The organism is Blastocatellia bacterium, from assembly GCA_035275065.1.
Lineage (GTDB): Bacteria > Acidobacteriota > Blastocatellia > UBA7656 > UBA7656 > DATENM01.
Genome location: DATENM010000136.1, coordinates 1 through 115,343 on the forward strand (window position 1 = coordinate 1; position 115,343 = coordinate 115,343).

Below are 115,343 nucleotides of genomic sequence, written 5' to 3' on the forward strand. Positions count from 1 at the left end.
GATCGACACGTCGGCCGTCATGAAATTCTTCGCTTCGGTCGTGAAGACGTCGCGGGCGCTCTGGATGACGGAACGGAGCGCGACAATCGCGGCGACGCCGACGGCGATGCAGACGAAGAAGAACAACAGGCGCTGCCACGACGAGCGGATCTCGCGCAGCGCCATGCGCAGGATGAAGCCGCGGCCCGCGGAGCCGTAGGGCGGCGCCGGCGCGTTCATCGCGTCGGCTCCAGGCGCGGCGGGACCGCAGCGGAGCGCGGGTCGTGCTCGGGCCGGGATGCGGCATCCGCGACACGCGTGCCGTCCTCCACCGGCCGTCCGTCGCGCAGCACCAGCCGCGAATCGGCGAGCGCGGCGAGGTCGGCATCGTGGGTGACCAGCATCATCGTCGTCTGCCGGGTGCGGCGCACGTCGAGCAGCAGCTGCATGATCAGCTTCCCTGTCGTCGAATCGAGGTTGCCGGTCGGCTCGTCGGCCAGGATGATCGCCGGATGATTGACCAGCGAGCGGGCGATGGCGACGCGCTGCTGCTGGCCGCCCGACAGTTGATTCGGCATGTTGTGTATGCGATTGCTGAGGCCGACGATCTCTAACGCTTCGGTGGCGCGCTTCAAACGCTCCGCGGTTTTCAGGCCGAGGTAGAGCATCGGCAGCTCGACGTTTTCGAGCGCCGAGGTGCGCGACAGCAGGTTGAAGCCTTGAAAGACGAAGCCGATTTTGCGATTGCGAATGTCGGCCAGCTCGTCTTTCGAGAGCGTTGAAACGTCCTGCCCGTCGAGGAAGTAATGGCCGCGTGACGGCTTGTCGAGACAGCCGAGGATGTTCATGGTGGTTGATTTGCCCGAGCCCGACGCCCCCATGATGGCGACGAAATCGCCGCGCTCGATCCTCAAGTTGATACCGCGCAGCGCGTGAATCTCGACATCGCCCATGCGATAAATCTTGTGGATGTGATCGAGCTGGATCAGCGAGCTAGCCGTCGAATCAAGCTCGCGCTCGCTCTCTAAAATCACTTGCGTGTCCAATAGAATCTCCCAAATCTTCAGGAGGCAGGAAGCAGGAGCCAGGAGGCAGGAGGCAGTTCGCGTACGCCGGAGCGTGAAGATTGCGCGGCGTTATCGTCAATCGCTTTTCTTACTGCCTACTGCTTCCTGCCTCCTGCCTCCTATCCCGCTATCTTCCGCGACCACCGCCGCCGCCCGGACGCTGCTGGAAGGGCGAGCCGCCTTGCTGTGGGCGGTTGCCGCTGGCATCGTTCTGGCCGATGACGATGGTTTCGCCTTCTTTCAAATCGCCGGCAATGATTTCGGTGATGCGGCCATTGGTCAAGCCTGTGCGCACAAAGCGCGGCTCGATCTGCTTGTCGCCGACCATCACCCAGACCATCTGGCCGCCGCGCCGCTGGCCGTCGCTGCCAGCGCCCGCCGCCGGCTGATTGCCTTCGCCTTGCGCCGGCTGGCTCTGACCGTCACCTGGCCTACCGCGCCGCTGGCCCTGCGCGCCACCGGCCTGGTCTTGCGCCGCCGGCTGTTGCCCCTGTGCCGCGGGCTGTTGACCTTGCGCGTTCGGTTGCTGGCCTTGCGACTCTGCGCCCTGACGTTCGGCCTGGCGCTGATTGCGGCGCTCTTCCATCTTCTGCCGCAACGCCTCCTGCTCTTTCTCCGAGAGCGTCGGCTTGAAACGCAGCGCCGCGTTCGGCACCGTCAAGACGTTATCGCGCCGCGCCACAGGGATCGTGATGTTGGCCGTCATGCCGGGCCGCAGCTTCAATTCAGGATTCGCCACTTCGATGACCGCCGAGTAAGTGACGACGTTTTGTGTCGTCTGCGCGTTCAGCCGCAGTTGCGTGATTTCGCCGGTGAAGGTCTCGCCGGGAAAGGCATCCACAGCGAAGTTCGCCTTGATGCCCTGCTTGATCTGGCCGACATCGGCTTCGTCAATCGAAGCCAGCACCTGCATCTTCGTCAGGTCGTTGGCGATGGTAAAAAGCGTCGGCGCTTGCAAACTGGCAGCGACCGTCTGGCCGATGTCAACCGCGCGCGATACGACAACGCCGTCAATCGGCGAAGCGATGATCGAGTGGTCGAGGTTCGCCTGCTGTTGCGACAGTTGCGCCTGCGCCTGCGCGAGCCCCGCTTTGGCCTGGTCGAGCTTAGCTTTCGATTGCGCCAGCCCCGCCTGCACCTGTCCGAGCTGCGCTACCGCCTGCTCGTAGCGCGCCGCGGCGGCGTTGGCGGTGGCCTGCGCGGCTTCGATGTCGCGGCTGGGAATCACCGTCTTGAGCTCTTGATAGCGTCTGACCACGGCCAGCGCGTCGTCGCGCTGCACGCGGTTGACTTCGACATTCGCCTGCGAGGCTTTGATGTTGGCCTGCTGGTTGACGATCTCAGTCTGCGCCCCAATGATGGCCGCCTGCTGGTTCTGCACGTTGGCCCGCGCATTGTCTACCTGCGCCTGAAAGATGGCCGGGTCGAGGCGGGCGATCACCTGGCCGCGCTTGACCTGCGAGTTGAAATCGGCGCCGAGCCATTGCACCGTGCCCGACACTTGCGAGCCGACCTGCACGGTCGTTACGGCCTGCACCGTGCCGGTCGCAGACACCGAGACTTCGACGTTGCCGCGATCAACCTTCGCCGTGATGTAATCGTTTGCGGCGGCCTTGTTGCCCCACAACAGGAAGCCGGCGACGCCGGCAGCAGCCAGCAGGGCGACGCTGGCGAGCAGCACTCTGCGGCGCTTGATGGTTGCGCTGATCTTGCTGATAATCTCTGGCATACCGTAATCCTTTACCTTCGGGAGCCTTCCTCTAATCCTTTATGATGAAGTTCCGCTGCATAGTTTTGCCACAGTCCTTAAGACGAAGCGCAAAGTAACGCGGTTACAGGAAAGCCCTGGCTCGCTCAAGCGTCCGAAGCCAAACGAAGATGAAGAGTCGGGTAGCCGTTGACTACTGGCTGACCCGTTGACGAAGGCGCACGAGCGCAGCGTCGCGCGCTTCCGCGGTTGCCGTGCGCAGGGTGATGTGTCCGAGCTTGCGATACGGGCGCGGCGCTTTACCGTAGAGATGCAGATGCAGGTTGTCCATGACTAGCAGGCTGCGCAGGTCGGGAAGCGTGCCGATTAAATTGACCATCGCCGCATAGCCGACCGTCGCGGTTGACCCGAGCGGCCATCCGAGGATGGCGCGCAGGTGATTTTCAAACTGGCTCGTCTCCGCGCCTTCAATCGTCCAGTGGCCGGAGTTGTGAACGCGCGGCGCCATCTCGTTCGCCAGCAGATGGCCGTCGCGCTCAAAGAATTCAATCGCCAGTACGCCTACATAGTTTAACGCTTCGAGTGCGCGGCGGGCAAACGCCTCGGCTTCGCCCTGAAGCGCGGAACTGGCTCCGGGAGCCGGGCAGAGCGACAGGCGCAGGATGCCTTCGTGGTGGTGATTCTCGACGAGAGGATAGAACGTCGTCTCGCCGCCGCGGCTGCGCACGGCCAGAATAGACACCTCGCGCTCGAAGGCGACGAAGCCTTCAAGGATCAACGGCACGCCGCCCAGCGATTGCCATGCCTGCGTCACGTCTTCGGTCTTGCGAATCACCACCTGGCCTTTGCCGTCATAGCCGAAGCGCCGCGTCTTCAGCACCGCCGGCAATCCCATGTCGCCGAGCGCGCTCTTTAAATCGTCCCAGGTGTCTACGGCGACAAACGGCGGCGTCGGGATGCCGAGGCCCTCGAAGAAACGTTTCTCGGTCAGCCGATCCTGCGCCGCTTCCAGAGCTTCGGGCGGCGGGAAGACCGAAACGCGGCGGCTCAAGTAGCGTGCAGTGTCTACGGGCACATTCTCGAATTCATAGGTCACGACGTCGAGGCCGCGGGCGAAACGCTTGAGCGCGTCGGTGTCGTTGAAGTCTGCGGCCATTAGCTCCGAGACGTGACCGGCGGGCGCTTCCGGGGACAGGTCGAGGGTGCGAAAGCGCAATCCGAGCGGATAGCCGGCGAGCGCCAGCATGCGTCCCAGTTGTCCGCCGCCGAGGATGCCGACCTGCATCACGCCTCCCTCGGATCAGGCCGACCCAGAACCGTCTCCGTCTGCCGCTCGCGGTAAGCTTTCAGGGCCTGACGGAATTGCGGGTGTTTGTTGCCGAGCATCGCCGTCGCCAGCAGCGCCGCATTGACCGCGCCGGCGCGACCGATGGCCAGCGTGCCGACAGGGATGCCCGCGGGCATTTGTACGATGGATAACAGAGAGTCCATTCCCTTGAGTGCTTTCGATTCGACGGGCACGCCGAGCACCGGCAGCGCCGTTTTGGCGGCGGCCATGCCGGGCAGGTGAGCCGCGCCGCCGGCTCCCGCGATGATGACTTCGAGGCCGCGCCCTTCAGCGGTCGAGGCGTACTCGAAAAGCAGATCGGGGGTGCGGTGCGCGCTGACGACGCGGACTTCAAACGGCACACCGAGTGATTCGAGCGTTTCGGCGGCGTGCGTCATGGTCTCCCAGTCGGATGTCGAGCCCATGATGATGCCAACCAGCGGCTGTGTCATTGCTTTCCTCCGGCTTGCTTGAAAAGAGGATTATAACGGTTGCGTTGAAGGCTAGGAAATAGAACACAAGGTCATTCAATTCGGGATGGGGAATTTAAACACAGAGACACAGAGACACAGAGAAGACACAGAGGACACACTGAGTCTTCTCTGTGCCTCCGTGTCTCTGTGCCTCTGTGTTTAATTCTCATTCTTGACTTGCAGGACTGAATAGCCCTGACTTGATATTCAAGAAACCGCAGCGCGCGGAATGGCTTTGCGCAGCGTGAAGCATGTGCCGCCTTCGGCGCGCGGCGTCCAGCTGACCTCGGCATCGATCAAGCTGGCGCGCGAGCCGATGTTCGCCAGCCCGCGCCCGCGCCTGCCATTCGTCTGACTCGCATCAAAGCCGTGGCCATCGTCGGCAAGCTCGATCAACAGCGCGCCGCCCGCATCAATGCTCGCGCGCAAGCTGACGCGGGTGGCGGCGGCGTGGCGGCAGACGTTGTTGACGGCTTCCTGAACGATGCGAAAGATTTGAATCTGCACAGCGCTCTTCAGGTGGTGCTTGTCATCAAGCCCGTCTTCGCACTGAAACTCGTAGGCGAACTTCTGCTCGTCGGGCAACTGCGCGACGCCGTTGGTTAAGGCCCACTCCAGCGCCGCCGCCAGTCCGACGTTGGCGAGCGCCGAAGGGCTCAGGTCTTCGCAGATGCGACGGATCTCGCCCGAAAGGTTTTCGATCTCTTGCCGGAAGCGCAAAGGCTCGGCCGTCGCGTGGCCGTTTGCAGGCAACTGATCGCTCATCATCAGCAGCCGCCGCAAGTCCGCAAGCGTCTGATCGTGCAGGTCGCGGGCGATGCGGCGGCGCTCGGCTTCAGTTTCGTTGGCAATCTGCAAGCGGGTTTCAGCCAGTTGCAGGTTGGTAGATTCGAGCGCCGTGTTGGTGCGCCGCATACGGCGATTCTGACGATAACCCCAGCCCACGGCGACCAGCGCCAGCAACAGCAAAAACGCCAGCGCCGCCGATGCCCACGGGAACGGCGCGCGGGTCACGGTGAATTCGATTACGAACGGCTCCGAGGCCATCAAGTCGTTGGTGAAGGCGCGCGCCTCAACGCGATAGCGCCCGGCCCGCAAGCCTTCGAGCAGTAGTTGCGAATCACGCGACAGCTTCTGGCGAAGCGCGCGGCCCGCGTCATCCACGACCGCGAAGGCATACTGAAACTGTTCAGGGAAACTGCGACTGCTTGAGGCCGCCATATCAATCGCCAGGCTGTTCTGCGGGTATTCGAGGCTGAGCCCTGCGCGCACTTCTTCATTGCTAAACAGCCGCTTGCCGAGCACGCGGGCCGGGAAGACGAGCGGCGCTACGGTGTTCGGCTCGAAGCGCGCCAGTCCGCGATTCGTGCCTACCCAGACGGTCGGTTGATCGCGCGGCGCGAGGATGGCAAAGACCTGCTCGGACGGCAAACCCTGCTCGACATCGCGCCGGCCGGTGATGACGCCCGCCGCATCATCGAGCAAGACGCGATAGAGACCTTTATCCGCGGTCGCGCACCACGCGAGGTTCGGCGCTGTGGCAACGACGCCGCGCGCATCCGTGTCGTTGATGAGCGCCGTTAGCTTGCCATCACGCAAAGCGAAGAGGCCGCGAGCCGTCGCCACCCACAGCACCCTATCCGGCGCGCCGTCTATTGCCCACACCGCCGCGCCGCGCAACCCGTCGAGCCCATCGGCGGCTCTGGTGCTTGCGCCGTCGAAGACGAAGACGCCCGCCGTCGCCGTGCCGATCCACAAGCGCCGGTCGCCTTCGGCATAGAGGCTGACGACTTGACGCAGGCTGGCGTCGCCCGTATCCGCGGGCCATACTCGGGCGCGGCTGTTGGCTTCCAGCCGCTCAAGGCCGCGCCCGAAACTGGCGACGTAGAGCGCGCCGCGAAAACGCTGGATCGCCCGCACGCTGTCGCTGCTCTCGTCAAAGCGCGCAAAGGCGGTTGTGAGAGGTGAACGGCTCGGCGGCGAATGGTCTTGTGACGAGGATTCGATGAACAGCCCCGCCGCCGTGCCGACCAGCAAGCGCCCGCCGGCGTCTTCGTTGATCGCGTGAATCGCAGTACCCGCGAGCGACGGGTTGGCTTCCCAGCCTTCCGCCGTGTGCGCGAACAGGCCGCGATTCGTGCCGCACCACATCTCGCCGCTGCTGGCGCGAAACAAGGTGCGCGCAAAGTTGCTCTCGCGGTCTTCGGAAATCTGTTCGACGCGCGGGCCGTGCGGGTCATAGCGGCAGATGCCACGGTCTGTGCCGAACCAGACAACGCTTTCGCGGTCAACGAAGACCGCATAGACATGATCCGAGCGCAGGCCGCCCGCCGTGCTGGCAAAGGTGAAGCGTTCGAGCCGCCGGCCATCGTGAAAGCGCGCCGCGCCCTGCCCATCGGTCCCTGCCCACAGGTCGCCGCGCCGGTCAAAGCATAGCGCCGTCACCGTGCCCAACCCGGCGCTGACTTTTTCTGGATGGCGCAAGTCGCCGCTCGCATAGAGGCCGCTGTCGGCGGCAGTCGTTTGTGAGCCGAACCACAATTGATGGCTCGCGTCGAAGGCGACCGCTTCGACATAGAAAGCGCGCGGGCGGCTGAGAATCTCCTGGACAATCGGCGCGTCATTGCGGTCGGTTTGAACCCTGAGCAGGCCGCGACCGCGCGTGCCGACGACTAGCGCATTGTCGAAAGCCGCCATGCTGGTGATCGGCAGCGGCGCGTGGCCGTTCGCATCTGTCGAGAGCAATGGCGTGTCCGCCGGCGTGATGGCGCTAACGGCAAAGCTGCCGTTGCCGAGTAGCCGGCAATCAAATATCTCGCCTCGCTCGCCGGTCATAAATGCGCGCCCGCCGCCGGGAGCAGCGATGGCCGTGATCGCTTGCGATTCGGTCTGCGGAACGCGCTTGAACTGGTTATCGGCAAGAACCGCCGCGCCCGCGTCCGTGCCGATCCACAGGCGGCCATCGAAGTCGAAGCTTAAGGCACGGATGCGCTCCGACGGCAGTGCGTCGTCGCTGACTTTCTGCACGCGACGACCGTCATACCTGGCCAGCCCGCCATCGGTAGCGAACCACATCACGCCTTCGCTGTCCTGCGCGATGGCGCGCACGTGATCGGAAGGCAAGCCATGAAACAACGTCACCGCGCCCCACTGGTGCAGGCTGGCCGGCGAGCCGTTCGCCGCGCGGATCATCAGCGGATCGGCAGCAAGCAAGGCGAGCACGATCAAAAGACAAAACACAGAGGCACGGAGGCACGGAGACACCGAGAACGCTCCGTGCCTCCGTGCCTCCGTGCCTCTGTGTTTAACCTGCTTCACTGTTGTGGAGGATGAAAGGCTTTGACGTTAACGCCCGCGCCCCTTCTGCTCATCAATGAAGTGCTTGCGGTCGCGGTTGATCCACCTGTCCAGCTCGTCGGCGGCCTTTTGCAACTCGTCGCTGTTGAGCAGGCCGCGCCGCAACGCTTCAAAGAAAGCCCGCGTCCGCACGTTGTAAGCGAGCCGGTCATAGGTCTCGTTCATCGTGCCTTCGGGCGAGGCGGCGAAGAGCTTTTCATAAAGCGTCGCCAGCCGGCTCTCGACGCCGCGCAGGCTCAAGCTGCACTTGCGGGCGATGGCCCAATTCGACAGCCCGAGCGCCAGGTAATAGAGCGCCTCGGCTTCGAACTCCGTAAGCAGCGGGCGCTTGAACGAATCCTTGAACGCCGGGTCGATCATGTCCGCGCCGTCTTCGAGCACGGCGGCGACGAAGCGCAGAAAGCGCGACTCGGGGTTGTTCTTATCGATGAAGCCGTAGGCCGGCGGCGGCTCGACCGTCTTGATGATGCGGCGAATCTCGTTGATGTAAATCTCGTGCGGGAACTGTGTCCAGAAGATGATGCGCGCTTGCGGGAAGCCGCGCCAGATGGCGCGCGCCGCTTTGACGCCCGACAGCTTGGGCATCTGGATGTCCATCACGCAGAGATGCGGGCGGTGCGCGAGCGCCATCTCGATGGTCTGCTCGCCGTCGCCGGCTTCGATAACCGGGGCGTGGGTGGTGAATTCGCGCTCCAGCAGCTCGCGCAGGTAACGCCGTTGCGCCAGGTTGTCTTCGGCGATCAGGATTGCCATTGCGTCGCTCGCTTTACGGTTTCGCCGGCGGCGCGAAGGAGCCGTAAAAAGTATAATCGGCCTTCGCCCCGCTGACGCGCAGGTTCCAGCCTTTGAAGTCTTCAGCCGCCGGGCAATGGTTGCCCCGGCCTTGCAGCACCAGCCGGAATTTCGTATCGGCAGTGATGCCTTTGGCGAAGATGCCATTGCCCCAGGCTTTGCCTTCCAGTCGCAGCTCTTTGTAGAGCAGCGGGCCGCCGCCGCCGCCTTTCAGGCCATCGTGAATGTCTGCGTTCAAGAAGGTCGCGGCCGGCGGCACTGAGAAGACCAGCGCGCCGCGCCCGCCTTTCGCGTCGGTCAGCGCCAGCGTCCATTGCCGTCCGCTGCGCGACAGCGCCACATTAAAGCTCGTATCCGTGGCTTCGTTGATGCCGGCGATGCCATTGACGCCTTCGGGGAAGGCGGCGGTCGTGACGAGCGACGCTTTTGCCGAGGGCTTCAGACGATTGATCTCCGTCAGCAAGGATTCTTCAATCTTCATCTTGCCCTCGTCCCACTCGCCCTCTTCGGCGCAGCACGCGCAGGCATGGACGCTCATCGGCAAGCGAAAGAGCAAAGCGACGGCCACCAGCAACAGCGCGGCGCGCGGCAGGCCGGGTGTCAAGCGCATGGGTTTCGCCTTCATCAAGGGTCTCGCTTTCGATGGATGATATGTAATGTCCGCGACTTCGATGCTAGTCGGGTGCGCGCCGTTGGTCAATGTGGTTAGCCACAGTCGCGCGCGGCGGGCCAGCCCTGCCCGTGACTAAGGCGGTCACCTTGCGCCCGCTGTTGCGGCGCGCGGTTCCGTGTGATGCGAGCGGCGCGATAATCGCCTCTATGAAGATCGGCGATTTCATCCAGCAGCAAGTTGTTCGGGCGCGCGACAGACGCTGGCGCGGCATGCCGGCTCTGGTGATGCTGGCGGCTGCGGCAGCGGTCGGCGTCGTGCGCTTCAACGCGGCGTCGCCGCGCGCCTGGCCGGTGGGCGAAGTCCCTGTCGCCTTCTGGGCCTGGCGGTCGCGGTTGCCGAATCAAGCTGACATTGAGCGGGCCGTCGCGCAGACCGGCGCGCGAACCCTCTTCCTGCGCGCAGGGCAGATCGATTACGGCGACGGCCATCTGCGCTGCATCCACACGACGGCGGGCCGCTATCCCGCTGCGGTCGAAATCCATCTGGTCTACAACGCGACACCGGCGTTGCTGGCGTCGTTCGAGAAGCTCGACACGGCGGCGCTTGCCAATCAAGTGGCCGCCTCTTACAAAGACGACACGCAAAGGGCCACGGCTGATGCGGCAGACATCGCCGGCGTGCAGTTAGATTTCGACGTGCCGACGCGACTGCTTGCTCGGTATGCTGCATTGCTCAACGCGCTGCGTCAGCGATTGCCCGAAGGCACGCGGCTATCGATCACCGGCCTGCCGACCTGGATGGCGTCGGCTGACCTGGGCAGCGCGCTTGCGGCAGTGGACTTCTGGATTCCTCAACTCTACGGCGCGCGGATTCCCTCACGCCTTGACGAGCCAATCGCCATCGCTTCGCCGCAAGCAGTGGCCCGCGAGGTCAGCCGCGCGGCCAGCTTCAACCGCCCGTTTTACGCGGGGCTTGCCGCTTACGGGTATGCGATTCACTGCGCCGCGGGCGGCGAGCGGCGGGCGGTCGTTGGCGATCTCGACCCGGCGCTGGTCGCCGCCTGCCGCGAGTTGCAACTGATCGAGCGTTGCCCGTTCGAGCCCGCCCGCACAGGCGAAGCGCCGGCCAGCGAGTGGCGCTACGTCTATCGCGCCACCGCAGACGCGCAGCTTGACCACCTGCTGATCCGCGCCGGCGAATGGCTGATGCTCGACGTGCCGAGCGCCGCGGCGCTGGCTGCCTGCGGGCGGGCGGTGCGCGAGCGGGCGGGCGAGCAGTTGCTAGGCATCTGCGTCTTTCGCTTGCCTGAGAGCGGCGACCCGACCGCCCTGTCCGTGGCCGAAATCGCCGGCGCGCTCAACGGCCCGCATGCGGCCAGCTCGTTTGTGATCGAGGCTACAAGTACGGACAAGGCGGGCGCAGCAACCGTCACGCTCAGTCTGGTCAACGACGGCGCGACGCGAGCGCGGCTCGGCGCAGGCGCGGCCAGCTTGATGGTGCAACTGCCGGCGGGCAGCCTGCGGCAACTCAGTCTGCGCGGCTTTAATTCGACATCGCTGCTCTGCGGCGCGGGCGATGGCGCGGATATAGGGGTGAGGAATTGCAGCCTGCGCCGCGCCAATGCGGTGAAGCTGGAATTGACTTCATGGTCGCCGGGTGATCGCGTCGGCGCCGTGCTACAGCTAGCTTCATTGCCGCCCGCCATCGAAGTCCGCTTCACCGTTTCTATGGACGACGGGCGCGAAGTCTCTGAGCGCCGAACCCTTCTCATCAAACGAGGGCGCACATCATGAATCGAGCGCAGCGCATCGGGCAAAACAAAAAGAGGCTCGGCAAACGATTCAGCCGCGGCGGGCGGGCGTGGTTCCTGGCGGCGCTGATTGTGTGTGCCATCGCGGCGGCAGCGCTCGGCTGTAGCTGGCCGGGCACGGATCATTCGGTGCGGTTCAATGCCTTCCGCTCGGCCAAAGAGTTCGGGCGCTTGCCGCGCTTGAGCCATAGCGGTGACGCCGACAACAAGCTGTTTTCGTGGAGCGCCGAATACGACAAGGGCGAGAATTACGAAGAGGGCGAGCGTGAAACGAAGGGGATCGATGTTCTCTGGGACGAATCGCTTAGAGCCGAACAAAGCGAGGATCTCGCCACCGTGCGCCGGAAGCTACAGGAATACTTGCAACGCACCGCCCGTTTGCGCGAGACCGGTTATAGCGAGCCGAAAGATTTTCGCCATCGGCGCAACGCGGCGTTCGATAAGCTCGACGCGCTGGCGGCGCTCGACCAGGGCGCAAGCGAAGATAGCGTTCGCTGTTATCTGCGAGCCCGCACATTAGTCGATGATGGTCAACCCGTCGTTAAGCTGCATGCAGAAGCAGCAGAAGATGTTCACCTGGCGGACAATGTTGCTTACTTATGGGCGGTGATTGATTATTCAGCAGACGCAGAAGCGGGCATTGCGAAATTCAAGGCATTTGCCGCACGCTATCCACATAGCGAAAAGCGCGAGGCAGCACTTTACATGGCGGCACTGGCGACGCTCAAGATTGCCCCGCGCGCCAAAGTTATGGATTCATTTGCCCCTTGTGATGGCGATTGTCCAAAGCTGATGCGTGATGCGCAGGCTGGGTTTCGCCGCGTCATTCACGATTATCCGCATGGCCGCCTGACTGCCGACGCGCAGGGGTGGATCGCTTACATCTATCGCCAGCTCGGCGACCGCGCCGCGGCGTTGGCTGAATACTATCGAATGCTCGCCGCGCGCGACGAAGCCAGCCGCATCGAAGCCGTCTTTTCGCTCGGCATCGCTCGCTATCAAGCCAGCGAGACCGACATGGCGCGCGTCGAAAAGCTCATCGAAGGCGAGCCCGCCGCGGCGCTCGCCTACGCCTATCACAACGTCTATAACATCGCGCTCGAACCACTCTCAGGGTACGGCATCGGCGCAGGCAGTAGCGCCGGGGAACAAGAGCAGCGGTATAAGAATAATGCCGACGAGCTGAAGCGCATCGTCGCCTTCGCCTCGCGGATGATGAAGCGTTATGGCAGCGGCGCGGTCGGCAGCGGCTTTGTCTTGCGTCTCGCTCAAGCCAGCCTTGAGCTGGATGATGATGCCGAAGCGGCGCGGCTGGCGCATCAGGCTTTGAGCGGCGGCGCGCAGGCGAACATTCGCGCAGAGGCGTTGTGGGTCGAAGCCGTCGCGCTCTATCACCTGAAGCGGCTGAAAGAAGCGCGCAGCGCGCTCACGCAACTGGTCGCCGAAAATCCGAACAACCGCTACACCGAAGGAGCGCGGCGCAACCTGGCGATGGTCGCCGAAGATATGAATGATCTCGACGGCGCGCTCGAACAATACCTGGCGCTCGATTACCGGCTCGACGTGGCTTACTTCGTTGACGTGCTGATGCCGACCGATCAGCTCGCGGCGTTCATCAAGAATCACCCGACGCAACCGCACAGTGACGAATTGCAATACGCGCTCGGCGTCCGCTACCTGCGCGACCGCCGCTGGAACGACGCGCGCCAGACGCTGATGGTGATTCACTCAATCGGTCGCGGCGCTGATAATGGCTATAGCCACTACTACCCCGGCTCTTATTCCGAGCCATCGTCAGACCCCGTAAAGAGCCTGAACTGGGATGAGCGTATCCGCGGCGTTCGCCCCGAATGGATCGAGCAAGACCTGCACACGGCTAATGATCTTGAACGGCTCGAACAGCAGGTGAATCTGGCGCAGGGCGACGAAGCAAAGGCCGAGGCGCTCTATCAGCTTGCCAGCTATCAGTATCAGGGTGATTTGCTGTTCTACAACCCGGCGTGGAATGGCATGCGCCAGTATCATCTCTACGATCTCGACAGCGGCGGCGGCTTCCGTCGCGCTGACGAATCGCGGCTGCTATTTGATTACATGCAGAAGCATGATGCGGCGTCGAGCGCCCTGCCGATCTATCTCGACGTGGTCAACCGCTACCCGAACACGCGGGCGGCGCGCGATGCGCTCTACACCGCCGCCGTCTGTCACGACCGGCTGGCGTCTTACAACAACTACTGGCGGTCGATTTACGACCGTGGCGGCTTTGCCGGCAGCCGGATGGTGAATTACCAGGACGTCAAGCGGGCGTATCCCGGCTATCGCTATCCGCTCGGCACCCGTGGCTGGGAGCCGGCGACGCGCACCGTCAACGGCGGGCCGGGCTGGGCGCTGCCGCCGAAGCCGAAGCCGCGCCCGTCACGCGCTCGCCGTGCGCTTCTGCTGTTTAACAAAGTCATGCAGGTCGCCTTCAAGCCGCTCGGCGATGCCGTCAGCGCCATCGTGAAAACAATCACGGCGATTTTTCAAGCCATCTGGAAAGCCGTGCTGTGGGTCTGTCACTGGCTGTGGCTCGGCTACCTGTGCTTCTGGCTGCGCTTCATGTGGCGGCGCAGCCGCGAAGCCCGCCGCCTGATGCGCGAAGGGCTGGGGCGCTGCCGCGAGCGGCCCGCCGTCGAAAAAGGCGACACGTCGCTGGTGGATTCGATCACGCCGCAGGCGGCGGCGTTCAATCAGTACCTCGGCCATGACTGGCGCGATCACTTTCTCAAGCTCACCTATGACCTGCTCTACAAGCTGCGACAGATGGCGATGGAGAAGAACGCGCGCCACGTGCTGCTGCTCTACGCGGCGACACATTGGATGCTGGCGGTCATCGCCATCAAGCTGCTCGCTGATTGGTAGACGGGTAACGAGGGCCGCGTCGGCAGTGGGGGCGCGCAGGGCGGGGCATTAAGGCGTGCCCGGCATGGGAAAAGCTGGACGAAGCGCCTGCGCGCCTCTGCTCCCGCCGCGGTTTATTTCTTCACCAGATTGTCGGGGTCTTGCGGCACGGCGATGAAAGGCAGGTTGCGATAAAGCTCGCCGACGTCCAGGCCATAACCGACGACGAACTCATTGGGAATCGTGAAGCCGATGTAACGCGCGTCAATGCTGATCTGGTGGCGCTCGGGCTTGTCGAGCAGCGCGGCGATGGCCAGGCTGTTGACTTCGCGCGACTTGAAGATGTTGACCATGTAGTTGAGCGTCAAACCGGTATCGATGATGTCTTCGACGACCAGCACGTCTTTGCCCGCCAAACTGACGTCGAGGTCTTTGGTAATGCGCACCTCGCCCGACGATTTGGTCGCCGCGCCGTAGCTCGATATGCCGATGAAGTCGAGCGAAACCGGCAGATCAATGGCTCGCATCAGGTCGGAGAGAAACACGCACGCGCCTTTGAGCACGCCCAGCAGGTGCAGGTTCTTGCCCGTATAATCGCGCGTGATCTGCTCGCCCATCGCGCGCACGCGCGCCCGCAACTCGTCTTCGCTGATCAAGATTTTGAGGTTGGGATCGTTGATGAAAGAGAGCTTTTCCTGCGCGCTCATTGGCATCTCCTGATGGTGGATTGATCGGCTGAGCCTGCACTATATGCAATGCCCGCGGGGGCTGTCAACCGCGGCGACTGAATGGTTCCGGCGTCGGCCTGTGAGGTGTATAATCGGGCCGCAACTTGGCGGCGAAGCTCGCGGGAGGCAAGATGTTCGGCGCATTAAAAAATCTATGGCCCGATGACCGGCACGCGCCGCGCGCCGCACATCTTGAGCTGGGCGAGCGCGGCGAAGCGGCGGCGCTCGATTACCTGAAACGTAATCAGGGCTACGAAATCGTCGCGACCAATTTCCGCGTGCCGCTGGGGCGGGCGCTCTCCGGGCAGAAGCTCACCGCCGAGATTGACCTTATCGCTTACGACCGAGAAACGCTCTGCTTCATCGAAGTCAAGACGCGCAGCTCGGGCGAGTTCGCCGCGCCTGAGCGGGCCGTTGACCTGCGCAAGCAGCGGCAGATTGCCCGCGCCGCCCGCCGTTATCGCCAACTGATGAATGTCGCGATGGAAGCCTATCGCTACGACGTGGTCACGGTGATTGTCGGCGATAATGGCGACCGCATCGAGCTGCTGCGCGGCTACTTCGATGACCGCGTCTTCCGGCGCAGCCGCTTCTTTCAGCAGTAACGGCCATCCGTCACTCCTTCCCACCGTCCGAGGCTCTCTGCTAAGATAGAAGTAGGCATTCGCTTCACAGGTTCCAGCCCAATCTCTCTTTGAGGCGTGCCACTCACTACAGATACGGAGGATGTATGAAGTCATTTGCATTCTTGCGACCGCCGGCGATTGCCGTGTTGCTCGCCGGGTTGGTCGCCGTTTCTGCCTGGCCCGGCCACGGCGTCGAGGCGCAGAGCGGACGCCAGCCGGAGAAGAAGAAGGTCGAAAAAAAAGTTGACGAGCAAAAAGGCAAACCGTCGGAGCCGCAAGAGCCGGCGCCGCCCATGCCCAACAAGATCGGCAAGGACGAGCAGGTGATCAAGATCGGCACCCAGGTCGTCAACGTTGACGTCACCGTCATCGATAAGAAATCGGGCCGCATCTATAGCAATCTCACGCAGAAGAATTTCACCATCTATGAAGACGGCGTTAAGCAGGAGATCACCAACTTTCGCAACGGCGAAGGGCCGATGACCGCCGTGCTGTTGCTCGAAAATAATCGCGGCAATCACTTTATCAGTAACTATTTTGATCCCACCTTTGCGCAGGAGATTTTTCAGGCGGCGGCCATCTTTGTTGACGGCTTCGTCAAAAAAGAGGATCAGATCGCGCTCGTCACTTTTGCCATGAAGCCGAAAGTCGTCACCGACTTCACCGACGACCGCAACCGGCTGCGCCAGGCGGTGGTGTCCGGCTATCGCGACATGCTGAACTTCCGCGAGACCAACCTCTGGGACGCGCTGTCGTTCGCGCTCCTAGGCGGCAAGGCGATCCAGCTTTATGACGAAGAGAACGGCCCGTCAGAGTATAACGGCTTGTCGGAGGTCGAAGGCCACACGGCGGTGATTTTAATCACGCTCGGCATGGACACTTTCAGCCGGATCACTTATGACAAGGCGCTAAAGATCGTCGCCCGCGCCGGCGTGCCCGTATTCAGCGTCCACACCGGCCACCTCTTCGATAAGAAGTATGGCGACCGCCTGGGACCGGACTGGCGGCTGAGCTTCTTGCAGGCGCAGAACGCTTTGAAGACGTTTGCCACGATGTCGGGCGGCGCTTACTTCCCGATGACCTTCGAGAGCGAATTGCCGGCCATTATGCAGAGCATTTCGGCGATGCTGCGGACGCAGTATAACGTCGGCTATGCGCCGACCAATACGCGGCGCGAAGGCAAAGAGCGCAAGATCAAAGTCGAGGTGGACCTTGATGGCGACGGCACGCCGGATAACAAACAGCTCGACCTGAAATTCCGCGAACGCTATCTCGAACCGGACGACCGCCCGGCGAAGAAGTAGCCAGTAGTCAGTTGCCAGCAGTCGTCCCAAACATCTCCTAACTGGCAACTGGCAACTGACTGCTGACGACGGCTCATGCAAGATCGCGAACAATTGTATTTCGATTTCGACGCCGTTGAGGCGACAGGGGCGGACCTCGACGCCATCTTTGACGAAGCCTTGCGCGAGCTGGTCGGGGACAAAGCGCGCCCGGCGGTCGAAGCGAGCTTCTATCCCTACGCCGGCCTCTCTTCAACCATACGCCTGCGCCAGGGGCGGGTTTACGCGCGCATCTCGGACATCCTCAAGCATTCGCCGCGCGAAGTGCTGTACGCGCTGGCCAGCATTCTTGTAGCCAAACTCTATCGCCGCAAGGCCGCCGCCGAGCATGAGCGCACCTATCGCGAGTACGCGCGCCAGCCGGCGATCCTCAACGCCACGGACGCGACGCGGCGCACACGCGGATACAAGCTGACGACCTCGCCGCTCGGCCAGACGTATGACCTCGACGAGTTATTCGACAGCCTGAATGCGCGCTACTTCGGCGGCCAGCTCGCAAAGCCGCGGCTCTCGTGGAGCCAGCAGAAAACCCATCGCGTGCTCGGCCATCACGATCACCTGCATGGCGCCATCATCATCAGCCGAACGCTCGACGAAGCCCGCATCCCGCGCTTTGTCGTCGAATATGTCCTCTACCACGAGATGCTGCACGCCAAGCACCCGCCGCGTCGTCTCGCCGACCGCACCGTGTATCATTCGCGCCAGTTCCGCGCCGACGAGCTGAAGTTCGAGCGCTATCAAGAGGCGATCAAGTGGCTGGATAAGCTCGCCGCGCCCGCCCGCCGCCGACCCCGTCGCCGCCGCGCCTGATTCGCCGGGTTGTAAAAAGTTGTCTCGATTTAGAGAAGCCGGCCCGCCGCGACAACCGGTGCAGCCGTGCGCCGGCAGGTGGGAACAAATTCCGCGCACGGACGTTTAAGCAACTGAGCAGTGATCCTGAAGCAGGCCGGGCGGGATGTTACAAGCATTTCTTCGACCGAGATAAGGAACCAGGCTCAGAACAGAATATCCTTCTCCTTGGGAAAATGGGGCGCTCACGCGGGCGCCCCATTAATTTTTTTGGCGCCGCCCGCCGCGAATTTGCTCTGATGTTTTTTTGAAACCAACCCGCCGGTGTCGCGTTATAAGGAGTGTGAGTGAACCAAGCAACCGCAGCGCGGTGAACTTAAATGCGCCTGATCATCGCGCTTGCGGGTTGCCCTACTAAGCGTTGTCGCTTGGGGTGAATCCTCCTCCATTACTCACTGGGCGTTGTGACGGCAAGGGCCGCCGCAGCGCCCACACTTTTTTATCCCTGCTTCATGCAAGCTTCTTGTGGAACTGCACGGCGCTCAAGATCAGCAGCACCACCCCCATCGCCGCGAGCGTGATGACCTCTGGCAGTAAATCCATAAACGTCGCGCCACGCAGCACGATGCCGCGGATGATCTCCATGAAGTGCGTCGCCGGCACGACAAAACCGACCGCCTGCATGGCGACCGGCATCGAATCGCGCGGAAACATGAAACCCGACAGCAATACCGATGGCAGCATAATCAACCACGCCAGTTGTAGCGCCTGCATCTGATTCTGCGCCCTCGTCGAAATCAGCAGGCCGATGGCCAGCGCCGTAAACAAGAAGATCACCGACAGCCCGATAAGCAACAGCAGCGAGCCATTGATCGGCACGTCGAAGATGATGCGCATCACCGCCAGCACCGTCAGCGTTTCAAAGATACCGATCAGCCCGTAAGGCACCAGCTTGCCCAGCATTAGGCCGAACGGGCGGACGGGCGTCACCAGCAGTTGTTCGAGCGTGCCGCGCTCGCGCTCGCGGACGATTGAGAAGGCGGTCAGCATCGTCGTAATGATTTGCAGAATCACCGCCACCAGGCCCGGCACCATGAAATTGGCCGAGCGCATATCGGGGTTGAACAGCATCTTCGGGCGCACGTCAACCGGCAGCCCCGCGGGGCTGAGCGTGCTGCTCAGCCTGAGGATCGATTGTGACATCCCGACCGAAGTCGAAACCTGAAGACTCTGCGAGGCGATGCTCGAATCCGACCCGTCAATCAAGACCAGCACGGTCGCCTGTTGGTCGTTCAGCAAGCGGTCGGAGTAATCGGGCGGAATCTTGATGCCGACCTTGGCGCGCCCGGTGACGATGGCGTGGTTCAAGGCGTCGTCAGAGCTGACGTGCTCGGTAATCATGAAGTAGTCGGTGTTTTCAAACGCGGCGATCAGGTCGCGCGACGGCTGGCCGACGTCGAGGTTGTAAACCACCGTCTTGATATTGCGGACGTCGGTGTTGATGGCATACCCGAAGACCGTCAACTGGAACATCGGGACGATCAGCATCAGCACCAGCGTCACCGGGTCGCGGCTGATCTGAATGATCTCTTTGTAGAAGATCGAGCTGAATCCTTTGAACATCGCTCGCCTCTCAGCTCCCGTTGCCCGCGTGGCGACGGGTCAGGGTCACGAAAACGTCTTCGAGCGAAGGCCGCGCCGGTGTCGCTTCGACATCGGTGATGCCGATGCCTGCCAGCGTTGCTTTCAATCGCTCAATCGGCACATCGTTATTCATCAACAGGTGAATCGATTGCCCGAAGATCGTCGCGCTGTGGACGTAATCGACGCGCTTCAGCTCGGCCAGCGCCACCGTAGTGTTCGGGCAACTGACTTCGGCCCACTTCAGGTCGGGCGGCGTCACTTCGGCCATCTGCTTGAGCGTGTCAGGCGCGCCATAGGTAATCAGTCGCGAGTTGTAGATATAACCGACGCGGGCGCAGCGCTCGGCTTCGTCCATGTAGTGCGTCGTCACAAACAGCGTGATGCCCTGGCCCGAAAGCTGAAAGAACAGATCCCACAGCTCGCGCCGCGCCACCGGGTCAATGCCGGCGGTCGGCTCGTCCAGAAAGATGATCTGCGGTTCGTGAACCAGCGCACAGGCGAGCGCCAACCGCTGCTTCCAGCCGCCTGAGAGCATCCCGGCGCGACGCTCTGTGAAGCGGCTGATGTGCGTCAGCTCGATGACCGCGTCGCGGCGCGCCTTCAATCGCTCGCCTTTCAGGCCATAGACGTGCGCGTAAAAATTGATGTTCTCCCACACCGTCAGGTCGGTGTAGAGGCTGAACTGCTGCGACATATAACCGATGCTCTGGCGAACCTGATCGATCTGTTTGAGGATGTTGAAGCCGGCAACGGTCGCTGTCCCGGCAGTCGGCGTAATCAGCCCGCAGAGCATGCGGATGATCGTTGACTTGCCCGACCCATTGGGGCCGAGGAAGCCGAATATCTCGCCGCCGGCGACGGCAAAGCTCACCCCGTTGACGGCGGTGAAGTTGCCGAAGCGTTTCGTCAGCCCGTGAATTTCGATTGCTGTATCCATAAACATCAGGAGTCAGGAGTCAGGAGTCAGAAGTCAGAATGAAAAAGGAAGTCGGCGGCCGTGAGTACACTTGCTGCACCTTCTAAATTCATTCTGACTCCTGACTTCTGACTCCTGACTTCTCATTTCATTATGCTCACGTCGGCGGCCATGCCGGCGCGCAGCAGGTGCGAGCTGTTATCAACGCGGACGCGCAGGGCAAAGACCTGATGCTCGCGCTCGCTGCGTGTCTGCACGTTGCGCGGCGTGAACTCGCCGCGGCTGGCGATGTGCTCAATCGTCCCTTTGAAGGCTTCGTTCTTGTAGGTGTCAACTTTAACCGTCACCTCTTTGCCGAGCTGCGCATAGCCCAGCTCCGGCTCAGGCATGTAGACACGCACCCACAGGCGGTTCAGCTCGACGAGCGTGGCGACCGGCGCGTTCGGGTTGATCAAATCGCCGGGCCGCACGCGCAGCACTTCGACGAAGGCGTCGGCAGGCGCGCGGACTTCAAGCTCGCCGAGCTGCGTGTTGATCTGTTCGAGCGCGGCGCGGGCGCGTTCCAGTTGCGCGTGGGCGGCGGCGACGTCTTCTTTGCGCGAGCCGCGCCGGGTCATTTGATACTGAGCAGCAGCTTCGTTGTATTGGCGCTCGGCGCGCTTGACCTCTTCGCTGCGCGTCCCGGCGAGCAGCATATCGAGTCTTTGTCTGGCGGCTTCGCGCTGGCCGCTGGCGCGGTCAAACGCCGCACGGGCGTTATCGTAATCCTGCTTGGATTGAATGCCGTCGCGCACCAGTTTTTCGACGCGCGCCAGCGTCGCGCGGGCGACGTCGTAATCGGCGTTGGCCGATTCCAGTTGAGCGCGCGCCGCGCCAATCTCCTGGCGGCGCGGGCCGTTGCGCGCTTCTTCGAGCGTCATCCATGCGGCCTCGGCCTGCGCCTTGGCCTGCGCGACTTCTTCGGGGCGAAAGCCGTTCTGCAACTTTTGATAATTGGCGTCGGCTTGAGCGACGGCGGCCTCGGCGTCGGCGCGCCGGGCGCTCAGGTCATAAGCCTCGAAGCGGATCAGCGGCTCACCCTGCTTGACCTCTTGACCTTCGCGCACCAGCACTTCACGGATGCGCCCGCCGATCTTCGAGCCAATGTGAATCTCGTCGGCCTCGATGTTTCCGGAAAGCACCAGGCGGTCGGTAGCGGCGCGGCTGGTGAAATACTTCACGGTTGCCGCCGCGCCAACGGCCACGAACGCCAGCAGGCCAACCAACAATGTTTTGCGGAATCTGCTTGTCATCATCGTTGCCCCTTTCGGCGGCGCGTCGCCGTCGCTTGACGGGCGCGCTGGCCGGCGGACGGTTGATCCGTGCCGGCCGCGCCGTTTAAGAAAAGATCGATGGTGTGCGCCGCCAGCCGCTCGATGAAGCGCTCGTCGTATTGCAGCTTGCCAAGCCCGAGCGCGACAATCGGGCGGAGCAACTGAAACACCACGATCATGCCGATCAGGCTGACGGGCGCAAGATCAACATCAATCGCCCGCAACTCGCCGCGGCGCACGCCTTCGGCCATCGCTTCGCGCAGCATGCCGTAATTGGTCGGGGCGTACTTCGGGAATATCTGCATAAAGTATTTGCCGCCTGATAGCATCTCGCGCGACAGGATGCGCGCCAGGTGCGGGTGGTCGAAGAGGTAGCCGGCATAGGCTTTCACGAAGCGCGTCAGCCGTTCTTCGAGCGACGTCGCGCTCTCGATGGCTCCGGCGATCAGGCTGCGCACAGTCGCGGCAGCATTCTCGATGACCGCGACATAGAGGTTTTCTTTGTTGCCGAAATAGTAATGAATCATCGCGCCATTGACGCCCGCCGCCGCGGCGATCTGGCGGACGCCGACGCCGGCGAAGCCGTGTTCGGCAAACAGTGTCTCTGCCGCCGCCAGTATCTTCGCTCGCGCCTCCGGGTCGTCGGTCTTCAGTCTTGCCATGCTTACCTCGAATTAATCAAACGTTTGATTAAAGAATAAGGTTCAAGCAAAAATTAGTCAAGCGGCGTTCCCATCGCGGGCCTTTCATGCGGCGTCAGGGGCGGGCTTGTGGTTTTAACTGCGGCGACCTAAAATCTTCTGTTAGACGCTTGCCGGCGATCAACCCACCTTTTACACGCCCTCCCCAGAGATCGAAGACGTTCATTATGTCGAGCCGAGTTTTGCTTGCCATTGCCGATCCGCAGCTTCGGCGCGCGGCCACCGAGGCGCTGAATGCCGCGCGGATTCAAAACATGAGCGCCGACGACGGCACGACCGCCTTCAATCTGCTGAAGACGCTGCCGCCCGACGTGCTGGTCGCCGAGATTGCGCTGCCCGGCAAGGATGGCTATGCGCTTTGCCAGTATGTCAGGCAGGAGCCGCCGCTCCAGTCCGTGCCGGTGGTGCTTCTCGATAACCATTTCGACGCCATCAATCGCAAGATCGCTTCAAGAGCCGGAGCGACCGTCTACCTGAGCCAACCCTTTACTTCAAGCGAGCTGGTCGAGGTGGTCCAGAGGCTTCTTGAGAGCAAAGCCGCAGTCAGCGATGTCGCGCCGGTGCCCGTTGAAATTGCAACGCCTGAAGCAGAGCCGCTTGAAATTGCAGCCCCCGAAGCAGCGCCCGAGGCCGAGCCGCCGCCGGTCACTCTTGACCGAGGCCGCGGCGAAGAAGCGACGCCATCGCCGGTCGTTACTCAAGCGCGCTCTGCCGAGCTTGCCCTTGAGCCTTACACACAGAGCGCCGCGCTGGCACGGCGCGACACGCCAGCGCCGCCACAGCCGCGCAGCAATTTTAAGTATTATGTGGCGGCGCTGCTTATCGTGCTTGCCGGCATTGCCGTCGCAATCTGGCTGCGTATGCGGCCCGCAGAGACGTTGCAGGCGCCGCCGCCGATTGCCGCGACTGAGCCGTCACCTGACGATTCCCGCGCCGCGGCGGATCAGCCCGATAGCTCCCCGGCTGCGGAACCGGCCATCGGTGCCGAGCCTGGCCCCGAAGCAACGCCATCCGTGCCAGGCCCTGAGCCTTCTCGGCCCGCTCCACCTGCCTCGACCTCCAGCGCGCAAGCCGTCCGAGGCGAGCCGCCAGCGATTCATCGTCCGCCCGGCTCGCGGCCAAATGTTGATGCGCGCCGGCAGGAGCCGCGGCCTGTGGGAACCGCTGCGCCACTGCGCCAGGGCTCGCTGGCTACGCCTCTGCGCCGCCCGCCCGATACACCGACGGCTCGCCCGCCGACTGTAAGCTCGAATACAATTGGCGATCAATGGCGCAAAGGCGGCCACGAGATGGCGCTGGTCGGCGAGCACTTCACCAGCGGCGTTAAACATTTCGGCAAAGGCGGCGGGAAAGCGTTTCTCTGGCTCGGAAGGAAGATCGGCAGCGGGCTCAAGCGCGTCGGCAGCGCGGTCAGGCGCGCGTTTTAGAGGGGATTGCAATCGGGTGTAGCGCAATCTGTCAGATTGCGCATTGGCTCGCGCAATCTGACAGATTGCGCCACACGTCAGAAGGTCTGCCCGAAGCGGATGTGGATGACGCCTTGCGGCTGTCGCAGGATGACGCCGGTGGCGCTCATAAACGATGGCGGGTTGAGCAGGTATCCGTAATCTATGCCGACCGGGCCGATGGGCGTGTCGAGCCGCAATCCCAGCCCGATGGTATGCGTCATCCCGCCGAAGCTCATATCGCTCACCCGGCGAAAGACGTTACCAAAGTCGTAGAACGGCACCAGCCGCAATTGTTTGGTCAGCGGGTAGCGCAGCTCGAAATTCATCACCAGCATCGCATCGCCGCCCAGCGGCACCAGCGTCGGCAGCTCCATCGCATTGCGCGGTTCGAGGATGGCTTGCGGCCCGGCCTGCTCGAACTTAAAGCCGCGCAGCGTCGTCGCGCCGCCGGCAAAGAAGCGCTCGCTGATCGGCAGTACCTCGTCGGCTTCAGTGATCGCGCCGTTCGGGCCGGTGCCACGGACGGCGTATGGCTTGGCCAGTCCGAGGCGCGCCGCGAACGCCAGCACCGTGTCACGGAGCCCCGGCGTCATCTTGTCGAATTGATAATAGCGCTGGTAATTGGCAAAGAATTTATTGAAAGCTTCGTTGCCGCCGAAAGGCCGCGCCGCAATCGAATGCTCGACGCTAATGAGCTCGCCCTTCGTCGGATTGAGCGCCGAGTTGCGCGTGTCGCGCGTCAGCCCGGCTGAAAACAAGCCGAGCCGTATCGCCTGCTCGTTGCGGACGATCTCTTCGAGCGGGATGTCCTGCGGGTTGCTCAGCTTGCTGTTTTCGAAGCTGTAACGGAAACGCAGCGCGGTGATGTCCGAGAACTTGCGCTCGGCTTGCAGGAAGACGACGAAGCGCTGGATGCCAAAGCTCGGCCCATTGTTCGACGCGGTGCCGCCGCCGACCAGCCGCCGCTGCACCAGTGTGTGCAGGTTGGTATTACTGTCATAAAATCCCGACAGCGTCGCTGCCCAGTTGCTGCTCCAGATGCGCAGGTCTGTGTACTGCAACTGTAAGAGCTGCTCGCGGAAGCTGGCGCGCGTCCGCATCGAGATTGAATTCGCCCGCCCGAACAGGTTGGTGTCGGTCAGTTGCAGCGAGCCGCGCGGCCCTTCGTCGGTTGAAAAGCCGAGACCATAAACCACGAGCAGAGGCTTCGCTTCGGTCACTCGCACGGTGACGCGGCGGGCGTCCGGGTTGCCGCCCGGCATCGGCTCGTGGCGGATGGCGATTTCGCTGAAGGCGCCGGTCGCGTAGAGGTCGCGCTGCGTGTGGCGAATCAACTCGGGCGTCAGCACGTCGCCTTCTTTGAAAGCGAAGAAACGGCGGATCGAGGCTTCGCGGGTCTTGGTCTGACCGGTCACCTCAATCGCGGCGACGATAGCGCGCGGGCCTTCGCTGATGTTGTATTGCAGCGCGACGCGATCCGCCGACAGATCAACAATCGTGTACGGCGCGGTCGCGTCCAGGAAGCCGTGATCGCCATAAAACACCTTGACGTTCTTGGTCGTCTCGCGGGCCTTGCTCGGCGAGAAGGCTTCGCCTTCCTTGAGCGCCACGCGGTCACGCAGCTCGTTTGCGGCAAAGACGGTGTTGCCGTTGAAGGCGACGTCGGCGACGGTCGCGCGCGTGCCTTCGTCAACGTGGAAGATCAGCACCAGGTCTTCGCTCTGCGGCTTGGTATCAATGCGCGACGTGACGCGCGCCGAGCGGAAGCCGAGGTCGGCCATGCGATTGCGAATGGTTTCGCGGTCGCGGCGAATGCGGTCGTTGCTGGTGATGCCGCGCGCCAGCCCGCCAATCAGCGGCAGCGATTTGAGTATTGGCACAGCCCCGACGAAGCTCGCTTTCTTTGATTGCAGGTCGCTGCCGACATCGCCCATGCCGATCTCGTTCGTGCCTTCGAGACGAATCTCGTCCAGGTCGTAACGCTGCCCCGGCTGCACGTCGTAAAACAGGCGGACGGGCGCGCCGCTGCACTCCACAGGCTCGCAGCGCGAATGCACGGTCGCAAAGAAGTAGCCCTGCTCTTGCAGGTAATTTTCCAGGTTGCGCTCGCCTAACCGTGCCAGCGCGCGGCTGAAGCCCTGAGTTTCGACCGGCACCAGATCGCGCAGCTTGCGGTTGCTCAGCTTCACCCCGGCGGGGTTGACCAGCATGACTTCGGCGGGCGGCAGCGGGGCGCGCGGCGGCGCGGTGTTGCGGCCCGGCGCGCTGCTCACAGGTTGTTCAAAGCCGAGCGCAAAGCGCGTGCGCCCGCGCATCTCGATGGTGAAGTTGCTGTCGGTCGTCGTGCCGCTGTTGAACGTGCCGCCTTGCGTGTACGAGGCAAGGCCGGAAAAGCGGTTCGACAAAATGTACTCGACGATGACGCTCTGATCTTGCTCGCTGCCGACGTTGGTCGAGTAGGTGAACGACAGATCGCGTGTCAGCTGTTTGCCAATCGTCAGCCGCGCCGCCGGGTTCGAGTTAGGCTCAAGCACCGGATCGATCTGGAAGCGATTCAGTCCGAGCAGCGATTCGGTCGGCTGCGAGATGAACTGCTCGGAGAGCAGCGAGGCCGCCGCGCCCAGCCCCGACGAAACCAGGTCCTGGCTGGCGAGCGTGCTCGAATTGATGTGGCCGGTCGCCACCAGCGATAGCACGTCCGAGCGCGGCAGGTCGGGGTCGGAGCGCAGCGTCACTTCCATCTGATCGAGCGGCCCTTGCAGTCCGACATAAACGTGATAGTTGCTGATGTCGGCTTCGGTCTGGAGATTGACCACAGGGGTCGAGCCGCCGCCCGGAAAGTCGAGCGTGCCGGTGGTGATGTCGTAACGCTGTGCGCGCAGCTTGATCGTGCCGCCTTCGACCGCCACGCGCCCGGTGATATTCGGGTCGGTCGCCGTGCCGCCAATCGACAGCGCCGCCGTGCCGACGGTGTTGACTTGCTGATTGCGGATCAACAACGTGCCCGGCGCGTTGATGCGCAGGTCGAGGCCGAGAGGCGGCAAGCCGAGCGGCCCTCGGCCTGTGGTCGAACCGCCGCTGCCGCTGCCAAAGCTCAAGCCATCGGCGCCGCCGCTGCCGTTGGCCATGCTGGCAAAGTCGAGATTCGTGGTGTAGTCGCCTTCGGGAATGTTGATCGTGCCGCTCAACACCTGGCGGTCTGTGTTGCCCGTCAGGTCAAGGTTGGCGTTGGCGATGATCGACGCGCCTTCGTAAATCACGTTGACGTTGTTGCCGACGGCGGTGAAGTGCCAGTCTTGCGGGCGCAGCCCGGCGAGGCGCACCTCGCCGCTGGCATTCAGGTTGCCGTCGTTGGCCTGCGCCGTGAAGCTTTCGAGCGTGATGCGGTCGGCGCCGAGCGTGATGCGGCCATTGCCGTTGAAGATGCCGAGCGGCAGAGCGTCGCCGGATGCCGAAATCTGCTCAAGGCGAATCTCGCCCGCCAGGCGCGGGTCGCTGATCTTGCCGGTCAGCCGCGCGTCAACCGCGATGGTGCCGCCGAGCAAGAGGTCCGGGCTCACCTGGCCAAGCTCTGCGAGGTGGGCCGCGCCGGTGAGCGCGAAATTCACGGGCGCGTCGCCGTTCAGTGCGAGCGTGCCGCCTAATCTAAAATCGAATCCCTGGCCGGAGATGCGCGTCTGGCTGAGATTGACTTCAGGGCCGTTGACGATCACCGAGACCGGCGTCTGAATGTTGACGGCGCGGCCTTCGACGTTGAGCGCGATGGTATTGAGCGTAAGGTCGCCGCGCAGGTGATCGAGCGTCATCTCGCCATCGGCGTTTTCAATCGGGCCGATGACGTAGAGCCGGCCATTCACTGTGCCTGTGACTGCCGCGTCGGGCGCGAAGGCGGCGACCAGCGGCGCGAGATCGAGATTATCGAAAGTGGATTCGACGGTGATCGGGCGGCCCGGTCGGCGCAGCTCGATGCTGGCGTGAACGGCTTGAGGCTTGCCAACGATGCCGGTTACGAAATCAACGTCAACGCGGCCGCCGGGGTTGGTGCGCGCCGTCAAGCTCAGCTCGCCGGCGCTGCGCCCGTTGATCGTCACGTCCTTGCCCTGAGCCGTCGCTTCGACCTTTAGCTCGCCGAGGTCTTTGGTGTTGCCAGTCGCCTGCACGGTCGCGCCCGCCGTGCCAGTGACGCTGGCCGAGAGGTTGAGCGAAGTCGCCAGTTGATTCAGGTCAACGTTGTCGGCGCGGGCTTGCAGTTGGAAATCATTCGTCTTCAGATCGTACTGGCCGCTGGCGGTCAACTGGCCCTGCGCGAATCGCAGGTCGGCGCGGTCAAGCCTTGCCGTGCGCCCATCAAAGACCAGACTGGCGTTGGCGTTCTCTGCCGCCTGGCCTTCAATCGTGCCGTTGTTCAGCGTCAGGGTCGCGGTCCCGGTCGGCGAGCCGGGCAAGCCTGTCAGGTGGGCTTCGCCATTCAAGCTGCCCGTGATCAATTTCTGCTGGCTCGACAGGCCGGCGGCTGAGGTGATCGTTTCAATGTTGATGTGATCGATGGTGGCGTCCAAGCGGCCAGAGGTCGCGACTTCGGCGCGCGGCGCTGAGTAAGTGAAGCGCGCCGAGCCGCCGTCGACCGTCGCCAGCACGCCATTTTCAAAAGCCACCTCTTGCGGCGTCAGCCGGACGTGACCCGTCAGGCTGCCGACCGGCTGATCGTGCGCGCCGATGTTGGCGGCGTTCAGGTCGCCTTCGATTGCCGGGTCGCTCAACGAGCCGCTGACGCGCCCGTCGAAGCGGAAGTCGCCGGCCAGTCGCGGCTCGTACGACGCCACCGCATCTTTGACGCTGTTGATCGAGTAAGCGATGGTCTGTAGCTCTTCGGCATGGGTCGAAGTGAGCGAGAAATTCAGATCAGACGAGTCGCCTTTTGCGGCGACGCGCCCGCTGGCGGTCAACTGCGAGGCGTTGGTCGCCAGCGTCAACTGCTCGACGTTGAAGTTGCCGCTCTGGGCGCGGACGGCGACATCGCCGGTCACAGGGATGGCGCTGTCGGTCTGCGTCGTCTCCGCCGTCAGGTGCGCCGACAGGTTGCCGCTCAGCGATTCAAAGTTGGTGCCGGGCCAGCTGACGCGCACCTGGCTATTGATGCTGCCGGTGAGCGGCTGGTTGTTGACTTCGAGGAGCTTGAAGACTTCGCCGGTCTTCAGGTTGTTGAGACTGGCGGTCAAACGTGACGCGCCGCGCCGGCCTGTGGCGATGACGGCGTCGCCGGTGGCGGTGCCGCCCATCAACGACGCGTTGAAGCGGTTGAGCGCCACGGCGTTGTTATCGGCGACCAGTTGGCCGCGCACGGGGCCGATCTGTGTGCCGCGTACCTGGCCACCGCGCACGTCGAGACTGCCTTTGACTTGATAGACGCTGCCGTTGATGTTGGCCGCCGTGTCGCGCAGCGTGATGCCGTTGATCTGCCCGGCCTTGAGCGCCACCCGCGCGACGGTCACCTGTCGCACCGTCGCCAGCGTTCGCCCGTCGCGGATTTCGGCGCGGATGTCGCCGGCGCGAATGTCCTGCACCTGACCTTGAGCTAAGCCGACGCGCCCGACCGCCAGGTGTTGCACGTTGGCCAGCGTCACGCCGTCTTTGATCTCGCCGTTGATGCCGCTGATCTGGACGCCGGCCAGTTGATTGCCGGCGACGGCGGCCGCCGTGGCGTGAGCGCGGCTGCTCGTGAAAGTGATGCGCTCACCGTCGGATTCGACGTTGATGTCTTCGACGCTTGCGGCGCGCACGCGGTCGCCCGCTGCGGTCAGGTCTTCGCCGGTCAGCGCGCCGGTGATCTTGTACTTCGCGCCGTCGCCGCTGAGGTTGCCGTTAAAGGCGGCCGCGCCTTGCAAGCGCAGGTCGGGAGCCAGAACCCGCGAGACTTCGGCGAGCGCGACACGCGTCTGGAGGTTGGCGTTGTAACTCAAGCCGGCCAGCGTGTCGAGCTTGCCGCTGGTGTTGACTTCGCCCAGAGGCGAGCGCAGGTTGAAGTGATCGAGCGTTACCCCGGTCAGTCCAACGTCGGCGGCCATGTCCAGGCTATCGATGCTGGTGTCGCGCCCCTGGTAACGCAAGTGGCTGGTGCCGGCGGTGAATTGCAGGTTGGTCCCTAAGCCCGTGGCCACCGGGCTCGCGACCGCATGGAGATTTTCCAGGTCGCCGGTGATCTGGTGCGCTTGATCGTTGACGTGCAGCGTGCCGGTGGTGAGCGTGCCGACGAGTCCCGAAAAATCGAAGCTGATGCGGCTCGGCGCGCTCGGCGGCGGGTTGTGCAGTCCGGCGAAGTTCGTCTTTCCCTGCGCGTCTATCTCGACATAGGCTTGCAGGTTGTTGAGCTCGACGCGCTTGAAGATGATCTCGCGTCGCAGGCGCAGGGCGAAGGGGTTAGGAATCTCGACGACAATTTCAACGTTATCAATCGTGCCGATCAGTTGATCGGTCTGCTGATTGTAGAGCTTGATGTCGTGCGCCTTGGCGGTGCGTATGCCCCACGACAGGTCGAGGCCGCCGACCTCCGCGCGCACGCCGTAATCGGCAAGCGCCCGTTGCACCTGGACGATGATGAAGTGGTTGAGTCGCCCGGAACGGATGTAGTAAACGCCAAACAGGGCAAGCGCAATGATGATCAGGAGAAAACTGCCCCCGGCAATCATCAGTTGGCGTTTGTGGCGTCTGGCCCAGCCTGGAGTAGCCACAGGCGGTTCCGGTGTTTGGCTCATCAGCAGAGTTTAGAAAATGAGATTAAATGAGATCAGAGGCGCGTCCACCGATGATACTAGCACAGAAAATTTCAGGGCGTAAATACGATTGTCACGTCCGGGCAAGCTGTGTAAACTGGTTTCAGCCTCCAGTTGGAGCCTCCAGTCGAACATTGGGGATTTTGCCAGCAGAGCCTGATAATCATTTCTTAAGGCCGGAGCGCCACCGTAATGAAAGATGTTGCCGCCTATTCGAATTCGCCGTCTAACCCTCTCGAAACCATTTACCAGTTGATCGCGGCGATTGGCCGCGCCAAGCAGATCGAAGAAATTTACGAAGAAGCCTTGAACGGCTTGCAAGACACGGCGGCGGCGGATCGCGCCGCCATCCTGCTGCTGGAGGGCGACGGCGTGATGCGCTTCAAGGCATGGCGCGGGCTCTCCGAGCAATATCGCGGCGCCGTCGAAGGCCACACGCCCTGGACGCTGGAAGACACAGACCCGCAGCCTGTACTGATCGCCAACGTCGAGCATGCGCCGATGGCCGATGGCTTGCGCGGGGCGCTGAAGCGCGAAGGCATTCGCGCCGTCGCCTTCATCCCGCTGGTCAGCCGCGGGCGGCTGCTCGGCAAATTCATGGTCTACTACAATGCGCCGCACTCGTACGCCGCCAGTGAAGTGCAGCTCGCGCAGATCATCGCCGGCCACGTCGCCTTTGCCATCGAGCAGCGGCGCGCCACACAGGTTTTGAAGGCTTCCGAAGAGTGCTTCTCGACAGCCTTCAAAGCCAACCCCGACCCGATGGCGATCCACGCCATCCGCGATGGCCGCTTCGTCGAAGTCAACGACAGCTTCCTGCGCATCAGCGGCTACGCGCGCGACGAAGTCGTCGGCCACACGATTGCCGACCTTGGCTTTCTCGCCGACCCGAGCTATTTCGACCGTGCGGCGCGCCTGCTCGCGGAGCAGGGCCGGCTGAAAGAGTTCGAGTTTGAATATTGCACGCGCGCCGGCGAGCGGCGCTGGGGACTGATGTCTGCCGAGATCATTCAGATCGGCGGCGAGCCCTACATTCTCAGCACGACCAGCGACATCAGCGCGCGCAAGCAGATCGAAGAGACGACGCGCCTGCACCGCAGCGTCGAAGAGCAGCTTTCGCTGTTGATCGATGCGTCGGGCGTCTTGCTGACTTCGCTCGACCCGGAGGCGGTTCTCAAAGCCGTCCTCGACCTGTCGCGCCGGCTGGTGCCTGCCGATGCCTATGCCGTCTGGCGCTACAGAGAGAGCGCGGGCCGCTGGGAGATCGGCTGCGCCGAGGGCCTGTCGGAAACTTACCGGCAGGTGACGATAGATACGCTCGGGGCAATCCCGCCATCGCTGGTTCCAACCATTACGAGCCAGGACGTCGAGCAAGACCCGCTGCTCGCCGGTCGCACGGACCTGTACAGGGCCGAGGGCATTCGCTCGCTGTTCGCCGTGCCGCTGCACCTGTACGGCGAGAACTCTGGCACCATCGCCTTCTACTTCAAAGACCCGCATCGGTTCACCCAGGCAGAGATGCGCATCGCCACGGCGCTGGCGAATCTGGCGTCGGCGGCGATGACCACCGCCGAGTCGTTTCAAGAGCAGCGCCGCTTGCGCGTCCAGGCCGAAGAGTCGAACCGCTTGAAAGACGAATTCCTCGCCACCGTGTCACACGAGCTGCGCACGCCGCTGACGCCGCTGCTCGGCTGGACACACATGCTGCGCAGTCAGCGAGTGGACGCCGCGATGCTTGCCAGCGGGCTCGAAGTCATCGAGCGCAATGTGCATGCGCAGACTCAGATCATCAACGACATTCTTGACGTGTCGCGCATCATGACCGGCAAGCTGCGCCTGGATGTGCGGGCCGTGCGGCTGGCGCCGATCATCGAAGCCGCCATCGAAACCGTCCGCCATGCCGCCACCGCTAAAAAGATTCGCCTGCGCACACAGCTTGCGCAACCGGACGACGATGTTCACTGCGACCCCGACCGCTTGCAGCAGATTGTCTGGAACCTGTTGTCGAATGCCATCAAGTTCACCCCGGATGGCGGCGAGGTGAGCGTCGCGTTGTCCAGGCAAACAGGCGGCGCCGAGATCACCGTGAGCGACACGGGGCAGGGAATCAGCGCAGACTTTCTGCCGCATGTCTTCGACCGCTTCCGTCAGGCCGACAGCTCTTACACGCGCAAACATGGCGGCCTCGGCTTAGGGCTGGCGATTGTGCGCCATCTGGTCGAATTGCATGGCGGCACGGTCGAAGCTCGCAGCGCGGGCCAGAACCAGGGCGCGACCTTTACAGTTCGCTTGCCGCTCGCCGATCCGGCCGGTCTGCTTGCGCCGCCGGTTGCGGCTACCGCGGAGCCTGAGCCGCGCCTGTCGCTTGCCGGCGCGCGGCTGTTGCTTGTAGATGATGACGAAGATACGCTCGCCGTGTTGAGCCTGGCTTTGCGCCAGAGCGGCGCAGAGGTGGAGAGCGCCGGTTCGGCGGCGCTGGCGTTTGCGGCGATACGGCAATCGCCACCCGACGTGCTGATCTGTGACATCGGCATGCCCGAAGAGGATGGCTATGCCTTCATCGAGCGCGTGCGCCGCCTCGGGGGTGATCAGGGCGGCGATGTTAAGGCCATTGCTTTAACGGCCTACGCTCGCGAAGAAGATCGCCGCCGCGCATTGGCCAGCGGCTTTCAACACCACCTGCCGAAGCCCATCGATCCGGATGAGCTGACCGCCTTGCTCGCCAGTGTCATTGCTGAATAGATGGCCTGGAGCGCCGATCATTTGGGCAGTTGGGTCATGCGCTCGGCGGCCTCGCCTGATTTGATGACCGGCAGGATTTCAAAATCAACCAGGTCTTGCCAGTGGGCGATCCACTGGTCAAAGAGCCCGGCGTCATCCGCTTCCATGAGCTGAAAGCAGCGGCTCAAATTCGTCTCGATCCAGCTATCCACATAACGCAAGCCCGCGGGCAGCATGCGCCCTTGCTCGCGGTAGCGGCGGTAGACCTCCTCGGCTTTGCCCGGCTTGAAACGCTCGATCACCATGAATAACATCGCGTCCTCTCCATCCTGTCATTGGGCTATCGCAAGCCGGCGCTTAGACGAGCGGGCCGATCAGCGGAAACCGTTGGCCGTCGGATGGCTGCTGGCTTGAAAGCGATTCGCGGCTATCGCTAGCCGAAGCCGCGGCTGGATAGCTCGTCGGCATAGCCTCGGCGTCGTGCCAGGCAATCGTCACCTGACCGCCGGGGTAATCAAAGCTCGCCGGGCGCGACTGCTCATCCACGTCGAGCGACGACAGAATGCGCCCGAGCCAGTGATCGCCCTTGGCGTTACCCGCGCCCGGCGCTCCCGAAATCATCAAATGGTCGCGGGCTCGCGTCGCCGCGACGTAGAGCAAGCGCTTCTTTTCGGCGCGATCCATCTGCTGCTCGATCTGCTGCAACATGACATACGAAGCGGCCTTCAAATTATCGTCATCGGTCTCCAGATGATCGGCGTTGATGCGCGCGGCGATGCCATAATCAACATGGGTTGCGATCAGCTCGCGCGACGTGTGACCTTTGTAAGTCGTATCCACCAGCCAGACGATGGGGAATTCCAGGCCCTTTGATTTGTGAACCGTCATCAAGCGCACCGCGCCGGCCTCTTCAACGGTCGCTTCGCCTTCGCGGGCTTCGCGGAACTGCATCTGGCCGATGCGCTCGACCAGTTCCGCAAGCGTCATCGAAGCCAGGCCGCGCGCCTGCTCGATGAACTTCTCGACATTTGCAACGCGCCGCTCGCCGTGCGGCAGTCGCATCAGCGTCGCCAGATAGCCGGTCTCTCTGAGCACGGCGACGATGAGATCGGCGGCGCTCAGCCGACCCGCCCGGGCGCTCAGCCGCGCCAGCCTTTCACGCGCCGCCCGCACCGCTTCGCGCTCGGCTTCGGCGTGCGCCACCGTTTCATCGCCGAGCGCACGCCAGAGCGTGCGCCGCGGCGGCTCCGCGCGGAGCCGCATCAGCGTTTCATCCGACAGGGCGAATATCGGCGAGCGCAGCACGGCGGCCAGCCTCAGGTTATCGTTCGGGCTGACGAGAAAGGCGAGCAGGTTCGTCAGGTCGGTAATCTCTTGCCGGTCGTAAAAGCCGCGCCCGGCAATCGTCACATAAGGCACGCCGGCATCGGCCATCGCCTGCTCGAAAATGTCGAAGCTGGTCGAGGCTTGAAACAGCAGCGCGAAGTCGCCGTACTGCGCCGCTCGCGCGCTCTCGTCTTTGCCGCAGACCGCGACCTGCTCTTGCTCGACGACCTCGCGGATGCGGCGTGCGACCAGCGCCGCTTCGCGCTCGCGCAGCTCGGCGACTTTCAGCCTGGCGCTCGTCTCTTTGCTCTGCGTGATGATGTGCAGTTCGACCGCCGCCGCAGCGGTCGCGGGCCGCCGGTGCGCCGTCATCGCCTCGTAGCCGGTGTCATAGCGATTCTCGCGCTTGAAGATCATGTCGAAGAGGTGATTCACGAAAGCGATCAGCCGCTCGTGTGTGCGAAAGCAAGCGTTCATAGCGATGTCGCGCCCGCCGCTGCGCGACCAGTCGTCACGCAGCGCATGAAAGACCGTCAGGTCGGCGCCGCGAAAGCGGTAGATCGATTGCTTGGCGTCGCCGATGATAAAGAACTCGCCCGATTGCGGCGCAAGCTGTTTGAGGATGCGCGTCTGGATCGGCGCGGTGTCCTGAAACTCGTCCACCATCAGTGCGCGAATCAAACCGCGCTCGCCGTCGTGGTAGCGCTTACAAACTTCCGGGTGCGTCGCTAGCAATCGCTCGGTCAGCTCTTCCAGGTCGTTGAAGTCGAGCGCCGAGCGATGGCGCTTGAGCGCGGCGAAATGCTGCCGCGTGCGCCGATATAACTCGACGAGCCGCGCCACGACTTCCGCCGCGACGCGGTCGGCTTCGTTCAGCTCAAGCGCCAGTAGCGCTTCGCCTTTGATTAAGTCCCGCATCGCGGTGAGCGCGGCTTTCACATCGCGCAATGCCGCTTCCGAAGGCCACTTCTTTGCCGCGCCGCCGCGCAGAACAATCGCCGCTTTGATGTCGAGTAAACACCGCGACAGCGCCGCGCCATTCAGTGAGTCATTGATCTCAGAAAGCCGTGTGGCGACCTCGGCGCGAACCTGCTCGATCTTGTCGGCGGAATCCTGTGCGGCCAGCCGCGCAACAGTGCGCGCCGCCTCGCGCCACCGATCACTTTCGACGATGGCGCGGGCCGCCGCTTCACGTGCTTGACGGAGCGATTGTTGCCAGTGCGCGAAAAGCGCCGCCGGCGTCTTGCCTTCGAGATGGGCGATGGCCGCCGCGGCGCTCGCGCCTTGTCTGACCAGCGACGCGAGCGCGGCTTTGACTTCGTGCGCCGAGAGGGTGGCGAAGACTTCGACGAGCGACAGGCAGAGGTCAGGAGATGACAGCGCCAGTCGGCTGCTTTCGCGGGCGGCGGCGGCAAGGGTTTCTTCAATCGCCTCTTCAAGCCGCATATCGGCTTCGATCTCTTCCAGCACGGTGAACGCCGGATCGATGCCGGCCTCTGCCGGGTGAGCCCGCAGCAGGGCGGCGCACAGCGAATGAATCGTGCCGATGCGCGATGAATCGAGCGCGTTGCGGTGCGCCCGCCAGCGCTCGCGCGCTTCAAAGGATTCCGCCTGCTCGATACGTTGGCGAATCTCGCGGCGGATGCGCGACACCATCTCGCGCGCCGCCTTTTCGGTGAAAGTCACGGCGACGATGTCCGGCACGTTCCACGAGGGATTCTCTTCGAGCAGTCGCAGAAAGCGTTCGACCAGCACGCGCGTCTTACCCGACCCGGCGCCCGCCGACACCAGCACGCGCTGCCGGCGTGTTTCAATCGCTTCGCGTTGTGCTTCAGTCCACGGCATAGGGGCAAGGGGCTGGGGGCTGGGGATTAGGGAGAAGAGAATTGCGAGGGCTGTATCCTACCCTCTCTTCTCTAGCCCCCAGCCCCTTGCCCCTTGCCCCTCCAGAATTCGGTAGAGCGGCCCGGCGATCAAGATAACCAGGGCGGCGGCGGCGCCGCCGGCCAGCACGTCAACGACATAGTGATAACGCAAATAGACGGTCGCCATGATCAAAGCGCTGCCCACTGGCAACATCAGCCAGAAGGTGCGGCGATGAAAGCGGCGCGCGTAATACAGAACCAGCAGGGTCAATTCGGTATGGCCGCTCGGAAAGCAGTCGCGGGTGATGCCTTCGGCGCGGTCGAGCGTATCGCGCAGGCTGTGAAACAACCAGACGCCGCTGAGTGGAAAGCTCTGCGCCGCTTTGATCGCCGGCAGAAAGCGCGGCCCGGTCGCCGGCACGGCAATGTAGCCCAGATAACTAACATAAAAACCGAGAGCGACGATGAAGACCCAGAAACGAAACGGCTCGAACCACTGCTTGCGCCACAGCACCACGCCGAGGATGAGCGGCAGAAAATAGTAAGTCGCATAGGCGAGTTGCAGGATTTCGGTTAGCGCCGGCCAGGTGAAGCGTTCGAGCCAGACGGTCGGGTGCGCGCCGAAGAGCCGATGATCGATTGCCGCCAGCTCCGCGTCGAAGTCGCGCGGATGGATGAGCGGGATCAGGTAAGAGAGCTCTTTGTAGGTCGCAGGAATCAGCGCCACCGGATACCAGCCGTGAATGAAAGACGACGCGGCGACGCGGCGACGCGGCGACGCGGCGACGCGGCGAGAAAGAGACTGATCCCCTTTGGCCAGCAGCAAGACGAGGCCGATGGCCAGCGCGTGCAAGGCGATGAACAGGGGCCAGAGGGGGATGCGAAAGCTGAACCCGACGACTAGCACGGTAATGATCGTGATGTAAGCGATGACGACTTGATCCGCCGGATAGAGCAACGGCTGAGCGGGCGCGGCTGGTGTCTCGCCACCAACCTCCAGATGGTCACTCGCTTTCTTCGTCGCCGCGTCGCCGCGTCGCCGCGTCGCCGCGTCACGCTTCCCCGCGTCGCCGCCTTGCTCAATCACAGCCAGCCCTCGCGCTTGTACCAGTCAATCGTTTCCCGCAAGCCTTCGTTGATGGGCACCTGCGGATTGTAGCCCAGCTCACGTTTCGCCCGCTCAATCGAACAGCCCCAGCAGCGTTCCGACAGGTCGCGCACTTTGTCGCGGTTGATGACCGGCGGCTTGCGCGTGAGCGCCGACAGGCCCTCGGCGGCCAGCGCGACGCCGAAAGCCAGCGGGCGCGGAATGGCGAGCTGACGAGCGCGACGGCCCATCATCTCGGCGATGCTTGCGGCCAGCTCGCGCATCGAATAGACCTTGTCGCTTGAGATGAAGTAAGCGCGCCCGACCGCTTGCTCGCTTTCACCCGCAAGGATGATGCCCGCCGCCAGATCGCGGGCGTGGACGAGGCTCACGCGCTTGTCATAGCGCCCGATCATCGGCATCATGCCGCGCTCGATGGCTTTGAACAATTCGAGCAACGCGTAATCGCGCGGGCCGTAGACCGCAGGCGGCCTGACAATGGCGTAGGGCAGCAGGTCGCCGACGGCGCGCAATGCTTCTTCGCCCATCAGCTTGCTCTGCCCGTAAGGCGTGATGGGCGTCGGCGGCGCGTCTTCGTCAACCGGCGTGCCGTCGCGCGATGGGCCGATGGCCGCGAGCGAGCTGACCAGCACAAATCGCTTGATTTGGTCGCGGTGCTTGAGCGCGGCGGCTAGCAATCGCTCGGTGCCGCGCTGATTCACCTCGAAGTAATCCTTCGCCCGCCGCGCAAAAGTCAGGCCGGCGACGTGATAGATGGCGTCTACGCCACGGAGCGCCGCCTGCCAATCGGTGGCGTCATCGAGGCCGCCTTCGGCGAATTCGAGACGCGGGTCTTTCAGGTAGCGAAGATTACTTGAGCGGCGCACCAGACAGCGCACCGCGCGCCCGCCTTCAAGCAGGCGGTCGACGACGTGACTGCCGACAAAACCGGTCGCGCCGGTGACCAGGACGACTCCTTGCTTGCTTGTCATTCGATAGCGCCTTTACTTGGTCGCGTGGCGGTCGAGGTAATCGAGCAGCACGTTGGCCATCACCTTGACGCCGACGACCAGCGATTCTTCGTCGACGTCGAACTCGGCGGTGTGCCACGCGGCGGTGATGCCGCGGGCGCGATTGCCGACGCCGAGGAAATAAAAGAAGCCGGGGACGATCTTTTGATACTCCGAGAAATCTTCAGCCGGCATAAACGGTTTCGGCGCGATCAGGTTCTTGTCGCCGACGACGCGCCTGAGGGTCGGCAAGGTCTCTTCGACGAGGCGCGGGTCGTTATAGGTGACCGGGTTCGAGCCGTCGAATTTCAGATCGAAGGTCGCGCCGTAGGCCGCCGTGACGTTCTGCAACGTGTCGCGCATCAACTGCTGAGCGCGCTTGCGCACCTCCTCGTTGAAGGCGCGCATGGTGCCGGTCATCTGCACTTCGTCGGCGATGATGTTGTTGCGGTCGCCGCCCTTGATGGTGCCGATGGTGATGACTAATGGTTCCAGCGGATCGATGCGCCGGCTGTGAATGGTTTGCAATGCGGTGATGCACTCGGCGGCGACGACGATGGCGTCAACGCCCATCTGCGGCTGCGCGCCGTGCGATTTCTTGCCGCGCACGGTGATCGAGATGCGATCCGACGACGCCATCGCCGGGCCGCTGTGGTAAGCGATCTGCCCGGCTTCGATGAGCGGGTTGGTGTGCAGGCCAAAGATGACCGCCGGGCGCGGATTTTCTAAAGCGCCTTCTTTAATCATCAACGCCGCGCCGCCTTCTTCGCCCGCCGGCGCGCCTTCTTCGGCGGGCTGAAAGATGAACTTGATCGTGCCGCTGATCTGGTCGCGCATCTTGGATAAAACTTCGGCGACGCCAAGCTCGACCGTCATGTGAACGTCATGGCCGCAGGCATGTTTGACGCCGGGGTTCAGCGATTTGTAAGGCACATCCATCGTCTCTAGAACCGGCAGCGCGTCCATGTCTGTGCGCACGGCGACGACCGGGCCAGGCTTCGCGCCTTTGAGCAAAGCCACAACGCCGTGACGCCCGACGCCGGTTTTCACTTCGTCGAGCCCGAGGGCGCGCAAGCGTTCAGCGACGACGCGCGCCGTGCGCTCTTCGCGATTCGATAGCTCGGGATGCATATGAAAATCGCGGCGGCATTCGACCAGACGGGCGCGCAAGCCTTCGGCGGCCTGGGCAATCTGCTGATCGCGCGTCGCCGTCGGCGCGATGGCTTTCGGTCGCTGTGCCGCCGGCACGACCAGTGCGGCGACAAGCAACAGGATGATGGCAGTAATCAATTTTGGCTTCATGGTTTTCTCCGATGAATTGCAAGCGAGCGATTGACGAGCAAAGGCAGGATAGGAGTTGCGTTGTGACTTGGTCAAGCCACGGAGCGACGCGGCGCCTCTCCTTACCAGCCAAAGCGCGCGAAGTAGAAAGTATAAAAAATAATCCAGATCACCGCGAGAATCAGGAATTCGATGCCGGTGCGGTGGCCGGTCAGCGGCTCGATGAGGCGGGCGATGGCGCTAGACAGCAGGGCGCTGAGGGCGAAACGGAACCAGCGCGCCGGCATCGAAATCAATAAGAAGGTGAACAGGTCGCCGCCGCGCCGGCCCCATTCGACGGCATAGATTTTATAGGGGATGCCTTTGAGCGGGCCGAATAGCACAGCCAGCAGTCCGCGCTCGTCCACTTGCCCGGCGACGCGTTCGAGCAGGTGCGCGTTGATTCCCGGTATGTGCTGAAGAAAAGCGCGCGCCGTTTCCGGCGCGGCGTCAGCGAGCATGGCCATCAGCGCGCCGCCGACGAGCGCCCCGGCGAGCGCCGCAATCGTCGCCTTCATCGCCGCGCGCAGCGAGCGCGTGGCCACCCAGCTCAACAGCACGTCCGGCACGATGAAGAAGGCGGTCGCTTCGCCAAGCCCCCAGAGGCAGGCAATCATGAGCAGTAAATGGCCTGTGGCGAAGCGGTCGAAGCGCCCGCCGCGCCCGTTGTCGTCGTTTGCCGCTGAGGTTCGTTCGAATGAGCGGTGATTGGCGGTGGAAGTCGGCCCCGTCATGCGAGGATGACTTTAGCAGATTTTCTGGCGGAGGAATATCGTCTCGAAAATGCCGGCGGGCTTGAACCCGGCGCGGCAGTAAAAGTCATGCACGGCGGATTTGTTTTCGTTGACCAGCACGCAGACCGCGCGGCTGCGAATTAAAAAAGCCTGCGTCAGTTGCGACAGGCAACGTTTGCCATAACCTTTGCCGCGCTCTTCGGTGGCTACCCACATGCCTTCAAGATAAGTGACCTCCGGCGCATCGCTGACAATATCGATCTTGAAGATCAGGCGGCCGGCTTCGATCCATACCCATGTCATCTGGCGGTCGATGCGGCGCAGGCAGCGCTGACGAAAGGCTTCGGGGTCTTGCTGCAAAGGGTCTTCGCCGCTCTCTTCCAAAACCATCTGCGCGTGCACCGGAATGATGAGATCGAGGTCGACAGGCGTCGCCAGTCGCAGCCCGGCGATGGGCTCGCGCACGGCGACCGGCCAGCGCTGCTCGAACAAGCGCTCGCGGGCGACCTGTCGCGCCGCCGCGCCGCCCGCCGCGTAGAAGTACCAGAAGGACTGCACATCTTCATGATGGCCGAGCAGCATATAGGCTCCCGGGCACTGCTGCGCCAGCCGCGCGAAGGCTGCGGTGGCGGCTTCGCTGCGCGCTTCAAACAGCAAGTGATGGCCGATCAGCGCCACGCCTTGCAGCGCGCCCTGCTCGTCGCGGCAGGCGTAAAATGTGCCGCGATTGTGCGAGCTGACCAGGCCGTTGCTGCGGATGAAGCCGAGCAGCCCGAAGGTGCGGTCGGGTCGCTGGCTGAGAAAGCCGAGGACTTCGGCTTCTTCTTCGGCGGTCAGCTTGCTGGTGCGCAAGGTTGCAGCGTTGGGCGCCGCGGCGAGCGCGCTGATCGCTTTAAACTGGAACTGTGAACGCATAATGGACGCTTCCCTTTGTCCGATCAAACCGAGTACTGCTCTTGCGTTCGTCCGTGGTCGCGGCCTGCGCCACGGCTGCACACGGTAACCCAGCGACGCGTAGGACAACAATCGCTGTGCCAGGGGATGACCCATGATGTTCAGCGCGCCAAAGGCGCGGCGGGGGCTTTATCGGTGGTAGTTTAGCCAGCCACCGCGGCTCATCAAAGCTATCGCTCCAGTCCGTCAAAATGAATGAAGCGGGCGGGCATTCTGACCGTCGCGCGGCGCGGGCGTCGGCAGGCGATAGGCGGCGGAGCTACAGTTCTCTCAAAGCGCGCACGGCGTCTTCGAGCGTGTGGATAATCTGCTGGCGGTTGCCGCTCAGGCGCAGCGGCTCGCCCAGGCGAATCTCGCAGAAGAAGGGCACAGGGATAATCTCGCCTTTCGGCAAGCTGCGGCCCATGTTGGCCAGATAAGCCGGCACCACCGGAACCTCTGGCAGCTTCGCCACCAGGTGGGCAATGCCTGAGCGGAAAGGGCCGATCTCCTGGCCGCTGCCGCGTGTTCCTTCGGGAAAGATGAGCAGCGAGTCGCCTGCGGCGAGCGCTTGCTGCATGCGCTCCAGCGGATTGTTCTCGGCGGTGATGCCGCGGCGGGCGATGGGCAGAATGTTGAAGAAGGTTTTGGTAAGCAGCGACACCAGCCGGTTACGCTCGAAGTAGTCAGCGGCGGCGACCGGTCGGATGCGGCGCAACCGCGTCAGGCTGAACAGCGACAGCAGCGAGATGGTGTCGAGGTGGCTCGAATGATTGGCGACGAGAATGAACTGGCCGTCGCGCGGCAGATGCTCGCGCCCGCGCACCCGCAGGCCGATGAACAAGGTCATAAACGGCTTGACCAGCAGGGCGAAGAGGATGATCTGCGTCAGGTCGCGCGCGCTCCATCGCCGTGACGCCGTCAGTTTGTTGTCGGTTGAATCCTTCACCGTCTTGCTTGCGGTCCCGCTCGCCATAGGCTTCTGGTCCCTTAACCCCAGTAGTGAAAATAGCGCACGTAGTGAAAGAAGAACGGCGCGGCATAACAGAGCGAATCAACGCGGTCGAGCATGCCGCCGTGGCCGGGAATGGCGGCGCCGAAATCTTTGACGCCAAAGTCGCGCTTGACGGCGCTCATCACCGCGCCGCCGCAAAAGCCCGCGACCGTGATAATCAGCGATACCAGCAGCGTCTCGATCACGGTGAAGGGCGTCAGGAAGCGGATCAGCAGGCTCAACCCCATCACTGAAAAGACGCCGCCCAGGAAGCCTTCCCATGTCTTGTTCGGGCTGACCGCCGGGATGATCTTATGGCGGCCGATGGTCTTGCCCCAGACGTATTGCAGCACATCGCTCATCTCGACGACGAAGACCAGAAATAGCACCAGCATGCGCCCGTTGACCAGGGTGTCGTCAATCTGCGGCACCGTCAGCAGGAACGCCATGTGGCTGAGGCCGAAGACAAAGATCATCAGCCCCCATTGAATCTGCGACGCCGAGGCGACAAAGCCCGTCGTCTCTTTTGCCAGCACCATGCGGACGGGCAGCGCCAGCATCATGTAGACCGGGATGAAGACGATGAACATGCCGTACCAGCCCACGCCGATCCAGAGGTATTGCACAGGAATGGCCAGGAAGGTGAAGACTAGCGCGTGATGATCTGCCGGGCGAGTCTTGAGCAGCGTGACGTATTCTTTCATCGCCCAGAAGCTCATGAAGGCGAAGAAGACCAGCGACAGCCGGTTGCTGACGACGATGGCGGCAAAGAAGACCGCCGCCATCACCCACCAGGCTTTGACGCGCGCCGCAAGCTCCGTGAAGTCGGCTTGCGGGCGGGCGCGCTTGAGCGCCGCAACGGCGACCGAAGCGACGACCAGCACGCCTAAAACCAGCAGGCCCATCTGCGTGACCGGCGAGAGGCCCTTGATCGTCGCCGCAAGATTCATTCGCTCAACCTCCGCTCGCTTTCGCTTTCGCCAGTTCCGCAAGCGCCCGTCGAAGCCGGTTCCAGCAGGTGACGAGCGTAAGCAGCGCCGCCACCGCGAACACCCACGGCCACGCCGAGAGTGCCGCCGGCGCGATAAAAGTGATTAAGCCGAGCGCGCCGACGACGAAGGCGCGGTCGCTTTTGCCCATCGGCCCATCGTAGCGCCGCGACGCGCCGAGCGCGCGACTCGTAACGCCGCAGAATTCTGTCAGCACCGCGCCGATGGCGAAAGCAATCACCGGCCAGCGCCCCGGTTCAAAGACGAACGCCAGCGGCAGATACAATCCGAGGTCAGAGAGCGCGTCGCCCAGCTCATTCAAAACGGCGCCGAGGTTCGAAGCCATCCCTAGCTCGCGCGCCATCATGCCGTCAATGGCGTTCAGCGCCATGCGCGCAAAGAGCCACGCCGGCAGCAGCAACAGCAGCCAGGGGTGTTTGCCCGCCTGCGACACCGCCGCGCCGACCGCAATCGAGCCGACGAGCGCCGCGAGCGTCACGGCATTCGGCGTCAGACCGATGGCCGCAAGTCCGCGCATCAACGGGCGCAGCAGGTTTTGAAATCGCGGTTTGAAATCGTAGACCGAAGGCATAGTTGATTAGTGACAAGTGACAAGTGACGAGTGACAAGAGAAACTGCATAGGCTAAAGATTGCCAGAGTGACGCAGTAACAACGTCTTGTCACTCGTCACTTGTCACTTGTCACTTTCCCTGGGGCTATGCGCGGGGGCGATTATAACACGCGCCACGGCGATTGCCATACGAATGAAAAATGCAAAACGGGCGCGAGGGGGACTTCCCTCGCGCCCGCATCTACCCGGCACTGCCCTGGCGTAGGCCGCCTATTGCAGTGACTTCAGGTAGAGGATCAACGCATCGATATCGCCTGCCGACAGGTGCGATGTTTTGCCGTGCGTATCCTTAATCACCCGCACGCCGCTGGCGGCAAGCGCCGGGTTGATCTGGTTACCGGTCATCAGCGGCGCCAGGTTGTTGGTGCCGAGCTGATCGATCAACGCGCTGCCGCCTGGCCCGCTTGCCGTCGGGCTGTCGAGGCTGACGAAGATCGGCCCTTTGCCATCGCCTGCCAACTGGCCGCTGCGGTCGGCCACCGTGATCGGCACCTGCGTCGGCAGAACCGGAGCCGGCACACCGTTCAGACCTTTGCCCGTGGCTCGATCATGATCGGCGCGCACGGTGCGGAAGTTAAAGCCGCGCTCGTTCGCCTGCAACAGCGGCGAATCGGGCGCCAGCAAGATTTCGCGCACCGTGTGGGCAAAGCCATAGTGCAGCCAGCGCGGCACGCTATCCCAGAAGGCGCGCAGGTGCTTGGTATTTCGACTGCTCAGGTTCTGCGGCGTGCCGACATCCTGCGGCGGCGCAAAGCGCGTGAAGAAGTAATCGTTCTGCGGGCGGTAGAATGGCCCGGTGCCGTCAACCGTCGATTCGCTGATGACCCCCGGCTCGTGGATGTTGTAGTCCTGGAAGGTGTCGTCAAGGACGCCGTTCGTCATGCGGTTGCCATTGTGATGGCAATCGGCGCAACCGGCGCCGCCGCCGGCGACTTTGTCTGTGAAGATCTGTTTGCCGCGCGCGATCATCGTCGCTTCGGTCGAATCGGGGAATTGCGTCAGCGGATTCGGCAACCGCCGCACTTCGTTCTGCGACCAGAGGATTTGCAGATAGGCCATGTCATAGTAGCCGACCTTGAAAGCTTTGCCCGATAGTTCGGGCCGCCCGATGGCGCGCGAATCCTCCTCGGTCTTTTGCAGCACGTAGGTCTCGCGCGCTTTGAAGCGGGCCACCGGATCGGCCTGCGGGAAGAGCGGCGTCGGCGCGCGCTCGCCGAGTAAGACTTCGCCGTTGCAGGCCGAGGCGTAGGCCATGAAGTCGTTGTTCAAGCCTTCGTACCATTCGGGCCAGTTGTCGGAGATGTCTTTGTTCTGCGGGCAGACTTTGACGCCGCCGACCGCATTGGCGGCGACGTTCCACTGGCAGCCGTCCTGCCGGCCATCCCAGTGACAGAAGCCGCATGATTTCTGCCCGTCGTCGGAATAGGCAGACGAGAAGAACCAGCGCAGCCCGACCTCTTCGTCGGTCGCAAACAATCCCTGGCCGTTGCTGCCGGTCGTCGGATCAGGCGTCTGATTGGTGACGCCGACCGTGACAAAGCCGGCGCGCGACAGGAACCCTTGCGGGCTGACGCTCAGCGCCGACACGTCTTCGGTCTGAAAGTTGGCGACATAGATCATGCTGCCGTCGGGCGCGACTTCAATGCCCTGCGGCGTGATGCCGCCGGTCAGCTCGACGCCGAGCGGCGTGAGAATCTGCGACACGTCCGCGGGGTTCTGGTTGATGCGAAACGCCTGGACGCGCTCGTTGTGCGCGAAGCTGACGAACAGCAGGTCGCCTTTAACAACCATCTGCTCGGGGCCGCTGCCCTTGATGATCTTCTGCGCGTCCGCATGATCGTGCAGGTCAACGTACTGGCCGGGGGTGACCAGTTGTGACAGGTCGCGGCCTTCGTCAACGTAGCGGTAGACGAACTGGTTGGTCGCCGTGTCAAAGATGTTCAGCTCAGAGCCGATGTCGTCAAAGGTCGTCGCCTTGGTCGCGTCGCTCATCACCGGCGTATAGCCGAGCGGCTGGCCGTTGTTCTTGATGGCGACGCCGTTGGCATCCTTGGTCGGCAAGCCGTGGCCGCTTTCCGGTTCATTGAGCCGCGTGTTGGTCTCCTGGCCAGAGGTGATGCCCCAGCGACCGGCGACCTTGACATCGGTGGCGAGGCCGCCGAGCGGCATCACTTTGATTAACGTGTTCGCGTCGTTCGCGACATTGATCGCGGCAACGGTGTGGCCGATAGTGTTGGCGACATAAAGCGTCTGGCCATCGGCGCTCAGGTCGAGGTCACGCGGGTTGGCGCGCTCAAGGTCCGTGGTGCCTGTCGGAATCTCGGCAATCTCTGTGAAGAACGGGCCGGGGTCAACACGGAAAGCGCGCACCTGATCTTTGAAGCGGTCGGTGATGTAGAGGCGCGTGCCGTCTTGATTGAAGGTGACTTTCTCGCCATAGAAGCCGGTCTCGAATTCACCGATGACCGTGTCCGTGGCGGTATCAATGACGCTCGCGAAGTTGCCGAACATATTCAGCACGACGACGTAAGGCCGCGCATAGATCGCGGTGTTGAGCGGCGAGACTTTGACGCCAATAGGCCGCGTGCCGCGCCGCTGGCCGGCGGGGCGCAGGTCAATCCACTTCATCACGCGCTGGTTGCGCGCCTCGACGACCGCGACGCGCCAGTCGGGATAGCCTTCGCGGCCCGGCAGCGTGACATAGAGTTTGCTGCCGTCAGCGGTGAGCGCCAGGGCGCGCGGCTCGCTGCGAAACGGCTGCTTGCGGTTGGGCCAGAACTGGTTGCCGCTTTTGACCACAGGGTTGTTCGGGTCAATGCGCGTGCCGGGGTCCGGCCGCCCATCAATGTAACCGGCGCCGAACATGATCTTCGTAAAGCGCGTTTGCCCGCCGCGCTCGCCCGCCGCCTCCGGGCCGACGATATCTTTTACCGGATCGCTGGTGGGGCCGGTGATGATGCGGCCCCGCGAGTCTGTCTTGACCGCGGTGGTGAAGAAGCGCAGGTTGAACGGCGCTTCCGGCGGCGGCTGTAGGATTTTGCGCTCGAACGGCGCGGATAACGTCGCGCCAAGCGGTGCGGCGCTGGTGCGGAATAGGTAAGAGGCCAGCCCCGCCGCAACCGTTACGGCGATGACGAGCCATTGGAGTCGTCGCTTCATGTCTACCTCCGAGGAAGAGTTTCAACGTTCGATAAGGAACGCGGACAAAGATCAAACGGGCAGAGCAAAGCCCGCCCGCCCGCCACGCGGGCCGGCAGCCTTCAAGGTCGGCGAATCAGAGATGTTCAGGTTGATGTGGAACGGCGCGAAGACCGTTTGTCTGAATACCCCTTGCCCGTTGACCCTCACCGTCCGTACTTGTTCTGCGAACAGGCAGGGAGACCCTGCCACCTCTGTAGAGCAGCGACGGCGGCGAAAGATACATGGAATTACGGCGGCGCGCGTTTTTTTCGGCGTGTTGCGCCGCCTTGGGCCGAGCGATATACTGACCCGCTCAATAAGGAGGTTGATCGTTATGGAGACTCTGCCGGATGATTTTCCAGACTACCTCAGGCACTCCGACCAGGACACGCCGTCGCCAACCTGGGAACAGGCGACGCTCAGCACCGGCGCGCCGAACCGTGAAATGATTCAGCACCTCGCCCGCATTGTCGCCCATACCGCAAGCGAAGCGGAGGCGCGGGAGGTCTGGAACTCCTGGGGGCCGGACGACCGGCGCTCGGTGGCGCTGATCGTTGACAAGATTTACTCGCAGGGCTGGCTTGACGCCATCGGCCCCATCCACAACATATGGCCCGGCGCTTTCAACTGCTACCCCCGCGAGAGCGCCGGTGGCAACTTCGCCGACGTGCTTGACGCCATGTCGGGTAATGACGGCCTCTTCATCGAATGCACCATCCGCAATGGCCTGTTTGCTTTCTTGAACGCTTACAATCACAAAGATTGGGAACAGGGTTGGATGGAGATGGGCGTCGCCAACGCCGCACTGCACATCGGCCTGAAGCGTGATGGCCTGGTCGAGATTCACCTGGAAGTCTTCAACCCGCTCTTCCTCAAAGGCGCGCCCAAAAAAGAGGTCATCCGCATTCCGCTTGTGGGCGCCTTCAACTACAAGCAGTTCATGTTGCATCGGCGCTGGGAGCAGACAGAGTTCGCCGGCCAGTCGCGCACCTCTGCGAATTTCTACCACCTGATGCGCCAGAGCGTGGCGTTGTCGTTTTAGCCGGCGAGTTGAAAGAAGACGTCTTCAAAAGGCGCGTCGGGCATGGCGGTCAATTCGCGCAAGCGTGCCGGCGCGTCTTCGGCGACAAGCTGTCCGGCGCGCATCACACCGACGCGGTCGCTGATGCGCTCGACGAAACTCATGACGTGCGATGAAAGCAGGATGGCTCGCCCGCTGCGGCGCTCATCTTCCATGCGCAACCGCAGCTTGCGCATCATCTCGACATCCAGCCCATTCAGTGGCTCGTCCAGCACATAGATGTCCGGCTCGCCGAGCATCGCCGCCGCCAGTCCCAGCTTCTTACGCATGCCTAACGAATAGCCGCCGGCGAGTTTGTCCGCCGCATGCTCCAGCTCGAAGAAGCGCAGCGCGTCGGGAACCTGCGCGGCGTCAGCGCCTTTCAAGCCGGCCACCAGCTCAAGGTACTCGCGCCCGGTCAGCCGGTTGTAAAGCGTCAGCTCTTCCGGCAGGTAGCCGAGGTGCCGCTTCGTCGCCGCATGCTGCGCGTGGTCTTCGTTACAAACCAGGATGCGCCCCGCGTCGGGCGTCGTCAGCCCCATGATCATGCGGATCAGCGTAGACTTGCCCGCGCCGTTCGCCCCGACTAGCGCGTAGACTTCGCCGGCGCGCACGCTCAGGCTGACGCCGGCGACGGCGACGACCGCGCCATAGCGTTTGACTACCGATTCGACTTCGATCAGCGTGTTGCTCAATCGCCCTCCGTCAACAGGTAGAGTCGCGCCATGTGGCGGCCCCGCTCTCTGAGCGAGTGCGTCGCCTGCACATGAATCACCAAGCCGGCGGGCCAGAAGATGACCGCCAGCGCGGCGGCGGCCAACTGCGCCGTCGTCAGAACAATGATGGCGAGGCCGGGCCGGGCCGGCATCTCGAAGGCCATCCAGCCGGTAAGCGAGCTCATCATCCACCACAGCCACAGACATTCAGCGAGCAGCGGCAGCAGGTAAATCACCGGCACCTGCCGGGTCAGCACGGCGACCAGCCATGCCGCCAGCGGTGCCGCCAGGCTCACGGCGCGCGCATACCAGAGCTTGGCGGCGCAGAGGTCGAGCCCTGTGATAGCCGAGGCGCGCTCCTGCCACATCATCGGCAGCTCGTAAGCGACCAGCAGCGGCGCGAGCGCCGTAAACATCGCCACCATCACCGCACAGCCGCTCTTAATGGCCAGCGCTTGCGGCGTCCACGTCAGGTCGAGCCAGCCGCCCGCCGCGCCCTGTGGCAGCGACCCGGTCAGTAGCGCCGCGATCAAGCCCGCAAGCAGCAACGCCGCCAGGCCGCCGACGACATAGACCGCCGACGAAAACGCTCGCAAGGTGAGTTGCAGGTCGCGCGCCAGTTGCGCCGCCACCGTATAGCCAAGGCGACGGCGCAGGCGTTCGGCGCTGAACAGACGCAAACGGCTCGTCGATTGCAGCCGCCGCGCGTATTCCATGTCGGCGGCGCGCCACCCGGCATGCTGAAACCGGGTGACGGCGTAGAGCGCTGCCGCAATCATCGCCGCCGCAATCATCAGCCATTGTGCCCCGCTCGCCGTGAACATATCGCTTCTGACGGCAAGCGCCAGCAGCAGGCCGCCGCCAAGCGCCGCGGGCAAGAGCAGCAGCAGGGCCGCCGCCGCCACCGGCTTGCGGCGCGTGTGGCCCCAGTGAATCCAGTTGAGCGCCGCCAGGATTTCTGTGAGCGAGGTTACAAAGACAAAGAGCGCCAGCGGCAGCCCGCTCGCCGCTTCAATCCATGAGGTGCCGGCCATGCGGCGGGCGACAATGGCGGCGGCCGCGACCACCAGCGTGCGACCGACGCGCGCCGTGACCGCCGCGTGCAGGTGCGTGTTTGATTCGAGCGGCAGCGCATCGAAGTAAGATTCCGGGCGGCGCAGGTGATAGATTTCTGCGGTGGCGCGCGACAGGCTCAAAGCGATGAGCGCGACTTCAAAGGCGATGGCCGCGGCGATCAACGTCGCCGGCGCGGGCTGCCAGTCGGAGAGGTTGTCAACGACGCGGGCGATGGTGAAGGTGGTAAAGCCGACGACCATCGGCCCCAGCACCAGCCAGTAATAGAGGTGCTCGCCCGCCCAGCGAAGTTGTGAGCGCAGCGCCGCGCCGATGAGCAGTCGTAGTTGGTTCACGGGTGCAATGGAGTTGTCGCGCCACCGAGCCGCCCGCGTCATTTGACGCCGAGCAGCTCGATTTCGAAGATGAGCGTCGCGTTCGGCGGAATCTTGCCCTTCCCCTGCGCGCCGTAGCCGAGCTCCGGAGGGACGATGAGCTTGCGCTTGCCGCCGACATGCATGCTCAGAATGCCTTCTTCCCAGCCGCGGATGACCGTGCCTGTGCCGATGCGAAACTCGTACGGCTGGCCGCTGTCGAGGGAGCTGTCGAATTTGGTGCCGTCGGTCAACGTGCCGGTGTAATTGACGACGACCATTTTGCCGAGCCTCGGCTTTTCGCCGGTGCCGACGACTTCGTCAACATACTTGAGGCCGGAAGCCGTGGTAACTTCGCTGCCGGTCTTCTGACCGCAGCCGGCAAACCCCAGGGCGCAAGCGGTAACCAGTATGACGACGAGCAGGCCGCGCCATCGGTGATGAATCAGGCGACTGAGCGACAAGCGGAACCCTCCTTATACATAGGGTCTGCGGCAGCGCGCGCTGTCGAGCGTGGCCGCCGAGTCAAGCGAAATATGAAATCACCCGCCGGCCTTGTCAAGCAGCGGCGCGGCCTGTGGTTGCTTTCGCCATGCCGCCTGTGTTCCATCAGCCGCGCTGTGCACGACTTCTTTTTGTTCCAGGCGGGCCGGCATTCGAATTGATTTGCGCCGGCCTTTGCTTTATCATCGCCGGGAATCCGATATACGACGCCCGGCGTAAAAGCTGGTGTGCAATCGGAGCGTTGGGTCTCAAGGCAAATCAGGCAGCGGTTACGGCCTTATCCTTTGGCATTATCTCGCGTACGGATAGTGTCCGGCTCGGTTCCGGCAATCGAGTCGGGATCAAACCATCTGGCAAATTGCATGGCGGCAGCAGCCGCATACATTTTACGACCCGCTAAAAACAAGAGAAGGAGTGTACACTCGCATGCGTAAAACTTTGGTAGCAGTCGCAATCGCGCTCGTCTTCGCCCTCGGATCGCTCGGCCCGGCGGTCGCCGCGAAAGATAAGAAGATGAAAACGCCGTCGCTTTACCACCAGCTCGGCGGCAAGACGGGCATCAAGAAGGTCGTCAATGACTTCGTCGGCAATGTCGCCGCCGACAACCGCATCAACAAGTTCTTCGCCGACGCGGCCAAGGACAAGCACCGCCTGTCCCACTTCAAAGGCAATCTGGTTGACCAGATTTGTCAGGCTTCAGGCGGCCCGTGCAAGTACAAGGGCAAAGACATGCGGACGGCGCACAAAGGCATGGGAATCACCGACGCCGATTTCAATGCGCTGGTCGAGGACCTCGTGAAAGCCCTCGACGACAACCATGTCTCTGCCGAAGCCAAGAACACCTTGCTCGGCGCGCTCGGCCCGATGAAGGGCGACATCGTCGGTCAGTAAGCCAACCTTCATCATCTATGTCAAATCGGGGCGAGTTGCCGCTGCGGCGCTCGCCCCGCTCTGTTGCGCGCGATACCCGCAAGGCCCGCCCCGCATCGGGTAAGGCGGAAACCGCGCTTACGGCATGCGACACTTGTTGCTGTCGCGCGTTTTTCAACTTTTTGCATCTCGTCACACCCTTTCACAATCCCGCCCGCAAAAATGAACCGGCACAGAAGTTCCTTCGTTAGAGTGCCTAGAGGAGCAAGGGTATGTCAGGGGAGTCGTCCGTCCGCGTATTGATCGTAGATGATGAACCGCTGGCGCGCGAGCGCCTTCGCGATATGCTCAAGGCCGACAGCCGCGTCGAGATCATCGGCGAGTGTGTCGGCGGCGAGCAAGCCATCGAAGCGATTCAAGAGCTCGCGCCCGATCTGGTCTTTCTCGATGTCGAGATGCCCGGCAAGGATGGCTTCAGTGTGCTTGAGGCGCTCGACGCAGACCGCTTGCCGGTGGTGATCTTTGTCACGGCCTATGACCAGTACGCGGTGCGCGCCTTCGAGGTTCACGCGCTGGATTACCTGCTCAAGCCGTTCGACCAGGAGCGCTTTGACAAGGCGCTGACGCGCGCCGTTGCCAACATCCGCAACGAAAAAAGCGAGAACCTGACGGCGCGCATCCTGAAAACCCTCGAAGAGATGAAAGCCCGCCCGGTGCATCTGGAGCGCCTGGTTATCAAGATGAATGGTCACGTCTACTTCGTGAAGACCGAAGAGATTGACTGGCTCGAAGCCGAAGGCAATTACGTGCGCCTGCACGCCGGCCGCGAGTCTTACCTGCTGCGCGATACGATCTCGGCGCTCGAATCCCAGCTCGATCCGCGCAAGTTCGTGCGCGTCCACCGCTCGGCCATCGTCAACATTGACCGCATACAGGAATTGCAGCCCTGGTTCCACGGCGAATACCGCATCCTGCTCGGGGAGGGCGTGCAGTTGACCCTGTCGCGCAGCTACCGCGAGCGATTGCACGAAGTCCTCGGACGCCCCCTCTAGAGCGGATTTCAATCGGGTGTGGCGCAAGCGGTTAGCTTGCGCGAGCCACAGCGCAAGCTAACCGCCTTGCGCTACTTGTCACTCATCACTCGTCACTCATCACTCATTCGTTCCGTGTCATCCCAAAGTTGTTACGGCGATCCGCGTGTGACTCTTAAACTGCGAACGTATCGGACGGCGCTTGTGAGGCGGCAGGCGTCGACCGCCAGCTTCTCCGGTTGGAGTCGTTATGAAACGAGTCACGCGCCTCGCCTGGTTCGCCCTGTGCTTTGCTCCGGCACTGGCCCACGCCTTCCCCCTCTTCGCCCTGCCGCCCATCTGGATGCGCCTGCCTGCGGCTCATACGGATGCCGAGCGCGTCAATCGCCCGGCCCCTCATCTGTCCGGCGTCGATTTCATTCTCTCGACCTTTGACCGGCCGATCATCGGCAAATTCCGCGAAGCATGGCAGCGCGTCGCCAGCGGCACGCTGCCATGCGAAAGCGTCGTCGTCATCGTCCGCTCAGACGATGGCAGCTATAGCGCCTACATGCCGAATCCGACGAACGAGTTCAAGAGTTTCACCTTCACCTGGCGGCCGGGAACCATCGCCATCGTCCACACCCATCCCAATGGCAGCTCGGCGCAACCCGAAGACGGCGACCTTATGACCGCCGATAAGTTCAAGGTGCCGATCTTCACCATCACCTCGCGCGGCATGTTTGTTTATGACCCGGCGACGCGCAAGACGACGCGGGTGCTGGATGGCGTACTGTGGCGCGATGACGCCGCATGGGAACAGATTCACGCGCGGCTGGCCGCCCGCTTGAGCGTGGGGAAGTGATGAAACTCGTCATCCGTTCAGGCCATCTGATCACACGAATCGCGGCGCTCGTCCCAAACTTGTTCACCGCTGGCGCGCTTGCCCATAGACTCGATGGTGCTTCAGCCGAACGTGTTGCTCAAAAACCAGCCCGTCGCTCGCGGCCCGTTGCCGCCAGACGATGGCGAGAGCCGTTTGAACCGCTCAATTCAGGAGGCACAATGAGTAGTAGCCAACAATACAGGAAGCAGAATCGCCGGACGTGGCGCGGACTTGTCGTCTTCGCCATGACGCTGGCGCTCTTTGCGCAAAGCGCCCTGGTGGGGCTTGCGCAGACTGAGACCGGGCAGGTCACCGTCAAAGTCACTGACCCGCAGGGGGCCTCTGTCTCCGGCGCTAGCGTCACGGTCCGCTCAGTCGAAAAAGGCACCGCGGTTCCCGCCGTCACCACCGGCGACGAAGGCACCGCAACCATCACCAATCTGCAATCCGGTCTTTACGAGATTGTCGTCACCTCGCAGGGGTTCGCCAACTTCACGCAGCGCGCCCAGGTGACCGTCGGCGCCAAACTCTCGATTGAAGTTCATATGACGGTCGCCGGCAGCGGCGAAGTCGTCAACGTCATCGCCGGCGAAGGCGGCGTCGAAGTCAACACTCAGACGCAAGAGCTGTCGACCGTCGTTTCGACGGCGCAGGTGCGCGAGCTGCCGACGATCACGCGCAACCCCTATGACCTGGTGAACCTTTCCGGCAATGTCTCGGACGGCGACCAGGCCAACCTGACCAACCTGCGCGGCACCGGCTTCAACATCAATGGCCAGCGCTCGTCGAGCACCAGCATCCTGCTCGACGGCGGCGAGAACGTGAACAGCTTTGACACGCTTGTCGGCCAGAGCGTGCCGCTCGACGCGGTGCAGGAGTTTCGCATCATTACGAGCAACTTCTCTGCCGAATACGGGCGCGCCGCGGGCGGCATCGTCAACGTCACGACCAAGGCCGGCACCAACGATTTTCACGGCACGATCTTCGAGTTCAACCGCGTCTCGGCGCTGGCCTCGAACAGCTTCGACAACAACGCCCGCGGTCTGGATAAGGATGTCTTCACGCGCAACCAGTTCGGCTATTCGGTCGGCGGGCGCGTCATCAAAGACAAACTCTTCTTCTTCAACAGCACGGAATGGAGCCGCGTCCGCAGCGGCGCGACGCAGACGATCTTCGTGCCGACGCCGGAATTGATCGCCGCATCGAACGGGCGCACGCAGGCCGTCTTCGCGGCCAACCCGCTGCGCCCCGACCTGTCGCTGGGCCGTACGGTGACGGTCGGCCAAGCCATCAGCGACCTGAACATCGGCGCGGGGGCGTTCTCGAACCTGCCGAGCAACCTGCCGGCTTTCCGCGAAGCGCGCTTCGTGGTGCCGGGCGATGTCGGCGGCGGCTTGCCACAGAATTCTTACGAGACGGTGGCGCGCATAGACTATACCCACAGCCAGAACACGCAGCTTTATGGCCGTTATGCGCTGCAAAGCCAGGACTTCTTTACCGGCACCAACGGCTTCAGCCCGTACGCCGGTTTCGACACGCCGATCACCAACTTCAATAACAACTTCCTGCTCAACCTGACGCACCTCTTCTCGCCGAAGCTGGTGTCGCAGAGCAAGCTGGTCTTCAACCGCTTGAACCAGCAGCAACCGCTCAATCCCAACCAGCCGCCGGTGCCGACCTACTTCTTCCGCACCAACGTGGTGCTGACGCTGCAAGGCTCGGCGGTGGCGCTGCCGGGATACCTGCCGTTCACGCCGGGCAACGCCATCCCTTCGGGCGGCCCGCAGAACTTTTTGCAGACGTATGAAGACTTGAACTGGACGCGCGGCAATCACCAGTTGCGCTTCGGCGGCGTCTACATACACATTCGCGACAACCGCACCTTCGGCGCGTTCCAGAATGCCGTCGCCGGCTTCGGGACGACGAACACGACGACCGGCTTCAACAACTTCATCAACGGCAACCTCGCCCGCCTGCAAGTCGCCATCGATCCGCAAGGACAGACGAAGCCGGGCGCGCCGGTCACCCTGCCGCTCTCTGCCCCCAGCTTCAGCCGCAGCAATCGCTATCACGAGTGGGCGGCCTATGGCAACGACTCCTGGCGCTTGCGCCAGAACCTGACGGTCAACCTCGGGATGCGCTACGAATACTACGGCGTGCAGCACAACGCGCGGCGCGAGCTCGACTCGAACTTCTACCTCGGATCGGGCAGCACGCCGCAAGAGCAGATCATCAATGGCACGGTGCAGCGCGCCATTGACTCACCGGTCGGCGCGCTGTGGCGTCCGGATAAGAATAACTTTGCGCCGCGCCTCGGCTTTGCGTGGGACATCTTTGGCGACGGCAAGACCAGCCTGCGCGGCGGCTACGGCATGTCGTACGAGCGTAATTTCGGTAACGTCACGTTCAACGTCATCCAGAACCCGCCAGCTTACGCGGTGCTGACGATCAGCCCCGGCACGCCCGGCTTCCCGACGATCCCCGTGCCGGCGACGAACTTTGGCCTGCTCGGCGGCGGCGGCACCGTCCCGCTGCCCGGTCAGATCAACGTCCGCCACGTTGACGAGAACATCGTGAACGCCTACGCGCACTTCTGGAGCCTGGCCTTCGAGCGCGAAGTCATGCCGCAACTGGTCGCCTCGGTCGAGTATTCCGGCTCGGCGGGCCGCCACCTCTATGACCTGTCGAATGACAACCGCATCGGCTACGGCTTCCGCTTCCTCGGCGATGCGGCGCTGACGGCGGACAACCCGCTGGTGCTGCTCAACAAGAACTACTATCCGCTGAACACGCGCAGCAACCGCGGCCGCTCGAACTACAATGCGCTGATTCTGGAACTCAACAGCAGCAACCTGCACAACTACGGCTTGCAGTTCACGGCGCGTTACACCTACTCGAAGGCGCTCGACAACCTGAGCTCGACCTTCTCGGAATCGATCAACGACTTCAACCTCGGGCTGCTCGACCCGTACAACCCGAACCTCGATTATGGCCTGGCCAGCTTCGACGTGCGCCACCGCTTTGTGGCGAGCGCCAACTGGTCAATCGGCGGCAACCGGCCCTTCGGCTCGGGCCTGATGAATCAGGCGTTCGGCGGCTGGACGCTCACGGGGATCTTTACAGCGCGCACCGGCACGCCATTCACGATCTTCGATTGCCTGAACGCCGCCGAAGTCTGCCCGCGCCTGTCGCCGACAACGGCGCTGCCGAGGAGTGTGCCGGGCAACCCTGCGCAGAACCCGTCGGGGGCACCCAACAGCTTCGTGCTGATCGATCTGAGCCAGCAGGTGCCGATTGACCCGACGGTGCCGGAGCTTGGGATTACCGACTGGAACTTCCTGCCGAGCATGCTCGGTCGCAACACCTTCCAGGGGCCGGGGATTTGGAATCTCGACGCCGGGCTGTACAAGAACTTCCGCATCACGGAAGGCAAGACGCTACAGTTCCGCAGCGAGTTCTACAACCTCTTCAACCACCCGAACATGTTCTTGAATGGCGCGTCAACGGAAATCTCGTCGAGCACGCTGGTCGAAGGCTTCCGCAATGGACGACGCAATGTGCAGTTGGCGCTCAAATTTATTTTCTGAGGCCAATGACTTTTCTCCTAAGTAACTCTGGGGGCCGCTCGGCCCCCTTTTTTTTTAAGGCAAAAGGCAAAAGGCAAAAGGTCGGCAGGGGATTAAATAAATAGCCTCAGGCTATCTATTATTCCGGCTCCGCCACTTTTGCCTTTTGCCTTTTGCCTTTTGCCTTGCGGCGCAGCCGCTTGATTCCTTCAACAAGGAACCCCTGATGGATTCGCACTATTAATTTTGGTAAGTAAAATGAGCAGAAGCAGGCGAGCCGGCCCGCTGTGTGCCCCGCAGCGTAAACGCCCGGCAGATTCAGACTGGAGGACGGCCATTGACTGAACGAAGAACAGGAAAGCGATTCGCTGTGGACTGGCCGATCAAGATCGAAGGCGGAGACGGCAGACGCGCAATCAGCGGCGAGGGACGCGTACTCAACATCAGCTCCGGCGGCGCACTAGTTGACCTCGCCGAGCCGGTCCGCAAAGGCATGCGGCTCGATGTCTACATCAAGCTGCCATTCAAGAAAGACAACTGGATGAAGTATGTGGCAGAAGTCTTGCGGGTCGAGGACGGCCCTTCCTACCGCGCCGCCGTGAAGTTTGAAGGCCCCCGGCCAGGCTTCACTTGAAGTAAAAAGTAAAAAGTAAAAAGGTAAAAGGTAAAAGTTGGGCAGGGGAGTGAATAGGTAGACAATCCTATCTTTTAATCCGGCTCCGCACTACTTTTGCCTTTTTACTTTTTACTTTTGCCTTCCGCTAGGGGGAAAGCCGCTCGATGAGCCAGCCGCCGCCCGCCTGCCGGGTGTAGCGCAAGCGGTCGTGCAATCGGCTCAGGCGATTCTGCCAGAATTCGATCACCCGGGGTGCCAGCCGGTAGCCGCCCCAGTAGGGCGGCAACGGCACCTCGCCGCCTTCGTATTCCCGCACCAGCTGGCGCATCCTTTCTTCCAGCACCTCGCGGCTGGCAATCACCGCGCTTTGTTTTGAAGCCCACGCGCCGAGCTGGCTGTCTACGGGCCGCGTGTGGAAGTACGCTTCGGACTCTTCGCGTGTGGTCTTGGTCACACTCCCTGAAATGCGCACCTGCCGGTCAAGCTCCGGCCAGTAGAAGCAGAGCGCGGCGCGCGGGTTGGCCTCAAGCTCACGGCCCTTCTGGCTTTCGTAGTTCGTGTAAAAGACGAAGCCGTCGGCGTCAAACTCTTTCAACAAGACGACGCGCGCCGAGGGGCTGCCGTCGGCGGTCGCCGTCGCCAGGGTCATAGCATTTGGCAGCTTGATGCCCGTGAGGCTGGCGTCAGTGAACCAGAGGGCGAATTGCCGGATCGGGTCGGGGTCAACCAGGGCTTCATTCAGCTCGGGCGGTCCGTCTCTGTCTGCGTATTCATTCATTGCTTGTTGCTATTCCTTTGCTCAGTTGGCCTGTCATTTCAGCGTGAGGGAATGGCGACGGCGACTTCGTGAACCGGCAGCAGCGATTTGAGCGCCTGCGGGTCGAGCGATACCAGAAAGCCGCGCTTGCCGCCATTGATGTAGATCTTCGGCAGATCAAAGATCGTGCGCTCGACATAGACCGGCATACTTTTGCGCGTGCCGAAGGGGCTGGTGCCGCCGACCAGATAGCCTGTGTGTTTCTGCGCCGCGTCGGGCTTGCACGGCGCCACAGACCTCGCGCCGATGGCGCGCGCCAGCTCTTTCGTCGAGACTTCGCGGTCGCCGTGCATCAAGATGATCAGCGGCTCGCGCCGGTCGTTTTCCATCACCAGGGTTTTGACGACGGCGTGCTCGTCAACGCCAAGCTCTGCGGCAGAGCGCGCCGTGCCGCCGTGCTCTTGATATTCGTAGAGGTGCGGCTCGAAGCTCGCCTGGCGGTCGCGCAACATGCGCACGGCCGGCGTCACCGGGTAATCGGCCTTGCTCATAACAGGATTAATCGTAAACCGAAAGATGAGAGATTGAAAATCGCCCGCAAGGATTTACCGCAGAGGACGCAAAGGGGCGCAGAGGTTTGATCCGACCTCTGCGCCCCTTTGCGTCCTCTGCGGTTTATTCGGGTCTAATTGCGCGTCAGGCTGACGCTGCCCGAAGATGAGCGAATCTTTAAGTAGCGCGCGCCGCTGCCCAGGCGGCCATGCGCCGAACGCCGCGAGCCATGCTCGGGCTCGTTGACGGATAAGGCAAAGTCGGTCTTCAGGTCGCCGCTCGTGCAAGACATTTCAACCTCGGCGTCCAGATCGGCGGGCGCTTTGACGCGCACATTGCCGCTCGCCGAAGTGAATTCCATGCTGCCCGCACCATTGATGCCGGCCAGATCGACTTCGACGTCGCCGCTGGCGCTGCGGGCATTGACCGTGCCGACGGCCCGGTTAACGCGCACGTCGCCGCTGGCGGATGACGCGCTGATGCTGCCTTCGACCTCTTCAATGGTTACGTCGCCGCTCGCCGAATGCCCATTGATGTCACCGGTGACACCGCTAATCTTAATGTCGCCGCTCGCCGAGCTAATCTTGTCGAAGCTGTATTTCACGCCGCGCGGCACCTGCACGGTGAAGTTGATGCTGGCGTCGCAGTTGCAACGCTCAGGATAGCGCGAGCGCAGATCGATGCGGTCGCCGCCGCTCATGTCTTCGACTTCGACGCGGTCGCGGTCGCGGCCCTTTTTGACCGCCGTGACCACGACCGTGCTGCCGTTGTAGCCGGTGATCGTCACGTCGCCGGAAACGCTGTGGATGTTAATGTGGCCGCCGGCCCCAAGCTCGTATTTCTTGCTGAAATCCTGTGCTGCGCCCGCCATTGCCGTCATTAACAGAACCGCGCAAACGGCGATCAGGCGTGAATATGCTCGCTTCATGATTTGCCTTCTCCTTCTCAAGAATTATTTTCTGCGTAACGCTCAGTTAGTGGGCGGGAGGGCGAAAAGGTTTCAGCGGCCAGGAAAAAAATCTGCTGATGCGGAAAGGCGAATCGGAGGCGGCGGCGCGCGCCGGGCGCTCAACGACCGGAGCTGAATTCGTTGCCGAAGTCCACAACGTTATTCTCGCTGGCACCGTGCGGCATCAGGTCGAGGGCGCGGACGACTTCTTCGACGATCTCGCGCGTGATCACTTCGCTGGTTGCGGCGTAGCCATAAAGCAGCGCGTTGTCGCAAATATTATTAATGATGCGCGGGATGCCCTGCGAGACCTGGCCGATCAGCTTGACGGCGGCGTTGTCGAACAAGCCGACGTTGGTCGCGCCCGCCTGTTTCAAGCGAAAGCGGATGTACTTGCTGATCTCGAAAATGCTCAACGGCTTGATCCCGCAGCGCAGCGAGACGCGCTGCTTGAGCTGGCGCAGTTGCGGGCGGTTCAAGGTCTCGGCCAGTTCCGGCTGCCCGCACAAGACCACCTGCAAGAGCTTTTCGCTGTTGGTCTCGAAGTTCATCAACAGGCGAATCTCTTCGAGCAGCGCCGTCGGCAGTCCGTGCGCCTCGTCAACGATCAGCACCGTGCGCAGGCCGGCGGCATGGCGCTCGGCAAGCATGCGCCCCATCGCTGAGAGCATCTCCGGCTTGGTCACTGTGCGCGGCAAGCGCAAGTCCATCTCGCCGGTCAGTTGCTCGAAGAACTCGGCGGCGGTTAGAAACGGGTTGAAGATGTAGATAGCCAGCACCTCGTCGCCAAAGGTCGAGAGCGCGGCGCGCAGAATGGTCGTCTTGCCGCAGCCGACTTCGCCGCTGACGACGATCAAGCCTTTGTTCTGATCAACGCCGTACTTGACGGTCGCCAGCACCTCAAGGTGGCTCTCCGTCTTGAAGATATATCGCGGGTCCGGCGTCAGGCTGAAGGGACATTCTTTCAGCCCATAATACTCAAGATACATCGCTCATCCTTTCATCGCTTGCCGCGCCTCGTCGAGCGCCACCTGGAATTCGGCGGCGCTCGCGAAACGATTCTCTTTTTCTTTTTCGAGCAACTTCATAATGACGACTGAAATGGCTTCTGGCAATTCCGGCGAGATCAGGTGCGGCGGCGCCGGTGTAAACTGCAACTGCCGCTCGCGCACATACTCGGCGTCGTCGGAATCGAATGGCACGCGGTCGGTCAGCATCTCGTAAAGAATCGCGCCGAGCGAATAGAGGTCGCTGCGCTCGTCGCACGCCGCGCTGCTCGCCTGCTCAACGCTGGTATAGGACGCGGCGAGGCGGCGCGCCCGCTCGCGGTGCGCCCACGCCAGTTGCGGCGCGCGCTCGATACCGAAGCCGGCGACGGTCGTCCAGCCGTTCGGCTCGACCCAGATGCAGTCGGGCGAGAGTTGCAGATGCAGCACGCCTGAAGAGTGCGCGCAATCGAGCGCGCTCGCAACCTGGTCGGCAATGTCGCAGGCGGCCTCGACTTCCAGCCAGCCGTTGCGGCTGAGCCGGTCGCGCAAGCGGCACATTTCGGGCTTATATTCGATCACGCAAAAGTGCAGGCCCTCGGTCTCCTGCGGCTTGCTGGTGCGCGCGATGTTGAAGTGCGTCAGTTTTGCCGCCGCGAAGGCTTCAAGATAAAACAGCTCGCGCTGCCGCGCATCAGCGGCAAGCGATGGCTGCAAGACTTCGAGCTGGACGCACACATCGGCGCTGCGCCCCTGCGCCGTAAAGCGCAAGGTGCGCGCATCCATCTGCGTCAGTTGCAGCGCCTTGAACCGCTTCGACAACACGGCCTGCGCTTGCTCGGCAGCCGTGGGCACTACGGCGTGTCCAGTCGTCGTCCCGCGCTTCTTAAATTGACTCGTCAAGTTGCTCATCGCTTATCGCTTCACCAGCAGATGCCCTGATATTGCCGGCGGTTGTCTTGCGCGTCGAACAGCCGCACCAGATCGATGACGATGCGCCCGTCATTCATGCGCTCGGCCAGGGCGCGAAACTCTTCTTCTTTTTTGCCGACGATGACGACTTCGGCCTGCTCGATCACTTGATTCAGGTCGGCGCACATCAGCGACGAGATATGCGGAATCTCGCGCTCGATATATTCCTTGTTGGCGCCGAACAGCCGCGCCAGCTCAACGTCGCGGTCATAGATCGCCAGCTTCATGCCCTTGCCGATCAGGGTTTCGATCAACGCCACCATCGGGCTTTCGCGCAGGTCGTCGGTGCCCGACTTGAAGCTCAAGCCAAGCACGGCGACGCGCTTGCGCCCGGTTTCAAGCACCGCTTCGACAACGCGCTCGACCTGGCGGCGATTGCTTGCGAGGATGGCGCTCAACACCGGCACGTCAACGTCCAGCTCTTTGGCTTTGTAAGTAATCGCCCGCAAATCTTTCGGCAGGCACGAGCCGCCGAAGGCAAAGCCGGGCTTCAGATAATAAGGCGAGAGGTTGAGCTTGGTGTCTTTGCAAAAGACTTCCATCACCTTGTGGCTGTCAACGTTCATCGCCTTGCAGACGTTGCCGATCTCGTTGGCAAAGGTCACCTTCAGCGCGTGAAAGGTGTTGCAGGCGTACTTCACCATCTCGGCCTCTTTGACGCGCACCGTCAGCAGCGGCGCATCGATGCCGGCGTAGAGGCGCGAGAGCAAGCCGGCGGTGTCTTCGTCGTCAGCGCCGATCAGCGTGAAAGGCGGGTTGTTGAAGTCGGCAAGCGAGGTGCCTTCGCGCAAAAACTCGGGGTTGATGGCGACGCCGAAGTCACGGCCCGCGCGCTTGCCGGAATAGACTTCGAGCGTCGGGATGACCGTCTGCTCAATCGTCCCCGGCAGCATCGTGCTGCGCATCACGACGATGTGAAAGCGCGTCCGCGCGGCAATTGCTTCGCCGATCTGCTGGCAGGCGCGCTTGATGTAAGCCAGGTTCAAGCTGCCGTTCGGGTTGCTCGGCGTGCCGATGCAGACGAGCGAAACGTCAGCGCCGGCCACCGCTTCGGCGGCGTCGGTGGTGGCGCGCAAGCGGCCCGCGCCGACCGCTTCGCGGATCAGCTCTTCAATGCCCGGCTCGACAATCGGGCTGCGCCCGCCGTTGATGATGTCCACCTTGACCTGGTTGACATCAACGCCGACGACTTCGTGGCCGGCCTTCGCAAAGCAGGCCGCCGAAACGCAGCCGACGTAACCCAATCCAAAAACGCTCAACTTCATTTCATGCCCCCGACTAATCAATGATGACTTTACGTATCAAATCGCCGCCGCCGAGGTGCGCGCCGCCGGCTCGACCGCTTCGCTCTTTGTAGCCCTTGCCACACGCGCCAGAATCTCGGCAAAGCGCCCGGCGATGACCGACCAGTCGTACTGCGCCGCTTTGCGCGCCGCTGCCGCTTCAATGCGCTGCCGCAGCGCGTCATCGCGGACCAGCTCGATGATCGCCCCGGCAAAGCTCGCGGCGTCGTCGGCCAGCCGAATGTCGCGCCCGTCTTCAACGTCCAGCCCTTCAGCGCCTATCGTTGTCGAAACCGTCGCTTTGCCCATGGCCATCGCTTCGTAAATTTTCAAGCGGGTGCCGCCGCCGATGCGTAGCGGCACGATGTTGATCATCGCCTCTTTGTAATGCTCGACGACAGACGGCACGGTGCCTGTGACCTCAATCGAGTCGTCGGCCCAGCGCGCCACTCGCGCGTGTGGGTTGCGACCGACCAGACGCAATGTCGCGTCGGGCACGGCTCGCTTGACCTGCGGCCAGACATCGCGGCAGAAGAAATCAACGCCATCAATGTTCGCCTCCCAGTCCATCGAGCCGACGAAGACGATGACCGGGCGGGTCGCGCGATGGCCGGGCGGCGCGGCGAACTGCTTGAGATCAACGCCGGTCGGCACGACGCTGATACGCTCGGCGGCGGTCATCCCGGCCATCTGCTCGCGGTCTTGATCGGATACGGCGATGACGTGATGAAAGCGGTTGACCGCGCCCCGCTCGTAGCGCGCCATCTTCGCCGCTTCGACCTTGAAGGCCAGCCGCTGAATCCAATTCGGCTCGTGTGCCGCCTGCCGCCGCCACAGCAACGATTCGACGTTGTGCTGAAAGAGCAGCGTCGGCGTGTCGAGGCGCTCAGGAAAATTCAGGGTCGCCGACAGGAAATCGCAGACCGCGACATCAAAGCGCCGCTCGCCGAGGCGCTGGCTTAACCACTGCTCGACGGCGGGCGCATGAAACTTCGTCACCGCGTAGGGCGCGCTGCGGGGCAGGCGGCGCAGGTAATCCACCGCGCGCTCGAAGGCCGTGGCGTCGGGCGCGGCGGTGTGAATCGTCACGGCGCCGGGGAAGCGGACTTGAAGGTTCTGCTCGTAATCTTCATCACGCGCACCGCCGTAGTAAGTCAGCAGCGTCACCGCATGGTTTGCCGCCAGCTCGCGCAGGATGTTGAACGAGCGAATCTTGCCGCCCGTGTCTACGGGCAGCAGCTTGCCGGCTTTGACCCAGAGAATTCTCATCGTCTGATTACACCAGCCGACGACGGTTGACCGCCGACCGCTGCCAGACACGTAGGCCTAGGTTGGTGGTTGTCTGTCGTCGCTTCGCCATCGAAGAAACGGCGCTGCCAGATTTCAAAATTCACCAGCGCCCATAATCTTTCCGCATGGTTTTCGCCCGCCTGATGACGAGCGGCCAGCTCGCGCGCGTACTGCGGGTCGAAGACGCCGCGCGCCGTCGCCCGCTCGCTCAAGACATACTCATCGATGATGTGGCGATACGGGCCGCGCAGCCACGCGCCCAACGGCACCGGAAAGCCCATCTTGCGGCGCGTCAAAATCTCGCGCGGCAAAACATTCTTCATCGCCTGCCGCAGGATGTGCTTGGTTTCGATGCCGCGCAGCTTCATGCGTTCGGGCAGCCGGCAGGCGAACTCGACCAGCTTGTGATCGAGGAACGGCACACGGCTCTCAATCGAAGCCGCCATGCTCATCTGATCCTGCTTCATCAACAGCTCGTGCAGGTAAGTCTTCAGGTCGGCGGCCAGCAACTGGTCGAGCAGCGTCGCAGCGTCCGACGTGCCGATGTGCGCAAGCGACGCGTCGTACGGGCCGCCTTCGCGCATCTGCTCGCGGGCCTGAGGCGTAAATAGCGGTTGCTGCATGGCGCGCGTAAAGACCGCGAAGTTGTCGAAGTAGATGTGCTGTAGCTCAGGCTCTAGACAGAAAAACGTGCGCGTCAGCTTCTGCCGCAAGCGCGAGCTGCCCGGCCAGCCTTGAATCGTTTGCGCGACGGCGCTCTTCACCCATGCCGGGGCGAATTGATGATAGCGGCGTCCGAGCGCCAGGTTATAAACCGTCTTGCGATACTTGTCATAACCGGCCAGCAATTCGTCCGAGCCTTCGCCGGTCAGCACGACTTTCACATGCCGGCTCGCCAGCTCCGAGACGAAGTAAAGCGGCACGCTCGACGGGTGGGCAATCGGCTCGTCTTCCTGATAGACCATCCGCGGCAGCGCCGCGAAGAATTCCTCCGGGCTGACGATGATCTCGTGATGATCGGTCTTGTAAGCACGCGCCACGATGCGGGCATATTCCAGCTCGTTGGCTTCGCGCTCGGCAAAGGCGACCGAGAAGGTCTTGATCGGCTCACTGACCATCTGGCTCATCACCGCCGCGATGGCCGACGAATCGATGCCGCCCGACAGGAACATCCCCAGCGGCACATCGCTCATCAGCCGCAGTTTGACCGCTTCGCGGAATAGCTCGTCGAAGCGCGCGACGTAATCGGCGTCGCTCAGTTGGTCGTCCGCCTTGCTGAAGCTGACATCCCAATAGCGATTGATCTCGACGCTGCCGTTTTGCCACTCAAGAGTGTGGCCGGGCAGCAAGCGCTTGACGCCGCGAAACAGCGTCGCTTCGCCGGTGGTGGCGCGGTTGGCGGCATAATCCGCAAGCGCCGCGTAATTCAATTCGGGCTTGATCGCGCCGGCCTCAAGCAGCGCCTTGATCTCAGAGGCGAAGTGCAATGTGCCGTCCGCGTCGAGCGTGTAATAAAGCGGTTTGATGCCGAGGCGGTCACGGGCCAGCAGTAAGCGGCGGGCGGAGCGGTCCCAGATGGCGAAGGCGAACATGCCGCGCAGGTATTCAACCGCGCGGCGTCCGTGCTCTTCGTAGAGGTGAAGGATCGTTTCCGTGTCGCAGTGCGAGCGGTAGCGGTGGCCGCGCGCTTCGAGATCGGCGCGATAGTCGCCGTGGTTGTAGACTTCGCCGTTGTAGACGATGGCGATTGTGTCGTCTTCGTTGAACATCGGCTGGTGGCCGCCCGCGAGGTCAACGATGGATAGCCGGCGATGGCCGAGCGCGACTTGCGAATCAACCAGCAGCCCGGCATCGTCGGGACCGCGATGCACGAGGGTGTCGCGCATGCGTGCGACCGCCGCGCCGTCAACGCGACGCCGCGAGTGGTCGGGGATGGCTATGCCGCAGATTCCGCACATAGATGCTCAAGCCCTGTCGGTCAACACCCAGCCTGATTCTTCGAGAGCAAAAGCGACGTTTGCGCATTCAGATGAAACGATGAAGCGCGCGCCGTTAATCACGACGCTTGGAGGAGGCTGGCTAAATGATAATTCAAAACCGCTTGCGTCGTGAATAGTAATTTCAAGCGCGCCATCTGTTTGGTTAATTTCCGCGAAGCCAATCAGTGAGGCTGAATGCAGCGCCAGGCGGTTGGCGATCTCGATTCGCCTGCCCCGCGCGAGGCAGGCGCGAATGAATCGCTGATTGACGAATCGCGCCACGGCTATCTCGGCTTGCGCCGTGAGCGGTTCGCTTGCGCCATCGCCGGTGATGACGACATCGAGCGTGTCGCTATCAGTGAGCCGATAAGCCTGGCCTGGGAGCGCGGGCGGCTCGCCCGCCTGAATGGATGCGGTTTGAGAGACGGCGGGCCGCCCGCCCGCGCTCCCAGGAATAATGAAGGTAAGTAGCTCTTGCCGGCCCGCGCCTTCGGTTTCGATCACGGCAACCGGAGCCGCCTGGCGCTCGGCGTAAGTGCGCGACACCCAGCCGCTTTCAATGCGCGAGGCGAGCGGCGACGTGCTGAAAGCTTTTATCAAGAGCCGGCCTTGAGGTGACGTTGCGTTGATGAGACTGGCTTGCGCGGCGGCTTCGCAGCCGGCGGCGAAGTGATAGCGCGCCGCGTAACGGTGCGCCGCCCGCGCCGTAAAGCGGTCGCGCACGATCAAGTATGAAGGCCATTCGGCATCGCTCGCTTTGACCAGCAGCACAGCGCGACGATGTGTGACCGGGTCGGGCAAACGCTCGTAGCCGTTGTGCGCGCCATCAAAATAAACGAAGCCACGACCATCGAAGAACTCACGCGCCAGAGGCTCGGCGACCTGCGCCCATGCGAACGGCCCCGCGGAAACAGATTGCTGCTCGCCGTCAACCGTGACCGTATTGTGCGCCTCGGTCGAGCGGAACCAATCGCGCATTCCCGCATCGCCCGTGTAAGTGAACGTGCCGGAGTCAACCAGCCACGACGTGCCGCAGGCAGCAAACTCGAGCGCCAGTTGATCGGCGTGCGCGTGGCCGCACGACTGTACGCCGTGCGGGCCGCAATCGATCACCGCGTAGGCCGCCGCTTCCGTCCAGCCATCACGCATCACGAAGTAGCCGCTCTCTGAAAAGGCTTGCGCGTCGCAGGCGGGCGGCTGCGCCGGTATCGCGTCGAATCGCGCCAGGGCTTCGGGGCCGAGCAGCCAGAGCGTTTCCGCCGCCGACTTTCCGGCAACCTGTTTCCAGTCGCCGCGATTCATCAACACCGCGCCGGTCGCCAGCGTGTCGCGGAAATCGTCCGCCGGTCGCGCGCCCAGTTGCATCAGCCTGCCGCCATCGTCATCACCCATCAACGACGCGCGGCCATCGGGGCGCGTCGTCCACATCAGAACATCTAGCGCCTTCGTCAGCCGCGCTTCGACTTCAACCGGCAGTGTCAGATTCATCGCGCCGGCCAGCACCATCAGGTGCAGGTAAAAGTCTACGGTGTAGCGGTGATAATAAGTCGTCTGCTCGAAATAGACGCCATCCTGGCGAATGTGGATCGGCAGTTGTTCGACGAGAATCCGCAGGCCGGCGGCGCGCCAGCCGGCGGCACGGCGCAATTCCGGCAAGGCTGAGCCGAGGTAGAACAAGCCGAGCGCTTCGCCGGTCAGGTGCGTGTTTGGGCTGAAATAGGTCGAGAGATATTTTTCGATGTGCCGCCCGTGGGCGATCAGGCATTTCAGCAAGCGCGCCACGAATGCCGCGTCGAGCGCCGGCGAATCAATCAGCAGATGTAGCGCCCATAGCCAGGCAATCGCGCGAAAGCTCAATTCCAGACTGCTCGCCCAGTTGATGCCGCGCCCCGTGGGGTTCGCGTCCATCCATGCAGCCGCCTGCTCGACGAAAGCCTGGGCAAAGCGCTCGTCGCCGGTCATCCAGTACGCCTGCCCGAAGGCGACGAAGTGGGCGCAGCGATTCAGCTCCCAGGTGATCTTCTTGTCGCCAGCAAGCTCAGGGTCTAAATAAGCGATGCGGCTCCAGTGGTCGAGCGGCGCGCGTTTGCCCGCACGCGGTTCGAGGTGCCAGTCAATCGGCGAGCCGAAGCTCAGGTCTTTGAGGCCGAGCAGGTCGAAGCGCCCGCGCCGCGCCCGTTCGGCGCGTTCAATGATGGCGGCGCGTTCAGCCGCGAAGCATTCGGCCATCAACTCGGTAATTGCGGCGCGGTGCTGAAGCGCCGGCAAAAATGCGGCGGTATGCGCGCCTCTGCGCCGGCCTTCAAGCAAGCGCGCGGCGCTGCCGGTGGCAGTGCCATTGCGCGAGGCGGCAGTGATTTCGCGGCGCAATGCGGATTCGCTCAACTCGCGCGTGCCGAGCAATCGCTCGCTCGCCTTGGCCAGCTCTTGCCGGCCACGCACGCCAAACTCGCGCAGGCTCCTGCCGCGCAGCTTTTTCAGTTGTGCAATACCGATCTGCATCCCTCTGCCTTCATCACCCGCGCCGACACCGCTGCCCTAAAATGCTTGATGCATTCAACGAAGAGAAATGACAATTGGCGGCAGGTTTCCAAAATCCTCGGAGGGCAGGCGCGAGAAGGGCGTCGCCATCATCACCAGGCCGGGCTATTACGCGCACCGCGGCGACGGCGCAGGCAAGGAAGAAAGAAACCACCCATGAACAGACGGCGGCGGCGCCGAGCGACGCGGCGAGGGAAAGACGGAAACGAACCGCTCATCTTTACCCGTGTCGCCGCGTCGCCTTCCGACCATCGGTCGGCGGCTCATCTGTGGTTGCTTTTCTATTGGGTCTTTTCAAACACGAATTCGTTGCAGCCCAGGCCGACGCCGCCGCATTTCAACTTCGTTAGTCGAAAGCCGCGCGCTTTGTAAAACTCGAAAATTTCTTCGGGCGCGGCGGCCTCGTATGGGTAGCCGCCGACCCAATCAACGATGTCGCGCCAGCGGCTCATGCCGCGCGCGATGCCTCTGCCGCGCCACGTCCTGAGCCATTCAAACAGCCGCCCGCCGACGAGCGCCGAGAGCGCCGCCTTGGCTTCGAGCGGTGCCATGACGATCATCGTAAAGGGCACGCGCAACCAGCGCGGCAGGGTGTTGTACGTCTTCTTGATCCTTTTCCAGCGCGCCGTCTGGCTGCCGGTGTCGTTATAGATCGCGACCCAGAGCTTGCCGCCCACGGCGACCGGCAACCGCGCATGGTCGAGCGCCTGCCACATCGCGCCGGTGTGATGTAGCACGCCCCACGAATAGACCACGTCGAATTCCCCCAGCGAGCCGACGTAATCGGCGTCGAGCGCCGAGGCTTCGGCAATCGCCCATTGCGGGTCGCCGGGGAAGTAGCGCCGGCGCAACTCGGTCGTGCAGGCGACCGATTGCGGGTCGTAGTCGAATGAGTGAACCCGTGCGCCCAATCGTCGCGCCGCCAGCGAGAACAAGCCGCTGCCCGAGCCGATGTCGAGGAAGCGTTTGCCGCTCAAGGTTTCGACTTCGAGCATCTTCTTCAGCGAGGCTTCGGCGTCGGCAATGCGCTTGTCGTCCAGGAGATCGAGAAAGCGGCTCCAGTTCTTGCCGAACTCGAAACGCTCGCCTTTGCGCACTTCTTCGGTGTGCGCGTGGGTTGCCCGCGCCATTTGCGTGATCGTGTGTGGTTCTGCGCTCATCTGTTCCTTCTCTATCTGCCGGTTGAATGACTGGCGCGCGCTGCCGGCGGGGCATCGGCAAGCGCGTAGATGCGATAAAACGATTGGTCGTAGACCAGCTTGTACTGCGTCGTCAGCAGCCGGTCAATGTGTGCGTAGATGGCGGGCCGTTCGACCTGCGAGCCTTGAAACGACTCTGCGTAGATTTCATCAACGACGACGAAGTCGGGGCGCTTGCCGCTGTAGTAGCCGAGAAACGAATCGTCAATCAGGTGCTCGTTGAAGCCGAGCGCAAAGCCCAGCTCGGCGCTTCCCATAATCAAGGTCGAAGGCTGCATGTGGCTCTTCAAATAATCGGTGGCCGGCTCGTAGCTGGCGCGGTATTCGTTCGCCCGCATGCGCTGGACGACGCCACCGACTTGCAGCAGCAGCAACGCCGCGACTGCTGCGGCGATGGCTAGGCGCGGCACACGCGCCGCCTCCCAGGTGTGCACGAGCCAGGTCGCCAGCAACGCCGTGTAGAGCGGCACGATGTGAACCAGGTACCAGGCGAGCTTCTGCCCATCAAGCACCGCCATGATGACGAAGTAGATCGTCGTCAGCAGCAGTAGCGCCCGCAAGCCGCGCGACTGGCGAATCCGCCGCGTCGCAAACGCGCCGACGATGCCGGCGAGGTAGGCGACCAGAATGAGCGCTTTCACACGGGCGATGGCTGAATGGCCCGGCGATTGATCGCCGAGTCCGAAAGCGGCGCGATAACGCTCGGTGAATTCATGCAGGAAGCCCAGCCACGGCGCGCGCAAGCCTTGCAGCCTGCCGGCGGTCGTCGCGTTGGCTTTGAACTGTGCGGCGAATACGGTCGGGTCTTGCAGAATGTAGAGGCCCCAGCCCATCGCGCCGATCACGTAAGGCACGGCGGCCAGCGCCACATAACGCCACTTGATTCGCCGGCGATCAAAGTAGAGCGTCAGGAAGATGAGGCCGGCGAAATGCAGGATGCCCATGAAGTGCGTCAGGCCGCTGGCGGCGACCAGCGTGTGGCCGGCCAGCACCGCCCATGCGAAATGGTTTTCGCGCAGCGACAGGTAAGCCGCCAATCCGGCGAATCCGAGCGCCGCGCACATCAAGTCCATGCGCCCGAATGACGCGCCCATCACGAAGCTGTAATCCACGGCCAGCAGCGCCGCGGTCAGTAAAGCGACGCGGTAATCCGTCGCCAGCCGCTTCATGATGACGAACCACGCGACGAGCGCCACCAGTCCGAAGAATGCCGACAGCAACCGCAGCGACAGCAGGCTGAAGCCGAACAGCTTGTACCAGCCGGCCTGCGTCACCAGGTGCAGCGGCAGCACCCAGTAAGTGTGTTGATTGATGCCCGGCAGCCAACTCGTCCCATCGAGCACGGGCGAGCCCATCGAGCCCGTGGTCGCCAGGTTATAACCTGGCGACGCGAACCAGCCTTCATCGCTCCACGGTCGCCGGCTGATCGAGGTGCCGAAGGTCAATGCGACATAGATTACAACAACGCCTGCCGCGATACTGATGGCGAGACGGCGGGAATTGAGCGCCGCGAGCAGCGGGCGGCGGGAAGTTGTCGGTTGGGTGAGTGCTTGCGCCGTTGCCATGTCAGTTGCCTGTTGCCCTCAGAGTGATTGCGCGGCGTCGGCGCGGCGGCTGAGCGTCGCGGTGTCTACGCCGGCGAGTTGCTGATAGAGATTCAGCCAATCGCACCTGACCGCCGACCATTGATACTTCTCGCACTCGCGGCGGGCGCGGTGAGCGAGGGCGGCGGCGAGCGAATGATCTTCGAGCAGGCGAATCGCCTGGCGCGCCATGGCTTCGTGATCGTTGCAGGCGACCAGCAGGCCGGTCTCTTCGTGGGTGATGATGTAGGGGATGCCGCCGGCGTTGGTGCTGACGACGCACAGGCCCGCCGCCATGCATTCGATGAGCGAGCTGGGCATGTTGTCGAGGTCGTTGGCGTTCAGGTAGATGTCCGCGGTGTCGAGCACGTCAGGCATCTGCTGATAATCAACCTTGCCGATGAATCGCGTGTGGCGCAGATTAAGCTCGCGGGCCAGTTGTTCGAGCTTGTTGCGCTCGCTGCCGTCGGCGGCGATGGTCAACTGCGCTTCGGGGTAACGCTGCTGAACGAGCGCGAAGGCGCGCAGCGTACAACTGACGTTGTAGAGCGGCTCAAGCAGCCGCGCGCTGACAAACAGCGGGCGCAAGGGCCGGCGCTCGCGGAAGCCGAAGCGTTCAAGCTCAATCGTATTAAAGACCACCGTGGCCGGCAGTCCGAAGCGCGCCAAGACATCAACCAGATAAGCTGACGGCACGACGATGCGGTCGGCCCATCGCATGGTGATTGCGGCGCTGCGCCAATGGGTCAGATGGTCCGCGGCTTCGCCGCTGCGATAGTTGAGAACGGTCTTCTTGCCGTAGAGCTTGCCGACCAGCAGCACAGGCACCGCCGACAGCAGGTACGAATAGTATGACGCCGTGAAGACGTGAATGATGTCATAACGCCAGCCGCGCGCCATCAGCATCAACAGATAAGCCAGCGTCGTCACCACCGTGCGAACGTACTTGAGGCGTTGCAGCCAGGCGAGGCCGCGCGGCAGGCGCGGGTTGTGCGGCTGAAAGGCGACATCAAGTGCAGGCTCCTGGCGAAGTTGCTCGATGAGCCGTGCCGCCATCAACGCCTGCCCGCCATAAATGTCGAGCGACGGCGCGGCGATGAGCACGCGGATGCGCCGCCCGGCGTTGCTTGCTTTGTTGTTCGCGTCAGAGGTCATTCGGTTATGTAGCGCAAGGCGGTTAGCTTGCGCGAGGCGCTGCGCAAGCTAACCGCCTTGCGCTACACCTGATTGCAAATCGCTCTAAGCGATCTCGCGCTGAACGCGATCAGCCGGACGCGCAACCCGCCGCGCGTTGGCCGCCAGCAGCCGGTCGTAGAGCGCTTCGGTTGCCGAAAGCTGCGCGGCGCACGAGAATTTTTGCTCAACCATCCGGCGGCCACGCTCGCCCATGGCTCGCGCCTGCTCATCATCACTGAGCAGCGCGATGATGCGCGCCGCCATCGCTTCATCGGCCCCGGCGGGCACGATGTAGCCTGACTCGCCATCCCTCACGGCTTCGCGCGCGCCGCCGACATCGGTGACGACGACAGGCCGCGCGGCGGCCATGTATTCGAGTATCGAATTCGAGAAGCCTTCGGCCTGCGAGCTAAGCACGCAAACATCGGAAGCGGCCAGCAACTCGGCGATGTGCCCGGCGCGGCCAATGAAAAAGGTTTCGTCGGCAATCCCGAGTTGCGCGGCCATCGCTTGCATGGCAGTGGTCAATTCGCCTTCGCCGGCAATCACGAAGCGCGCCGAAGGCCACGCCTCACGCACGCGACGGGCGGCGCGCAGGAACGTCGGATGATCTTTGACGGCGTGGTGGAGATTGGCGACCACCGTGACAAAGCGCAATTCCGGCGCGGTCGGCAGCCCGAATGACGCCAGCGCCGCGGCGCGATTGAAATCTTCGGGGACGCGCAGGCGGTCGAGATCGATGCCGTTATGCAGGGTGACGACACGGCGGCCGGCGACGCCTTCGCTGATGAGCTGGCGGCGCACGGCTTCAGAGTTAGCGACGATGGCGTGCGCGAAGCGATACGCCTGGCGCTCAACGATCTTCTGCGCAGGCGTGCGCCACCCGGTCGTTTCGCGCCGCGCCGCGATGCGCACGCGGACGCCGGCCAGGCGGGCGGCGGCCATGCCGAAGATGTTAGTGTAAAAATCGTGTGTTTGAACGATGTCAATGCCGCGCTTCTGCAAGTAGAGGGCGAATCGCCGCACCTGCACCAGCGCGTTACGATCATAAAAGCTGTTGAGGCGATATTCGGGAATGTCGCGGAGTCCCATCTGTCGGACTTCGTCAAGCAGCGCGCCTGATTGATCCATGCAGGCAAGATGGACGTCGTAGCGGTTGGCGGTCTTGAGCAGGCGCGTCAATTGCACAGCCTGGCGCTCGGAGCCGCCCTGGTGAAAGCTGCCAATCAGTTGTAGGACGTTAGGACGCAATACCGCACCTCGCAATTGAGCGAAATGCCCAACGGCGGCAGAAATTCAGACGCCGTAACGATGTAGCGCAATCTAACAGATTGCGCCAGGACTCGCGCAATCTAACAGATTGCGCCACATCAGCCATTCTAGGTGAGCAGCCATGCGGTGGGGGCAGATTGAGTCGCCGCGAGCGATGCGCTTGCGGCGCTGCGTTCATGTCTGAGCCACGATTCCAGAACGTAGCCGTACCACAACTGATTCGGCGCGAAACCTGCGCGCGCCGCTTTGTCTAACTCGGCGAGCAAGCCGTCCGAGCGCAGCCAGCCTTCGCTTGCCAGCAGGCTATCGGTGAAGCTCGCGGCGACGCGTTCGCGCCAGCGGCCGGCGAGCCAGCGTTGCACAGGGATGCCAAAGCCGCGCTTGCGCCCGCCGGCGACGCGCTCGCCGAGATGCCGCCGGGCAATCTCGCGCAGGATGGCTTTCAGTTGGCCGCCGTGCAGCCGAACGGCGAAGGGCAGGCGGGCGGCAAACTCCCAGAGGTGTGCGTCGAGGAATGGCGAGCGCGCTTCGACTGAATGATGCATGGTCGCGCCGTCTACTTTGGTCAGATATTCGCCGGTAAAGCGCGTGTCGCGGTCGTAGAGCAAGAACTCTGCGAGCAGGCTGCGCGCCGATTCAATTGACCGAGGGATGGCAAGCTGGTCTATGGTGGCATCCTGCAATCGCGCGCCGAGCAAGCCGGCGCGCTGATATAACTGCAAGCCGTCGCGCGCCTGCGCCACACCGCCGAGCCCGCCGGTCGCGTAATCAATGAATGAGGCGGCGCGGCCCATCGGCCCGATACGCGGCATGCGGTCGCGCAACGCCAGCCACCACTTGTTGCTCTGATCCGGCAGGCGCGCGGCCAGCCGCTCGGCCATCCAGAAATGTTTGTGGCCTTCGTATCCGAGAAAGACATCATCGCCGCCGTCGCCCGTCAGCAGCACTTTCGCCGCCGGCGCGACCGCTTCGGAAACGCGCAGCATGCCGAGCGCCGAGGCGCAGGCGAACGGCTCGCCGTAGGCGTTGACCAGCTCGGTCACGTCGGGCGCTTGCGCGGCTGATACTTCGACGACGCGGTGATTCAGCTTGAGCAAACGGGCCGTCGCCACCGCGTCAGCCGCTTCATCCCACACGTCGCCCGGCGTGCTGACGGTGTAAGCCGTGACCTGCGCGCCGAGCTTCGCGGTCGCCCAGCAGACGAGACTCGAATCGACGCCGCCGCTGAGCAGCGAGCCGACCGGCACATCGGCATAGAGACGCGCCGCGACCGCGTCGAGCAACAACCGCTCAGTCTCTTCGACCGCATCACGGAACGAGATGGACGAGTCGGCGTCTACGGCGGGCAGTTGCCAGTAAGCGCGTGTTTGAAGATGACCGTTGGCAAACTCGACAATCGCGCCGGCGGGCACTTTGATGACGTTTTTATAGATCGAGCGCGCGTCGGTGACGAAACCGAAGTGGAGGAACTCGGCAACGGCGCGCTCGTCAATCTCGCCGGCAAGCCCTGCGTCGCGCAAGGCGCGCGCCGTCGAGGCAAAAGCCAGTTGGCCGTCGCGCAGAAGGTAAAGCAACGGCTTGACGCCGAGGCGGTCGCGCACCAGATAGAACTTGCGGGTTGGGTTGTCCCATAAGCCGAAGGCAAACATACCGCGAAGTCGGGTCACAAGATTTTCAAGGCCCCACTCGCGATAGCCATGCAGCAGGACTTCGGAATCGGTGTGGCTGCGGAAGTGATAGCCGCGCGCGATGAGATCATCGCGCAGCTCGCGGAAGTTATAAATCTCGCCGTTGAAGACGACGCCGATCTCACCGTCATGGGTGAGCATCGGCTGACGGCCCGCGTCGCTCAGATCGATGATCGCCAGCCGGCGATGCCCAAGCGTCGCATCAGGCCAGCTTTCTAATCCTTCGCCGTCCGGCCCGCGCCGCGCTAAGGCCGCGAGCATGCGCCGCGCCGATGCTTCGCGCGTGGATGGGTCGCCGCCGATGATGCCCGCAATGCCGCACATATTCTTTGAGTGACAAGTGACAAGTGACAAGTGACAAGACGTTGTCACTTAGAGCGTGGCAAGCCTAGGCTTCCGCAATTCTTCTTGTCACTTGTCACTTGTCACTTGTCACCTTCCTCAAACGCCGACGCTGAGGCCGTCGAGCGTCAGCTTCTTGGCGCCGGCGAAGGCCGGTTCCGGTTGATGATCGATAAACGAGCGATGCCATAGCTCGAGCATCAGCAGGCTCCAGAGGTGGCGCGAGTTGTCGCGCCGCCCGCTCAGATGCTCGCGCAGGATCGCGTTGACCGCCTGCTGGTCAAAGTAGCCGCGCTGCTGCGTGCGGCTCTCGGTCAGCGTGTCGATGACCATCTCGCGCAGGTCTTCCCTGAACCACTTTTGCATCGGCACGCCGAAGCCTTGCTTCGGGCGATGGATGATCTGGTCGGGGATCATGCCGCGCATGGCGCGCTTCAAGATGCTCTTGGTTTCTGCGCCGCGCAGCTTGAAGCGCGCCGGAATCTGCTGGGCGAACTCGATCAGCTTATAATCGAGCAGCGGCTCGCGCGCCTCGATTGAATGCGCCATGCTCATGCGATCCACCTTCGTCAGGATGTCGCCCGGCAGGTAGGTCTTGCTGTCGAGGTAGAGCAGGTGGTCGAGGCGCTCGCTTGAGCCGGGCGCGGCAAAGAACTTGTTGAACTTGTCCGTCGCGTTGTAACGCGACAAAGCGCGGCGGAATTCATTCGACAGCAGTTGCTGTTTCTTCTCTTCGTCAAAACACGAGATGCTATCGATGTAGCGGGCGCTTGGGTCGAGCGCGACGTTGCGCAGGTAGTTCTTGCCGTAGGCATGACGCGGCAGCAAGCGCGCCGTCGGCAGCATCAATCGGCGGCGGAAGAAGCCGGGCAGGCGCTCGAAGCGCTCGCGCTGGCGATCAATCAAGTAGCGCTCGTAACCGGCGAACAGCTCGTCGCCGCCGTCGCCCGACAGCACCACCGTGACATGCTCGCGCGCCATCTTCGAGACAATGTAAGTCGGCACGCTCGACATGTCGGCGAACGGCTCGTCGTGGTGCCAGACGATCTCTTCGACGATGCGACAGACGTCCGGGGTGACGATGAATTCGTGATGGTCTGTGTTGAAGTGACGCGCCGCGATGCGCGCATAGTGCAGCTCGTCGTGCGAAGATTCCGTAAAGCCGATGGAAAAGGTCTTCACCGGGCGGTCCATCGCCCGCGCCATCATCGCCACGACCGTCGAAGAATCGATGCCGCCGGAAAGGAAAGCCCCCAGCGGCACGTCGCTCATCAAGCGAATGCGGACGCTTTCGGCGAGCGTCTCGCGCAGCCGCTCAATGTAATAGTCTTCGCTTTCGACCTCGGCGTCAGGCTCGGGATAATCGAAGTCCCAATAGCGGCGGGTCACCAGGAAGCCGTCTTTGAAAGTCAGCGTGTGGCCGGGCGGCAGCTTGCGGATGCCGCGAAACGCCGTCTGCGGGTCGGGCACATAGCTGAACGAGAGGAAGTCGGAGATGGCTTCAAGGTTGACGGCGCGCGGCACCTCCGGGTGTTGCAGCAGTGATTTGATCTCGGAGCCGAAGACCAGGCGGTCGCCGACGAGCGCGTAATGCAGCGGCTTGACGCCGACGCGGTCGCGGGCGATGAAGAGCTTGCGCTCGCGTTTGTCGTAAATCGCGAACGCGAACATGCCGCGCAGACGTTGGACGCACGCTTCGCCCTCTTCTTCGTAGAGGTGAATGATCGTTTCGGTGTCGGTGTTGGACTTAAAGGTGTGGCCGCGTGCGATGAGATCGTCGCGCAGCTCGCGGTAGTTGTAGATCTCGCCGTTGAAGACGATCCACAGCGAGTCGTCTTCGTTCGAGATCGGCTGATGGCCTGTGAACAGATCGATGATCGACAGCCGCCGCATGCCGAGGGCGACGCCGCCTTCGATGAAGAAGCCTTCGTCGTCCGGGCCGCGATGCTCGATGACGTTGCACATGCGCGCCAGCAGATCACGTTGCTCGGCGGGCGCGAGTCTTTGCCGCGGTTCAAAAAATCCGGCGATGCCGCACATCTCTAGCCCTCGCTTTACCTCTTCAGCATGATGATGGTGTCGCCGCGCTGTGTGAGGGCGAGGGTGCGCAGCCAGGGATTGAACTTCAGCCGGTCGGCCAGCCAGCGCTTCAAGCGGCTGCCGCTGACCCCCGGGTCGCTCGTATCAATCAGATCGAGCAGCGAATAGAACTGCGCGAATCCCGCCTCGCGGCCGAGCCGGCACAGCTCCGCGTAGCTGAACCAGTGAACCGCCGGCAGTTGTGAGTAGTTGGCCAGGCGCGGGTCGTAGTGCAGGTGGTGATGCACCAGGCTTTCTTTCAAAAGCGCCGGCAGCCAGTTGAAGAAGCGGAACATGAATTCGCCGTTGTCGCCGGTGATCGAGAAGCGGTAACGGTTGGTCGTCGTGATGAAGGCGATGCCGCCGGGTGCCAGCACACGGTGCATTTCGTCGAGGCTGCGCGTCGGCGACACAACATGCTCAAGCACGCTGTCGCAAAAGACGATCTGCTGCGAGCCGTCGGCTACGGGGATGCGCTCGGCAGCGCCTTCCATCACATGCACCGTGTCGTTCAGGTATTCGCGCGCCGCTTCGACGAACAGCGGCACGGGCTCGACGCCGATGGCATTGAAGCGGCGTTCGAGCAGGTGCTTGACCGTCTGCGGGCGCGGCCCACAGCCGAGCACGACGATGTTGCGCGCCCGCTCAAGATCGATCAGCCGGTTGAGCCGACCGAGCAAGCGGTCGAGGCGCGTCGAGTCGTCGGGCTGCGCGTCGAGCGTCGCGGTAAAATTTTTGAGCGCCAGGCGGTCGAGGCCGGGATAGCCTTCGGCCAGCCGGCGGTCGGCGTAGAGGTCACGCCGCGACACGGCTTCGGGAGGCAGCGGGTTGTCGGATACTTGCGTCAGGCTTTGCGACATAACGGATTCCAGTCCTTCAAAACCAGTAAATAACGAATGCGCCGGCTTCTTCAGGCACCGCGCGCCGACTGCCAGAGCGCGCCGTTGCCGGCGGCTGGCGGACTGGGGGCATTGCTTGGACTCGCGCCGCTCGCCGCTTCGTCGCGATGAATCCGGCGCAGCGAAGCGGTGTAGGCGACGAGATAATAGAGATACCACGAATATTCCGCCGATTGGAAAAAGCTGCACACCGCATACGAGATAATCACCGCTTGCAAGCCGACGCTGACGTAATAGGTCTCGCGCTCGGCGTCGCTCCAGTGGGCGCGGCGGGCATAGGTGTCGCGCTCGATGCGTCGGAGCGAGCGGAGCGGCGCAAAGATCAGCACCAGGTAAGCGGCAAAGCCGGCAATGCCCAGCTCGGCGGCGACTTCGATGTAAGAGTTGTGCGCCACCAGTCCGTGCAGCGAATAGATGCCATAGTTGCCGGCGCCGACGCCGATGATCGGGTGATGCGCGATCACGTCAAGACCGCGCGCCAGTAATTCCTGACGTTCCTGCGCCGAGTTCGTCTTGTCTTCGTTGGTGTGCAGGATCGTGAAGATGCGGTCGCCGTAGCCGCTCGGCATCGACACGACGAACGCCCCGGCGATCACCACGCCGGCGCAGAGCGTCACCAGACGCTTGCCGCGCCCGGCTTTCCACAGCAGCACGCCGCCGATGGCGACCAGCCCGAGAAAGCCGCCGCGCGAAAACGACACGACCACCGCAAACGCCAGCAGTCCCGCGATCAGGAAGAACCCCAGGCGCTTGATGCCGCGACTGGTCAGCCCAAAGACGACCGCGAACGGCATGATGAGATTGACCGCCATCGCCAGCTCGTTGGGGTTTGAAAAGAAGGTGCCGTAACCGGCGATGCGCACCAGCTCGCCCGACTGGTTGACGCCCGTAGCGCCGCGAAAATAGTTCAACACGGCGCTCGCGGCGACAAAGATGCCGCAGCAGATCAACAGCTTCATGAAGCCGCGCAGCCGCGCCCGCGTATCGATCAGGTTGAGCATCAGCACGAAGATGGTGACGACTTTGAAGAACGAATCGCTCAGGGTGTCGATGCTGGTCTGCGGCGACACGGCGAGCGGCGTGAAGGCCAGGGCGAGCAGCACGATGACCGCCAGCATCTTCATTTCGAGCGGCCAGACCGTCAGCCCCTTGCCGCGCGAGAGCTGCGAGCCGAGGTAAGCGAGGATCGTGAAGATGGCGACGAGCTTGACGATCTGAAACGTCTCGAACGCGCCCGGCACCAGATCGTTCGGGCGGATGTAGAGCATCATCGTGAACAGGAACAAGCCGCCGAACGCCACGCGGCTTGAGCCGGCTTTCGCGGCTTTCTCGCCGGCTTCTGCCATCGCCGCGCTGCGAGCCGGCGCGGCTTGAGCTGACGCGGCGGCTTTAGATTGAGCCGGGCGCGCCTCGGCTGTAGGGCGCGCCTCGCGCCCGTCAAACAACACGCCCGCTTTGTTCTTGTCAGTGAGCATAAAACAACGTCACTGCGCTTCGGTCGCCGACGACAGGCCGAGGCGGCGCGAGCCTGAATGATAGATGCGCCGCAGCTCGGATTTTTCTTCGTCGGTCACCGCGCCGATCACGAAGGCGACGACGGCAAAGACCGCTCCGAATGCCGCCGAGCAGGCAATCAGGACGATCAGCACGCGCGCGTCGCCGAGCGCCGACTTGACGAAGTAAGCCGCCATCGCCGCTACTGCCGTCGCCGCTGTCGTGCGCAAGATCGGCGCGAGCTGCGCCAGATGCGCCGGGCGCACGCCGAGCCGTCGCCCGATTTTGACCATCATCACCAGGGTGTCGAATAACTGCGCCGCGACTGTGGCGATGATCGCGCCCATCAAGCCGCCGCCGCGGATGCCTGCGTAGAGCGCCAGCGCCGTCACAGGGATCATCACCAGTGACAGCTTCAGGCGGTAGAATTTCAGATCGTCGAACGGGCGCATGAACGCCGTGTAAACGCACAGGTACATCGGCAGCAGCATCAGGTTGATGGCGAAGATGTCGGCGCTGGCGGCGTAATCCCTGGTGAACAACAGGGTGATGATCTCGCGGCGCAGCACGAACATCAGCACGTAGGTCGGCACATAAAAGAACGCCAGCTTGCGCATGGCGCTGGCCCACAGGCTGATGACCTCTTCGCGCTCGCCCGCCGCATGCTTGCGCGCGACTTCGGGAAACAGGATGCTCACCACCGACTCGTAAAGAATCCCCAGCAGCGGCAGCTCGAAACAGCCGACGGCGTAGATGGCAAACAGCGCCGGCTCGAAGTAATGCGACACGAAATAATTGTGCATGTCGGCTTGCAGGCCATAGGCCAGCGCCCCGAGGCCGAACGGCAGGGCGTTAGCGAACTGCGCTTTGAACAACTGCGGATCAAAGGCTCGCCAGAATGCGCCGTAACGCTTGCGCAGATAGGTGAAGAGAATCACGCAAAGCACAAAGCCCTGCGCCACCGCCGCCAGCACGATGGCTTGCATCGTTCCGAAGACGAGGCCGGCCGTAATCAACAAGGCGCTCTTGGTGAACTGGATGACGACCGTGAAGGTCGAAGCCGAGCGCACGTCGCCATCGGCCAGGGTGACGACTTCGAGCAGCGAGCCCATCAGCCATAGCAGAATGGCCGCGCCGACCAGCGGCACATAGGGCACCAGATCGTCTGTCTTGAAGATGTGCGTGATCCATTGCGGGTAGATCGCAAACAGCAGCGCCATCGCGCCGCCGAGCGCCGCGTAAAAGACCAGCACGTTCATCACGACGTGCGGCTTGCGGTCGGGATAACGCGGCAGAAAGTAGTAGATGCTGAGGCCGACTTGCAGACCGAGCAGCGTCAGCATCGTGGTGATGACCTGGAAGGCCTGCTTATAAAGTCCGAAGTCGGACTGGCTGAGGACGCGCACCAAGACCAGCGGCAGCGGCAGCGTCAGCGCATAGCCTGCCACCTTGGCGACCGCCAGCAACGCCGCGCGCTTGCTCAACGCGCCGTTTCCTTTGGGCTTATCCAAGCTCATACTGCCGATCTGCGGCGAGGCCGGCGGACGAATCGCGCCCGCGCAACAGGGCGGCCTTGACCTCGGCAAAACCGCTGGTGTTTTGAATGAAGTGGGGTAAGTCGTATTCGGCGTGAATGCGTTTGAGCGTCAGCGGGTTGCTGTGACGGTCGTTGAGGCCGTTCTCGACCGTGACGGCGCAGGTATAACCGGCGCGCTCGACTTCGCGCATCACGGCGTCGTTGTAGTTGCCGTTGGGATAGCAGAAGAGCTCGACCGGGCGGCCCGTTTCGGCGGCGATGCGCTGGCGCGATTCCGCAAGCTCGCGGCGCAGATGCTCGCGGCTGACGTTGGGCAGGATCGGGTGAGTCGCCGTGTGCGAGCCGATCTCGATGCCGCCCTGGCTCATCTCGCGTATCTGCTCCCAGGTCACCGAGGTATATTCGCGCGGCGGCCTTGCCGGCAATTCAACCGCGAAGGCCGCCGCCATGCGCGCGATGGCCGCTTCTTTGGCGTTGTCAGGGATGGCCTTGAGCAGCGAATTGACTTTATCGGCGGCGCGGAAGATCGAATCGGTCGCCTCGAACTCAATGCAGAAGTCGCGCCCGTCAAGCACACCTTCGATGGTGCGCGCGCCGGCGCGCGCCACCAGATAGCGCAGCTTGTCTGTCCACAACCATTTCTTCTGATCGACAAAATCGGTGACGACAAAGATCGTCGCCGGCAATCGGCGCTGGCCGAGCAGCGGAAAAGCGATTTCGTAAGCGTCGCTGTAGCCGTCGTCAATGGTGATCGCCGCGACATTGGCCGGCAGTTGCCCGTCCTTGAGCCATTTGGCAATCAACGACAGCGGCACGACCTCGTAGTGGCGCGTCAGGTAGTCGAGCTGTTCAGCGAAAGCGCGCGACGCCGTCCTGGTGTCGGGGTCGCTGTGCGTGAAGCGATGGTAAGTGACGATCAGCGCCTTGCCGCGGTTGGCAAGCCGGAAAGGCGCGAAGAACCCCATCGCCTGCATGACATTGAGCACTTCTTGTTTCATTTTAACAACCGACTCAATTTTTATAGTTTAGCAGCCTCCCACCCGCAAGTGTTTTCTGATGATCTAAATCTCACCGGCCCTGGCCAGTTGGGTGATCCGGTCGGCGGCGCGAAAGGCCAGCGCTTGAATCGTGCAGGTCGGCTGGCCGCGCCCCGAAGTCACAAAGCTGCTGCCGTCGCAGATGAACAGGTTCGGCACGTCGTGGGCGCGGTGATCGCGGTTAATCACCGAATACCGCGGGTCGTTGCCCATGCGACAGGTGCCCAGCAGGTGGACGGCGAATGATTGCTCGCCGACCGGGTAGCTCCATGTCTTTCTTGCGCCCGCCGCGTTCAACAGATCAAGCCCGCGCGCCAGCATGAACTTGGCAATCTTGATGTCATCGGGGTGGTCTTTATAAGTGACGCGCAACGCCGGCAACCCCCATGCGTCTTTGACCTGATCGTCGAGCGTGATGCTATTGGTCGCCACCGGCAGCGACGTGGTGTGCGCCAGCATATAGACCGTGCGCGTGTAATACTCCTTGAGCATGGCCTTATAATCGCGGCCCCATTGCGGCGCGTTCGGAGGGAGTCCGAGGAACGCAAACGTGATGGGCTGAAGGTCGAAGCGGAAATCGATGCCGCCGCCGCCGTAAAAGCCGCGCTTCGGGTCTGTGTCATAAAAATCATGGACGATGCGGCTGACGACGACGCTCTTGAACTCGTTCAACGGCTGCTCGAACACGCCGCCGGCAAAACCGCCGGCGTTAAACATCAGGTAGCGCCCCACCAGCCCGCTCGAATTCGCCAGGCCCTGCGGGAAGCGATTCGATTTCGACATCAGCAGCAAGCGCGGCGTCTCTGCGCCATTGGCGCAGACGACGACGGCGCGGGCGCGCTGCAATATCTCTTGCTTCTTGTCGTCGAAATAGATAACGCCGACGGCGCGGCCCTTTTTATCCACTTCGATCTTGCGCACATAACTGAGCGGGCGAATCTCGCAGCGGCCCGACGCTTCGGCGACGCGAATGACACTGGCGAGCGTCGAAGACTTGGCGCCGATTTCGCAGCCGTAGTATTCGCAGAAGCCGCAATGGACGCAGCCATTGCGCCCGTTGTGCGGCTTTGAAAGGATCGCCATCGGCGCCGGCGCGGCATGCAGGCCGAGCTTGCGCGCCGCCCGCTCTAACAGCACGCCCGAAGATTTGATGGGCAGCGGCGGCACAGGGTAGGCCCTGGAGCGCGGCGGATCAAAAGGGTTGGCGCCTGCTTGCCCCGACACCCCGACTTCCCATTCGACTTTCGTGTAGTACGGCTCAAGCTCTTGATAAGTGATCGGCCAGTCGGCAAAGCCCGTCCCGGCAATCGCGCCGAGCCGGCTGCGCTCGATGAAATCGATTTCGTGAAAGCGCCAGTAGTTGCCTGTGAAGTGAACCGTGCCGCCGCCGACGACGCGCCCATAACCGACCGCTGGTTGCAGGCGGGCTTTCTGCGAGGGGCGCGAGCGAAAGGTGTTCGGCTGCTGCCGGTGGTTATTGGTGAGCGCCTCTTGATAGACGTTCTTCAGCTCGTCGTGAGCGAAATCTTCTTCTTTGAGGTATGGCCCCTGCTCAAGCACGACGATGCGAAAGCCGGCGGCGGACAGTTCCTTGGCGATGACGCCGCCTGCCGCGCCCGAACCGACGATGACGAAATCGACTTCGTCAGACGGCTGATATTTTGGCTGCTGCTGATTCATCGGCAACACGGCGGCCCTCACTGTTCAGGTTTATAGTCGCGGTCATAAAAACCGAACGGCGGCGAGAAGGCGAAATGATCTTCAAAGCCGATGTGCTTCCAGCCGGCCTGGCCGTGATTGCCGCCGTATTCGGGATTGGCGAAAAAGCCTGTGACGGTATGCGCGCGAAGCGTCTGGAAGAATGGCGACCGCTCGATCTTCTTGAGCGCCGCGACCTGTTGTGCCGCGCTCAGCTCCGAGAACCTTGCGCGACCGGCGCGGCGCGCTCTGTCTTCGAGCAGGGCCAGCCCTTGCTTGTAAACCGGCTGCTTTTCGCTCTCAAAGGTGGCCAGCGCGCGGTCAATGAAATAGATCACCCGCGCCTCGCGCGCCCCCGGCGAATCGTCCGAGGGGATGATCTGCGCGGCGGCGGCTTCAATTTCGCGAGCCTGTTCCGCCGTGAAGAATTCAAACGTTAATGGCGTGGCCGCTTGAGCCGAATGATGCGCGTGCTGCGCGGCGGCCTGAATCTCAGGCCAGCGCGCCGCGAGCCAGGCGGCGCTCACTCCTTTGCAGGATTGGGCGAGAAACCATCGGCGCGAAAATTCTTTCATGGCTCGCTCCCATCGGACGGCTTGGTTCGTGTGAATGACGTCGCAAACGGCTGGATAGTTTGCGACGTGCCTGCTGAGCGGATGGCACGATAACAAACCGCACCACGCATTGCAATCAACCGTCGCGGGCGCATATACTGTCGCGGCAATCAAAGACTATGAGCAACGACGACATCACCAGAGGCAACCATTGCATCGGCTTTATCGAGTCGAGCTCTATTGCGCGCGGCATCGAAGCCGTAGACGCCATGATGAAGATGGCCGATGTCGAGCTGCTGATGACGGCAGCCATCCCGCGCGGCAAGTATTTAATTATGGTGGGAGGCCGTGTGGCCGACGTGGAAGCGGCTCTGAGGGCCGGTTTGAACCGGGCGGCTGAGACCGTGCTGGATTACTTCATCATTCAAAACGTCCACCCCGAATTGCCGCCGGCCATCAAGGGGCGCGTCAAGGTCGAGCGCGTCGAGGCGGTCGGTTTGATCGAGACCAAAGAGGTAGCGCCGGCGATCTATGCCGGCGACGCGGCGGTCAAAGCCGCCGCCGTGCAGTTGATCGAAGCGCGCAATCAGCCGGGCGGCAAAGGACTGGTCGTCGTCACCGGCGAAGTCGGCGCGGTGCGCACGGCGGTCGCGGCGGGCGTCGCCTCGCTCAAGAAACCCGAGCTGCTGATTGCTGAAATCGTCATCCCCTACGCCCACCCGGCACTGGCAAAGACCCTGACCTCATAACGACTGAAAGAATACAATGCTTCTCTGACCGTTTGTTCGGCTTTCTTCTGCATTCGCAAAAGGCGTGTAATTGCCTTGACGCCGCCGCCGGCACGCAGTAATTTTTCATACCCAATCAAGGCCCGATAGAAGGCAAACGCAAATGTCCAAGCTATCGCCGTGTATTTATTGTACGAACGATTTGCCGCCCTCGGTAGATCGGTGTCCACATTGTGGCCGTCCGGGACTTTATCCTAACGTGCGAATTGCCGAAACATCCGCCGAGCGAACGGCACTCGACCGACATTATCAAGCCGCAATAAGAGATTCAGCCGCACGTGGCGCAACGCCAGCAGTCAATGACTTTGAAAAGGCCATCGCTGACTCCAAGGCAGTTATTTCGCGTTCTCAGGGTGAACTTCAGCGACTGGCGACCAGCGATCACGAATTGTACACGACCTATTACAAGCTGATTGAAGCAGAGGTACGACTGCCCAAAGGCGATAATTGGGATAAGCTTCGTGCGGTTGCAGACAGTGCGCTCTTTCCAAACTATAAAGAGCAAATTCGCTTTGCGGCGCTGGCGCTCGATGGCAAGGGGCTTTTCAACTATGGTGAATGCGCTATCGTATTGAGAACCGATTACATCGCGCACCGCGCATCCGTCTTTGAAGAGAACTCAGTGATGTTTATGAAACATCATAAAATCTCGATGTGGAAATCAGATAAGCTGCCTCTTGGTTATCGCGCGACCTGGGACGAGCGCGGCAAGCTGTGTGTTGCCAAGCTCTACAAAAGCATTGACGCCGGGACGCGACCTGATGAATATTCAACGTTGCTGCTGCGACAGGGTGCGACGTCTGAAGATGATCAGTTTGTCGAAGCCCACATCTACGGGCCGATGACCATCCGAACCGTCGAGCAGGTAATTCTCGACCCGCGATTGAAGCGCCGCCAGCGTGCTACAATTCTAAAGGCGCTTAAGGAGAAACTCTCACAAGCCGGAGTACCGATAAGCTGATGGATGCGGTGATTTCAGGACGTGCCGGGACGGCGCTCATCGTGGACGGCAACACCTTGTTCTCGTTCGACGTGGACGAGCCGGACACGCTTGTGCCGCGAGCGCAGTCAGACCTGCCGTATCTTTTCGGCGACGCTCGCGACCTGCAATTCCTGGAAAACATCGGTCAACAGCAGATAAGAAAGCGGCTTGAGCTGGAGTATAACGTCGTCTGCGCGCTTGATCTGGCGCTGATCCTGATGGACGCGACCTTATCCGCAGGGGTTCGCCAGGAAGCCGCCGCCGAACTGGAAGAACTCTTCAGCGATACAACAGTCCTCGAACGGCTCGAAGGCATTCTCTACGCGCGGCCCTTGCCCGACAGCGCCGACATCACCGGCGCAAAAGAGCGCAGCGAAGCAGCTCAAGCGTCAACGACGTTGATGGTGATGGACAATCTGCTTTCACGCCAGCCGTTCATTCGTGATGTTTGCGCAGCGTGGGACGGAATACCCGAAAGCGAATTCGGCGGCACAGAGCAGAAAGCAGAATTTCAACGCCTCGCCATCCGCGAGGGCCTATTTCGCGCGCTGGTCATCGCGCACGAGGACCGTCAGGTAGAAAGCTTTCTCATTCATGCGCTGATGTTGCCCACAATGCAAGCGTTGAGAAATTACCGCATGATATTGCCACGATGGACAGCCAGCTTTCGCCAGCCTGCGATTGTTCATGAAAATCTAGTTGCGGATGAAGAGGAAGAGACTGATACAGGCGAGCAGGAAAAGAGAGGCCGCCAGTATCAGCAGCATCAAAGAATCAACCGCTCTCAAGTTTTAGCAACTGTCGAAAGCCGGAAGCGTGTAATCGTTGAGCATTTGCAACACCGCGACTTTGCTCGTGCCAACAGTCTGATAGATGAATTGGTGAATTATCAACTGGCCAACGGCGGGCCAAAATTTACGGTGATGTCTTTGTGCGATCTGGCGATGGAAGCCAAGGCTCTCGATAACCACCAACTACAGTTAGAGCTAACAGAGCGCAGCATCCGACTGAAAAAGGATGATAGCTGGTCGTGGGCGCAATACGCAGATGCTTTGCTCATAGTGGGTCGTCATATTGACGCATTAAACGCTTATGAGCAGGCAGGCATGTTCGGGGCTGGCGTTGTCGCCAAGACTGGGCGCGCCGAGGTGCTGCGGGCGATGGGGCGCTTGTCGGAGGCGCTCGCGGCTTATGACACCGTCATTGCTGAGCATCCCGAAAATGTCGTCGCCAAGAACGGGCGCGCCGAGGTGCTGCGGGCGATGGGGCGCTTATCAGAGGCGCTCGCGGCTTACGACCACGCAGGTGCTGAACATCCTGAAAGTGTCGTTGCTAAGAGAGGACGAGCTGAGACATTGCGTGCGATAGGTAAGCTGCAAGATGCGCTTGTTGCTTATGACAACATCATTGCAGCAGATTCTGGAGATGTTATTGCCAAGACTGGGCGCGCCGAGACGTTGCGGACGATGGGGCGCTTGTCGGAGGCGCTCGCGGCTTACGACAGCGTCATTGCCGAGTACCCCGAAAATGTCGTCGCCCAGAGCGGGCGCGCCGAGGTGCTGCGGGCGATGGGGCGCTTGCCGGAGGCGCTCGCGGCTTATGACACCGTCATTGCTGAGCATCCCGAAAGTGTCGTCGCCAAGAACGGGCGCGCCGAGGTGCTGCGGGCGATGGGGCGCTTGTCGGAGGCGCTCGCGGCTTACGACAGCGTCATTGCCGAGTACCCCGAAAATGTCGTCGCCCAGAGCGGGCGCGCCGAGGTGCTGCGGGCGATGGGCAAATTACACGAGGCGCTCGCGGCTTACGACAGCGTCATTGCCGAGCATCCCGAAAGTGTCGTCGCTCAGAACGGGCGCGCCGAGACGTTGCGGACGATGGGCCACTTGCCGGAGGCGCTCGCGGCTTATGAAGAAATCAGATCCCGGTTCCCTAATGATATGGTTGCCAGAAACGCGCGAAGTTCAATACTGGCGGCGCTACACCGATACAATGAGGCGTTAGCTGATTTGCCAACCAATGAAATGAATTCGAGACAGGATTGGATTGGCTTCCATATTCGTGGAATGATCTTTTTGAAGATGGGTCGCGTAGATGAAGCGTTAAACATTTTTGAGCAAGGTGTGATCGGCAACCCCTGGCCGTCTGATCGCGAATTCTTCCGCACGGCGTTAGGCATGGCCTGGATGCGGCAGCAGAATTATTTGCAAGCTGCCAGCGTTTTCAATGAAGTTAAATCTCCAGCCCTACAGCCACAGGTTGATATTTTGCGCGTCCATTCTTACGGCGAGAACCAGCAATATGATATCGCTCAGGAGATCTATGAGCGAGTGGCCGCCAACCCGCTGCCGGAAACGAGCGCGCTGACTGAAGAATTGAACCGCCGATACGTTCAGTGTACAGGCGCGCAGCAGGACGATGAATGGGTATTTGAGCAAGAGGACAATCTACTTCTAGCCGCTAATCAGAGCCTCACATCTTCCCTATACGCATACTGACCTGCGCTGAGTCACGCCGCGCTAGGTCGCTACAACAAGGGCAGGCGGGATACTCATCCCAGCATCGCGCCGGTTGAATATCTCGCCTGCCCTCTCAATGCTGCCTGCCCTCTCTCATCCATCAGCGAATTCACTACGCCGCCGAGTTGCTTTGTGACCGGCGGCGATTCAGGGCAGCCACTCCGATCAGAAAGAGAAACGCGCCGCCGCCCGCGGCGATGGCGCTCGATGACAGCGCCGGCGACGCGGTCGCCGACATGGCGATGCTGCTGATGTTGGTTTTCAGCGCCGCTTCCACGTCGCCCGAAGTCGGCTTGCGGCGCAGGCCGCGCGCATGCGTGCCGTCCTGCTCGAAGGCATTGAGCCGCGTGTCGGCATAGACATGGCCTTTCTCGCCCAGCTCGACGAAGACCGTGCTCGTCATGTTGTTATAGGTTCCCGTCAGCACCAGCACCCACTTGCCTTCCGCCGGCCATTGCTGGCGAATCGAATAAACCCCTTTGGCGTCGGCGCGCAACTCGACCGGCAGCGACTGGCGGCGACCGTTGACCATGCCCTCGGCGGTCACGCTGACGTTGGCGTCCGCCGGCTGGTGACAGCCGAATGTGCGCACGATCAGCGCCGCGTCTTTCAAGTTGGTCTTGCTGGCATCGGGCGTTTCGACGGCGAGCTGAAAGCCGCCGGCAAAGACGCTCGCGGCACTCGCCAGCGCCAGCATCGTCGCTAATAAAATCGTAGCGAATGTTACTCTGATTCCGTTGAACGATTGAACTCTCATGGCAAACTCCTTCCTTCCCGCCGACCACATGGGCGGTTCATGGTTAACAAAGGTTATCGGTTGAACTCCTCGACGCGCTGCTCGTGTTTGCGCGTTTGATGATTAGACGTGGCAGCCGGTGATTCTCTTCCGCTGCCTTCCCGGCTTGCTCTGCCGGTTATTCAAGCGCGGTGCGCGCCGAGCCCAGAATCGAATTGAGGTAGCGGCGCATGCGCTCATCTTTAGTCTGGTCGAGCATCTCTTTGAGGATCGGCTCGGCAAATCGCCCGTGCGAGCGGATCACCTGCATCGTGATGCTCGGTAGGTCGGGCGACGCATCGTTGAGCGGCGCGAGCTGCTGGCGAATGGCATGCTCCATCTCCGGCGTGATAACTTCGGTGCGGCCAACCAGCACGCGCACCAGCTCCGCAGGCTGCGGCTCAATCCTGAGCTGTAAGGTCTGATCGGTGAGCCGGCGCGGCACGACATAAAATACCCGCAAGCCGTCTTCAAACCATGAATCACGCCATGTCGCGACCATCGCTTGCGCTTCTTTTTCGTAGAGTCCTTCGCTCGTCAGCAAGCTGACCAGCTCGCGCTCGATGCCGTCGCGCGTCTGATTGAGCGGTGGTCGCTCAATCACTAGCTCACCATCGCGCAGGCGACCGACGCTATAGCCCACCTGTCCATCGCGGTTCTCAAAGACGATGCAGGTAGCGACGCGGTCGCGGCCCGCATTGTTGATCGCCAGCCGATTGCCGTCGAGCCTGACCGTGAGCGGCAGGTCGAACTGGCCGACGCCGCGATAAAAGAGAAATTTTTCGATCTCCTGATTTTGCTTACCGCAAACCCGCACGAGCGCGGCGTCCGTTTCGCGCGCCGCGTAATAATGACTCGCGTTGGCTTCGACCGGCAGCACCTGTGTGGCGTCGGGAACGACCGTGATGCGCCCCCAGGCAACGGTGCCGCCCGAGTCTGAGTTCGCACTGCCGCGCGCCTGGGGATACCATTCGGTAATCTTGCCCTGCTGAAACCAGACGCTGACCGATACCGTCGTTTCGCGCGCGGCGTAAAAATAAAGCACCGGCGTTTCCATGCGAATCGTCGCCTCCTGGCACTTGAAACACTGGTAACCGTGGCGCAAGCCTTTGCCTTCGTGTTCGCTGTTGAGGTCATAGACGAACGACGGCAGGTCGCTCGGCCCGGACAGCGGGCGCCATTCGACGGGCTTGCCGTCGCGGCCCGCAATCGCTGTGAAGGTTCCCCATTCGTGAACCGTCAGCCGACGGGCCGACAGGTCCCACGACTTGCTGCTCGGCTGGCGCTGTTGCGCGCCGGGCGTGCGGCTTTCGGGCTTCGCCGCGATCAAGACCAGCAGCATCATTGCCGCAAACAGCGGCGCGAATCGGCGCGAAGGCTTGTGCGTCATCGGTTTTTCCTCCTGTGTAGCACAATCTGTTAGATTGTGCACTGGCTCGCGCAAGCTGTTAGCTTGCGCCACATGATCGCTAAAACCATACCAGGTCAAGCGCGTCTTTCCAGCAGTCGAGCATCTCGCGGTCGAGCTTGAGGATGCCTTTGCGAGTGACGCAGCGCGGCTGGCCGACGAGCGCGATCATGCGATTCAGCACGACGGCGCGCGTCGGTTCGTCCACGCGCTGCAACAGGTGCCAGAGCGTCAGCGTGTCGCGGTCGCGCGCTTCCTGAAGCACGGCGCGCAAAGCCGCCTCGCCGCCATTCTCGAAATCGTAACGCGACAGCGCCGCTTTGAAAGCATCCGAAGCGTCTTCAAAAAACGGCGTGCCCGGCCCGACGCCTGGGCGCGTTTCGCACATCGCGTCAACCGGCACATAAGATTCGCGCCCGTCGCGCACCAGCATCACCCAGCCGAGCGTCACGTGTAGCAGGCCGATGCCGGCGTCATCCACGGCAAGCGTATATTCGCAGCCCAGGTCAATGGCTTCCGCCGACGGCGTGTCAACGAAGAATAAGCGCGGCGGCGCGGTGATCAAGGCGTGCAACTTGCCGCGCTCAAGCGCCATGCGGTGCTCGTTCTGGTTTGTCGTCACCAGCCGCACACGCGAGTTCGGCGCAATCTCGACTTCGCCGATCTGCGGGATGTCGATGTTGACACGCGCCGTGTCATCGGTTTCAAGCAGCTCGCCGGTTTCAAAGCAGCCGGTGGCTTTGATGCGGTGGCCGTCAATGCGCGGCGCGCCCGCAAGGCTGGTGACCGGCCACGCCATGCAGGCCGTCGGCTCAGGCTCTGTAATCGGAACGGGAGTCGTCCGCAGCCGGCGATAAATCATGAAGCTGCCGACGCCGATGAGTAGAACCAGCGCCGCCGCGGTCGCCCACTGAAGCGGTCTGCCGTAGGGAAACCATGTGCCGGTCCCGGCTTTCGCCGCCGGCTGACGATCACGAGCATCAAGCAGCGCTTCGATGTCGCTCCACATCTCGGCGGGGGCGGCGACCTGCGGCAACTGTTCGGCAAGCCGCACGCCGAGCCGTATGCGCTCGTATTCCCGATTGCATCGCTCACATTTCAGCAGGTGCGCGGCGACGCGGCGCGACTGGTCGCCGCTCAGCTCGCCGTTGCAGTAGGCCGAAAGTTCTTTGACAACGTGCTCGGTAAACATCTCTCTCACTCACTTCCGATGATTTCGCCGCGCAGGTGCTCAAGCTTTGCCGCAAGCTGTTTGTGGCCGCGATTGAGCCGCGACGACACCGTGCCAATCGAGCAATTCAAGGCTGCGGCGATCTCTTCGTAAGACAATCCCTCGACATACTTCAACAGGATGGGCAGGCGCAGCTTCGGGCTCAGCTCGCTGATGGCGGCGCGCACCGAAGCGGCCAGTTGCCGGCGTTGATAAGCGTTTTCCTGTCCGCCTCCGGTCGTCATCGCCTTGACCTCAAGCTGCGGGCTGAACGGCACGAAGCGGCGGCGGCGGCGCTGTTCGTCGGTGCAGCAGTTGGCGACGATGCGATAGAGCCAGGTAGCGAATCCGGCATCGTGGCGGAACTGCGCGATCACCGTAAAGAGCTTTAAGAAGACCTGCTGCGTCACGTCGTGCGCCATCGCCTGGTCATTGCTGAAATGATAGGCAATGCTGTAGACGCGATCCTTATACTGTTCAAACAGCGCATGAAATGCGTCGCGGTCGCCGGCCTTGCAGGCTTCGATAATTTGAGCTTCCGTCATGCGCTCGCTCATCCTGACCGCTTGCTCCATCGCCTTGCCGTCCGTCGCGCTTCAGCACTTAGACGCGCGCGGCAGAGAATTTCTTCCGTTTCCCCGCGAGGTCGCCATATCCCTGACCCGCATTGTATAATCAGCATCTTTTGTGGCAAATGGTCACGCTGGAACGGACTACTATATTTCATTCGATCAAGGGGAGCTATGACGAAGGCAGTAGGGCTTCGCGGCGGCCTGGCCGTCGCCCTTTTTTTGTCGCTATTGGTGCCGCCGGCAGCGTTTCGCGCCAGGGCGGAGAGCGAGGCGATTCAACTCGCCGTCGACACGGCGAATTTTAATCAAGACGGTCTGCTGGTGCTGTTCGGCAGCACTCGGCGACAGGGCGAGATCGGCTTGCCGGTCGCTGCCGGCGACATCACCGGCGATGGGCGCGCCGATGTGCTGTTTGGCGGCATGTATGGCAGCAGCGACCCATTCACCAATAACGGCACCGTCAACATCTATTTGAGCGATGGCCGCGACAGCGGCTTCATCAATCAAGCCGACCACCCGGCCAATCTCTTCCGCATCCTCGGCAGCGGCTCAGGCGACTTGCTCGGCACTTCTTCTTCAATCAATGGGGACGTCAACCACGACGGCCTGCGCGACATCCTGACCTGCGCAGCGTTGCAGGATGGGCCGAACGGCTTTAACGCCGGCGCGGCGTATGTCGTCTATGGCAAGTCGAGTTTTAGCGGCGACATCAACCTCGCGTCATCGCCGTCGGGCGTCACCGCCATCTACGGCCCGCAGGCCAACGGGCGCATGGGCATCTGGTGTGACGAAGGCGACGTGGACGGCGACGGCTTTGCCGACATCGTGATCGGCTCGGATCAGATCAATACCGCCACGGGCCAGCACGTCGGCGGCGCTTATATTGTTTTCGGCGCGGCCAACCTGCCTGCCGAAATTAATCTCGCCTCGCCGCCCGCCGGGGTGCGCACGGCACGCATCGTTGGCGCCCACGAAGAGGATCATTGGGGCGCCGCCCTGCAAGTCGGCGACATCAACAACGACGGCATCGGCGACATCATCATCGGTGCTTCGATAGACCGTGACTCCGGCTCGTACGTCACCGTGCAGGATCAGGTGAGCGGGCATAACTTTTTTGCCGCCGACGTCGGCGGCAGCCGGCCTCAGGCTGGCGAAGTCTACGTCATCTACGGCCAGCGCACCTGGCCTACGAATATTGATCTCGGTACGCCGCCGGCGAACGCCACGCACGTTCTCGGCGCGCACGCCAACGACTTTCTGGGCTCGCAGGTGCATTTCGGCGACCTCAATGGCGATGGCCGCACGGACCTGGTGCTGGGGGCGCTGCTGGCGCTGGCGCCGGACGACCGCGGCCAGACCGGCGCGGTCTATGTCATCTATGGCTCGGCCAGCTTGCCGGGCGCGACGATTGATCTGCTGAACCCGGATGCGTCGGGCCAGCGTGTCACGACCGTCTACGGCGTGCATGCGCTCGACTGCGCCGGCGACTCTGTGCGCAGCTTTGACATCAACAAAGACGGCTTGTCCGACCTGTTCATCGGCAGCCCCGAGCGCACGTTCGAGCTAAACGGCGAAGACCGCGACGACGCCGGCATGACCGAGATCATCTTTGGGCGGCGCGACTTTCTGCCGTCGGTCATCAAGCTCTACGATCCGCCGGCTGGCATAGCGATCTATCAACTGGCCGGCGCGCACGGCGACGACCAGGGCCTGGAGGGCGGCGACGAGTTCTCTTATCGCCTGACCGGCGGCGACGTCGACGGCGACGGTTATGTGGATTACATTGCCAACGCCATGCACGGCGACGGCTTGAACAACAGCGTGCTCAACGCCGGCAACGTCTACATCTTCAGCGGCAAGAAACTGTCGGCGCGGCTCGGCCAACTGGTGCAGGAGCCAAGCCCGACGCCGCAGCTCAGCGGCGCCGCGCTGAGCTTAAATGGCCAGCCGGTGCAACAGGCGAATGCCGGACAGACGGGATTGCGGATCACCATCAGCGGCACCAACCTGCGTAGCGATACAGAGATTATGATCAATGGCACGGTCGTCGCGTCGCACCTGCAAGCCGGGACGCCGGCCCAGATCACGGTTGAGCTGGACGAAAATCCGTCAATCAGAAACAGCGCCGGGCAGCTCGTCGTCAGCGCCCGCAACACGACGCCGCCGGCTTCCGGCGCTTCCAACCAGGTGGTTGCCGGCACGCTCGTCGGGCCGCACATCGATTCGGTCAAGCTCAAGAAGAAAGGCTCGGGGACGCTGTTGCTGAAAATCTTCGGCTCGAACTTCCCGGCCAACGTCACCGTCGAGGTGCGCGGCGACAACTTCGCCACAAACATCGCCGTGTTTGGCGAGACCGATTTTATTTCGCTGAAAATCCCCGCCGCTGTGGCGCCGTCATCGGGTACGGTGCTGCGCATCATTGTGCGCACGCCCGCCGGCATCACCTCGAACGAAGTGACGAAGACGGTTCCTTAAAATGCTGAATGATGAATGATGAATTGGGGAGAAGATTTCCATTATCAAATTCATCATTCATCATTCATCGCTCATCGTTGGCTTTCAGTTGACAGTCCGGGAAGCGATGTGTAGGATGTGCGAGTTTTGATTCGCAGTAGTGTGAGGAGGACTGAAGTGGAAGTTAAGGTTTTGCGCGTTTGGCAGTTTGACCGCAGACGCTCTTTGCTTTAGCTCCGATCATCCACGCTGCAATTCACTTCAGATGAAAAGGAGAAGAAAGCATTGAGAGAATTAGGTACAGTTAAGTGGTTCAACGCGACAAAAGGGTATGGGTTCATCACGCGCTCGACGGGCGATGACGTCTTCGTCCACTATTCGGCGATCCAGGCCGATGGCTACAAGACGCTGAACGAAGGCCAGCAGGTCGAGTTCACGCTCATTGAAGGCCCCAAGGGCCTGGCGGCGCAGAACGTCACCGCAGGCGTCTAGCTAACCGATAAAATTTGAGGCGAGTCCGGGCGCATCGGACTCGCCTTTATCTTTTCCGCCTCACCTGCCATCCGCACTCACGCAACACCCCGCCCCGACTGCTCATCGCCTCACGGATTGTGATAGACTTGTGGAGCGTTCAATCCACAACCAACAAGGGGAGAGAATCGATGATGGCAGATCAAGAGAACGACAAATTCATTGACGCGGGAAATGCCGAGAGCGAACTGGTCGAGGCCGACGCCGAGGTCTTGGAAGAGTTTGCCGAGGCGCAGCGCCTGGCTTCGGGCGGCCAGTTGTTGAGCCGCGAGCTGCGCGAGCACCATTCGCGCACGCCCGAAGACACCGCCGGCGACATTGACGCCGACTGGCGGCGCTCGGACATCGGCGAAGAAACGCCCGGCGGCTCGACGCCGACGCCCGACCAGGATGTCGTCGAAGAGCTCGGCGAAGCCGTCGGCCTGACCTACGAAGACAACGAGCCGCTCGACACCACCGAGAAGATCGCCGAGCGCGACCGTCACCGCTGGGAACTCGACCCGGCATCGTCCGAGGATTACAACAAGCGCGTCAATCACGAGGGCGAGTAACCGGCATTACGAAAAGCGGGCGTGGCTTCAAAAGCTGATCGGCGGCGCCAGCGGCGCCTGCCACGCCGGCCTTTGCCGCCGGCGCGCCTTGTTTCCCCGGCAGGCTGGCGTTTGCTATAATACGCGCCCGTGAGCGAACCAATCCTTGATCCGACCCCAGAAGCGGAGGCTTCATGATGCATAAGCGGCAATTGATCCTGCTGGTGGCGCTGGCGCTGCTGGCGCCTGTGGCCCAGGCCGACACCATTCACTTGAAAAACGGCAGCGTCCTCAAGGGCAAGGTGGCGAGCTTTGCCGACGATCAGTTCATCGTCATGCTCGACACCGGCTCGGGACGTTACCTGAGCCGGGCGATGGTCTATGTCGGCGACGTGGCGCGCATCGAGTTCGAGGGCTCGCCCGCGGGCAACGCCGAAGGCGCTATGCGGGACGCGCCGGTGCGTCCGAGCGAAACCAACAGCACGCGCCCGAGCGACGCCGTGCCCATCCGCGACACGCCGGCCGAAGCCCGCGAAACGGCGCGCCCAACGGTCCTGCCAGACCTGCCGCGCAACACGCAGCCGGAGCGGCCTACGCGCAATCCGGAAACCACCGAGGCCCAACCGACCACCCAGCCCGCCGAAACGCCGGCGGAAAAGCCTGCCGAGAGCAAGCCCACGAGACCGTTCGACCGTAACACCGATGCCGATAAGCCTGCGGCCAACCCGCCCGCCGACCAGCCGCCCGCCGAAACCGAGCGGCCTCCGTCGCGCAAGCTGACCGGCCAGGTGCGCTCGGCGACGATTGAGGTGATCGGCAAGCGCGACTGGACGAGCACCGGCCTGATCGTCAAGCGCGGCGACCGCATCCGCATTAACGCCAGCGGCGCGGTGACGCTCGACCCGGCAAGCGGACGCATGACGGGGCCGGAAGGCACCACCGATATCACAGACGGCAAGAAGCTAATGGCCGAACAGCCGACGGGGGCGTTGATCGGCGTCATCGGCGCCGATAACGACGACTTCATCTTTATCGGCAAATCGTCGGAGTTCACGGCGACGCGCGATGGCCTACTCTTCCTGTCGGTGAACGAAGGCAACCTCGGCGACAACGTCGGCTCTTTCAAAGCGCTCATCGAAGTGCAGTCGCAAAAAAGATAGTGCCAGGTGACAGGTGACAAGACCGAGGAGCCGGGCCTCAAGGCAAGCCTCGCCATCGCGGTTTTCTTGTCACTTGTCACTCGTCACTCGTCACCCCCAATTAACACCTATTTTCCTTGACTTGCTCCATCCCTTAAAGTAGCCTGTGCTTCTCGCATTCCCTTTCTCAGATCTTTGCTGCGCCACGAGCCGGAGGGGTTGAATAGTTGCGCCGGTTGAGGGCACGACAAACGGCAAGCCTCGGCTGCCGCTTTGAAGAAGGGGATTGTGGGGCTGCTCATTATCAGGTTGTTTCGATTACACTCATGCCCGCACGATGGCAACGGCGTTGCCGTGCGCCAGGAGTGTCGGATCGGCGAGAGGCGGTCGCGCTGCTTCCATTTGTATGGCCCGCAACCTCGCGCGTCTCTCCTCGCGCCATCCGCCGGGTGGAGCGCGCACGCTTCACATTGGAACCAGTGAGAAACATTTACATCACAGAGAGGCAGGAATATGTCGAGAATAAAACCATTCCATTCACTAGGCGCGCTGCTCATGGCGCTCTGTCTGAGTCTGGCAAGCGTTCCGGCGTTTGCGCAGTCGCAGGCGAGCAGCGGACAAATCGCCGGCGCCGTCGTTGACAACCAGGGCGCGATTGTCGCCAACGCCTCGGTCAAGGCAGTCAACACGCAGACCGGTCTCGAACGCACCGTCAACAGCGGCGACGACGGGCTCTACAGCATCGTCTTGTTGCCGCCGGGCATCTATCGGGTCACGGCCACGGCCCAGGGCTTTACGGCGGTCACCGTCGATAACGTCGAAGTCGCCGTCGGGCGCACGATTGACGTCAAGATCACCCTCGGCGTCAGCGGCGTCACCGAAGTCGTTAACGTCACCGCCGGCACCATCCAGGTGCAGACGACGCGCTCGGAAGCCGACGCCGTCGTCAACGAGCGGGCGATTGAGAATTTGCCGATCAACGGTCGCCGCTTCCAGGACTTTGTCACCCTGACGCCGGCAGCCCAGGTTGACCCGCGCCGCCAGCAGATTTCGCTCTCCGGGCAGCTCGGCATTCACACCAACGTCAGCATTGACGGCGCCGACTATAACAACCCGTTTTTCGGCGGCATCCGCGGCGGCGAGCGCTCGAACAACGCCTACACCGTGCCGCAGGAGGCCATCAAAGAGTTCCAGGTCGTCGCTTCGGGCTACACCGCGGAATTCGGGCGTTCGACCGGCGGCATCGTCAACGCCGTCACCAAGTCGGGCACCAACGCCTATCACGGCTCAGGCTTCTACCTCTACCGGCCCAAAGACCTGTCGCGCAGCAACGACTTCATTGACGCCATCGAGCTGAGCCTGCGCAACAACCTGCTGCCCGGGCAGACGCCGCGCGAGATCACTGTCGCGCCGACCCAGCACCAGTGGGGCGGGTCGTTCGGCGGCCCGATTAAGAAAGATAAGCTCTTCTTCTTCGGCGCCTACGAACAGCAGCGCCAGCGCCAGAGCCGCGAAGTCTTCTTCGACACCATCGGCAGCGTCGCTTCGACCCCGGCCATCGCCGAGGCCTTGAGCTTCTATCACTCGCTGGAAGGCCCGTTCACGCAGACCAACGACGCCATTGCGTTCATCGGTCGCGCCGACTACATCGTCAATGATCGTCACAATCTGAACGTCCGCTACAGCTACAGCCACAACGAGGCGCAGAATGCCGTCTCCAACGGCGTGCCGCTGTTCCCGACGATCACTAACGCGCTATCGAACAACGGTACAGAGCTCGACACCACCAACACGGTGGTCGGCCAGCTCAACAGCTTCTTCACGCCGACCGTGGTCAACGAGTTCCGCGGCCAGTACTCGCGTGAAAAGCGACCGCGCCCGGCGAACGCTCAAGAGCCGCTGGTGACCGATTCCATCGGCAACTTCGGCACCGTCTCGTTCCTCGGCGAAAACGTCGAGCTAGATTGGCGCGTGCAGCTCATCGATAACATCACCTGGTCGCGCGGCAACCACACCTTCAAGATCGGCGGCGAATATAACCACATCTTCGCCAACCAGACCTTCGGCTTCAATCAGTATGGCACCTACAGCGTCAGCGGCTCGGCGGGCACGCCGGCGCAGGCCGCCACGCTGCTCGCCCTGCTGAGCCACCCGCCTGGCGCCACCACTAACCGCTTCGACAGCACGTCGGTGACCCTCGCCCGCCAGATCGGCAACCTTCAGGCGACGCTGCCGGATAATGAGGGCGCGGCCTTCATTCAGGACTCGTGGCGCCTTCGTCCGAACTTCACGCTGAACGCCGGCCTGCGCTGGGAAGGTCAGTACAACCCGCAGCCGGAAGTCGGCAACGACGCCCTGATCAACTTGATCAAAGGCTTCCGCTTCCCCTCGGGCCACGTCGTTGACCCGACGAAGATTCCCAGCGACACCAACAATTTCGGCCCGCGCCTCGGCTTCGCGTGGGACCCGTGGAACGATGGCAAGACGGTCGTCCGCGGCTACAGCGGCATCTACTACTCGCGCACGCCTGCGCTGTTGTTCGCCGCGCCGATCAACAACTTCCGCGACCCGGCGGGCGATCTCTCGGTGACCCTGCCGCTGCGCGCCGCGACTGGCAACCCGAATGCCTCGGCCAACACTGTCTACAAGCAGTTGAAGCTGATCGGCATCGACCTGAACAACTTCCCGCTCGACAAGCTGCCGGTGATCACCGGCGAGCAGGTGCAGAAGATCGCCTCGCTGCTCGGCGTTGACCCGCTTACCGCGGGCCTGGCGCCGATCCTGATGGCGCCTGATTTCCAGAACCCGACCTCTGTGCAGTACGGCATTGGTGTCGAGCGCGAGCTCAATCGCAGCCTGACGGTGGGCGCGGACTTCAGCTACGTCCACACGACGCACCTGCAACAGAACCGCGACATTAACCTGCCGCTGCCGACGATTCGCACGGTCGCCGTCGACCCGTCGCAGCGACCCTTCTTCGGGCTGGTCAACGCCGGCGTGGCGCGTCCGATTGCCAACCTCAACAGCGTGCAGATTCGTGAATCTACCGGCAAGGCGCTCTTCCGCGCCCTGACGCTGCGCGCCAAGTTCCAGCGCCGCTGGGGCCAGTTCAATGCCTTCTACGTGCGCTCGAAGAACCTCTCGACGGTTGACAACGAGCGCGAGGCCGGCGGCGTGCTATTCGAGAACGCCTTCAACACCGATAGCGAGTACAGCCTGTCGAACCTCGACATCAAGCACCAGTTCGTCGTCAACCCGGTCTTCTTCCTGCCCGGCGGGTTTGACGTATCGAGCGCCGTCCGCCTGCGCTCGGGCCGTCCGATTGACGCCCGCATCGGCTCGGACGTTAACCAGGATCGCACGAACCTCGACCGTCCGTACCGCGCGCCGGGCATCCCGTTCGAGCGCAATGCCTTCCGCAACCAACCGGTCTACAACGTCGACATGCGCGTGCAGAAGCGCTTCCAGTTGGGCGAGAATCGCCGGCTGCTCTTCACCGCCGAGTTCTTCAATATCTTCAACATTGAGAACATCGAGCTGGCGGGCAGCCAGGTGACGAACTACTGCTCGAACACCGCCGACCTGACCTGCGGCTTTACCGGGCCGACCAACCCGAACTTCTTGCAGCTATATGATCGCAACCCGACCTCAACGCGCGTCGGGAGCTTGCTGCTCAACAACAACCCGGGCCCGCCGTTCCAGGTGCAGCTCGGCGCGCGCTTCCAGTTCTAAGCTGGCGCGCAACGGACACTCACGGGCGGCGGCGAGACAGACTCTCGCCGCCGCTTTTTTGTTTTTCCTGCAAGCTCGCCTTCGCGCTCCATTCCCTCACTCGTAAAGATTCCGGAACTCATGACGGGTTTCGGTGTCTAATCGATCAGGCCGGCCTAATGCTCCATCCCTAGCGCTACCCGTGGCGCGCAAGATTCTAAGGAGGTGCGGACTGCAAGCATTCTGCTTGCCGCCCGACTGAAACCTATGCAACGCAGGCTCGTCTTGTCATTCGCCATCCTGGCGGCACTTTGTATTGCAGGTTACATCGTGCTTGCCAAAGCCAGTAAACATTCGGGCACCGGCTTTGTCGCCGGCGCCGATACCTCTGCCGGTCAGGGGGCGCTTCAGATCATTGATCCCGAAAAAGGCGCTGTCGCCGGCTCGTGCCCGCTCAAACACACCGACGTCAGGGCCGAGATCAGCGGCTTTCTGTCGCGCGTCGTCGTGACACAGGAATTCGAGAACCCTTTCAAGGATAAGATCGAAGCGGTCTACACCTTCCCGCTGCCGCAGAACGCCGCGGTTGACGACATGACCTTGCGCGTTGGCGACCGCATGGTGCGCGGAAAGATCAAGCCGCGCGAAGAGGCGCGGGCGATTTATGAAGCGGCGCGCTCGGCGGGCCACGTCGCCGGCCTGCTCGATCAAGAGCGGCCCAACATCTTCACGCAGTCGGTCGCCAACATCATGCCCGGCGAGCGCGTCACCGTGACCATCAGCTACGTCGAAACCTTGAAGTATCAAGATGGCGCTTACGAGTTCGTCTTCCCGATGGTCGTCGGGCCGCGTTACATTCCCGGCACCCCCACGGGCAAGCAAGCCGGCGGCTGGTCACCCGACACCACGCAAGTGCCCGACGCCTCGCGCATCACGCCGCCGGTCGCCCCCAAAGACCTGCGCGCCGGCCACGACATCGCGCTCGAAGTGGCGCTCGATGCCGGCGTGCCGATTGATGAGCTGAAGGCGATCAATCACGAAGTCAACCTTGAGCGGCCTTCGGCTCATAGCGCCGTCGTTCGGCTTAAGAGCCAGAGCGAAATCCCGAATAAAGATTTCGTGCTGCGCTATGACGTTGCCGGTCGGCGTGTCGAAGACGCGCTGCTCTTGCACCGCGCCCCGCACGGCAACAATGCGGACGGCTTCTTCACTTTCATCCTGCAACCGCCCGACCGGGTCGCGGCTGAAGACGTGATGCCGAAAGAGATCGTCTTTGTGCTGGACACCTCCGGCTCGATGGACGGCTTCCCAATCGAGAAAGCCAAAGAGTCCATGAAGCTGGCGCTCGACGGGCTCTACCCGCAGGACACCTTCAACCTGATTACCTTCGCCGGCGACACGCACATCCTCTTCCCGCAGCCGGTGCCGGCAACCCGCGCGAACCTGCAAAAAGCGCAAGCCTTTCTCGCCTCGCGCTCAGGTGCGGGCGGCACAGAGATGATGAAAGCCATCAAGGCGGCGCTCGATCCGTCGGATGCGCAGGATCATGTTCGCATCGTCTGCTTCATGACGGACGGTTACGTCGGCAACGATATGGAGATCGTCGGCGAAGTGCAGAAGCATCCCAATGCGCGGGTCTTCTCCTTCGGCATCGGCTCGTCGGTCAACCGTTTCCTGCTCGACAAGATGGCCGAAGAAGGGCGCGGCGAAGTCGAATACGTTTCGCTCAACGACAACGGCTCGGCGGCAGCGAAGCGCTTCCACGAGCGCATTCGCAATCCGCTGCTTACGGACGTTCAGATTGACTGGGGCGGCTTGCCGGTCACGGACGTTTACCCGAAGCGCATCCCCGACCTGTTCAGCGCCAAGCCGGTCGTCGTCTGCGGTCGCTATGCGCAGGGCGGGCGCGGCACGATCAAGCTGAAAGGCCGAGTCGCCGGCCACGACTATGTCAGAGAGATTCCGGTCGAGCTGCCCGACGCCGAAGCGCGCCACGACGTGCTGGCGACATTGTGGGCGCGCACCAAGATTGATGACTTGATGAGCCAGGATTACACCGGCACGCAATATGGCGTGACGCGGCCCGACGTCAAAGAGCAGATCACGCAACTCGGATTGGATTACCGGTTGATGACGCAGTTCACCTCGTTCGTCGCTGTCGAAGAGATGACCGTGACGGATGGCGGCCAGCCGCGGCGCGTCGAAGTGCCGGTCGAGATGCCGGAAGGCGTCAGCCACGACGGCGTCTTCGGGAAAGAGGAAACTGAAAGCAGGGCCGCCGACTCGGTCGCCGTGAAGTCGGCACAGCCCAACATAGTGCCGCCACCGCCACCGCCCAGGCCCGCCGACCCGCGAGGCGCGATTGGCGGCTCCGGCAGCGGCGCAGGCGTCGGCCCCGGTCGCGGCTATGGCACTGGCACCGCATCGCCTACGGTGGTGAATGCCGAAGCGCCAAAAGTCAAGGGCGACGTTGACGAACGACAGCGCAACGGGCCGCTATCGCCGGCAGAGCAGAAGCGCCAGCAAGTGCTTGCCAAGCTGCACCCGGCCATCGCCGCGCTCGTCGAACGGTTGCAGAAGAACGGCACGCCAGCCGCCGCCGAAGCTCGGTTCGTACGCGCCGGCAAGGCCGAAATTCAAGTCTGGCTGACCGTGAAATCCGATGCCCTGATGGCCCGGCTCAAGTCGCTCGGCTTTGAAGTCGTGGCCGATCCGAAGTCGGCAAAGCTGATCATCGGCCGTATCGCGCTCGACAAGCTCGCGGCGCTCGCCGAACTTGGCGAGGTGCGATACATCGCCCCGCAGACGCAGTGAAGTAAAAAGTAAAAAGGCAAAAGTAAAAAGTGCGGAGCCGGATCAATAGATAGCCATAGCTGCGTTGCAAAACCTGGCAAGCCTATCTATTTGATCCGCTGCCGCACTTTTGCCTTTTTACTTTTGCCTTCCCGCCGCAGGCGGGTTCGCCTTGCGACGCAGCCGCCGGGTCGCTGATAATTCCAGGTTATGGCTGAAACGGTCAGAGTTCGTTTTGCGCCCTCGCCCACCGGTTATCTGCATGTTGGCGGCGCGCGCACGGCGCTGTTTAACTGGCTCTTTGCGCGCCAGCACAATGGCGTCTTCATCCTGCGAATCGAAGACACGGACGTGCAGCGCTCGTCCGAGGCGATGGTGCAAGGCATCCTCGACGGCATGCACTGGCTCAGGCTCGACGCCGACGAGGGGCCATTCTTTCAATCGTCGTTCGGCGAAGCGCATCGCGCCGCCGCCCTTCGACTCGTCGAAGAGGGCAAGGCCTATTACGATTTCACGCCGAAAGAGCAGGGCGACGACCGCACCGTCAGGGAGCGCATACGCGAGGCGGCGCGCGAAGGCCGTGAGCCCAACCCCTACCGCGACCTGCCGCTTACGGAAGCGCGCACGCGGCTCCAGGCGGGCGAGGCGGCGGCGATCCGCTTGAAGGTTCCGGAATCGGGCGTGTCGCGCTTTGACGACATGGTCTATGGTCCGCAGGAGCGCGATTACACGGACATTGAAGACCTGGTGCTGATTCGCTCGGACGGCCACCCGCTCTATAACCTGTCGGTGGTCGTTGACGACATCGAGATGGGCATCACCCATGTGATACGCGGCCAGGATCACCTGACCAACACCCACAAGCAGGTTTTGATTTACAACGCGCTCGGGGCCGCCGTGCCGCGCTTCGGTCACTTGCCGCTGATCAACGCGCCGGGCAAAGAGAAGCTCTCGAAGCGCAAGCACGGCGAGATCGTTTCGGTGACGACCTACAGGGATCGCGGCTTTCTGCCCGACGCCTTCGTGAATTTCCTCGCCCTGCTCGGCTGGTCGCCGGGCGGCGATCAAGAGATCATGTCGCGCCAGGAATTGATCGAGCGATTCTCGCTCGACGGCGTCAACAAAGCGGCGGCGATCTTCAACTTCAAAGAGAACGATCCCCTCGATTGGACCGACCCGAAGGCGCTGTGGATGAACGGCGAATACCTGCGCCGCATGCCGATAGACGACTTGCTGCCGCTGGTCGCCGAGCAGTTGAAGAAGCACGGCATCTGGCGCAACGAGTTTGCAACCGATGAGCGCGACTGGTTCGCTCGCACCGTCGAGCTGTTGCGGGCGCGCTATCGCACGGCGGTTGATTTTGCCATACTGGGGCGGCCCTACTTTTCAGATGACTTTGAATACGAGCCGGCGGCAGTGAAGAAGAATCTGAAAGACGAGCGGCTGAAAGAGTTGCTGCCCGGCCTCGCCGACCAGCTCGCGGCGCTCGACACATTCACACACGACAGCGCCGAAGCGGCTCTGAGAGCCTATTCCGAGGCACAGGGCGTCAAGGCGGGGCTGTTGATTAACGGCTCACGAACGGCGCTCACGGGACAGGCGGTCGGGCCGGGGATGTTCGACATTATGGTCGCGCTCGGTCGCGAGAAATCCGTCGAGCGGCTGCGCCGCGCCGTCGCACAGGTCGGCAAGTGACCCTAGAGTTTTTGCACAGGAGATAAAAGAGACCAATGAGCTCAGAGAAATCTGGCGCCGACGCACCGGCGGTCGAACAGGTCGGCGCGTCTAACTTTGTTCGCGACATCATCATTCAAGACCTCAAAGAAGGCAAACACGATGGGCGGGTGCAGACGCGCTTTCCCCCTGAGCCGAACGGTTACCTGCACATCGGCCATGCGAAGGCCATCTATCTCGACTTTGGGCTGGCGGCGGAATTCGGCGGCAAATGCAATCTGCGTTTCGACGACACCAACCCGTCGAAAGAAGAGACCGAGTATGTCGATTCGATCATGGGGGACATCCGCTGGCTGGGCTACGAGTGGGACGCGCTGTTTTACGCGTCGGACTACTTCGGCCAGCTTTACGAATGGGCCGTCCAGCTCGTCAAAGCCGGGAAGGCTTACGTGGACGATCTGAACGCCGCGGAGATTCGCCAGTACCGCGGCACGCTGACCGAGCCGGGCCGGGAAAGCCCATATCGCAACCGCTCCGTCGAAGAGAACCTCGATTTGTTCGAGCGCATGAAGAGAGGCGAATTCCCCGACGGCTCGCGGACGCTGCGCGCCAAGATTGACATGGCGTCGCCGAACCTCAATATGCGCGACCCGGTGATGTACCGCATCCTCCACATGGAGCATCATCGCACGGGCGGCGAGTGGTGCATCTATCCGATGTATGACTATGCTCACGGGCAGTCGGATTCCATCGAGAAGGTGACGCATTCGATCTGCACGCTCGAATTCGAAGACCACCGCCCGCTCTATAACTGGTTCATCGAACAGCTTGGCATCTTCCCGTCGCGGCAGATCGAGTTCGACCGGCTCAACATCACCTACACGCTGTTGAGCAAGCGCAAGCTGCTCAAACTGGTGCAGGATGGTCACGTCGCCGGCTGGGACGACCCGCGCATGCCGACGCTGTCGGGGATGCGGCGGCGCGGCTATACGCCTGAAGCGATCCGTAACTTCTGCTCCAATCTGAGCGTCTCGAAGACCAACAACATTGTGCAGTTGTCGCTGCTCGAATACTTCCTGCGCGAAGACCTGAACAAGCGCGCGCCGCGCGTTATGGCGGTGCTGCGCCCGCTGCGCGTCGTGATCGAAAACTATCCCGACGATCTGGTCGAAGAGATGGAGGCGGTCAACAATCCCGAAGACCAGAGCGCCGGCACACGGCGGGTGCCGTTCTCTAAAGTTCTCTATATCGAGCAGGACGACTTTCGCGAAGACCCGCCCAAGCAGTATTACCGGCTGGCGCCGGGCCGCGAAGTGCGCTTGCGCTATGGCTACTTCATCACCTGCAAGGAAGCCGTCAAAGACGCCGACGGCAATGTCATCGAGCTGCGCTGCACCTACGACCCGCAGACCCGCGGCGGCAACGCGCCGGACGGGCGCAAGGTGAAAGCGACGATCCACTGGGTCTCTGCCGCGCACGCCATAGACTGCGAGGCCCGGCTCTATGACAATCTCTTTATGAAAGAGAATCCCGGTGAGGTCGAAGAAGGGCAGGACTTCACGGCCAACCTGAACCCGAGCTCGCTTGAGGTGTTGCCCGGCTGCAAGGTCGAGCCAAGCCTGCGGGAAGCAAAAGCCGGCGCGGGGTATCAGTTCGAGCGGTTGGGTTATTTCTCGATTGATCCGAACTCCGAGCCGGATCGGCTGGTGGTCAACCGAACGATTGGCTTGCGCGATAGCTGGGCGAAGATCGAACAGCGCGGCAAGAAGTGATTTGGAGTGCGGCGACAAGTCACCGCACTCCAAATTAGGGTGTTCATATAGTTGACTCACCGGATCGTCGAAAGATGGTAATAAGATGATTTGCGCCATCTTTAAAAACGCGCTGGGCATTGTAGATAAAAACGAGCCCAACTCGGCTGATCGGTGAGTCAACGACATGAACGCCAAAGGCGGTGATCGAATAATCACCTGGCGATCTCAGCAATTTTCCTTGCCAGTGCTTTAGGATCATCTAGCCCATAAGCAGTCGTCCAGTTATCCGTTTTATCGTTGCCGATATAGACGAAGGCTGAATGCAACTCAAGCTTTCCTAAAGGGTCTCCAGTCAGGTGTCCGACGAGCCTTCTCATCTCTTCTTTCTTTCCTGTCACCAGCGTCCAGCCCGTCTTCACCCCGTGTTGTTGTCCCCATTGTTTGAGGCGCTCCGGCGTGTCGGTTTCAGGGTCCATCGTCACCGAGATGAGAAAGACTTCTTTGCCGAGCCGATTGCCCATCTCGTCTTGAAGCCTGGAAAAGATGTCTCCCTGCCGCAGGCAGATATATTCGCAGCCCGTATAGAAGAAGCTGATGACCACCACTTTACCTTTAATCAGGTCGCTGTAGAACCTGAGGCGGTGGCCGTGCTGGTCGAGCAACTTGAAATCAGGCAGGATTTTGTCCTGTGTGCCGACGAGGATATGCTTACCGGCTAAATCAACGGGCCTGTCATCAGCGCCCGGAGTTGAAAGGCCGCGGGTTTCTGTCGCTGAATGCGGCTCTGATTGCGAGCTTATCACAGGGCGGTGATGATCCTGCGCAAGGATAGCCGCGGCTGTAAGCTGCAAGCCGAAAACGGACAAGACAATGACGTTGCGTAAATGCGAGCTTTTCATCATGACCAAGCCTTTCTTTCCCAGGCACCCCTGGTGGTGATTCACCGGGCGAATCGTTCATACTGGCGCTAAGAGCCTGCTCCTAATCCTGACTGGCCGCCATTCCGCCAGACCAACGCTTAGGCTCGACGATGATCGGAGCAGGCTCTTCGAGAGAAACTTGCCGCCCGGCGGCAAAGTGCTCGGTTAATACCCAAAGGCAACCGTCATGAAGACGGCCATCTCACCGCGCGTTATGCTATTGCCGGGACAATACGGACGGAGTCCGGTCATCGGGTCAACCGCCCCACAGCCGCCGGTGATCCCCCGCCTGCCAATGTCATTGATGTAGTCATAAGCCCATCCCCAAGATGAACCGGTCGTCACGTCGCTAAAGAGTTGCGGCGTTCCCGTCGGCGGAGAAGTTACGCCGATGGCCCTTTCAATAAAGACGGCCATTTCAGCGCGCGATACGTTATTGACCGGACAGAACGGGCGCAGTCCGGTCGTCGGATCAACCGTCCCACAGCCCGACGTGAGGCCGCGCGTGAACATATCAACGATGAATCTATAGTACGGCGAGTTGGGGTCTACATCATTAAAGGGGTTCGGCCTGCCGAATGGCGGGTCTATGCCCATCGCGCGAATCACGAACACGGCCATCTCCTGCCGAGTGATGCTGGTCCCGGGGCAGTAGCTCCGCAACTGACTCGGCCCAGGATCATCGCACCCCCCGGTGATGCCGCGCGCATATAGCTTGCCGATGAAATCATGGAAGCCATTGCTCTTCGCAACGTCGGCGAATTCTGCGCCCTGATAGATCGTGAACGGTTTGCCGGCAATCAGGAGGGTGGCGCTGCGCGGTCGCAAGCTTACTGGATTGTTGAAGTCAGACGCATTGTCTTGAACCGTGAAGTTGACCGTCCCATTCCCTGTGCCGCTCATCCCCGAAGTAATCGTCACCCAACTCGGAACACCTGTGACCTGCCAGCTTGCGCCGGCTGCTACCTTCACCTGCACCGATCCCGTCAGCGCCGCACTATCGCTCCGGCTCGCAGGGAAGGTGGCACTATCCGTAGAGAGCGCCGTATTGCCGATGAAGATTATTTTGGCAATTGACGGGGTGCCGCTCTGGTTCAGCACGAACAGCATGTAAGGCCCTGGCGGACATTCGCCACCGTTTGCCGGCGCGGTCACATTCAGCGTGTACTCTCCTTGTGCGGTGAAGGCGAGCAATACCCGCCGCTGATCGAAGTTCTGCGTATGCGTCACAGACCCAAGCCGCACCAGTGCGACCTGCCCCATCTGGCTGGCGGGAATGTTCCCCACACCAACGTTGAAGCTTTGGCCATAAGCGATCCGCGATGGCGCGTTAGTAATCGCCGGGCGTTTAGCTTCGCTGCCGTCCATGTTGAACAGGTAGGGTGGTTTGAATATCTCCCAATTGGTATGGGCGAGCAGCGGGTCGTATGTCAACTGGTTGTTCTCGCCGTAAGCTCCTGTGCGACCGCCGCCGCCCACCAGGATACGCCCGTCCGGCAAAAGCAGCGCCACCGAGTGGTACAGCCTGACGACTTGATGAGCTGCCATGATGGACCATCTGCCGCCGGGAAACTGCATGGATGGCGGCTCGTAGATCTCTGGATTCATAATGGCACCATTGGTGCAGGAGCCATCCTCCGAGATGATGTTGTTCGTGTAGGGACATCGCGTCCCCCCACTGACAAAGACCTTGCCGTCAGGCATCACCACAGACGTGGCGTAGTATCTTTGGAAATTCATCGGCGTGACATAGCTCCAGATCATCTGCCCAAGCGGCGGCGGCGGTTGATTTAAGTCGGCTATCTCAACCCGGTTGATGACATTCGGCGGATACTGGCGACCGCCAATCACCAAGACCTTGCCTTTGTCGTACATCGCCGTCGTGGCCTGATCGTGGGCTTCATTCAAATAGTAGACACCGGTCGTGTTAAAGCCGCCAGTTGCCGGATCGTAAGCAAGGCCGCTCCCGGTCGTGCCCGATATTACAATCAACCTTCCGTCGGGCGCTATATGCAGGTAAGGGTAGTTGGGCAAAGACCGTGGGAAACCACCTGGCGTATTCCGCAGAGTGCCGTTGGATTGCAAAAACTCCAGGTCGGTATTGTCTCCGCCCAATGGGCTATTATTCGCGCTGAAACCATTAATGTAATTGCCCAAGACGATTTGCGTCTCGCCATTGCTCAGCGTGACAACCGACGGATACCATCTCGGCAAGTTCATGTCCGGGCCAGGACTCCAGGTCTCCGTCACATAGTTGAAATAGTTCGTCTGGTGAGAGCCTGCCGATTGCAGGTCATATCGCCTGACGCCGTTGTTGTCAGTGCGAATCTCGTGGCCTCCGGCAACAAACAATCTCCCATCAGGCAAGAAACAATGGCCACTGCAAAACAGGTTCGTCCTGCCGTTAGAGACCAGTTTGAAAGTGTCGTAAAGCGGGTCCCACAAGTATGCCTTGCAGCCGCCATCAATATCATTGCCGCCGGATTTATCCCTACCCCAGAACAGCAACTTGCCACTCGGCAGCAGGCTGATATGGACGGGGAAAGCGGCTTCGGAAGCGCCCGGCACAACAGGCAACTGCCGCACTGACTCCCATTGACCCTGAGTGGCGCTAGCTTGAGGCGCTGCCGCCGGTTTGGGTGGGAGAACTTTCGTATTGCGCCCGTGAGCTTTATTGCTGGCAGCCGCACCTGTCGCCGACAGTAAAAACGAATGAAGTGCCATCAGTGACGCTGCGGTAACCAACACTGTAAGACGCACCAAACGAGTGGGAAACCATTGAGTAGCTTTTCTCATGAGAACCTCCTTGTAGACAAACAGGTATCTACGAAGCATTCGCTCCGGCCATTCGCGCAGCGAAGCAGTTAAAGTAAGCGTCTTTTTAAGGCGCTGGGCACAGGCTGAGTTGGGCTATCTCGATCTGCATTCGCCAGCTTGCTTGAAATTGCAGGCTGGCCTTATTGATCGATCATGGGGAGGGTAAAACAGACTCTTTGCTTATCGTGTCGCTCTTGATTTTTCTCGCGGAACCGGAAGTAATGATTTGCTTCAAGAGATCGCAGCTATTGCGAAGCCACTATCGTGCTAAGTAAGCGAACAGAACCCGCCTTTCGCCATCTCCCTAGCGATCTTTCCCCCATATACTCCAGCTTCGCATTCATTCTCCGGTGTAGGCAGTCACAATTATTCCTTATACCACCTATGCGCCTTGAGGTGGTTAAAGTTTTGCAAAAAGTTGTTGACTCTTGTGAAAAATGAGGTTGTTCTGGCGCGCTGGATAATCTCTGTACAGGCGTTCATGTAGTTGACTCACCGATCATCTGAGCTGGGCTCGCTTTTATCTACAATGCCCAGCGCGTTTTTAAAGATGGCGCGAATCATCTCATTACCATCTTTCGACGATCCGGTGAGTCAACTATATGAACACCCTAATTAGGTTCGCTCCTCGCTACTCGTGGCGCAGGGCTTCTAGGGGATCAACGCGCGCCGCCTTGCGCGCCGGCAGCCAGCAGGCGACCAGCGCCACCATCGTCAGCAGCGAGGCGATGACGGCGAAGGTTATCGGGTCTGTCCCTTTCACGCCGTAAAGCTGCTCGGCCATCTGCGTCTGCCAACTGTCGTGCGCGAAATACTGGCTGGCCAGCAGCCGCTTCAAGGCGTAACCGCTCAGCGCGCCGACTGCCAGCCCCAGCAATACCAGCTTCATGCCTTGCCAGATGACCAGTCGCAAGACATTGGCCGGCTGCGCGCCCAAGGCCATGCGGATGCCGATTTCGTTCGTTCGTTGCGCCACCGAATAAGCCAGCACGCCTGACAGTCCGATGGCCGCAAGCAGCAGCGCCAGCCCGCCAAAGAAACTCAAGAGCCGCGCCGACAGCCGCTCCTGTCCCAACGTGGCCTGCGCGCGGGCAGTTTGAGTGCTGACTTCCGTAACCGGCAGATTGCTGTCCAGGTCGCGCACGGCCTGGCGCACCGCTGTCACGAGCGCGGTCGGTTCGCCCACCGTGCGCAAGGCGAAATACATCTCGCCGGTCTCGGCGACTTCCTGCCGCCACGGCGTGTAGAGCAGCGGCGTGATCTCTTCGCGCTGGTTCATGTATTTGGTGTCGGCGACGACGCCGATGATCTCGACTTCGCGTTTGCCCATCCTGACGCGCTTGCCCAGCACCTCTTCGTCGGGGAAGAATTTTTGTGCGAAGGTTTGATTGACAATGCCCACCTGGGGCGCACGCTCATCATCTTGCGCCGTGAAGTCGCGCCCGCCGAGCAGCGGAATTTCCATCGTCGCGAAATAGTTCTCGCGCGCTATCTGGCGGTTGGCGCTATGTGCCTCGGCTGTCTGTTCCATCTCGCCGGGCAGCAAAAAGTCGTTGACATAATTGTTATCCGCGATAAGCGGGACGCGTCCAAAGGTCGCCGCGCGCACGCCCGGCAGGTTGTCTAATCGCGCAAAGAGCTGCTGATAGAACTGCGCCAGCCGTTCATCCTTGTAGCCGCCTTGCTGCGGCTGCAAGCGGAAGAGCAAGAGGTTCTCTTGATTGAAGCCGAGGTTGACGTGTTGCAGATTATTGAGCGTGCGAATGAACAGACCGGCGCCGATTAATAGCAACAACGAGAGCGCCACCTGCGCGACGATCAGCCCTTTGCTCAGCCGCGAGACGACGCCCGTCGTGCGGCGGCTCTGTTTGAGCGAGGAGGCGAGATCGGGGCGGGTGGCGCGCCACGCCGGCACCAGTCCAAACAGCACGCCGGTCACGAGCGAGACCGCAACCGTGAACCCCAGCACGCGCCAATTCAGCTTGAGATCAAGCTCATTGGGCAAAATCCCTGTGTTCTTGTCGGTCAGCGCCACGAGCGCGCTCTTGCCCCAAAGGGCGAACAGCACGCCGACCGCGCCGCCGACAGCGGCGAGCAGGACGCTTTCGGTGAGCAGTTGCCGCACCAGCCGCAAACGTCCGGCGCCGACGGCGAGGCGGATACTGATTTCAGGGCCGCGCAAGGCGGCGCGCGCCAACAACAGGTTGGCGACGTTGGCGCAGGCAATCAGCAACACCAGCGCCACCACGATAAACAGCCCATAGATGGTCGTTGAATAACGTCTGCGGCGGTCCAACATCCCACGGCTGCCGGATTCCGCCATCAGGCGCGGGTAATCTTTCGGTTCGAGTTGCGCGGGCTCGTTCGCTTTGCGCGGCGGCGGCATGACTTCGAGGGCGGCGGCTTGAAAGATGCCGTCCAGGCTGTCGCGCGCCTGTTCATAGGTCGCGCCCGGTTTGAGGCGGCCCATCAAATTCAGCCACCAGTAGCCCGGCCTTTTCGCCGTGCCCAAACGGCTGTGCTCGCCTCGCAACAACCGCTCACAGGCCAGCGGGACGGCAACGGCGGGATGAAAATCTACCTGTAACGTGCCGGTGAAAGCGGGCGGCGTGACGCCGATGATGGTGAATGTTTGCTTGTTGATCTTGAGCGGCTGGCCGATGACGGCAGGGTTGCCGCCAAAGCGCTCCTGCCAAAACTGATGGCTGAGCACGACCACGGGCGCGGCATCTGGCTTGTCGTCTTCGCCAGTGATCGCGCGTCCCAGGCTCGGTTGCAATCTCAGCCCGGCGAAATAGCCGCCGGTCACGGCTTGCCCGTCGATGAGTTCCGCCTGATCGCCCACCGCCGCGGTCAATTCCCTCAGCGGCGCGAAGGCGAAGAGATCGCTGAGCGGGCTGTCGGGCGCTTGCGCCTGCGCCTGGCGCATCTTGTCAAAGACCTCGTAGCGAAACAGCGAAAGCCCGCGCGTGCCCGGCGGCGTGGGCACGCTCGACGTGCCGCTCATGCCACCTAACCTGAACGGCTGACCGGCATACCAGGCAAAGACTACCAACTGTTCCGGCTCGGCGACCGGCAAGCTCCTGAGCAGCACGGCATCGACGACACTGAAGATGGCCGTGTTAGCGCCGATGCCTAACGCGAGCGATAGCACAGCGACCAGGGTAAAGCCTTT

General features: G+C 62.1%; 80 protein-coding genes (1 of these 80 running past the window's edge). 24 read left to right on the forward strand and 56 right to left on the reverse strand.

Annotated features, from left to right (window positions below):
• From VJ464_25375 to VJ464_25410, 8 genes are all read right to left on the reverse strand, one after another.
• Positions 1–219: hypothetical protein (locus tag VJ464_25375; protein ID HKQ08477.1), on the reverse strand; the 219-nt coding region annotated here is incomplete at its 3' end.
• Positions 216–932, reverse strand: coding sequence for an ABC transporter ATP-binding protein (locus VJ464_25380; protein ID HKQ08478.1), 717 nt, complete (start codon positions 930–932; stop codon positions 216–218). The genes VJ464_25375 and VJ464_25380, both read right to left, overlap by 4 nt.
• A gap of 241 nt (positions 933–1,173) precedes the next feature.
• A complete protein-coding gene (locus VJ464_25385) occupies positions 1,174–2,775 on the reverse strand; it encodes an efflux RND transporter periplasmic adaptor subunit (protein ID HKQ08479.1) in 1,602 nt (533 codons plus the stop codon).
• A gap of 172 nt (positions 2,776–2,947) precedes the next feature.
• Positions 2,948–4,039: a 5-(carboxyamino)imidazole ribonucleotide synthase gene (locus VJ464_25390; protein HKQ08480.1), complete on the reverse strand. Its 1,092-nt coding sequence runs from the start codon at positions 4,037–4,039 to the stop codon at positions 2,948–2,950.
• Positions 4,039–4,533, reverse strand: coding sequence for a 5-(carboxyamino)imidazole ribonucleotide mutase (gene purE, locus VJ464_25395; GenBank protein ID HKQ08481.1), 495 nt, complete (start codon positions 4,531–4,533; stop codon positions 4,039–4,041). Before purE ends, VJ464_25390 begins: the two co-directional genes overlap by 1 nt.
• Positions 4,534–4,761: 228 nt before the next feature.
• Entirely contained in the window at positions 4,762–7,794 is a 3,033-nt protein-coding gene (locus VJ464_25400; GenBank protein HKQ08482.1) for a two-component regulator propeller domain-containing protein, read from the reverse strand.
• 105 nt (positions 7,795–7,899) lie between these two features.
• Positions 7,900–8,664 carry a response regulator transcription factor gene (locus VJ464_25405; GenBank protein ID HKQ08483.1) on the reverse strand — a complete coding sequence of 255 codons (765 nt, stop codon included), beginning with the start codon at positions 8,662–8,664 and terminating at the stop codon, positions 7,900–7,902.
• A 13-nt stretch (positions 8,665–8,677) separates the two neighbouring features.
• A complete protein-coding gene (locus VJ464_25410) occupies positions 8,678–9,328 on the reverse strand; it encodes a hypothetical protein (GenBank protein ID HKQ08484.1) in 651 nt (216 codons plus the stop codon).
• A gap of 74 nt (positions 9,329–9,402) precedes the next feature.
• Between VJ464_25410 and VJ464_25415 the strand changes: the two genes are divergently transcribed.
• Complete coding sequence (locus tag VJ464_25415) at positions 9,403–11,109, forward strand: DUF3142 domain-containing protein (GenBank protein HKQ08485.1); 1,707 nt, start codon at positions 9,403–9,405, stop codon at positions 11,107–11,109.
• Positions 11,106–14,024 carry an outer membrane protein assembly factor BamD gene (gene bamD, locus VJ464_25420; protein HKQ08486.1) on the forward strand — a complete coding sequence of 973 codons (2,919 nt, stop codon included), beginning with the start codon at positions 11,106–11,108 and terminating at the stop codon, positions 14,022–14,024. Before VJ464_25415 ends, bamD begins: the two co-directional genes overlap by 4 nt.
• Positions 14,025–14,137: 113 nt before the next feature.
• Here bamD and hpt read toward each other — a convergent pair whose 3' ends face one another.
• Positions 14,138–14,710 (reverse strand): hypoxanthine phosphoribosyltransferase, encoded by a 573-nt coding sequence (gene hpt, locus VJ464_25425; GenBank protein ID HKQ08487.1) that lies wholly within the window; start codon positions 14,708–14,710, stop codon positions 14,138–14,140.
• Positions 14,711–14,862: 152 nt separating this feature from the next.
• Here hpt and VJ464_25430 point away from each other — a divergent pair, with 152 nt between their 5' ends.
• From VJ464_25430 to VJ464_25440, 3 genes are all read left to right on the forward strand, one after another.
• Positions 14,863–15,336, forward strand: coding sequence for a YraN family protein (locus VJ464_25430; protein HKQ08488.1), 474 nt, complete (start codon positions 14,863–14,865; stop codon positions 15,334–15,336).
• 125 nt (positions 15,337–15,461) lie between these two features.
• The gene (locus tag VJ464_25435) at positions 15,462–16,661 is read left to right on the forward strand and encodes a VWA domain-containing protein (GenBank protein ID HKQ08489.1); all 1,200 of its coding nucleotides are present in this window, start codon (positions 15,462–15,464) and stop codon (positions 16,659–16,661) included.
• A gap of 75 nt (positions 16,662–16,736) precedes the next feature.
• On the forward strand, positions 16,737–17,510 hold the full coding sequence (locus tag VJ464_25440) for a M48 family peptidase (protein ID HKQ08490.1): 774 nt from the start codon (positions 16,737–16,739) through the stop codon (positions 17,508–17,510).
• 489 nt (positions 17,511–17,999) lie between these two features.
• On the opposite strand, the gene VJ464_25445 is transcribed toward VJ464_25440, so the two are convergent.
• The 4 genes from VJ464_25445 to VJ464_25460 form a co-directional block, all read right to left on the reverse strand.
• Positions 18,000–19,112, reverse strand: a complete 1,113-nt coding sequence (locus VJ464_25445) for an ABC transporter permease (GenBank protein HKQ08491.1) — start codon at positions 19,110–19,112, stop codon at positions 18,000–18,002.
• Positions 19,113–19,122: 10 nt separating this feature from the next.
• Positions 19,123–20,070: an ABC transporter ATP-binding protein gene (locus tag VJ464_25450; GenBank protein HKQ08492.1), complete on the reverse strand. Its 948-nt coding sequence runs from the start codon at positions 20,068–20,070 to the stop codon at positions 19,123–19,125.
• 122 nt (positions 20,071–20,192) lie between these two features.
• Positions 20,193–21,344, reverse strand: coding sequence for an efflux RND transporter periplasmic adaptor subunit (locus tag VJ464_25455; GenBank protein HKQ08493.1), 1,152 nt, complete (start codon positions 21,342–21,344; stop codon positions 20,193–20,195).
• Complete coding sequence (locus VJ464_25460; protein ID HKQ08494.1) at positions 21,341–22,024, reverse strand: CerR family C-terminal domain-containing protein; 684 nt, start codon at positions 22,022–22,024, stop codon at positions 21,341–21,343. Before VJ464_25460 ends, VJ464_25455 begins: the two co-directional genes overlap by 4 nt.
• Before the next feature lie 206 nt (positions 22,025–22,230).
• Between VJ464_25460 and VJ464_25465 the strand changes: the two genes are divergently transcribed.
• Positions 22,231–23,490, forward strand: a complete 1,260-nt coding sequence (locus VJ464_25465) for a response regulator (GenBank protein ID HKQ08495.1) — start codon at positions 22,231–22,233, stop codon at positions 23,488–23,490.
• Positions 23,491–23,567: 77 nt separating this feature from the next.
• Here the strand turns inward: VJ464_25465 and VJ464_25470 are convergent, their stop codons facing one another.
• Positions 23,568–30,239 carry a translocation/assembly module TamB domain-containing protein gene (locus tag VJ464_25470; protein HKQ08496.1) on the reverse strand — a complete coding sequence of 2,224 codons (6,672 nt, stop codon included), beginning with the start codon at positions 30,237–30,239 and terminating at the stop codon, positions 23,568–23,570.
• A 234-nt stretch (positions 30,240–30,473) separates the two neighbouring features.
• Between VJ464_25470 and VJ464_25475 the strand changes: the two genes are divergently transcribed.
• Positions 30,474–33,023: an ATP-binding protein gene (locus tag VJ464_25475; protein ID HKQ08497.1), complete on the forward strand. Its 2,550-nt coding sequence runs from the start codon at positions 30,474–30,476 to the stop codon at positions 33,021–33,023.
• A gap of 17 nt (positions 33,024–33,040) precedes the next feature.
• Here the strand turns inward: VJ464_25475 and VJ464_25480 are convergent, their stop codons facing one another.
• The 11 genes from VJ464_25480 to VJ464_25530 all read right to left on the reverse strand — a co-directional run bounded on the left by VJ464_25480 (position 33,041) and on the right by VJ464_25530 (position 47,051).
• Positions 33,041–33,316: a DUF3303 family protein gene (locus VJ464_25480; GenBank protein ID HKQ08498.1), complete on the reverse strand. Its 276-nt coding sequence runs from the start codon at positions 33,314–33,316 to the stop codon at positions 33,041–33,043.
• 43 nt (positions 33,317–33,359) lie between these two features.
• Complete coding sequence (locus VJ464_25485; protein ID HKQ08499.1) at positions 33,360–36,173, reverse strand: UvrD-helicase domain-containing protein; 2,814 nt, start codon at positions 36,171–36,173, stop codon at positions 33,360–33,362.
• 57 nt (positions 36,174–36,230) lie between these two features.
• On the reverse strand, positions 36,231–37,280 hold the full coding sequence (locus VJ464_25490) for a phosphatase PAP2 family protein (GenBank protein HKQ08500.1): 1,050 nt from the start codon (positions 37,278–37,280) through the stop codon (positions 36,231–36,233).
• Positions 37,277–38,272, reverse strand: a complete 996-nt coding sequence (locus VJ464_25495) for an NAD-dependent epimerase/dehydratase family protein (protein HKQ08501.1) — start codon at positions 38,270–38,272, stop codon at positions 37,277–37,279. Before VJ464_25495 ends, VJ464_25490 begins: the two co-directional genes overlap by 4 nt.
• A 12-nt stretch (positions 38,273–38,284) precedes the next feature.
• A complete protein-coding gene (locus VJ464_25500; GenBank protein HKQ08502.1) occupies positions 38,285–39,592 on the reverse strand; it encodes an amidohydrolase in 1,308 nt (435 codons plus the stop codon).
• 101 nt (positions 39,593–39,693) lie between these two features.
• Positions 39,694–40,344, reverse strand: coding sequence for a hypothetical protein (locus VJ464_25505; GenBank protein ID HKQ08503.1), 651 nt, complete (start codon positions 40,342–40,344; stop codon positions 39,694–39,696).
• A 12-nt stretch (positions 40,345–40,356) separates the two neighbouring features.
• Positions 40,357–41,259: a GNAT family N-acetyltransferase gene (locus VJ464_25510; GenBank protein HKQ08504.1), complete on the reverse strand. Its 903-nt coding sequence runs from the start codon at positions 41,257–41,259 to the stop codon at positions 40,357–40,359.
• Between the two features lie 298 nt (positions 41,260–41,557).
• Positions 41,558–42,253, reverse strand: coding sequence for a lysophospholipid acyltransferase family protein (locus VJ464_25515; protein ID HKQ08505.1), 696 nt, complete (start codon positions 42,251–42,253; stop codon positions 41,558–41,560).
• A gap of 14 nt (positions 42,254–42,267) precedes the next feature.
• Positions 42,268–43,176: a phosphatidate cytidylyltransferase gene (locus tag VJ464_25520; protein ID HKQ08506.1), complete on the reverse strand. Its 909-nt coding sequence runs from the start codon at positions 43,174–43,176 to the stop codon at positions 42,268–42,270.
• A gap of 49 nt (positions 43,177–43,225) precedes the next feature.
• Entirely contained in the window at positions 43,226–43,852 is a 627-nt protein-coding gene (locus tag VJ464_25525; protein HKQ08507.1) for a CDP-alcohol phosphatidyltransferase family protein, read from the reverse strand.
• Positions 43,853–44,102: 250 nt separating this feature from the next.
• Positions 44,103–47,051: a beta-propeller fold lactonase family protein gene (locus VJ464_25530; GenBank protein ID HKQ08508.1), complete on the reverse strand. Its 2,949-nt coding sequence runs from the start codon at positions 47,049–47,051 to the stop codon at positions 44,103–44,105.
• 355 nt (positions 47,052–47,406) lie between these two features.
• On the opposite strand from VJ464_25530, the gene VJ464_25535 reads away from it, so the two are divergent.
• Positions 47,407–48,114, forward strand: a complete 708-nt coding sequence (locus tag VJ464_25535) for a hypothetical protein (GenBank protein ID HKQ08509.1) — start codon at positions 47,407–47,409, stop codon at positions 48,112–48,114.
• On the opposite strand, the gene VJ464_25540 is transcribed toward VJ464_25535, so the two are convergent.
• From VJ464_25540 to VJ464_25550, 3 genes are read right to left on the reverse strand one after another with little or no spacing between them, the layout of a single operon-like run.
• Complete coding sequence (locus VJ464_25540) at positions 48,111–48,827, reverse strand: ABC transporter ATP-binding protein (protein HKQ08510.1); 717 nt, start codon at positions 48,825–48,827, stop codon at positions 48,111–48,113. The two genes, VJ464_25535 and VJ464_25540, sit on opposite strands and share 4 nt — an antisense overlap.
• Positions 48,824–50,257, reverse strand: coding sequence for a hypothetical protein (locus VJ464_25545; protein ID HKQ08511.1), 1,434 nt, complete (start codon positions 50,255–50,257; stop codon positions 48,824–48,826). Before VJ464_25545 ends, VJ464_25540 begins: the two co-directional genes overlap by 4 nt.
• Positions 50,258–50,295: 38 nt before the next feature.
• Positions 50,296–50,667, reverse strand: coding sequence for an FKBP-type peptidyl-prolyl cis-trans isomerase (locus VJ464_25550; GenBank protein HKQ08512.1), 372 nt, complete (start codon positions 50,665–50,667; stop codon positions 50,296–50,298).
• Positions 50,668–51,205: 538 nt separating this feature from the next.
• On the opposite strand from VJ464_25550, the gene VJ464_25555 reads away from it, so the two are divergent.
• From VJ464_25555 to VJ464_25575, 5 genes are all read left to right on the forward strand, one after another.
• The gene (locus tag VJ464_25555; GenBank protein ID HKQ08513.1) at positions 51,206–51,670 is read left to right on the forward strand and encodes a group 1 truncated hemoglobin; all 465 of its coding nucleotides are present in this window, start codon (positions 51,206–51,208) and stop codon (positions 51,668–51,670) included.
• A 251-nt stretch (positions 51,671–51,921) separates the two neighbouring features.
• On the forward strand, positions 51,922–52,701 hold the full coding sequence (locus VJ464_25560) for a LytTR family DNA-binding domain-containing protein (GenBank protein HKQ08514.1): 780 nt from the start codon (positions 51,922–51,924) through the stop codon (positions 52,699–52,701).
• A gap of 229 nt (positions 52,702–52,930) precedes the next feature.
• On the forward strand, positions 52,931–53,524 hold the full coding sequence (locus VJ464_25565) for a hypothetical protein (protein ID HKQ08515.1): 594 nt from the start codon (positions 52,931–52,933) through the stop codon (positions 53,522–53,524).
• A 200-nt stretch (positions 53,525–53,724) separates the two neighbouring features.
• Complete coding sequence (locus VJ464_25570) at positions 53,725–57,132, forward strand: TonB-dependent receptor (protein ID HKQ08516.1); 3,408 nt, start codon at positions 53,725–53,727, stop codon at positions 57,130–57,132.
• A gap of 316 nt (positions 57,133–57,448) precedes the next feature.
• Complete coding sequence (locus VJ464_25575) at positions 57,449–57,745, forward strand: PilZ domain-containing protein (GenBank protein ID HKQ08517.1); 297 nt, start codon at positions 57,449–57,451, stop codon at positions 57,743–57,745.
• Between the two features lie 127 nt (positions 57,746–57,872).
• Here VJ464_25575 and pdxH read toward each other — a convergent pair whose 3' ends face one another.
• The 21 genes from pdxH to VJ464_25680 all read right to left on the reverse strand — a co-directional run bounded on the left by pdxH (position 57,873) and on the right by VJ464_25680 (position 85,615).
• Positions 57,873–58,505 carry a pyridoxamine 5'-phosphate oxidase gene (pdxH, locus tag VJ464_25580; protein HKQ08518.1) on the reverse strand — a complete coding sequence of 211 codons (633 nt, stop codon included), beginning with the start codon at positions 58,503–58,505 and terminating at the stop codon, positions 57,873–57,875.
• Between the two features lie 38 nt (positions 58,506–58,543).
• The gene (ybaK, locus tag VJ464_25585) at positions 58,544–59,035 is read right to left on the reverse strand and encodes a Cys-tRNA(Pro) deacylase (GenBank protein HKQ08519.1); all 492 of its coding nucleotides are present in this window, start codon (positions 59,033–59,035) and stop codon (positions 58,544–58,546) included.
• A 134-nt stretch (positions 59,036–59,169) separates the two neighbouring features.
• On the reverse strand, positions 59,170–59,964 hold the full coding sequence (locus VJ464_25590; protein ID HKQ08520.1) for a DUF4097 family beta strand repeat-containing protein: 795 nt from the start codon (positions 59,962–59,964) through the stop codon (positions 59,170–59,172).
• A 140-nt stretch (positions 59,965–60,104) separates the two neighbouring features.
• Entirely contained in the window at positions 60,105–60,974 is an 870-nt protein-coding gene (locus VJ464_25595; GenBank protein ID HKQ08521.1) for an AAA family ATPase, read from the reverse strand.
• 3 nt (positions 60,975–60,977) lie between these two features.
• The gene (locus VJ464_25600; protein HKQ08522.1) at positions 60,978–61,883 is read right to left on the reverse strand and encodes a serine/threonine-protein kinase; all 906 of its coding nucleotides are present in this window, start codon (positions 61,881–61,883) and stop codon (positions 60,978–60,980) included.
• Positions 61,884–61,894: 11 nt separating this feature from the next.
• Positions 61,895–63,208: a UDP-glucose/GDP-mannose dehydrogenase family protein gene (locus VJ464_25605; protein HKQ08523.1), complete on the reverse strand. Its 1,314-nt coding sequence runs from the start codon at positions 63,206–63,208 to the stop codon at positions 61,895–61,897.
• A 36-nt stretch (positions 63,209–63,244) separates the two neighbouring features.
• Positions 63,245–64,495, reverse strand: coding sequence for a glycosyltransferase family 4 protein (locus tag VJ464_25610; GenBank protein ID HKQ08524.1), 1,251 nt, complete (start codon positions 64,493–64,495; stop codon positions 63,245–63,247).
• Positions 64,492–66,474, reverse strand: coding sequence for an asparagine synthase (glutamine-hydrolyzing) (gene asnB / locus VJ464_25615; GenBank protein HKQ08525.1), 1,983 nt, complete (start codon positions 66,472–66,474; stop codon positions 64,492–64,494). The genes VJ464_25610 and asnB (VJ464_25615) overlap by 4 nt, the downstream gene beginning before the upstream one ends.
• Positions 66,475–66,480: 6 nt before the next feature.
• A complete protein-coding gene (locus VJ464_25620) occupies positions 66,481–68,997 on the reverse strand; it encodes an alginate lyase family protein (GenBank protein HKQ08526.1) in 2,517 nt (838 codons plus the stop codon).
• Positions 68,998–69,317: 320 nt separating this feature from the next.
• Positions 69,318–70,196: a class I SAM-dependent methyltransferase gene (locus VJ464_25625; protein ID HKQ08527.1), complete on the reverse strand. Its 879-nt coding sequence runs from the start codon at positions 70,194–70,196 to the stop codon at positions 69,318–69,320.
• Positions 70,197–70,207: 11 nt separating this feature from the next.
• On the reverse strand, positions 70,208–71,800 hold the full coding sequence (locus VJ464_25630) for a glycosyltransferase family 39 protein (GenBank protein ID HKQ08528.1): 1,593 nt from the start codon (positions 71,798–71,800) through the stop codon (positions 70,208–70,210).
• 18 nt (positions 71,801–71,818) lie between these two features.
• Complete coding sequence (locus VJ464_25635) at positions 71,819–72,973, reverse strand: glycosyltransferase family 4 protein (protein HKQ08529.1); 1,155 nt, start codon at positions 72,971–72,973, stop codon at positions 71,819–71,821.
• A gap of 84 nt (positions 72,974–73,057) precedes the next feature.
• A complete protein-coding gene (locus VJ464_25640; GenBank protein HKQ08530.1) occupies positions 73,058–74,245 on the reverse strand; it encodes a glycosyltransferase in 1,188 nt (395 codons plus the stop codon).
• A gap of 128 nt (positions 74,246–74,373) precedes the next feature.
• The gene (gene asnB / locus VJ464_25645; protein ID HKQ08531.1) at positions 74,374–76,278 is read right to left on the reverse strand and encodes an asparagine synthase (glutamine-hydrolyzing); all 1,905 of its coding nucleotides are present in this window, start codon (positions 76,276–76,278) and stop codon (positions 74,374–74,376) included.
• Between the two features lie 117 nt (positions 76,279–76,395).
• A complete protein-coding gene (asnB, locus tag VJ464_25650; GenBank protein HKQ08532.1) occupies positions 76,396–78,336 on the reverse strand; it encodes an asparagine synthase (glutamine-hydrolyzing) in 1,941 nt (646 codons plus the stop codon).
• 14 nt (positions 78,337–78,350) lie between these two features.
• Positions 78,351–79,235: a class I SAM-dependent methyltransferase gene (locus tag VJ464_25655; GenBank protein HKQ08533.1), complete on the reverse strand. Its 885-nt coding sequence runs from the start codon at positions 79,233–79,235 to the stop codon at positions 78,351–78,353.
• Between the two features lie 50 nt (positions 79,236–79,285).
• Entirely contained in the window at positions 79,286–80,749 is a 1,464-nt protein-coding gene (locus VJ464_25660) for an O-antigen ligase family protein (protein HKQ08534.1), read from the reverse strand.
• 9 nt (positions 80,750–80,758) lie between these two features.
• Positions 80,759–82,285, reverse strand: a complete 1,527-nt coding sequence (locus VJ464_25665; GenBank protein HKQ08535.1) for an oligosaccharide flippase family protein — start codon at positions 82,283–82,285, stop codon at positions 80,759–80,761.
• Positions 82,272–83,303 carry a polysaccharide deacetylase family protein gene (locus tag VJ464_25670; protein ID HKQ08536.1) on the reverse strand — a complete coding sequence of 344 codons (1,032 nt, stop codon included), beginning with the start codon at positions 83,301–83,303 and terminating at the stop codon, positions 82,272–82,274. Before VJ464_25670 ends, VJ464_25665 begins: the two co-directional genes overlap by 14 nt.
• 63 nt (positions 83,304–83,366) lie before the next feature.
• Entirely contained in the window at positions 83,367–85,022 is a 1,656-nt protein-coding gene (locus tag VJ464_25675) for a GMC family oxidoreductase (protein HKQ08537.1), read from the reverse strand.
• 17 nt (positions 85,023–85,039) lie between these two features.
• A complete protein-coding gene (locus VJ464_25680; protein HKQ08538.1) occupies positions 85,040–85,615 on the reverse strand; it encodes a gluconate 2-dehydrogenase subunit 3 family protein in 576 nt (191 codons plus the stop codon).
• A 158-nt stretch (positions 85,616–85,773) separates the two neighbouring features.
• On the opposite strand from VJ464_25680, the gene VJ464_25685 reads away from it, so the two are divergent.
• From VJ464_25685 to VJ464_25695, 3 genes are all read left to right on the forward strand, one after another.
• The gene (locus tag VJ464_25685; GenBank protein ID HKQ08539.1) at positions 85,774–86,343 is read left to right on the forward strand and encodes a BMC domain-containing protein; all 570 of its coding nucleotides are present in this window, start codon (positions 85,774–85,776) and stop codon (positions 86,341–86,343) included.
• 238 nt (positions 86,344–86,581) lie between these two features.
• Positions 86,582–87,343 carry a hypothetical protein gene (locus VJ464_25690; protein HKQ08540.1) on the forward strand — a complete coding sequence of 254 codons (762 nt, stop codon included), beginning with the start codon at positions 86,582–86,584 and terminating at the stop codon, positions 87,341–87,343.
• Positions 87,343–89,859 (forward strand): tetratricopeptide repeat protein, encoded by a 2,517-nt coding sequence (locus VJ464_25695; GenBank protein HKQ08541.1) that lies wholly within the window; start codon positions 87,343–87,345, stop codon positions 89,857–89,859. Before VJ464_25690 ends, VJ464_25695 begins: the two co-directional genes overlap by 1 nt.
• A 133-nt stretch (positions 89,860–89,992) precedes the next feature.
• On the opposite strand, the gene VJ464_25700 is transcribed toward VJ464_25695, so the two are convergent.
• From VJ464_25700 to VJ464_25715, 4 genes are all read right to left on the reverse strand, one after another.
• Entirely contained in the window at positions 89,993–90,637 is a 645-nt protein-coding gene (locus VJ464_25700) for a hypothetical protein (protein HKQ08542.1), read from the reverse strand.
• 157 nt (positions 90,638–90,794) lie between these two features.
• Positions 90,795–92,045, reverse strand: coding sequence for a hypothetical protein (locus VJ464_25705; protein HKQ08543.1), 1,251 nt, complete (start codon positions 92,043–92,045; stop codon positions 90,795–90,797).
• Positions 92,046–92,124: 79 nt separating this feature from the next.
• Positions 92,125–93,255 (reverse strand): zf-HC2 domain-containing protein, encoded by a 1,131-nt coding sequence (locus VJ464_25710; GenBank protein HKQ08544.1) that lies wholly within the window; start codon positions 93,253–93,255, stop codon positions 92,125–92,127.
• A gap of 5 nt (positions 93,256–93,260) precedes the next feature.
• Complete coding sequence (locus VJ464_25715; protein ID HKQ08545.1) at positions 93,261–93,818, reverse strand: sigma-70 family RNA polymerase sigma factor; 558 nt, start codon at positions 93,816–93,818, stop codon at positions 93,261–93,263.
• A 198-nt stretch (positions 93,819–94,016) separates the two neighbouring features.
• Between VJ464_25715 and VJ464_25720 the strand changes: the two genes are divergently transcribed.
• From VJ464_25720 to VJ464_25755, 8 genes are all read left to right on the forward strand, one after another.
• Positions 94,017–96,320, forward strand: coding sequence for an IPT/TIG domain-containing protein (locus VJ464_25720; protein ID HKQ08546.1), 2,304 nt, complete (start codon positions 94,017–94,019; stop codon positions 96,318–96,320).
• Positions 96,321–96,584: 264 nt separating this feature from the next.
• Positions 96,585–96,791 (forward strand): cold-shock protein, encoded by a 207-nt coding sequence (locus tag VJ464_25725; protein HKQ08547.1) that lies wholly within the window; start codon positions 96,585–96,587, stop codon positions 96,789–96,791.
• 170 nt (positions 96,792–96,961) lie between these two features.
• Entirely contained in the window at positions 96,962–97,381 is a 420-nt protein-coding gene (locus VJ464_25730) for a DUF6335 family protein (GenBank protein HKQ08548.1), read from the forward strand.
• A 173-nt stretch (positions 97,382–97,554) separates the two neighbouring features.
• Positions 97,555–98,520: a hypothetical protein gene (locus tag VJ464_25735; protein HKQ08549.1), complete on the forward strand. Its 966-nt coding sequence runs from the start codon at positions 97,555–97,557 to the stop codon at positions 98,518–98,520.
• A 492-nt stretch (positions 98,521–99,012) separates the two neighbouring features.
• Positions 99,013–102,231, forward strand: coding sequence for a carboxypeptidase regulatory-like domain-containing protein (locus VJ464_25740; protein HKQ08550.1), 3,219 nt, complete (start codon positions 99,013–99,015; stop codon positions 102,229–102,231).
• A gap of 246 nt (positions 102,232–102,477) precedes the next feature.
• On the forward strand, positions 102,478–105,024 hold the full coding sequence (locus VJ464_25745) for a VIT and VWA domain-containing protein (GenBank protein ID HKQ08551.1): 2,547 nt from the start codon (positions 102,478–102,480) through the stop codon (positions 105,022–105,024).
• Positions 105,025–105,213: 189 nt separating this feature from the next.
• Positions 105,214–106,698 carry a glutamate--tRNA ligase gene (gene gltX / locus VJ464_25750; GenBank protein ID HKQ08552.1) on the forward strand — a complete coding sequence of 495 codons (1,485 nt, stop codon included), beginning with the start codon at positions 105,214–105,216 and terminating at the stop codon, positions 106,696–106,698.
• A gap of 35 nt (positions 106,699–106,733) precedes the next feature.
• Entirely contained in the window at positions 106,734–108,449 is a 1,716-nt protein-coding gene (locus VJ464_25755; protein ID HKQ08553.1) for a glutamine--tRNA ligase/YqeY domain fusion protein, read from the forward strand.
• A gap of 194 nt (positions 108,450–108,643) precedes the next feature.
• Here the strand turns inward: VJ464_25755 and VJ464_25760 are convergent, their stop codons facing one another.
• From VJ464_25760 to VJ464_25770, 3 genes are all read right to left on the reverse strand, one after another.
• A complete protein-coding gene (locus VJ464_25760; GenBank protein ID HKQ08554.1) occupies positions 108,644–109,333 on the reverse strand; it encodes an SCO family protein in 690 nt (229 codons plus the stop codon).
• 183 nt (positions 109,334–109,516) lie between these two features.
• Positions 109,517–111,937: a galactose oxidase-like domain-containing protein gene (locus VJ464_25765; protein HKQ08555.1), complete on the reverse strand. Its 2,421-nt coding sequence runs from the start codon at positions 111,935–111,937 to the stop codon at positions 109,517–109,519.
• An 862-nt stretch (positions 111,938–112,799) separates the two neighbouring features.
• Positions 112,800–115,343: the 3' portion of an ABC transporter permease gene (locus VJ464_25770; GenBank protein HKQ08556.1), read on the reverse strand. 294 nt of this gene lie beyond the right edge of the window; only the last 2,544 of its 2,838 coding nucleotides appear in the window; its start codon lies off the right edge, out of view; its stop codon occupies positions 112,800–112,802.

What these genes read in the sequence shown, in the direction of transcription:
- VJ464_25380 (HKQ08478.1), bottom strand. Translation starts at nt 932, where the DNA reads ATGGGCGATGTCGAGATTCACGCGCTGCGCGGTATCAACTTGAGGATC.
- VJ464_25385 (HKQ08479.1), bottom strand. Translation starts at nt 2,775, where the DNA reads ATGCCAGAGATTATCAGCAAGATCAGCGCAACCATCAAGCGCCGCAGA.
- VJ464_25390 (HKQ08480.1), bottom strand. Translation starts at nt 4,039, where the DNA reads ATGCAGGTCGGCATCCTCGGCGGCGGACAACTGGGACGCATGCTGGCG.
- purE (HKQ08481.1), bottom strand. Translation starts at nt 4,533, where the DNA reads ATGACACAGCCGCTGGTTGGCATCATCATGGGCTCGACATCCGACTGG.
- VJ464_25405 (HKQ08483.1), bottom strand. Translation starts at nt 8,664, where the DNA reads ATGGCAATCCTGATCGCCGAAGACAACCTGGCGCAACGGCGTTACCTG.
- VJ464_25410 (HKQ08484.1), bottom strand. Translation starts at nt 9,328, where the DNA reads ATGAAGGCGAAACCCATGCGCTTGACACCCGGCCTGCCGCGCGCCGCG.
- VJ464_25415 (HKQ08485.1), top strand. Translation starts at nt 9,403, where the DNA reads ATGTGGTTAGCCACAGTCGCGCGCGGCGGGCCAGCCCTGCCCGTGACT.
- bamD (HKQ08486.1), top strand. Translation starts at nt 11,106, where the DNA reads ATGAATCGAGCGCAGCGCATCGGGCAAAACAAAAAGAGGCTCGGCAAA.
- hpt (HKQ08487.1), bottom strand. Translation starts at nt 14,710, where the DNA reads ATGAGCGCGCAGGAAAAGCTCTCTTTCATCAACGATCCCAACCTCAAA.
- VJ464_25430 (HKQ08488.1), top strand. Translation starts at nt 14,863, where the DNA reads ATGTTCGGCGCATTAAAAAATCTATGGCCCGATGACCGGCACGCGCCG.
- VJ464_25435 (HKQ08489.1), top strand. Translation starts at nt 15,462, where the DNA reads ATGAAGTCATTTGCATTCTTGCGACCGCCGGCGATTGCCGTGTTGCTC.
- VJ464_25440 (HKQ08490.1), top strand. Translation starts at nt 16,737, where the DNA reads ATGCAAGATCGCGAACAATTGTATTTCGATTTCGACGCCGTTGAGGCG.
- VJ464_25445 (HKQ08491.1), bottom strand. Translation starts at nt 19,112, where the DNA reads ATGTTCAAAGGATTCAGCTCGATCTTCTACAAAGAGATCATTCAGATC.
- VJ464_25450 (HKQ08492.1), bottom strand. Translation starts at nt 20,070, where the DNA reads ATGGATACAGCAATCGAAATTCACGGGCTGACGAAACGCTTCGGCAAC.
- VJ464_25455 (HKQ08493.1), bottom strand. Translation starts at nt 21,344, where the DNA reads ATGATGACAAGCAGATTCCGCAAAACATTGTTGGTTGGCCTGCTGGCG.
- VJ464_25460 (HKQ08494.1), bottom strand. Translation starts at nt 22,024, where the DNA reads ATGGCAAGACTGAAGACCGACGACCCGGAGGCGCGAGCGAAGATACTG.
- VJ464_25465 (HKQ08495.1), top strand. Translation starts at nt 22,231, where the DNA reads ATGTCGAGCCGAGTTTTGCTTGCCATTGCCGATCCGCAGCTTCGGCGC.
- VJ464_25475 (HKQ08497.1), top strand. Translation starts at nt 30,474, where the DNA reads ATGAAAGATGTTGCCGCCTATTCGAATTCGCCGTCTAACCCTCTCGAA.
- VJ464_25480 (HKQ08498.1), bottom strand. Translation starts at nt 33,316, where the DNA reads ATGTTATTCATGGTGATCGAGCGTTTCAAGCCGGGCAAAGCCGAGGAG.
- VJ464_25485 (HKQ08499.1), bottom strand. Translation starts at nt 36,173, where the DNA reads ATGCCGTGGACTGAAGCACAACGCGAAGCGATTGAAACACGCCGGCAG.
- VJ464_25495 (HKQ08501.1), bottom strand. Translation starts at nt 38,272, where the DNA reads ATGACAAGCAAGCAAGGAGTCGTCCTGGTCACCGGCGCGACCGGTTTT.
- VJ464_25500 (HKQ08502.1), bottom strand. Translation starts at nt 39,592, where the DNA reads ATGAAGCCAAAATTGATTACTGCCATCATCCTGTTGCTTGTCGCCGCA.
- VJ464_25505 (HKQ08503.1), bottom strand. Translation starts at nt 40,344, where the DNA reads ATGACGGGGCCGACTTCCACCGCCAATCACCGCTCATTCGAACGAACC.
- VJ464_25510 (HKQ08504.1), bottom strand. Translation starts at nt 41,259, where the DNA reads ATGCGTTCACAGTTCCAGTTTAAAGCGATCAGCGCGCTCGCCGCGGCG.
- VJ464_25515 (HKQ08505.1), bottom strand. Translation starts at nt 42,253, where the DNA reads ATGGCGAGCGGGACCGCAAGCAAGACGGTGAAGGATTCAACCGACAAC.
- VJ464_25520 (HKQ08506.1), bottom strand. Translation starts at nt 43,176, where the DNA reads ATGGGCCTGCTGGTTTTAGGCGTGCTGGTCGTCGCTTCGGTCGCCGTT.
- VJ464_25525 (HKQ08507.1), bottom strand. Translation starts at nt 43,852, where the DNA reads ATGCCTTCGGTCTACGATTTCAAACCGCGATTTCAAAACCTGCTGCGC.
- VJ464_25530 (HKQ08508.1), bottom strand. Translation starts at nt 47,051, where the DNA reads ATGAAGCGACGACTCCAATGGCTCGTCATCGCCGTAACGGTTGCGGCG.
- VJ464_25535 (HKQ08509.1), top strand. Translation starts at nt 47,407, where the DNA reads ATGGAGACTCTGCCGGATGATTTTCCAGACTACCTCAGGCACTCCGAC.
- VJ464_25555 (HKQ08513.1), top strand. Translation starts at nt 51,206, where the DNA reads ATGCGTAAAACTTTGGTAGCAGTCGCAATCGCGCTCGTCTTCGCCCTC.
- VJ464_25560 (HKQ08514.1), top strand. Translation starts at nt 51,922, where the DNA reads ATGTCAGGGGAGTCGTCCGTCCGCGTATTGATCGTAGATGATGAACCG.
- VJ464_25565 (HKQ08515.1), top strand. Translation starts at nt 52,931, where the DNA reads ATGAAACGAGTCACGCGCCTCGCCTGGTTCGCCCTGTGCTTTGCTCCG.
- VJ464_25570 (HKQ08516.1), top strand. Translation starts at nt 53,725, where the DNA reads ATGAGTAGTAGCCAACAATACAGGAAGCAGAATCGCCGGACGTGGCGC.
- pdxH (HKQ08518.1), bottom strand. Translation starts at nt 58,505, where the DNA reads ATGAATGAATACGCAGACAGAGACGGACCGCCCGAGCTGAATGAAGCC.
- ybaK (HKQ08519.1), bottom strand. Translation starts at nt 59,035, where the DNA reads ATGAGCAAGGCCGATTACCCGGTGACGCCGGCCGTGCGCATGTTGCGC.
- VJ464_25590 (HKQ08520.1), bottom strand. Translation starts at nt 59,964, where the DNA reads ATGAAGCGAGCATATTCACGCCTGATCGCCGTTTGCGCGGTTCTGTTA.
- VJ464_25595 (HKQ08521.1), bottom strand. Translation starts at nt 60,974, where the DNA reads ATGTATCTTGAGTATTATGGGCTGAAAGAATGTCCCTTCAGCCTGACG.
- VJ464_25600 (HKQ08522.1), bottom strand. Translation starts at nt 61,883, where the DNA reads ATGAGCAACTTGACGAGTCAATTTAAGAAGCGCGGGACGACGACTGGA.
- VJ464_25605 (HKQ08523.1), bottom strand. Translation starts at nt 63,208, where the DNA reads ATGAAGTTGAGCGTTTTTGGATTGGGTTACGTCGGCTGCGTTTCGGCG.
- VJ464_25610 (HKQ08524.1), bottom strand. Translation starts at nt 64,495, where the DNA reads ATGAGAATTCTCTGGGTCAAAGCCGGCAAGCTGCTGCCCGTAGACACG.
- asnB (HKQ08525.1), bottom strand. Translation starts at nt 66,474, where the DNA reads ATGTGCGGAATCTGCGGCATAGCCATCCCCGACCACTCGCGGCGTCGC.
- VJ464_25620 (HKQ08526.1), bottom strand. Translation starts at nt 68,997, where the DNA reads ATGCAGATCGGTATTGCACAACTGAAAAAGCTGCGCGGCAGGAGCCTG.
- VJ464_25625 (HKQ08527.1), bottom strand. Translation starts at nt 70,196, where the DNA reads ATGAGCGCAGAACCACACACGATCACGCAAATGGCGCGGGCAACCCAC.
- VJ464_25630 (HKQ08528.1), bottom strand. Translation starts at nt 71,800, where the DNA reads ATGGCAACGGCGCAAGCACTCACCCAACCGACAACTTCCCGCCGCCCG.
- VJ464_25635 (HKQ08529.1), bottom strand. Translation starts at nt 72,973, where the DNA reads ATGACCTCTGACGCGAACAACAAAGCAAGCAACGCCGGGCGGCGCATC.
- asnB (HKQ08531.1), bottom strand. Translation starts at nt 76,278, where the DNA reads ATGTGCGGCATTGCGGGCATCATCGGCGGCGACCCATCCACGCGCGAA.
- asnB (HKQ08532.1), bottom strand. Translation starts at nt 78,336, where the DNA reads ATGTGCGGCATCGCCGGATTTTTTGAACCGCGGCAAAGACTCGCGCCC.
- VJ464_25655 (HKQ08533.1), bottom strand. Translation starts at nt 79,235, where the DNA reads ATGTCGCAAAGCCTGACGCAAGTATCCGACAACCCGCTGCCTCCCGAA.
- VJ464_25660 (HKQ08534.1), bottom strand. Translation starts at nt 80,749, where the DNA reads ATGCTCACTGACAAGAACAAAGCGGGCGTGTTGTTTGACGGGCGCGAG.
- VJ464_25665 (HKQ08535.1), bottom strand. Translation starts at nt 82,285, where the DNA reads ATGAGCTTGGATAAGCCCAAAGGAAACGGCGCGTTGAGCAAGCGCGCG.
- VJ464_25670 (HKQ08536.1), bottom strand. Translation starts at nt 83,303, where the DNA reads ATGAAACAAGAAGTGCTCAATGTCATGCAGGCGATGGGGTTCTTCGCG.
- VJ464_25675 (HKQ08537.1), bottom strand. Translation starts at nt 85,022, where the DNA reads ATGAATCAGCAGCAGCCAAAATATCAGCCGTCTGACGAAGTCGATTTC.
- VJ464_25680 (HKQ08538.1), bottom strand. Translation starts at nt 85,615, where the DNA reads ATGAAAGAATTTTCGCGCCGATGGTTTCTCGCCCAATCCTGCAAAGGA.
- VJ464_25685 (HKQ08539.1), top strand. Translation starts at nt 85,774, where the DNA reads ATGAGCAACGACGACATCACCAGAGGCAACCATTGCATCGGCTTTATC.
- VJ464_25695 (HKQ08541.1), top strand. Translation starts at nt 87,343, where the DNA reads ATGGATGCGGTGATTTCAGGACGTGCCGGGACGGCGCTCATCGTGGAC.
- VJ464_25700 (HKQ08542.1), bottom strand. Translation starts at nt 90,637, where the DNA reads ATGAGAGTTCAATCGTTCAACGGAATCAGAGTAACATTCGCTACGATT.
- VJ464_25705 (HKQ08543.1), bottom strand. Translation starts at nt 92,045, where the DNA reads ATGACGCACAAGCCTTCGCGCCGATTCGCGCCGCTGTTTGCGGCAATG.
- VJ464_25710 (HKQ08544.1), bottom strand. Translation starts at nt 93,255, where the DNA reads ATGTTTACCGAGCACGTTGTCAAAGAACTTTCGGCCTACTGCAACGGC.
- VJ464_25715 (HKQ08545.1), bottom strand. Translation starts at nt 93,818, where the DNA reads ATGACGGAAGCTCAAATTATCGAAGCCTGCAAGGCCGGCGACCGCGAC.
- VJ464_25720 (HKQ08546.1), top strand. Translation starts at nt 94,017, where the DNA reads ATGACGAAGGCAGTAGGGCTTCGCGGCGGCCTGGCCGTCGCCCTTTTT.
- VJ464_25730 (HKQ08548.1), top strand. Translation starts at nt 96,962, where the DNA reads ATGATGGCAGATCAAGAGAACGACAAATTCATTGACGCGGGAAATGCC.
- VJ464_25735 (HKQ08549.1), top strand. Translation starts at nt 97,555, where the DNA reads ATGATGCATAAGCGGCAATTGATCCTGCTGGTGGCGCTGGCGCTGCTG.
- VJ464_25740 (HKQ08550.1), top strand. Translation starts at nt 99,013, where the DNA reads ATGTCGAGAATAAAACCATTCCATTCACTAGGCGCGCTGCTCATGGCG.
- VJ464_25745 (HKQ08551.1), top strand. Translation starts at nt 102,478, where the DNA reads ATGCAACGCAGGCTCGTCTTGTCATTCGCCATCCTGGCGGCACTTTGT.
- gltX (HKQ08552.1), top strand. Translation starts at nt 105,214, where the DNA reads ATGGCTGAAACGGTCAGAGTTCGTTTTGCGCCCTCGCCCACCGGTTAT.
- VJ464_25755 (HKQ08553.1), top strand. Translation starts at nt 106,734, where the DNA reads ATGAGCTCAGAGAAATCTGGCGCCGACGCACCGGCGGTCGAACAGGTC.
- VJ464_25760 (HKQ08554.1), bottom strand. Translation starts at nt 109,333, where the DNA reads ATGATGAAAAGCTCGCATTTACGCAACGTCATTGTCTTGTCCGTTTTC.